Here is an 80,801-nt window from a genome sequence, read left to right as displayed (position 1 = left end):
GGCCGCCGGCGACTCCGGCGGTCCCGGTGACGCGCTGGCGACGGCGGGGACGCTCGCGGGCGCCGCCGCCCTCGGCGGGGGTGCCGTGGCGCTGGCCCTGCGCCTCCACGGCCGACGCTCCGCCCCCCGGCCCTGACCGACGGGCAGCCCGAGCAGCAGTCCCACAGTGATCCACACGTACGCGTTGCCGCCGACGAAGCCGACGAGGCCCGACGCGTCGTCGAACCACAGCCACACGACGCTGCTGCACAGCAGGACGTACAGGCCCGCGGTGAGCCACAGCAGCCGTCCGCGCCGCAGCCGCAGGCCCGTCTCGCCGAGGATCACCAGCGAGGGCAGCAACCAGACGAGGTGGTGCACCCAGGTGATGGGGCTGACCAGGCAGGCGGCGAGTCCGGTGAGGGCGAACGCGCCGAGGACGTCACCCGCGGCGAGGGCCCGGCGTGCCCGCCACGCCCACACCGCGAGAACGCCCAGGGCCAGCAGCGCCCAGACGGCACGGCTCGGTTCGGCGGGGTCGGTGAGACGGGCCAGTACGCCCTGCAGCGACTGGTTGGAGACGTAGGCGAGGCGGCCGATACGGGACGTGTCCCAGAGCGCGTCGGTCCAGTAGAAGCGCGAGGCGTCCGGCGCGACCACGGCCGCGAACACGGTGGCGGCCGTCGCGACCCCCGTGGCGGTGGCCGCCGCGCGCGGGCGCCGGGCGAGCAGCAGCAGGACGATGAAGATCGCGGGCGTGAGCTTGACCGCCGCGGCGAGACCGATCCCGACACCCGCCCAGCGGCCGCGTCCGGCCGCGAGCAGCCGGGCGTCGGCGAGGACGAGGGCCAGCAGCAGGAGGTTGACCTGGCCGAAACTGAAGGTGTCGCGGACCGGTTCGAGGAGGGCGAGCAGACAGACGCCCACGGCGAGCCCGAACAGGCCGTACCGGCGCAGCCTGCGCCCCGTCAGCACGTACAGGGTGTGCAGGACGAAGGCCGTCGCGGCGAGGTTGAGCAGCAGGCCGACGGCGATCGCGGTGTGCAGGCCGAGGAGCGCCATCGGCAGCATGCTGACCGCCGCGAACGGCGGATAGGTGAAGCCGTACGTCGTCCCGGGCACCCGGTAGTCGTAGAGGTGGCCGCCGTGGTGGATCCAGGTGTCGACGGCTCCGTGGTAGACGCGCAGGTCGAACCAGTCCCGCAGCAGGGGCACGGTCGCGGTGAAGACGGTCACGGCGGTGGCCAGGACGAGGACGAACAGCAGACGCCCCCGGTCGGTGCGCGGCAGCCTCATGCCGTCCGCCCCAGGACGGGGGCGTTCGACGTCTGGTGCGCCTGCCACAGGACGACCAGCGCGAGCATCCCGCCCGACACCGCGAGCGCCAGTTGCTCGCTGTCGGGCGGTGCGCCGCTGGGCAGGACGGCGAGGGCGAGGGCTCCGGTCACGGCGGCCACCCGGTGGCGTACGGACGTGCTGGGCGCCGCCGCGGCGATCAGGAACAGGCCCCACAGCGCGTACCAGGGCCGGATGGCCGGGCCGAGCACGGCCACCGTCGCCAGGCTGAGGCCCAGCGCGTAGACGGGGCTCACGCGGGGGCGGCGCAGCCAGATGGCCGCGATGACGACACCGGTGAGCAGCAGGCCGAAGGCGTGCCAGGCGGGCAGCGCGTACGGGGCGAGATCGCTGCCCAGAGCGCGGAGGATGTCGCCGGTGGCCCGGCCGAGGAGGCTGGTGGGCGACCAGTTGTGCGGGGACACGGGTGTCTTCAGCGCGGCGATCCAGCCGTACCCCGTACCGGCCGCGGCGGTCGCGGCGACGGTGGTGGCGAGCGCGGCGGCGATCGTCGTGACGGTGGACTTCACCGTGCCCCGTCCGGCGCGCACCTGGAGTGCCACGACGGCCGCGAGGCCCAGGACGGCCGGGGCCTTGACCAGTGCGGCCAGGGTGACGAGGACGGCGCCCAGGACGGGCCAGCGGCCGAGGGCCGCCACCAGTCCGGCGCCGAGCAGGCCGAGCATGATGGCGTCGTTGTGCGCTCCGGCCACCAGGTGCAGCAGCACGAGCGGGTTGAGCGCGCCCAGCCAGAGCGCGGCGGCGGGGTCGGCGCCGCTGTGCCGGGCGAGCTTCGGCAGTGCGGCGGCCATCAGCGCCACGCCGAGCAGCGCGACGACCCGCATGCCGAACAGTCCGGCCGGCACCTCGCCCCGCGTCAGGCCCGACAGCGCGGAGGCCACGGCGAGGAAGACGGGCCCGTACGGGGTCGCGGTCCGCCGCCAGACCGGCGCCACCTCGTCGGCGAGGGGTCCGCCGAGGATCGCGGGGCCGTGCGTGTACACGTCGAGGTGCGCGTCGACCATCGCGCCCTGGGCCAGATAGCTGTACACGTCCCGGCTGAACAGGGGCGGAGCGAGCAGCAGGGGGATCGCCCACACGGCGAGGACGATCAGCAGCGCACGGGGAGTCGGCGGTTCGGGTCCCCGGATGACCCGCCCCAGCAGCGCCCAGGCGGCGATGAGCAGAACGACCCCGAAGTACACGCCGACCAGGCCGAGTGCCGCGCGTCCGGACGCGAGCGACGGCAGTTCCCGGACGGGCAGGGCGCCGGCCGTCTCGCCGCCCGCCGCGAGGACGACCGAGCCCGCGAGCCCGAGCAGCTGACAGCGACGCAGATCGACGGTGAAACCCTTGGCCAACACTCGGCAAGCGTGTCAAGGCGGGGTGGCCGGAAAACGACGCGCCCGCCTCGGAGCGGCAGCCGCGGCATGACCGCCGTCTTACCGATCCGGCCGGCCGCTCAGAACACCGAGAGGCCGGTGATGGTGGTGAAGCGGTCGAGGGCGGCGACTCCCGCGACCGAGTTGCCGTGTCCGTCCAGGCCGGGGCTCCAGACGCAGAGCGTGCAGCGGCCGGGGACGACGGCGATGACCCCGCCGCCGACACCGCTCTTGCCGGGCAGGCCCACGCGGTACGCGAACTCGCCCGCCGCGTCGTACGTGCCGCAGGTGAGCATGACCGCGTTGACCTCCTTGGCCTGGCTCATCGTCAGCAGGCGGCTGCCGTCGGCGCGGATGCCGTGGCGGGCGAGGAAGCCGGTGGCCAGGGCGAGGTCGGCGCAGGACGCCTCGACGGAGCACTGCCGGAAGTACTCGTCGAGCAGGACCGGGACCGGGTTGCCGATGTTCCCGTAGGCCGCCATGAAGTGGGCGAGTGCCGCGTTGCGGTCGCCGTGGGCGGACTCGGAGGCGGCCACGTCCTCGTTGATGGCGAGGTGTTCGTTGCCGCTCTCCGCGCGCAGGAAGTCGAGGAGGGTGCCCGCCGCGTCGCCGGTCTGGGTGTGGAGGCGGTCGGTGACGACGAGGGCGCCCGCGTTGATGAAGGGGTTGCGGGGGATGCCGTTCTCGTACTCCAGCTGGACGAGGGAGTTGAAGGGGTTGCCGGAGGGTTCGCGGCCGACGTGTTCCCAGAGTTCGTCGGCCTCGTGGGCCAGGTCCAGGGCGAGGGTGAAGACCTTGGTGATGGACTGGGTCGAGAAGGGCTGACGCCAGTCGCCGACGCCGTACACCGTGCCGTCCAGCTCGGCGACGGCCATGCCGAAGCGGCGGGGGTCGCAGGCGGCGAGGGCCGGGATGTAGTCGGCAGGCCGGCCGCGGCCCGGGGTCTGCTCGATCTCGGCGGCGATGCGGTCCAGGACGGGCTGGAAGGTCAGGGGCGAACTCATGATCGCATTCTGCCTCCGCCGGCACGCCCACGCGGCCGACGACGGGGTCCCCCGCCGCCCCCCACCCAAGGGACTGCGCCGTTCCCCGCGCCCCCAAAAGCCACAAGACTGCGCCGTTCCCCGCGCCCCTGAGGGGCGCCCCCTAGGGGCGCGGGGAACTGCGCGGGCAACCCCAACCGGCCGTCACTTCGTCACGCGGCGGGCCACCGACCCCCTAAGGGGCGCGGGGAACGGCGCGGGCAACTCCGACCCACCCGCACCTCGCACACGTTTCGGTGCGTGGGGCCCGGCCGGCGCGTTCACGCGGCGGCCGGTGGTTCCGTCAGGGGGTCGAGCGCTCGGGTCGGGCGGATACGGCCCACCACCTCGCCGCCCCCGAGCAGCGGCGCCCCGGCGAACTCGGCGAGCGCGCCCGGGTCGACCCCGGCCCGGGCGAGGGCCGCCGCGGTGACCGGCACCCGCGCGCGGTCCGCGCCGTCGGCGATCTTCACGGCGACGGCGCGGCCGTCCGGAAGCGCCGCGACCTGCACACCTTCGAACCCGTCCTTCGCCAGCAGCCCCGGCACGGCCCGCATCAGCGCGGCGACGTCCCGCCCCGACCCCGACGCCATCTCCGCGTGCTCGCGCATCGCGTCGGCGACCCGCGCCTCGGGCGTACCGGTCGGGGCCGTCGTGATCCGCGCGGCGGCCCGGGCGAGGCCGTGCAGCGAGACGGCGAACAGCGGAGCCCCGCAGCCGTCGACCGTGACCTGCGCGACGGACTGCCCGGTCAGGTCCTCGACGATCTCCTCGATCGCCTGCTGCAGCGGATGCGCGGGGTCGAGGTAGTCGTCGAGCGACCAGCCGTTGAGCCGCGCCGTGTAGAGCATCGCCGCGTGCTTGCCGGAGCAGTTCTGGGCGAGTCTCGACGGCAGTCGCCCGGCCCGGATCCAGTCCTCCCGGACGACCGGGTCGAAGGGCAGGTCCGGGACGTTGCGCAGGTCGTCCTCGGTGAGTCCGGCGAGTTCCAGGATCCGCCGGCTGCCGGCGAGGTGGCGTTCCTCGCCGGAGTGGCTGGCGGCGGCCAGCGAGAGCAGGTCGCCCTCCAGCGGCAGCCCGGCCCGTACCATCGCCACCGCCTGGACGGGCTTGAGAGCCGAGCGCGGGTAGAAGGCCGCCTCGATGTCACCGATCTGCAGGTCCACGCTCCCGTCGGCGGCCAGCACGACCACCGAGCCGTAGTGGATGCCCTCGATGACCCCGCCGCGTACGAGATGGGCGACGGGCGCATGCAGCGGTTCCCGTACGGAAGGGGCCGCGCCGAGCGAACTCCCGCATCCGGAAAGGGCGTTGGGGCTCATGCGTCCACCCGGCCGTTCCGCAGCGCGGCGACCCGGCCGCGTACGCCGTACCAGCCCGCCACCAGCGCCGCCACGATCAGCGGGAGGCACAGGACCGTCGTACGGCCCGCTCCCCCGTCCGCGTACATGAGGACCAGGACGGAGGCGAGGAAGAAGAGGGTGACGACCTCGGTCCAGGGCGAGCCCGGGAGGCGGTAGCCGGGACGGTCCACCTCGCCCTCCTGCGACTTCCGCCAGAACTGCAGATGACAGATCATGATCATGCCCCAGGTGGCGAGGATGCCGAGCGCGGCGAAGTTGAGGACGATCTCGAAGGCGTCGGCGGGCACGACGAAGTTGAGCCCGACGCCGAGTACGCAGATACCGCTGGTCAGCAGGATCCCGCCGTACGGGACCTGGCTGCGGCTCATCACGGAGGTGAACCTGGGCGCCGAGCCGGCCATCGACATGGAGCGCAGGATGCGGCCGGTCGAGTACAGGCCGGAGTTGAGGCTGGACATGGCGGCGGTCATCACGACCAGGTTCATCACGCCGCCCGCGGCCGGGATACCGATGTTGGAGAGCACGGTCACGAACGGGCTCTCCCCGGCGGTGTACTTGTTCCAGGGCAGCAGCATGGACAGCAGGAGCACCGAGCCGACGTAGAAGAGGCCGACCCGCCACATGATCGAGTTGATGGCCTTGGGGAGGATCTTCTCCGGGTTCTCCGTCTCGCCCGCCGCGACGCCGACCAGTTCGACGGAGGCGTACGCGAAGACGACGCCCTGGACGATCAGCAGCATCGGCAGCAGGCCGTTGGGGAAGAGGCCGCCGTTGTCGGTGATGAGGGAGGGGCCGGGGGTGGCTCCGTCGACGGGGTGCTGGGTGACCAGGACGAAGATCCCGATCAGCATGAAGGCGACGAGCGCGCCGACCTTGACGATGGCGAACCAGAACTCCAGCTCGCCGAAGATCTTCACCGAGATCAGGTTCACGGTGAGTACGACGGTCAGCGCGATCAGGGCGATCACCCACTGCGGGATGTCGGAGAACATGCCCCAGTAGTGGGTGTAGGTGGCGACCGCGGTGATGTCGGCGACGCCGGTGGTCGCCCAGTTCAGGAAGTACATCCAGCCCGCGGTGTACGCGCCCTTCTCGCCGAGGAACTCCCGGGCGTAGGACACGAAGGCGCCGGAGGACGGCCGGTACAGGACGAGTTCGCCGAGGGCGCGGACGACGAGGAAGGCGAAGACTCCGCAGACGGCGTACGCGATGAAGAGGGACGGGCCCGCGTCCACGAGCCGGCCGCCGGCGCCGAGGAAGAGGCCGGTGCCGATGGCCCCGCCGATGGCGATCATGTTGACGTGCCGGGACTTCAGGGACTTGCTGTACCCCGCGTCACCGGCGTCGACATGACCGCTCGCCCTCCTTTTCCGCTCCGCGGGCTGCGTCTGTTCTTCGAGGGACTGCTCGCTCACGCGTTGGTTCCGTTTTCTGTGGGGGTGCCCGCGGGGTCCGTGCGTTCGGGGCGCACGATCGCGGTGAGGGTCGTCTCGACGCGGTCGAGGTGGTGCGCCATGGCGTCGGCCGCGTCGGCCGCGTCGCCGTCGACGAGGGCCTCGACGATGGCGCGGTGCTCACGGTTGGACTGCTCGCGACGGCCGCCGAGCTCGTTGAGGAACGCGGACTGGCGGGCCAGCGCGTCCCGGATCTCCTCGATCACGCGGCGGAAGACCGGGTTCTGGGCGGCCTGTGCCACGGCGAGGTGGAAGAGCGTGTCCATGGCGACCCACGCGGTGGTGTCCCGCTCGCGCTCCATCCGTTCGAGCAGGTGGGCCAGGTGGTCCAGGTCCTCGGGGGTCCGGCGCACCGCCGCGTAGCCGGCCACCGGGATCTCGACGTGCCGGCGGACCTCCATCAGGTCGCTGGCCGTGTAGTCGCCGAAGGTGGGGTCCTCGACGGGGCCGCTGGACACGACGAAGGTGCCCTTGCCGGTCCGTGACACGGTCAGGCCCATGGTCTGCAGGGCGCGCAGGGCCTCCCTCAGCACGGGTCTGCTGACCTCCAGCCGTCGGCACAGCTCCGCCTCGGAGGGCAGCTTGTCCCCCACGGCGTACTCGCCGCGCTCGATGGCACCGCGAAGGTGCCCGAGCACGGCTTCCATGGCGCTGATACGCCTCGGTACGGAGCCGGCTGTCTGGCTGTCTGACAGGTTCACGTTGGTGATCCTGCGGGGCACGGGAGGCGACTGTCAAGGTCGGCCGTGCGGCACCACACCTCCGACCTGCTCCTCTGTGCTTCCGCGCCCATCCCCTCGGCATCCCCCTCGGCGGCTATGCCCAGACGGCCTGGGCCGCCGCGACCCCCGCGAAAGCGGCCCCGAGCCCCGCGGTCACGCTCGCGACGACGTTGACGGCGGCGTGGAGACGGGCGCCGCTCTCGGCCAGCCGCAGCGTTTCGTACGAGAACGTCGAGTACGTGGTCAGCGCCCCGCACAGGCCCGTACCGAGCAGCAGTTGAAGGTGGGAGGAGGCCGCTCCCGCCGTGGCCGCGCCGGTCAGGGCGCCCAGGACCAGGCAGCCGACGACGTTCACGACGAAGGTGCCCCAGGGGAAGGCCGAGTCGTGCCGGGAGCGCACCGCGTGGTCGGTGAGGTAGCGCAGGGGCGCGCCGACCATGCCGCCGACGATCACCAGCACCCAGTTCATGACGGCTCCCGCCCCGCGCTCCACCGGGCCGCCGCCCGGCGCGTCAGCATCACGGCCAGGCACACCGCCGCGAGGGCCGCGAAGAGGGTGGCCGCGAGATAGGCGAGGGCGGTGCGGGGGTGGCCCTCGTCCATCAGCCGCTGGATGTCGACGGCGTACGTCGAGAAGGTGGTGAAGCCGCCCAGCACCCCGGTGCCGAAGAAGGGGCGCACCAGCGGGTGGGGCGTCCACACCTCGGTGATCAGGACCATGAAGACGCCGATCACGAAGCAGCCGACGACATTGACCCCGAACGTGGTCCACGGGAAGCCGCCCGTCCGCGCGGGCCAGAGCAGTGCGGCTCCGTAGCGCGCCGACGCCCCGGCCGCGCCGCCGACCGCGACGACCGCCAGGGCCGGCCCCTGCCCCCGCCACAGCGGCGTGCGCCGGGCGGGCGCGCCGGGTTCCGGCGGTTCGTCCACCGTCTCCTGGTAGGGGCTGGTCATGCGCCGTGTCTCCTGATCTCGGGCCGGAGATCAGGCTAACCGCCGGTGCCGGTCAGGAGGCGCCCGAGGCCTCCTCGGCGATGGCGTCGAAGCGGGCCGCCATCGCCGCCTGGAGCGCCTGGGCGGCCGACAGGGGGCGGACCATCACGGTGAGGTCGTCGATTCGGCCCTCCTCGTCGAAGTGCAGGATGTCGCAGCCCTGGAGGGCACGGTCCCCCACCCGCGCCTCGAAGACGAGGACGAGGTCTCGGCCGCCGGGGTCCGCGACCTCGCGGACGTAGTGGAAGTCCTCGAGGACCTGGATGACCGCGCCCAGGATCGCGGAGGTGATCGCCTTTCCGGCGTACGGCTTGAAGACCACCGGGCTGGTGAACACGACGTCCTCGGAGAGCAGGTCGACGACGGCCGCGTGGTCGCCGTCCTCGACCGCCTTGCGGAAGGGATGCGTCATCTTCCACCTCTCGCTCTCATACTCAATACGTTGAATAGGTGTGTCGGACACTACTCTCCCGGTCCGTCAACCCGCAACGGGTCCACGGGGGTACACGGGCGGCCTGGAGAGGTAGGAAGGAACCACCGAACCGGAGGTGCTGTCGTGTACTACCCGCTGACCGTCCGTGACTTCCTCGACCGCGCGGCCCATGTCTACCCGGACCGCGTCGCGGTCGTCGACGAACCGGAACAGCCGGGGCCGAGCCTCGGCGAGCTCACCTACCGGGAGCTGGCGGCGCTGGCCCGCGCGCAGGCGGCCAGGCTCGACGCGTTGGACGTGCCGGTGGGCGGCCGGGTCGCGGTGATCTCACAGAACTCGGCGCGCCTGCTGACCTCGTTCTTCGGCGTCTCCGGCTGGGGGCGCGTCCTCGTACCGGTGAACTTCCGGCTCACCCCGTCGGAGATCGACTACATCGTCCGGCACTCCGGCGCCTCGGTCGTGTACGCGGACGCCTCCTGCGCGGACGTGCTCGACACCCTCGACGTCAAGCACACGTTCGTCCTCGGCGACGACGACGATCTCTTCCTGCACGGCGTCGCACCGCGCGACTGGGCGGAGCCCGACGAGGGCGCGACGGCCAGCGTCAACTACACCTCCGGAACGACCGCCCGCCCCAAGGGAGTTCAGCTCACCCACCGCAATCTGTGGCTGAACGCGACCGTGTTCGGCCTGCACACCACGATCAGCGACCGTGACGTCTATCTGCACACGCTCCCGATGTTCCACGCGAACGGCTGGGGCATGCCGTACGGCGTCACGGGTGTCGGCGGCCGGCACATCGTGCTCCGGCAGATCGACGGGGCCGAGATCCTGCGCCGCGTCGAGCGGCACGGCGTCACCCTGATGTGCGCGGCGCCCGCCGTCCTGAACGCCGTGCTCGACGCCGCCGCCGACTGGCAGGGCGACATCCCCGGCCGCGACCGGGTGCGTATCGTCTGCGCGGGCGCGCCGCCGCCGACCCGCACGATCGAGCGTGTGACGGTCGAACTGGGCTGGGAGTTCATCCAGATCTACGGGCTCACCGAGACCTCGCCCCTCGTCACGGTCAACCGGGGCCGCGCGGAGTGGGACGACCTGGCACCCGCCGAACGGGCCCGCAGGCTCGGGCGGGCCGGGGTGCCCGCGCTCGGCGTGCGCGTCGACGTCGACGTGGACGGCGAGGTGCTGACCGCGTCCAACCACAACCTGGACGGCTACTGGGAGCAGCCCGAGGAGACGGCGAAGGCCCAGGAGGGCGGCTGGTTCCACACCGGGGACGGCGGATACCTCGACGACGAGGGGTACTTGGTGATCTCCGACCGCAAGAAGGACGTCATCATCTCCGGCGGCGAGAACGTCTCGTCGATCGAGGTGGAGGACGTCATCACCTCGCATCCCGCGGTGCGTGAGGTGGCGGTGATCGGCATTCCGGACGCCAGGTGGGGCGAGCTGGTGACCGCGCTCGTGGTGACGGACGGATCCGGGGTCACCGCCGAGGAGCTGATCGCCCACTGCCGTACGCGGCTCGCCGGTTTCAAGACACCCAAGCGGGTCGACTTCGTGGAGTCGCTGCCGCGCACGGCGACCGGGAAGCTGCAGAAGTTCAAGCTGCGGGAGCCGTTCTGGCGGGACTGACGGGAGCGGTAGGGGTGGGGTGGGAACGGCCGCCCGTCTCCGCCCCACCCCGTTGCTCACGTCCGGGCCGTCACCGGTGGCTGAACCACGCCATCGCCGGCAGCGCCCTGTCGTCGTAGCCGAACAGGGCCTGGTTCTCCCAGCCGTTGCCGGACGAGGGGTCCGCCGGGTCCCAGCCGTTGCCGGTCACCGCGGTCCAGGTGGACTCCCAGTAGAAGATGCCGAGGCCGCGGCCGTTCGGGACGGCCTCCACGATGCTCGCCACGTCCTTCATCCACTGGGTCTGGCCGGCCGTCGAGGCGGCGTAGCCGGGGACGAGTTCGCTCGCGAGGTCGATGATGTTCTCGTGGGTGTCCTTGCTGTCCAGCCGGAAGGGGTAGGCCGTCTCGGCGAGGTACACCGGCTTGCCGTAACGGGACGCCGCGTCGTCCAGGGTCGTCTGGAAGTCGGCGAGCGTGCCGTGCCAGTAGCCGTAGTAGGACAGCCCGATGACGTCGAACTTCACGCCGTTGGACACGGCGCTGTCGAACCACCAGCGGGTGCCGGCCAGATCACCGCCCTTGGCGAGGTGGATCGCCACGGCCGTACCCGAGTTGACGGCCTTGACCGCGTCGTAGCCCGAGTTGAGCAGACCGGCGAGCTGCGACCAGTTCGAGGTGGAGCCCTCGTTCCAGAGCATGCCGCCGTTGATCTCGTTGCCGACCTGCACCATGTCGGCGGTGGTGCCCTGGGCCTTCAGGGCGTTCAGCACGTCGTACGTGTGGTGGTAGACGTCCGTCTTCAGCTGGCTGTAGGTGTGTCCCGACCAGGCGGCCGGCTTGGACTGGGCGCCCGGGTCGGCCCAGGTGTCCGAGTAGTGGAAGTCGACGAGGAGCTTCATGCCCTGTGCCTTGACGCGCTTGGCGATCGCGAGGACGCGCGCCTTGTTGTTGTAGCCGTCGGCGGGGTTCACCCACACCTTGAGGCGCGCGTAGTTCTGCCCGGCGGACTTGAGGATGGCGAGCGCGTCGCCCGTGGTGCCGGAACTGTTCTTGTAGACGCCGCCCTTGGCCTCGCTCTTGGCGAGTGACGACACGTCAGAACCCTTGACGGACAGGCCTGTCGAGCCCGGCGCGAAGGTCAGGTCGTCGACATTGACCCAGTTGCCGGCCTTGGCGTCGGAGGTGACGCTGATCGTGCACTGGTTGTTCGTCACGGCTATGGAGGTGACGATCCGCAGCCAGCCGCTGGACGAGACGGGGATGTCGGTGCGCTGCTCCGCGCTCCCGCAGTTCTTGAGCGCGAGATAGGCGGAGTTCTGGCCGCCGCCCGAGCGGACCCAGGCGGTGAGCTTGTAGGTGCCGTTGGTGAGGCCGGAGAGGTACTGGTACGTCTCCACCTTGTACGCGGAGGCCGAGTAGTGCGTGAGCCGGTGGCTCCCGCTGTGGCCGCCGGCCTCGGTGAAGGAGGCGGCGCTCTGGCCCGCGGCCGAGTAGGTGGTCCAGCCGGTCGGGGTGGCTGTGCCTGTGCCGTTCGACTCGAAGCCGGGGTTGGTGAGGGTGGTGGCCGCGTTTGCGCTCTGCGCGGGCAGTACGGTCAGGGCGAGGCCGGCTGCCAGTGGGAGCAGCAGGGCCTTGAGTGTGCGTCTTGGATGGAACATCGTCGTCGTTGTCCCTTCGACGTGATGTGGATGAGACCCCGCGTCGCGTGGCGACGGGGGGTTGTACTCGCCCCCGCCGCCCCTACCCGTTCCCGTCCACGTATGGGGGCTGCGCCCCCTCGCCCCCGTTCTCCTCAAACGCCGGACGGGCTGCCGGTGGTTAGCCCCTCCGGCGTTTGAGGAGCGGGGGTTCGGGGGCTGGCCCCCGAGTCAGTGACGGGAAGGGTAAGGGCGGCGGGGGCGAAATCAGCTGGTCGGGTCAGTCGTCGAGTCGTACGACCCGTACGGCCCCCGCCGGCACCGCGAGCCGCCCCGCGGCCCGCTCACCGGTCAGCAACTCCGTCCCGTGCGCATCGAGCGGCACCTTGACCTCCACCCCCGAGTGGTTGACCGCGAAGAGGAACACCCCCGACTCCCCCACCCGCCGCACCACTTCCACGTCACGGGGCAGATCGGCCCGCGGAGCGATCCGCGCGTCGTCGGCGGCCCACCCGATCAGCGCGTCGAGCCCCTGCGCCCCGAGCCGCGTGGACACGTACCACGCGGACCCCGCCCCGAGCCGGTGCCGGGTGACCGCGGGATGCCCGGCGGCGAGCCCGTCGGCGTACGTCCACACGGTCTCGGCACCGCGTGGCACGACGAACTCGCTCCACACGTCACCGGCGAGTTCGGAGCCGTCGGGACCGGTGAGCCGCACCCGGTCGCCGGCGAGGAGCGGTGAGAACTCCTCGACGGTCAGGCCGAGTACGTCCCGCAGCGGGCCGGGGTAGGCGCCGTCGTGCACGGCGTCGTGCTCGTCGACGATGCCGGAGAAGTACGAGACGACGAGGGTGCCGCCGTTCTCGACGTACTCCTTCAGGTTCAGTCCGGCGGCTTCCGTCATCAGGTAGAGGGCCGGGACCACGACCAGCGGATAGCCCGACAGGTCGGCCTCGGGGTGGGCGAAGTCGACGGTGAGGTGCCGGTCGTAGAGGGCCTCGTAGAAGGCGTCGGCGCGCTCGCGCGGGTCGTGGTCCTCGCTCGGCCGCCAGGCGAGGTTCTGCGCCCACCAGGAGTGCCAGTCCCACAGGACGGCCGCGTCGGCCACCGTGCGCGTGCCGCGCACAGCGCTCAGCGAGTCGACGGACGCCCCGAGTTCGACCACCTCGCGCCACACCCGCGAGTCGGTGCCTGCGTGCGGCAGCATCGACGAGTGGAACTTCTCCGCGCCGCGCCGTGACTGCCGCCACTGGAAGAACATCGCGCCCTCGGAGCCGCGGGCCACATGGGCGAGGGAGTTGCGGGCCATCTGGCCGGGCGCCTTCGCGGGGTTGCGGGCCTGCCAGTTGACACCCGACGTGGAGTGTTCGAGCAGCAGCCAGGGGGCGCCGCCCGCCACGGAACGGGTCAGGTCGGCGGCCATCGCGAGGTTCACGTGCGTACGGCGGCCGTCGGTGATCAGGTAGTGGTCGTTGCTGACGAGGTCGACCTCGCGGCCCCAGGCCCAGTAGTCGACGGAGTCGCACTGGCTGAGGGCGGTCATGAAGTTCGTGGTGACCGGGATGCCGGGTGCCAGGCGGTGCAGGATGTCCCGCTCGGCCACGAAGTTCTCGCGCATGGTGGCGTCGGCGAACCGCTTGTAGTCGAGGGCCTGGCCCGGGTTGCCGACCGTCGGGGTGAGCCGCGGCGGGTTGATCTGGTCGAGGTCCGCGTACCGCTGGCCCCAGAAGGCCGTGCCCCAGGCCTCGTTGACCGCGTCGATCGCGTGCACCGTACCGTCCGGGCCGGCCGTGCCGTAGGCCTCGGTGAGCCAGCGGCGGAAGTGGGCCGCGCAGTTCTCGCAGTAGCAGGCCGAGACGGGGACCCCGTACTCGTTGTGGACGTGCCACAGGGCCAGCGCGGGGTGCTCGGCGTAGCGGGTGGCGAGCCGCGTGGTGATGTTGGCGGCGGCGGCACGGTAGTGCGGGTTGCTGTGGCAGATCGCGCCGCGCGAACCGAACTCGTACCGGGTGCCGTCGGCGGCCACCGGCAGCGCCTCGGGATGCTCCCGGTAGAACCAGGCGGGCGGCGCGACCGTCGGCGTACCGAGGTCGGCGCGTATCCCGTTCTCGTGCAGCAGGTCCAGTACGCGGTCGAGCCAGCCGAAGTCGTAGGTGCCCGGCGAGGGTTCGAGCAGGGCCCAGGAGAAGATGCCGACGCTGACCATCGTGACGCCGGCCTCGCGCATCAGCCGGACGTCCTCGGGCCACACGGCCTCCGGCCACTGCTCGGGGTTGTAGTCCCCACCGAAGGCGAGCCCGGTGAGGCCCTTGGGGGTGGTCTCCGGCATGGAATGTCTCCCGGTCAATCGATCATTTGGGAACGTGCACACACAGCGCCAGCGGCGCGAGGCCAACATAACCGCACAGCAACAACCATTGACAAGTGTCCGGGATGTTTCTCTACTGTGAACGCTCACAGAAGCATGGCAGGCCTCCGCAGCAGGCGGAGACCACGGTCAGGGAGATACATCCATGCCACACACGAAGCTGCGTCGCCTCGTGACCATCTCGGTCGCCGTGACGCTCGGCGCCACCGCACTCGCCGCCTGCGGGTCCTCGGACGACGACTCCGGCAAAGACGACGGGGCCGACTCGGGGCCGGTCTCACTGACGTACTGGTCCTGGACGCCGGGCATGGACAAGGTCGCCGACCTGTGGAACAAGGGCCAGGGCAAGAAGGACCGGATCACGGTCACGGTCAAGAAGCAGGCGTCCGGCGACACACTGGTCACCAAGATCCTCACCGCGCACAAGGCCAAGAAGGCCCCGGACCTGGTCCAGGCCGAGTACCAGGCGCTGCCGACGCTGGTCAGCAATGACGCGCTCGCCGACATAGCCGGCGACGTGGACGGCGTGCAGGACAAGTTCGCCGAGGGCGTCTGGCAGCAGACCACGCTGGGCTCGGACGCGGTGTACGCGATCCCGCAGGACTCCGGGCCGATGATGTTCTACTACCGCCAGGACCTGTTCAAGAAGTACGGCCTCGAAGTCCCCAAGACCTGGGAGGAGTTCGCCGAGACCGCCCGCGCGCTGAAGAAGAAGTCGCCGGGCACGGACCTGACCACGTTCTCCGCCAACGACTCCGGGCTCTTCGCCGGGCTCGCCCAGCAGGCCGGTGCCAAGTGGTGGACCACCGAGGGCGACAAGTGGAAGGTCGGCATCGACGACGCGGCCTCGCAGAAGGTCGCCGACTTCTGGGGCGGCCTCGTCAAGGAGGGCGCCATCGACAACCAGCCGATGTACACGCCGTCCTGGAACAAGGCGCTGAACACCGGCAAGCAGATCGCCTGGGTCAGCGCGGTCTGGGCGCCGGGCACCCTCACCACCGCCGCGCCCGAGACCAAGGGCAAGTGGGCGATGGCCCCGCTGCCGCAGTGGTCCGCCGGTGAGAACGTCACGGGCAGCTGGGGCGGTTCGTCCACGGCCGTCACCACGGACTCCCAGCACAAGTCGGCCGCCGCGAAGTTCGCCGCCTGGCTGAACACGGACCCCGAGGCGCTGACCGCGCTCGCGAAGGAGGGCGGCATCTACCCGGCCGCCACGAACGCGCAGACCAGTGGCGCCTTCACCGAGCCGCCGGCGTACTTCTCGAACCAGCCGGACTTCTACACCCAGGCCTCCGCCATCGCGAAGACCGCCGCGCCCTCCGCGTGGGGCCCGAACGTGAACGTCGCGTACACCACGTTCAACGACGCGTTCGGCTCGGCCGCCAAGAACAAGTCGGACTTCGGCGCCGCCCTGGCGAAGATGCAGGACGAGACCGTCGCCGACCTCGAGAAGCAGGGCTTCGAGGTCGCGGAGTGACAAGCGCACGCCGGAGGTCGTACGGGGTCAAGGGGGCCCCGTACGCCCACCCGTCTCCCACCACCACCCTCGACCGAGCGCGAAGCGCCCCCTATTTCTTCCTCCTCCCCGCGACGATCCTGTTCGCCCTCTTCTTCGCACTGCCCATCGGGTACGCGATCTGGCTCAGCCTGCACAAGGTCCAGGTCAAGGGTTTGGGACTCGGTTCCGGGGCCCGGAAGGAAGTCTGGGCGGGCCTGGAGAACTACACCGACTCCCTCACCGACCCCGAGCTGCTCGCCGGAGCGCTGCGCGTGCTCGGGTACGGCGCGATCGTCGTCCCGGTGATGCTCGGCCTCGCGCTGCTCTTCGCGCTGATGCTCGACGCCGACCGGGTGCGCCTCGCACCGGTCACCCGGCTCGCGATCTTCCTCCCGTACGCCATCCCCGGTGTCGTCGCGGCGATGCTGTGGGGCTTCCTCTACCTGCCGGACGTCAGCCCCTTCTACTTCGTCCTCGACAGACTGGGCATGCCGCAGCCGGATCTACTGGACGGCGGGCCGCTGTACATCGCGCTGTCGAACATCGCGGTGTGGGGCGGCACCGGCTTCAACATGATCGTCATCTACACCGCGCTGCAGGCCATCCCCGCCGAGGTGTACGAGGCGGCCAAGCTGGACGGCGCCACCCCGCTGCAGACCGCGATCCGGATCAAGATCCCGATGGTGGCGCCCTCACTGGTGCTCACCTTCTTCTTCTCGATCATCGCGACGCTCCAGGTGTTCAGCGAGCCGACCACGCTCAAGCCCCTCACCAACTCCGTCTCCACGACCTGGAGTCCGCTGATGAAGGTGTACCAGGACGCCTTCCGCAAGGGCGACATCCACTCGGCCGCGGCGACCGCGGTGATCATCGCCCTCGTCACGCTGGTCCTGTCCTTCGGCTTCCTGCGGGCCGCGAACTCCCGTACCAAGCAGGAGGCAGCACGATGAGTTCTCTTGCCGTCCGCAAGGCGGCCCCTGCCGCGGGCACGACACCCGGCACCGCGCAGGGGCCGCCGCTGCGCCGCCGGATCGCCTTCGTCCCGACGGTGACCCTGCTGATCGGCGCGATCTACTGCCTGCTGCCGGTGGCGTGGGTGGTGATCGCGGCGACCAAGTCGGGCAGCGAGCTGTTCTCGACGTTCACGTTCCTGCCCGGCACGGGCTTCACCGAGAACATCAGGGACCTCAACGCCTACCGCGACGGCGTGTACTGGAAGTGGATGGGCAACTCCGCCCTCTACGCGGGCCTCGGCGCCCTCCTGTCGACGGTCGTGTCGGCGTTCAGCGGCTACGCCCTCGCGATCTACCGCTTCCGCGGCCGCGAGACCGTCTTCAACATCCTCCTCGCGGGTGTGCTGATGCCGCCGGTGATCCTCGCCATCCCGCAGTACCTGCTGATGGCCAAGGCCGACCTCACGGATTCGTACGCGTCCGTGCTGCTGCCGCTGGTCCTGTCCCCGTACGGCGTCTATCTCGCGCGGATCTACTCCGCCGCGGCCGTGCCCGCCGACGTCGTCGAGGCGGGGCGGATGGACGGCGCGAGCGAGCTGCGGATCTTCACCCGGATCGCGCTGCCGATGATGGTGCCCGGCCTGGTGACGGTCTTCCTGTTCCAGTTCGTGGCGGTCTGGAACAACTTCCTGCTGCCGTACATCATGCTCAGCGACGACGAGAAGTTCCCGATCACCCTCGGTCTGTTCACCCTCCTCGAACAGGGCTCCAACACCCCGGCCCTCTACACGCTGGTGATCACCGGCGCGCTGCTCGCGGTGGTCCCGCTCGTCGCGCTCTTCCTGGTCATCCAGCGGTTCTGGAGTCTCGATCTGCTGTCGGGAGCCGTAAAGTCGTGACCATGAGCCAATCGGGGGGCCGGCGCCGACCGCCGACGATTCACGACGTCGCGCGCGAGGCGGGAGTGTCCCGGGGGACCGTGTCCCGCGTCCTGAACGGCGGGCACTATGTGAGCCCCGCCGCCCAGGAGGCGGTCAACGCCGCCATCCGCAGGACGGGTTACGTCGTGAACCGGCACGCCCGCTCGCTGATCACCGGACGCTCGGACTCGATCGGCTTCCTGCTCACCGAACCGCAGGAGAGGTTCTTCGAGGACCCCAACTTCAACGTCCTGCTGCGCGGTTGTACGCAGGCACTGGCGGCGCACGACATCCCCTTGCTGCTGATGCTGGCGGGCACCGACGACGAGCGGCGCCGCATCACGCGGTACATCACGGCGGGCCATGTCGACGGGGTTCTGCTGGTCTCCAGCCACTCCGGCGACCCGGTGGCCGAGCAGCTGCGCGACGCCGGTGTGCCGCTCGTCATGTGCGGCAAGCCCATCGGCGTCGGCTCCAAGATCAGTTACGTGGCCGCGGACGACCGGGACGGCGCCCGGGACATGGTGCGCCATCTGGTGTCGCTCGGGCGGCGCCGGGTGGGCATGGTGACCGGCCCGCTGGACACCCCCGGCGGTGTCGAGCGCCTCGCCGGGTACCGCGAGGTGCTCACCGAGTCGGGCATCGAGCTGGACGAACGCCTCGTCACGTCCGGTGACTACAGCCGGGCCAGCGGCGAGGCGGGCGCCGAACTCCTGCTGGAGCGGGCGCCGGACATGGACGCGGTCTTCGTGGCCTCCGACCTGATGGCGCAGGGCGTGCTGAGCGCACTGCAGCGGGCGGGCCGGAGCGTCCCCGGTGACGTGGCGGTGGGCGGCTTCGACGACTCCTCCGCGGCGGTCGCGGCGAGCCCCGAACTCACCACGATCCGCCAGCCCTACGACCGCATCAGCTCCGAGATGGTCCGGGTGCTGCTCGCCCAGATCGGCGGCGAGGACCCGGCGGCGGTGATCCTGCCGACGGAGCTGGTGAAACGCCGGTCGACCTGAGGCGAGGGCTCACCGGCCGCCCGCCGACAGCAGGGTCCGTACTCCCTCGGCGGTCAGCATCACGCTGTCCGGTGAGCCGGCGTCGATGGTCAGGGAGGGGTTCCGCTCGGGCCAGTACGCCGGGAGCGTGCCGAGCGGGACGACACAGTAGTAGCGGACGCCCGGCAGGGAGTGGATCATGCGTGCTTCCGAGGTGAAGACCCGCACGGTCCGCTCCGTCACCGGCAGATTCAGCTTTATCGGATCCCCGCCGTCGTCGTCCGGGCCGTAGGACGGGATCAGTACGTCACTGTCGGCGAGCGTCGCCCGCGCGCGCGGGTCCCCTCCGTCGTACGCCAGGACGCTCAGGGCCCGCAGGATCACATCGGCGGTGTCTTCGCCGGTCACGTCGGTCGTGGTCATGGTGCCGCGCTCCACCCTCCCCGCGCGGCCCCCGGAGACCCGATTGCCCGGAGATGATCCGTCCGCACGGAATGCACCTCTTCTACCCACTCATCCTGCCCCCATGCGCCACCCAAGCAGGTGCCCTGTACACTGAGTGACTGCGAAGGGGAGTAGTCCTGCGAACCGGTCGTCGACACACTGGAACCCTCGGGTTCCCGGTGGCCGGGCCCATGTGACACATGGGCGGACGAGACCTTCGGCCAGGCATTGCCGTGCCCGCGATCCCGCGGCGCACCCGACATGCCGGGCCGATCGGTTCTCCCGTCGCCCCGACCTAGGGCGCTTCGCGAAGATCCGGGGGCCCGGTCCCTACAGAAAGCCACCGGAATGCATCTCGACCCTCTGGCGATCCTCACCGCCTTCGGGCTGATCTTCCTCGCCGAGCTGCCGGACAAGACGATGTTCGCGTCGCTGGCCATGGGTACGCGTATGCGGCCGCTCTACGTGTGGTTCGGTACGTCCACCGCGTTCATCGTCCATGTCGCCATCGCGGTGGGCGCCGGAAGCCTGATCGGCCTGCTGCCCGACTGGACCGTCAAGTCGGTCTCGGCCGCCCTCTTCGCGTTCGGTGCCTTCATGCTGCTGCGCGGCGGCGGGGACGACGACGAGGAGGACGCCGGCGGCCGTACCGTCACCGGCTTCTGGCCCGTCTACACGACCGCCTTCATGGCCGTCTTCATCAGCGAGTGGGGCGACCTGACACAGATCACGACCGCCAACCTCGCCGCCACGAACGGGGTCGCGTCCGTGGCCGTCGGTTCGGCGGCGGCCCTCATGTCGGTCTCCGCGCTGGCGCTGCTGGCCGGGCGCTTCATCGCCAAGCGCGTCCCCCTCAAGACCGTGCAGCGCGTCGGCGGGATCTGCATGCTCGGCCTCGCCGTCTGGTCGGTGGTGGAGATCTTCGCGGGCTGACGGGCCGGCGGGCCGCGGCGGGGCCCCGCCCGTGACCGGTCAGGACCGCCCCGCCCAGGAACGGTCAGGATCGGAGAAGCGGCCCGGCACCACCCGGTCGTAGCGTGATGACACCGGCGAGAAACCGCCGGGACACCGGCGGACACCGCCGGTGCGATCACGCCGTTCGATCGACTTCGATCACGACCAGCGATCACGACCGCGGAGGAGCCCGTCATGCCCGAAGGCCTCAAGACCATCAACTACCCCGTCAAGGACCTCGCCCGGGCCAAGGCCCTGTTCGGCGCGCTCCTCGGAGTGGAGCCGTACGTGGACGAGGCGTACTACGTGGGCTTCCGGGCGCCGGGCCGGCCCGAGGTCGGGCTCGACCCGAACGGCCACGCCAAGGGTCTGACCGGGCCGGTCCCCTACTGGTACGTCGACGACATCAAGGCGGGCCTCGCCGGTCTCGTCGCCGCCGGTGCCGAGGTGGTCCAGGATGTCCAGGACGTCGGCGGCGGCATGCTGATCGCCTCCGTGAAGGACGCGGACGGCAACGCCGTCGGTCTGGTCCAGGAGGCGTCCTGAAGCCGGCCAAGTGTATGCAACTGCACTAGTTGCATACTCAACGAGCGGCCTCTTCTCTGTTACCGTGCGGATATGGCAGCAGAGAAGGCCGCTCCCCGGCTGGAGGACCAGTGGCGGGACATCCTGTCGGTGCACGCGCGCACCATGTGCGAGATCGATCGCGAACTCCATCCGCACGGACTGGGCGCCAGTGACTTCGAGGTGCTCGACATCCTCGTGTCGAGCACCTCGGACCCGCACGCGCGCGTGGACAGCGCCCCGGCCCCCGCCGAGCAGTGCCGCGTGCAGAACATCGCCGACCGGATCCATCTGAGCCAGAGCGCCCTCTCCCGGCTGATCGGACGCCTGGAGAAGGAGGGCCTGGTGGAGCGGAGCATCTGCCAGGAGGACCGGCGCGGTGTCTGGGTGGCCCTCACCCAGAAGGGCCGTGACCTGCATGCCCGGGTCCGTCCCCTCCAGCGGGCCGCCCTGGCGCGCATGCTCACCGACGCCTGAGGATCCCTACGCCCAGCGCGGCACATCCCGTACCGTCACATATGTCGCTCCGCGCAGGACGGCGCGGGCCGTGTCGGGGGGATCACCGTGGTCGGAGACGAAGAGCGGCAGGCCGCGATCAGCTGCTACGAGACGCGGTGCGTGGAGGAGTCCCACGGCTTCATCGCGGAGCACTACTACGACCTCCGCCTCGACATACCGGGCCGGGCCGAGGACTTCCTCACCCGGCTCAGCGTGGCCGAACTCGGCGCGCTGACCGTCGGCGACATCAGCTTCGGTACCGAGGTGGCGATCGCCTTCGCACAGCCGCGGGTCTACCACGTGACCGTGCCTCTCACCGGCCGTTTCCGCTGCAGACAGGGGTACGGGGCGCACGCGTACACCGCTCCCGAGCGCGCGCTTTTCCTCAAGCCGGAACGCGGGATCCTGGTGGACGACTGGTCGGCCGACTGCCGCGCCCTCACCGTGAAGATCGACATGGCCGCCCTGCACGAACGGCTGGAGGCCCTGCTCGGCGGGCCCGTACGGCGTCCGCCGTCCTTCGAGACGTACATCGACGTCACCCAGGGGGCCGGGCGCAGCTGGGCGGATCTCGCGCTGTGGTGTCTGCTGGAGAAGAACGCCTCGGACGGGATGCTGAGCCGTCCCCTGATCCGGTCGCGGATCGAGCAGACCTTGCTGGAGGGGCTGCTGCTCGCCTGCGGCCACTCCTACCGCGGCGCCCTGGAGGCGCCCGTGCCGACGGCGCGGCCCGCGACGGTGAGACGCGTCATGCAGGCCATCGAGGAGCGGCCGGACGAGCACTACGACGCGGCGCGACTGGCCGCCCTGTCCCAGATCGGGGTGCGCGCCCTCCAGGAGGCCTTTCGCAAACATGTGGGGATGTCCCCCACCGCCTATGTCACCGAGGTCCGTCTGCGGCGGGCGCACGAGCAACTGCTCGCCGCCGATCCCGCGACGATCACGGTCACGGAGGTGGCGTACAGGTGGGGGTTCGCGCATCTCGGGCGCTTCGCGCAGCGCTATCGGACCCGGTTCGGGACATCGCCCGCGCAGACGCTGCGCTCCGGCTGACGGACGCCACCTCGCATACCGGACAAGCGCCGCGCTTTGCGGAGCGATTCCGGCGCGGTGACGTCCTACCGTTGATCACGGCGCCCGTGCGTCAGGGATGAGCGGTGTCGGCGCCGTTCATCCCTCACGGCTTCGGACCAGGGGCGCGGGAGCGGGAACACGCCCGCGCTCCAGGGCCCGGCCGCTCCCCTCCGACATGTGGCCGGGCCCGATCCGCCGTCCACACCGCCGTCTCAGGCGCGGGACGCCAGCAGGGTGCGTACACCATGGGAGTCGAGGGTCAGGCCGTGCGGCGTGCTGGCGTCGATGCTCAGCGAGAGGTCGCTGGCGGGCCACTGCGCGGCGAGCGTACCGAGGGGTACGAGGCGGTAGCGCGACACGGACGGCAGCAGCTCGGCCATCGTCGCCTCCGAGGTGAACACCGGGACGAGCGGGTCGGCTCCCGGCTGTTCGAGGACGGGCAGGGCCACGACCGTGGGGTCGGCCACCGTCTCGTCCTGGGCGTCGTCGGGCACCGGGACCAGCACGTCACTACCGGCCAGTGTGTCCAGCGCGGCGCCGTCCCCGGCGTTCTCGGCCAGGGCGCTCAGGGCGCGCTGGGCGTCCACCGCGGCGCTGTCGTTCGAGGAGATCTCCATGGCACATCCAGACGTAGTGGCGAAAACAGGCCGCCCGTGTCGTCTCCGACTCGGGCGCGGCTGATTGCGTACCCGTCCTGCGGGGTGCCATGCCCACTCCACACACCCGTCACTCAACGGTCACGGAATGAGCGGAATGTCGTGCGAGGGCAGTCCCAGCCGGTCGCAGCCGACCCGCCGGGCCAGTGGTTCGGCCATGCTCGCCCCGATGTGCGACCAGTACGTGGCGGCGTCACGGAAGTAGCGCTGCATCCGCTCGCCGTCCCGGGCGTAGCGGGATCCGGCCGTGCGGAAGAGGATGTTCTGCAGGGCGTCGTAGGCCGTGCGGCCGGCGTTGAGGAAGACGATCGCGAGTCGGTTGTCGTCGGCGACGGTGAAGGACTCCTCGCCCGAGACATTGCGGCGGCAGGCCTCCATGTAGTCCTCGGCGGTGCGCTGGAGGGCTGCCTCGGCGGTGTGGATCATGCCGAGTGCCTCGCCGAGGTGGCGCTGGTAGTCGTGCAGTTCCGAGCGGGTGCGGTCCGGTTCCAGGGTGAGCGGCCGGTCGGCGAGGATACGGGCGTACTCGTCGGCGGCGGCGTACCCGATGCCGGTCATGATGGCCGCCAGCTCCCCGTGGTAGACGCTGGGCGCGCGTCCGGCGTACAGCGCGTTGCCGTGCAGCTTCGAGCCGGGGGTGCCGCCCTCCACGGGCAGGTCGAGCAGGCTCACCTCCCGGGTGAGGTGTGCGGGGATACGGGCCCGGTCCATGCGCACGCTGTTGGAGCCGCTGCCGCGCAGGCCGAGGACGCCGTGCCAGTCGTCGACGAGGGTCCACACCGGGCGCGGGGCGACGAACAGCACCAGCGGTCCGGGCGGGTCGCCGGGCTTCTCGGGGGCGCGCAGGGTCTGGCCGAGGTAGTGGGTGGAGTACGGGGAGCCGGAGGAGTACGGCCAGGTGCCGTCCAGGACGACCTGGCCGTCGCCGTCCGGCTCGGCGACTCCGACGGGTGCGACGGTGGACGCGGCTCGGAACTCGCCGTCGGCGCCGAAGACCTCGTCCTGGGCCCGCTCGTCGAACTGCGCGGCGAACTGCAGGACATGGGCGGCGGTCAGGGACAGGGCCCAGCCGGTGGAGGGGCAGCCGCGGGCGATCTCGGTGACCACGCGGAAGAAGGTCGGCAGCCCGAACTCGTAGCCGCCGTAGCGGCGCGGCTGCAGGGTCCGGTAGAAGCCGGCCCGCAGGAAGTCCTCGTGGGTCTCCTGCGGGTAGCGCGTCAACTCCTCGGTCGCCGCCTGGCGTTCGAGCAGGGCGGGCCGCAGGGCGATGGCCCGGTCGATGAGTTCGCGGTCGGTCAGTCCGGGTTCCGGAGGGGCGATCACGGTGCCTCCTGACAGGTGGGGCGGTCCGTACGTGACGCGTTACCCGTGATTGAACACGCGACCAGTGCCCGCTGTACCCACCGGATACCGCCAAGTGGACCGCCCCCGGGCCTACTTCAGGTACGGGCCGTCGGCGCCGATCTTCCCAGGGCCGTTCAGCACGTACACCCGCAGGTTGCCCTTGCCGGGTGCGCCGACGCCGAGTGTGCCGTTGGAGACGGTCTTCACGTCCCCGGTGACGGCGTCCTTGTAGGTGCCGTTCGGGATGCCCGTGTACGTGGCGGCGCCCGTGACGGTGACCAGGGCGAAGCTGTCCGTCGATCCGCTGGTGTACCGGCGCTTGAAGGCCATCGAGCCGCTGATGCCCTCCGTGGAGTACTGGCCCGTCTGGAGGGCGGGAACGGCCCGGCGGATCTGGTTGAGCCGCTGGATGTGCTTGACCAGGGGCTGGGCGAGGGTGTTGGCGACCTCGCCGCTCGCGGAGTCGACCGTGCCGAAGTCGGAGGCCGTGACACTCCCCCCGAGATGGTCGCCGTAGTACGCGCGACCGGTCGTCGCCAGCGGGCAGCTCGGACCGCAGTCGATCTTCTTGCCCTTCTGGAACTCGATCTCCGAGCCGTAGTACAGGGTCGGGATACCGCGGAAGGTCCACATCAGGGCCATGTTCTCGGCCCACGCGTCGGTGCCGCCGGGGTAGCGCTCACTGCTCTTGTTGGGCCCGTAGTCGTGACTGTCGACGTAGACGACGTTGTACGTGGCGTCGTTGACGCTGTCGTCGGAGTCCTTGCCGTTGCCGTAGGCGTTCTGCGCGTCACCGAAGTTCATGTGCATCCGCATGTCGGTGATGTTCATGCCGGAGAACCGGCTGCGGTCGGGCGTGTGGTAACTGTTCCCGTTCAGGAAGGCGTTGGTGGAGGTCGGCTGGTTTCCCGTGCCCTGGTCGTTCTCATAGGTGAACTGCTCCAGGGCCGCCGCCTCGTCGTCCGCGCTGTACTCCTTGCGCTCCTTCCAGGTGTAGAACTGCGCGGAGTGGTTGACCGAGCCGCGGTTCCACTTGTCGTTCACGAAGGCCGCGACCTCACCGAAGACGAAGAAGTTCTTCGCGGCCTCGGCGCCGAACTTCTGGGTGACACGCTCCTGGATGGCCGGCAGGAAACGGCGGTTCCAGGTCACGCGGGCTATGTGCACGGCCGTGTCCAACCGGAAGCCGTCGACGCCCATGTCGATGTACTTGTCGTACGCGCCGATCAGATAGTTCTGCACGGTGGTGTTCTCGGTGTCGAAGTCGGCCAGGTCCTCGTGCAGCCAGCAGGAACGGGCGTCCTCGCCCTCCCAGTTGCCGATCCAGCACTGGTGGTAGAGCGCTTTGGGGAACATGCCCGAAGTGGGGGTCGGCCACTGGCAGTTGTAGAGCGTGTAGCCCTCAGCGCTCTTGCCGCCGGTGGGCCTGCCCCAGTTGAGGCAGGTGTTGCCGGACGGCTCGGCGGTCGACCACAGGTCACCGTTGTAGTAGGACTTCCCGGATTTGGGCTCGACGGTGAGGCCGTCGTACTCGAAGCCGTCGTTCCTCTCGTCGTAGTACCAGCTCCACTGGGAGTCGCGGACGCCGTACACGGTGGGGGTGGCCAGGCCCTTGGCGCCCCAGCGGGAGCTGTGGTTGTACACGACGTCCTGGTAGATCTTCATGCCCTTGGCGTGCGCCGCGTTGATCAGGTCCTGGTAGGAGGCGCCCGCGGACTCCAGACGCGGGTCGACCTTGTAGAAGTCGTAGCCGTGATAGCCGTGGTAGTCGTAGTCCGAGCGGTTGAGGACCACCGGGGTGACCCACACGGCCGAGAAGCCGAGCGCCTTGACGTAGTCGAGTTTTTCGACCAGTCCCTTGAAGTCGCCCCGGAACATGGGGTCGTTGTTCGCGGCGTTGCCGGACTTGGTGTGCCGGCTGCCGCCCCGGTTGTTGGAGCTGTCGCCGTCGTGGAAGCGGGCGGTGAGGACGAAGTAGATGGGGTCCTGGCGGGGGTCGGTGCCCAGCGGGGTGCCGGAGGCGGGCTCGGGGGCCTTCTCACCGGTCGTCGCGGTGGCCGCGGCGGAGGCGGGTGAGGTGTTGCCGGCCGCGTCGACCGCCTTCACCGTGTACGTGTAGGCGGTCCTCTCCTCAAGTCCCGTGTCGGAGAACACCGTCGATCCGATGTCGGTGACGAGCGTGCCCTTCGTGCCGCCGGTGCGGGTCACCTGGTACTTGGTCACTCCGGTGTCGTCCGTCGAGGCGTCCCAGCTCAGGACGACGGAGGTGTGCGTGGCGCTCGCGGTCACCTCGGTGGGCGCGGTCGGCGCCTCGGTGTCCGGTTCCTCGGCGGCGCACGGGTCCTTCGCGTCCTTGGTGACCGTACGGTCCCTGACGGTCGAAGTGCCCGTGGTGAGGGCGTAGTCGGCGCTGTTGTTGTTGTCCCAGACGCCGTTGCCGTTGTTGTCCCAGGTGCCGCCGCCGTTGTTGAAGGTGGCCGCGAGTCCGGCCGCCGGGCCCAGGTCGACGGTCTCCTTCACCCAGTCCGTGCAGGCCGCCTCCATCCTCGTACCCGGCGCGGTGGTCCACGTGCCGCCGTCCGGCGCGTAGTGCAGATGGACGGACGACCAGTTCTTGGTCTTCGTGTAGTAGAAGACGGTCGCCGTGTTCGCCTCGGCGGCGGTCGGCTCCATCGGGGCCGGCCCCGGATCCGGTGGCCCCGCGAGCGCGCCGAGCAGTCCCGTCGCCACCGCCGCCGCCAGGAACGGGCGCCGCGACCGACGGAGGGGGATGCGTCCCATGAGTGTCTCCAATGACGGCCGGTGGGTGGGGAGTTGCCCTGCAAAGAGAACCGGCAAGTTCCTGAAATTCCTTGCAGCGCGGAAGCTACAGGTACATGACAGTCACGTAAAGAGATCGCGCGAAGGCCGGGCCACGGGGTGAAAACGGACCAGTAGTGGTGACCGGCGCCCACGCGCCGACGAGGGCCCGCGCCTAGCGTGGACACATGCCGATGCAACCCTGGTTTCCCGGTGCCAAGCTGGGCATCTTCATCCACTACGGTGTCTACGCCGTCGGTGGCGCCGCCGAGTCATGGTCCTTCTACACGGGCGAGATGACGCACAAGCAGTACATGAAACAGCTCGACGGCTTCAGCGCCTCGCACTACGATCCCGACGCCTGGGCCGAGCTGTTCGCCCGCGTCGGCGCGCGGTACGCGGTCCTCACCACCCGGCACCACGACGGCGTCGCCCTCTGGGACACCGGTCACCGCAATCTCGACGTGGTCCGGGACACCCCGGCGGGCCGCGACCTGGTCACCGGGTTCGTCGAGGCACTGCGCGCCCGGGACCTCAAGGTCGGCCTCTACTACTCGCACTCCGACTGGAACCACCCGGACTACGCGAGCGAGCGGCACCCGGGGCCGTACGTCGTGCCCCTCAACGCGTACTCGCAGGCCGAGCCCGGCCACGAGGACCCTGCGGCCTGGGCGCGCTATCTCGCGTACCGCGACGGCCAGGTCCGCGAACTCGTCGAACGCTTCCGGCCCGACGTCCTCTGGTTCGACGGCGAGTGGGAGCGTACGGAGGAGCAGTGGCGGATGGACGACCTCGCCGAACTGATCCTCGCGGGCAACCCCGACACGATCCTCAACGGCCGGATGCTCCACCACGGCGACTACGCCACCCCTGAACAGGGCGCCCCGCTCCAGGCCCCGGACGGTCCGTGGGAGCTGTGCCTCACGATCAACGACTCATGGAGCCATCGGCCGCAGGACCGCGCCTTCAAGTCGGTGCGCCAGTTGGTGCGCTACTTCACCGAGACCATCGGCATGGGCGGCAACCTGCTGCTGGCGGCGGGACCGCGCGAGGACGGCACGATCCCCGAGGAGCAGATCGCGCGCATGGAGGGCCTCGGCGCGTGGATCGCGCGGCACTCCGAGGCCGTGTACGACACGGTCGCCGGGCTGCCCGCCGGGCACCACTACGGCCCCAGCACCCTGTCCGCCGACCGGCGCACGCTCTATCTGGTGTGCTTCGACGCCCCGCGCGACTCCGTGTCGGTACGGGGTCTGCGCAACCGGGTCCGGCGCGTCACGGTCCTCGGTACGGGCACGGAACTGGGCCACCATGTCACCGGCGGCCTCGACGCCGTACCGGGGGTGACCTGGATCGACGCGCCCGCGGCGGCCGACCTGGACGAGGAGGCGACCGTACTGGCCGTGGAACTGGAGGGGGAGCTGGACCTCTACACGGGGGCCGGGCGACTCTGACCTGCTCGTCCCGGTGCTCAGGTCGCCCCAGTGCTCACCTCCTCGGGGTGCTCACCTCGTCCGGTGCTCACTTCGTCCCGGTGAGCACCTCGGCCACGGTGACGACCCGGATCAGCGGCCGGTAGAGGTCCATGAGCTGCAGGGCCTTCGCGTGCGAGGCGTCGTCCGCGCCCGCGCAGGCGTCGGCCACCACCCGTACCTCGACACCCGCGTCGGCCGCCGCGAGGGCGGTGGACAGCACGCAGCAGTCCGTACTGACTCCGGCGAGCACCAGGTGGCCCCCGGGGCCGACGCGCTCGGCCAGGTCCGGGGTCCACTTGCCGAAGGTGTGCGCGTCCACGAAGTACCGTGCGTGGGGCGCGAGTTCGTCGACCAGCTCCCACAGCCGGTCGTGCGGGGGCCGCAGCGCGAAGGGCCACTGCTCGTAGTACGCGCGCCAGGCGCCGGCCGGTTCGGCGGGGGCCAGGAAGCGGGTGAAGGTGACCCGTTCCGCGAAGGCGGGCAGCAGACGGCGTACTCCGTCGGCGGCCTCGCCGAAACGGGGCGTGGCCCAGGGGCTGTCCGGCTCGGCGAAGACGCGCTGCATGTCGATGACGGCCAGGTGGCCACGGGGTCCGGTGCCGCTCATGCCTTCAGCGCCTCCCCCGTCGTCCCGTCCACAGGTCCGCTCGGGGGCTGCTCCTCCTGCGTACGGACCCTGCCGCGGCCGAGTGCGAGGGTGCCGAGGAAGCCGAGGGCGAGCGCGGCGAGTACGCCCAGGTTCGCGTAGGCCCAGGTGCCGTCCTTGCCGCCGAGGCCGAGGGGGCCGAGCAGATAGCCCTGCCACTCCAGCCAGCCGGCGGCCGAGTTGGTGACCAGCCCCCAGCCGACCGCGGTGACCGCGAGGGTGAGCAGCAGCGGGAGCGGCTCGACGTCTCCGTAGCGGCCCTTCACGCGGAACAGGTCGGCCTCGTCGTAGTCGCGGCGGCGCAGCGCCAGGTCGGCGAGCATCACGCCGCACCAGGCCGCGACCGGCACCCCGAGCGTGGTGAGGAAGCCGATGAACTGGCCCAGGAAGTCGTCCGCGAAGAAGACGATGTAGACGGAGCCCGCGATCATCAGGACGCCGTCCAGCAGGGCCGCCAGATAGCGCGGTACGCGCAGGCCGGCCGCGAGCAGGGCCAGGCCGGAGGAGTAGATGTCGAGGACCGCTCCGCCGACCAGGCCGAGGACGGCCACCACGGCGAAGGGGATCAGGAACCAGGTGGGCAGGATCGTGGTGAGCGCGCCGATCGGGTCGGCGGCGATGGCCGTACTGAGCGTCGTGGACGATCCGGCGAGCAGCAGGCCGAAGACCAGAAGGGCCAGCGGCGCCACCGACGCGCCGAACGTCGTCCACCCGACCACGCCCCGGCCGGAGGAGTTACGCGGCAGGTAGCGCGAGTAGTCGGCGGCGGCGTTGATCCAGCCGAGGCCGAAGCCGGTCATCATGAAGACCAGCGCGCCGATGAACTCCTGGGCGGAGCCCGCCGGTACGGCGCTGACGGCCGACCAGTGGATGTGGTCGGCGACGAGCCCGATGTAGACGACGGTCAGGACAGCGGTGACGACGGTGATGACCGTCTGGAGCCGCATGATCAGGTCGAAGCCCATCACTCCGCCGACCACGACGAGCGCGCCGACGACGATCAGGGCGACCACCTCGGTCCCGGTGCCGCCGCCCCAGCCGAGCCGGTCGAGGACGGTCGCGGTGGCCATGGTCGCCAGCGCTGTGAGGACGGTCTCCCAGCCGACGGTGAGCATCCAGGACACGACGGCGGGCAGCCGGTTGCCGCGCACACCGTAGGCGGCCCGGCTGAGCACCATCGTCGGCGCCGAACCGCGCTTGCCGGCGACCGCGACCAGCCCGCAGAGCAGGAAGGAGAAGACGATCCCGATCACTCCGGCGGCCAGCGCCTGCCAGAACGAGATCCCGAACCCGAGCACGAAGGACCCATAGCTGAGCCCGAGAATAGAGACATTTGCCCCGAACCAGGGCCAGAAGAGTGTACGGGGCGTGCCTTTCCGCTCCCCGTCCCCGATCACATCGAGCCCGTGCACCTCAACCTGCAACGCCATCACCGACCTGCCCATCAGGAGTCCGGATACAGCAACCCCGCGCCCCGAAAGGGGCGCGGGGCCGTGTCCATGTGCGGCTCCGCCGCGCGGGCGCAGTCAACCACGACGCACCCGCACCCCCAGGTGCAGTCCGGGCGCGGAGCGGAGCGCCTACGCCAGCGTGGCGAGCGCCGCGTTCAGCGTCGCGGACGGCCGCATGACGGCCTCGGCCTTGGCCGGGTCGGGCTGGTAGTAGCCGCCGATCTCCGCCGGAGACCCCTGCACCGCGTTCAGCTCGGAGACGATCGTCTCCTCCTGCGAGGTGAGCGTCTCCGCGAGCGGCGCGATCACCTTGGCCAGCTCCGCGTCGTCGGTCTGCTTGGCCAGCTCCTGCGCCCAGTACAGCGCGAGGTAGAAGTGGCTGCCGCGGTTGTCGATGCCACCGAGGCGACGGCTGGGCGACTTGTCGTTCTCCAGGAACGTGGCCGTCGCCCGGTCGAGCGTGTCGGCGAGGACCTGGGCGCGCGCGTTGTCCGTGGTCTGCGCGAGGTGCTCGAAGCTGGAGGCCAGCGCGAGGAACTCACCCAGGCTGTCCCAGCGCAGGTAGTTCTCCTTGACCAGCTGCTGCACGTGCTTGGGCGCGGAGCCGCCGGCGCCCGTCTCGAAGAGGCCGCCGCCGTTCATCAGCGGGACGATCGAGAGCATCTTGGCGCTGGTGCCCAGCTCCAGGATCGGGAAGAGGTCGGTCAGGTAGTCACGCAGGACGTTGCCGGTGACCGAGATCGTGTTCTCGCCGCGGCGGATGCGCTCCACGGACAGCTTGGTCGCCTCGACGGGCGACAGGACGCGGATGTCCAGGCCCTCGGTGTCGTGCTCCGGCAGGTAGGCGTTGACCTTCTCGATGAGCTTCGCGTCGTGGGCGCGGCTCTCGTCCAGCCAGAAGACGGTCGGGTCGCCGGTGGCGCGGGCGCGGGTGACGGCGAGCTTGACCCAGTCCCTGATCGGGGCGTCCTTGGTCTGGCAGGCGCGGAAGATGTCACCGGCGGAGACGGCCTGCTGGAGGACGACGTTCCCGGCCTCGTCGACGACGCGGACCGTGCCGGTGGTCGCGATCTCGAAGGTCTTGTCGTGGCTGCCGTACTCCTCGGCCTTCTGTGCCATCAGACCGACGTTCGGGACGGTGCCCATCGTCGACGGGTCGAAGGCGCCGTTGGCGCGGCAGTCGTCGAGGACGACCTGGTAGACACCGGCGTAGCTGGAGTCCGGGAGGACCGCCAGGGTGTCGGCCTCCTGGCCGTCCGGGCCCCACATGTGGCCGGAGGTGCGGATCATCGCCGGCATGGAGGCGTCGACGATGACGTCGGAGGGGACGTGCAGGTTGCTGATGCCCTTGTCGGAGTCGACCATGGCCAGCTCGGGGCCCTCGGCGAGCTCGGCGTCGAAGGACGCCTTGATCTCGGCGCCCTCGGGCAGGGACTCGAGGCCCTTGTAGATGCCGCCGAGACCGTCGTTCGGGGTCAGACCGGCGGCGGCGAGCGCCTTGCCGTACCGCGCGAACGTCTTCGGGAAGAAGGCGCGCACCACGTGGCCGAAGATGATCGGGTCGGAGACCTTCATCATGGTGGCCTTGAGGTGCACGGAGAACAGCACGCCGTCGGCCTTGGCCCGGGCGATCTGCGCGGTGAGGAACTCGCGCAGCGCGGCCACGTGCAGGACGGAGGCGTCGACGACCTCGCCCGCGAGGACGGGTACGGACTCACGCAGGACGGTGGTGGAGCCGTCGTCGCCGGCCAGCTCGATGCGCAGGGAGCCGGCCTCGGAGATCACCACGGACTTCTCGGTGGACCGGAAGTCGTCGACGCCCATGGTCGCGACGTTCGTCTTCGAGTCGGCGGTCCAGGCGCCCATGCGGTGCGGGTGGGCCTTGGCGTAGTTCTTGACCGACGCGGGGGCGCGGCGGTCGGAGTTGCCCTCGCGCAGCACCGGGTTCACGGCGCTGCCCTTGACCTTGTCGTAGCGGGCGCGGATGTCGCGCTCCTCGTCGGTCTTCGGGTCGTCCGGGTAGTTCGGCAGCGCGTAGCCCTGCGACTGCAGCTCGGCGACCGCGGCCTTCAGCTGCGGGATCGAGGCCGAGATGTTCGGCAGCTTGATGATGTTGGCGCCGGGCGTCTTGGCCAGCTCGCCCAGCTCGGCGAGGGCGTCGGGGATGCGCTGCCCCTCCTCCAGGAACTCGGGGAAGAGGGCGATGATCCGCCCGGCCAGCGAGATGTCACGGGTTTCCACAGTGACACCGGCCTGCGACGCGTACGCCTGGACCACCGGCAAGAACGAATACGTCGCCAGGGCCGGGGCCTCGTCAGTGTGCGTATAGATGATGGTCGAGTCAGTCACCGGGTGCTCCGCTCCACGTCTGCAAAGTCTGCAACATTGCTCGACATCAAGATATCTCGTGATGGGGCCGGACCGGACAGGAGGCTGTACAACTCCGCCACGGACGGTCGCAGGCGGGCATCGGCGCGACTCCGCGGTGTCACCGCGCGCCTTGACGTTCGTCATGGCGTCCGTCATGGCGTCCGTCATCGCGTCCGCATGGTGGGCGCACGCACTTCACCGGTCGGAACTATGTTGTCCCACCACATGTGCGCCTGATCTGCGCCTTCCTACGGTGTGCCGATACGTACCCGTCCCCACCGAACACCCGGAAGTGGTGCACATGGCCTCCGCAGCAACCGCTCCCCCACCATCAGCCTCCACACCACCCAGCAGCCTCAAGCGCATCGTCGCCGCGAGCCTGATCGGCACCACCATCGAGTGGTACGACTTCTTTCTCTACGGATCCGCCGCCGCGCTCGTCTTCAACAAGCTGTTCTTCCCGGGCTCCGACCCGCTCGTCGGCACGCTGCTGTCGTTTCTGACGTACGCGGTCGGGTTCGCGGCCCGGCCGCTCGGGGCGCTGGTCTTCGGGCACTACGGTGACCGGCTCGGGCGCAAGAAACTCCTGGTCCTGAGTCTGCTGCTGATGGGCGGGGCGACCTTCGCGATCGGGCTGCTGCCCACCCACGCGACCATCGGTACGGCGGCCCCGGTGCTGCTGACCGTGCTGCGCCTGGTGCAGGGCTTCGCCCTGGGCGGGGAGTGGGGCGGCGCCGTACTGCTGGTGTCGGAGCACGGGGACGCGCGGCGGCGCGGTTTCTGGGCCTCGTGGCCGCAGACCGGGGCGCCTGCCGGGCAGTTGCTGGCGACGGGTGTGCTGTCGCTGCTGACGGCCGTGCTCTCCGACGCCCAGTTCACGGCGTGGGGCTGGCGCATTCCCTTCCTGCTGTCGGGGGTGCTCGTGATGGTCGGTCTGTGGATCCGCCTCTCCGTCGACGAGTCACCCGTCTTCAAGGCCGCCCTGGCCCGGGCCGAGGCACGCAGGGCGGACGAGGGCACAGCCGCCGAGAAGCTGCCGCTGGTCTCCGTGCTGCGGCACCACTGGCGGGACGTGCTCATCGCGATGGGCGCGCGCATGGCGGAGAACATCAGCTATTACGTGATCACCGCGTTCATCCTCGTGTACGCCACCACGTCGACCGGGCTGTCCAAGCAGACCGCGCTCAACGCGGTGCTCATCGCGTCCGCGGTGCACTTCGCGGCGATCCCGGCCTGGGGCGCCCTGTCCGACCGGGTCGGCCGCCGGCCCGTGTACCTGCTGGGCGCGGCCGGCATCGGGCTGTGGATGTTCCCGTTCTTCGCGCTCATCGACACGGGGAGCTTCGGGAACCTGATCCTCGCCGTGACCGTGGGTCTGGTCCTGCACGGGGCGATGTACGCGCCGCAGGCCGCGTTCTTCTCGGAGATGTTCGCGACCCGTGTGCGGTACTCCGGGGCCTCGATCGGCGCGCAGTTCTCGTCGGTGGCCGCGGGCGCGCCCGCACCGCTCATCGCGACCGCGCTGCTGGCGGACTACGACAGCTCGACACCCATCGCCCTGTACGTGATCGGCGCGGTCGTGCTGACCCTGATCGCCGTGGGTGTGGCGAAGGAGACCCGCCACCGCGACCTCGCGGACGTCGACGGGGAGACGGAGGCGGTGGTGGACGCCGGAACCGGGACGTCCGGTGCCGTGCCGCCGGGCGCGGAGGCCACGGCGAAGGGGTCCCGTCCCGCGGAGGCCGCTGGGAAAGAGTCCCGCCCCGCGGACGCCCGTACCGGCTGAGCAGCGTCTGAACATCGGGGTCAGCCCCGGCCCACACCGGTTGAGCCCAACCGAGCACTCTTCAAGCCGCTGTGCGGCGACCGACCCCCGCGCGCCCGTGCGTGCGGGGGTCAGTGCTGTCCGGGAGGCGGCGAGGACGACAACCGGTGCAGTCGCAGGGCGAGCTGGATCTCCAGCGCGCGGGCCGGGCTCTGCCACTCGGGGCCGAGCAGCCGGCCCACCCGTTCCAGGCGCTGCGCGACCGTGTTGACGTGGACGTGCAGCTCGTCCTTGGTACGAGCCGGACTCATCCCGCAGGCGAAGTACGCGTCGAGGGTGCGCAGCAGATCCGTGCCGCGCTTCTCGTCGTACGTGACGACCTGGCCGATGGTGCGCTCGACGAAGCCGGGGATATCCCTGCTCCCGGCCAGCAGCAGCCCCAGGAACCCGAAGTCCTCCGCGGCGGCGCCGTCTCCCGGGCGGCCGAGGAGCCGCAACGCGTCGAGGCACCGCTGCCCCTCGGCGTACGCCCCGGCCACGGCCTCCGGGCGCACGGCGAGATCCCGGACGGGCGCGGACGCCCCGACGGTGACCGCCTCGTGCACGGCCGTGCCCAGGTCTCTCGCCGTGCGGCGGGCCAGCTCGGTCGCCGTGTCGCCGGGGCCCAGGGGCAGCAGCAGGACGGTGCCGCCGTCGCGGGCCGCGGCCAGTCCGTGCCGGGTGGCGGCGAGGTGGGAGGCCGCGGACCACAGTCTGCGCCGCGCGGCCGCCTCCTGGTCGGCGTCGGCCACCGGGCTGTCCAGGCGGGCGGCGAGCACCACATGCACGGAGTCGAGGTCGGCGTCGAGCCGGGCCGCGCGCTCGCGCAGCAGCCGGGGATCGCGGTCGCGGGCGTCGAGCAGATCGTCCAGCAGTTCGCCGCGCACGCGTTGTTCGGCCTCGGCTGCCGAACGCCGGGCGAGCAGCAGGAGCGAGGTGACCATGGCGGCCCGCTCCAGGGTGCGCTGGTCGACGGGGTCGAGTCCCGGCTGGCCGTCCAGCACCAGTGCGCCGAGCAGCTCCCCGCCGGCGGCGACGGCCGCGACCCAGGCGTCCTTGTGGCGGACGGCGTGCCCTTCGGCACGTGACACCTCGACCGCGTCACCGGGCACGGCCGCGGCGTCCGCGAAGCGCACGGTGCCGTCGAGGACCTGGGAGACCGCGGCGGAGACGTCATGGACCCCGCCGCCCCGCAGGACCAGCTCGGCGAGCCGGTCGTGGACGTCCGAGGCCCGCTCGATGACCCCGCTGCGGTCCCCGATGATCTCGTTGGCCCGCTCCAGGTCCGCCAGCGCCTGACGGGTCTCGGTGAGCAGGTTCGCGGCGTCGATGGCGGCGGCCGCCAGGGCCGCGAACGAGCCGAGCAGCGCGATCTCCTGTCGCTCGAAGACCCGCGCACGGCGGTCGGCGGCGAAGAGCACCCCGATGACGTGCGGGCCGAGCGTGAGGGGCACGCCGAGGATCGCCACCAGCCCCTCGTCCCGTACCCCCGCGTCGATCGTCAGGGTGTGCCGGAAGCGGTCGTCCCGGAAGTAGTCGTCCGTGACGTAGGGCCGGGCCGTCTGGGCGACGAGCCCGCCCAGTCCCTCCCCCATGCCCAGGCGCAGCTGCTGGAAGCGCGCCGCGACCGAGCCCTCGGTGACCCGCATGTACGTGTCGCCCCTCGCCGGGTCGTTCAGGCTGAGGTACGCGACGTCCGTGCTCAGCAGCGAGCGGGCGCGCTGCACGATCGCCTGGAGCACGGCGTCGAGGTCGCGCAGTCCCGCCAGGTCGTGGGCCGTCTCGAAGAGCGCGGACAGTTCGGCCTCGCGTCTGCGGCGCCCCTCCATCTCCGCGCGCACGCGCAGGGCGAGTACCTTGGCGTCCTCCAGCGCGGCGATCCGGTCCGGGGCCGCGCCGTCCGCACGGGCGAGCAGCACCGGCTGCTCGTACGCGTCGGCGGACGCGCCCCTGGCCAGCAGTTTCAGGAACGGCGTCTCCGCGCTCGCCTCGGAGCGCCCGGTCGACTTCGATTGATCACGGAACATGTCCACCAGAATGACCCGTCGCGCCGACAGCCTGCCCGGCCCTGTGGACAACTTCCCCTCAGTGCGCGGTCCAGCCGCCGTCGAGCACCAGCGAGGTGCCGGTGACGAAGGACGCGGCAGGGCCGCACAGGTACGCCACGGCCTCGGCGACCTCCTCGGGTTCGATGAGGCGTTTGACGGCACTGTCCCGCAGCAGGATCTCCGTCAGGACCCGCTCCCGCGGTATCCCGTGGGCGGCCGCCTGGTCGGCGAGCTGCTTCTCGACCAGGGGTGTGCGCACATAGGCGGGGTTCACACAGTTCGAGGTGACTCCATGGGGGGCGCCTTCGAGGGCCGCTGTCTTGGAGAGGCCCTCCAGGCCGTGTTTTGCCGCCACATAGGCCGACTTGAAGGCGGAGGCGCGGAGCCCATGGACGGAGGACACATTGACGATGCGGCCCCACCCCTGCCCGTACATGTGCGGCAGCGCCCCGCGGATGAGCCGGAACGGTGCCTCCAGCATCACGGTCAGCACGGTGTGGAAGGTGTCGGGCGGGAACTCCTCGATGGGCCGCACCAGTTGGAGTCCGGCGTTGTTGACGAGGATGTCGGTGCCCGCCGCGGCGGATTCCGCCGCGTCCAGGTCGGTGAGGTCGAGCAGGTGCGGCTCGACGGTTCCCGGGAGGCCCCGGGCCTGTTCGGCGAGTGTCTCCAGTCCCTCGGCCAGCCGGTCGACCGCCCGCACCTTCGCACCGGCCGCGGCGAGCCGCAGCGCGCACGCGCGGCCGATACCTCCCGCGGCGCCGGTGACGAGGGCGGTACGGCCGCCGAGGTCGCCGCCGAGGTCGAAGGAGGAGGAGACGTGGGGGCCTGCGAGGACACTGCGCGCGGTCATGTTCCGACCCTAGGGAGCCCCTCGCGCTCGACCCATGTGGTCACAACCCACACTTCGCTCTCAGGTCGTGGGGTCGAACCACGTGGGCTCGTCGGACAGCGCCTGCTTGATCCGGACCAGCCCGTGCTCGTTCAGGTCCGGCAGCGCGTCCACGGCGAACCAGGCGACCTCAAGGGACTCGTCGTCGTTGACACGGGCCTCGCCGCCGACGGCCCGGCACCGGATGGTGATGTCCATGAACTGGCAGATGTCGCCGTTGGGGTACGTGATCGGCTTCAGTGCCTGGACGAGAACGACGCGCTCGGCGACGCACCGTACGCCCGTCTCCTCGTAGACCTCGCGGACGGCACAGGCCGCGGGCTGCTCCCCCGGCTCCGACATTCCGGCGATGACGGCCCATTTGCCGGTGTCGACCCGGCGCCCGAGCAGGACTCTGTCCTCGTCGTCGAAGACGACGGCGGTGACTCCGGGAAGCCAGAGCAGCTGCTGGCCGGCGCTGGCCCGGATCGTACGGATGAAGTCAGGAGTAGCCATGGACCGACCCTAACGGGCCGGTCCCGTCACTCCGCGGCGTTCCGACGAGCGCGGTTCTGACGTCCGCGCGCGGCCGACGTCACCGCCCAGCCGAGTCCGCCCGCCGCGATCAGGACGAGCACCATCTCGGGCGCGATCCCGAAGCGGGTGGCGGGGGTCTCGGAGGAACGCAGCGGCACCTTCTGGACGAGGGAGTCGGCCACGAACATGCCGGTGCGCTGGGTGATCCTCCCGTCCGGCATGATCACGGCGCTGACGCCGCTGGTCACCGGGACGGTGACGGTCCGGCTGTGCTCGACGGCCCGGACACGGGACATGGCGAGCTGCTGGTACGTCATCTCGCTGCGGTCGAACGTGGCGTTGTTGCTCGGTACGGAGATGATCTGGGCACCATGGGTGACGGTGTCGCGCACGGCCCAGTCGAATGCGGCCTCGTAACAGGTCGCGAGGCCGACCCGGGTGCCCGCCATGGTGAACACGCCCGGCTTGTCGCCCCGGCTGAAGTCCTGGCGGACCATGGAGGTCCAGTTCTCGTTGATGGCGCCGAGGAGCGAACGCATCGGGAGGTACTCGCCGAACGGCTGGACCTGCCGCTTGTCGTAGGTGGCGCCGGGGCCCTTCACCGGATCCCACAGGATCTGCTCGTTGTAGAGCTTGCCGTTCTTCTCCACGACGCCGCCGACCGAGATGGGCGCGCCGATCGCCCTGGCCGCCTGGTCGATCACGGCGTAGGCGTCGGGGTTGCGGAACGGGTCGATGTCGGAGGAGTTCTCCGGCCACAGCACGAAGTCCGGCTGCGCGGCCTTGCCTGCCTTGACCTTGGCGGCGAGGCGCTCGGTTTCCCGTGCGTGGTGGTCGAGGACGGCGCGGCGCTGGGAGTTGAAGTCGAGTCCCGCGCGCGGGACGTTCCCCTGGATGACGGCGACGGTCGCGGTGCCCTCCTCGGCCTTGTCACTGACCAGGGAGCGGGCGGCGAGGGCGCCCGCCACCGGGAGGACGAGACCGACCAGGGCCACCGCGGCGGCCCCCCGGCGGATGACACGGGTGCGGCGCGCTTCGAGGCCGAGGCGGACGGTCTCGTACAGGCCGAAGCCGCACAGGACGACCGCGAAACCGAGCACGGGGGTGCCGCCCACCGCTGCGAGCGGCAGGAAGACCCCGTCGGCCTGGCCGAAGGCGATCTTGCCCCAGGGGAAGCCGCCGAACGGCACGCGCGCGCGTGCCGCCTCACCGGCGATCCACAGGGCGGCCGCCCACAGCGGCCGGCCGGGCAGCTTCGAGACGGCCGCGATGCCGACGCCGACGAGCGCGACGTACACGGCCTCGATGACGACGAGCGCCAGCCACGGTCCGGGGCCGACCTCGACGCCGGTCCAGACGAGCAGCGGCAGCAGGAAACCGAGGCCGAAGAGGTAGCCGAGGCCGAGGGCCGCCTTCCAGCTGCGGCCGTGCAGGCACCAGGCGAGGATCGCGAAGGCCGGCAGGGCCAGCCACCACAGGGTGCGCGGCGGGAAACTGACGTACAGCAGCACCCCGGAGAGTGCCGCGGCGGCGGCCGGAAGCAGCCGCCGCGCCAGGCGAACCATGCGCGAAACGGGCCGGTCCTGCGGGTCGAGCTGTTCCGGCTCGTCTACGGGGGTCGCTGTGGCGGTCACGCGGGGAGTCTACGGCGCGTGACCGCGCCGCCGACAGCGCGGCCCCGGCGCCCGACCAAGCGCGGACCGGGTACTGGCCGAGTACTGACCAGGTGTTCCCCCCTCACTTGCCGCATCGTTTCTGCGCAACTCGTCCACAAAGCGGCGCATCACCCGTTACGGTGTGCCGGAGCCTTCGACGTACGGGCCGTTTCCGGCCGGGCGGTCGGGGCCCGTCACAGGTCGGGGGGCGTCGGGGTGGGGTCCACGGGGATGACTTCGGCGACCGGTCCGGCGTCGGCACATGACAGACGCAGCGCGTCGGACGCGACGGGTGTGGTCGTACTCGGAGCGTGCGCCGCCTGGTCCCTGATCACGGCCGCGGCGCACGGCGGCCGGCCCGAAGGTGTCCTGCTCGCGGTGCTCGCCGTGGCCGCCGGCTACGCGGTGGGGCGGATCTGCGGCGAACTGCTGCCGGTCACCGTTCCCACGGCGGGCGCGTTCGCCGGACTCGGACTGGCCGTGGCCGCCCCCCACATCAACCCGGGCAGCCAGGTGACCTCGCCGCTCGGCCAGACCGGCGCGACCGCCGCGCTGCTCACCCTCTCCGCGGGCGCCGCGTGCTGCGCGGCCTGGGCGGCCCGCCCGCCGGGGCTGCGGCTCGCCCTGCGGCTGATGGCCGCCGGTGTCGCGGTCACCGCGGCCGTCCTGGGATCGACGTCGGGCTTCGTGGCCTGCCTGGGAGTGCTGCTCTGCTCGCTCGCCGCCGACCGTATGCGCCGCCGTGCCGTGGGGCTCGGCGGTCTCGCGCTCGCCGTGGCCCTGGTGACCGGCGCGACGTGGGCGACGGCCGAGGACGCGCTGCCGGACGGTCTGACCTCGTCCCTGGAGGGGCAGCTCACCCAGCACCGGGTACTGCTGTGGCACGACGCGCTCGACATGGCGGCCCGGGAACCAGGGCTGGGCATCGGCCCCGGACGCTTCGCGGAGCTGAGCCCGACCGTCACGCAGACGCTGCCACCCGACGGCAAACCCCACTCGGCACCGTTCCAGCAGGCCGCCGAGCAGGGGATCGTGGGCATGGTCCTGCTCGCCGCGGTGTTCGGCTGGGTCCTGTACGCCTTGTGGAGGTCACCGCGCCCCACCCCGGTCGTACTCACCGCGGGCGCCGCCCTGGCGGCACTGGCCGCGATCGCCTCGGTCGGCAACGCCCTGAGCTTCACGACGGTCACGGCGGGCGCGGGCCTGCTCGCGGGCCTGGCCACGGCGCGTCCCGCACCGACCGCGCCGACCCTCCCGACGGGATAGCCGACGGGACCCGGGCCGAAAAACGACCGCCGACAGCGACCGCCGACCGGTGACCGACGGCCGGTGATCGCCGACCCGTGACCGGCGGCCGGCGACCGCCCACCGGTGATCGCCGACCCGTGACCGGCGGCCGGCGACCGACGGCGGGTGTCTACGGCGTCAGTGGGTCCGGCCCGTGGCGGCGATCCTCAGCCGGTCACGGATCACGCGCACGGCCGCCTCCGCGTTGTCCACCGTGATGGTGAACGTGTGGCCGTCGCCCAGGAGGAGCACCAGGCCCTCGCCGCGCCGGACGACCACGGCGGTCCCCTGGTCGGGCCGCCAGCGGTAACCCCAGCCGCCCCACTGCCGCGGGGTGACCCGGGGCGCGAAGTCGGCTCCCGTGATGTGCGACAGCGGGATGCGGCGGCGCGGCAGGCCCATGTGGCCGCAGCGCACTTCGAGGCACTCCTTGTCGACCTTCACCGCCACGTGCACGAACGCCAGCGTCCCGAAGAGGACGAGAAGCCCCGCGGCGATGCAGCCGACCACGGACATGGCGAGGGCGGCGATGCCCGACGTCCAGGTCGAGTCGACGGCCAGCTGGATGCCCAGCGCCAGGCAGGCTGCGCCGATGCACGCGAGCAGCCACTGCATACGGTTGGACGCGCGGCCGTGCCAGACCTCGGTATGCGGGGCGTCGGCAGCGCCCTGTTCGCCGTGGGGGTGGTCCGTCATGCCAATGAGCGTACTCACGTTCCGCGGCGAGGGCACCTGATCGCGGACCGTGACCGTGAGCACGGAGGCGCGGCTTCCACCGGGCGAGCGCCGCCGGGCGCGCCGGTCAGCGCGCGGGGCTGACCGCCTGGAGCAGCCGGCCCTCGTCGTACGTCAGCGCGGTGGCGGGCAGTACGCCCTCCTGTCCGCCGAGCAGCACCGTGAGCGTGCCCTGGTCGGGCGCCTGCGGGGCGGCGGCCTGGCCGGTGCGGCGCAGTGCCTGGGCGGCCACGGCACCGGCCGAGCCGTGCAGGACGAGCGGCGGCGTGCCGGGCCGCTGCACGGCCGCGCGGATCCGCTCGGCGACCAGTTCGTAATGGGTGCAGCCCAGGACGACGGTCGTTACATCCTCGGGGGTGCGCGCCGCGGCGGCGGCGATCGCGGCGTCGATGGCCGCCTGGTCGGCGTGCTCGACGGCGTCCGCCAGTCCGGGGCAGGGCACCTCGGTGACGCTCGCTCCGTCGGCGAACTCGCGGATGAGTCCCCGCTGGTAGGGGCTGCCGGTGGTGGCGGGCGTGGCCCAGATCGCGAAGGGTCCGCCGCCGGCCGCGGCCGGCTTGATCGCGGGGACCGTGCCGATGACGGGGATCCCGGGCTCCAGGCGGGCCCGCAGGGCGGGCAGGGCGTGCACGGACGCGGTGTTGCAGGCGACGATCAGGGCGTCGGGCCGGTGCGCGGCGGCGGCCTCCGCCACGGCGAGGGCGCGCGCGGTCACGTCCTCGGGCGTACGGGGCCCCCAGGGCATGCTGCCGGGGTCGGAGGAGAGAACGAGCTCCGCGTCGGGGCGCAGTCGACGTACCGCGGCGGCGGCCGCGAGCAGTCCGATTCCGGAGTCCATGAGCGCGATCTTCACCCGGTCACCATAGTCGATACGCCTCGACGGGCCGCCGTGGTGGGGCAGACTGCGGCGGGTGAGCGCCCTTGTGTGGACCGCTGTCGGATCGCTGGCAGCCTGGCTGTGGTTGCTTCTCGGCCAGGGCTTCTTCTGGCGTACGGACCTGCGGCTGCCGCCGCGCGGGGAGCCGGAGACCTGGCCGTTTGTGTGTGTCGTGGTACCGGCGCGCGACGAGGCCGCCGTCCTGCCCGAGAGCCTGCCCTCGCTCCTCGCGCAGGAGTATCCGGGGCGGGCGGAGGTCTTCCTCGTCGACGACGGCAGTTCGGACGGCACCGGGGAGCTGGCCCGTGAACTGGGGCGGCGGCACGGCGGGCTGCCGCTGACCGTCGGCTCGCCCGGGGAGCCGCCCGCGGGCTGGACCGGCAAGCTGTGGGCCGTACGGCACGGCATGGGGCTGGCTCGCGCGCGTGCACCCGAGTATCTGCTGCTCACGGACGCGGACATCGCCCATGCGCCGGACAGTCTGCGGGAGTTGGTGGCCTCGGCCGAGGCCGGGGGCTTCGATCTGGTCTCCCAGATGGCCCGGCTGCGGGTGGAGAGCGTCTGGGAGCGGCTCGTGGTACCCGCGTTCGTGTACTTCTTCGCGCAGCTGTATCCGTTCCGGTGGATCGCCGTGCAGGGCTCGCGGACCGCCGCCGCGGCGGGCGGCTGCGTCCTGCTGCGTGCCACGGCCGCCGAGCGGGCCCGGATCCCGGAGGCCGTCCGGCAGTCGGTCATCGACGACGTGGCGATGGCGAGGGCCGTGAAGGACTCCGGAGGGCACATCTGGCTCGGGCTCGCCGAGCGTGTGGACAGCGTGCGTCCCTATCCGCGGCTGCACGATCTGTGGCGGATGGTCTCGCGCAGCGCGTACGCCCAGTTGCGGCACAGTCCGCTGGTCCTGGCCGGCACCGTGGCCGGTCTCGCCCTGGTCTACCTGGTGCCCCCGGTGGCGCTCGTCGCCGGTCTCGTGACGGGCGCCCCCGTGGTCTCGCTGGTCGGCGGACTGGCGTGGCTGATCATGACCGGAACGTATCTGCCGATGCTGCGCCACTACCGGCAGCCGCTCCCGCTGGCCCCGCTGCTGCCGGTGACCGCCCTGCTGTACCTCTTCATGACGGTGGATTCCGCGGTGCAGCACTACAGGGGGCGCGGCGCGGCCTGGAAGGGCCGCACCTACGCCCGCCCCGACACGGCGTCCGAGCAGAGGTGAGCGCTTTCGCGCGAGCGGGGCGTGTCCGGTCGGCTCACTTCCTGCCCGGGGTCCAGTTCATGCCCCAGCCGTAGGTGTAGTCCACGGTGCGCTGCGGGCTCACGCCCCGGTCGGGGACGAGGAAGCGCGCCTCGCGCTGGACCACTAGGTCGCTGCCGGTGTTCGTGATGAGGGCGAGCGCGCACACCGTCGAGGGCACGGTGCACTCGCCGAGGGAGAAGTCGACGGGTGCGCCGTGCAGTGGCTGGAGGGTCACCGTGGCGTCAAGGTCGGCGAAGGAGCGTGCCCCTTCGTAGATGGTCACGAAGATGAGGATGCGGCGGAAGTCGCGGATGTGGTCGAGGTTGACGCTGATGTTCTCGCCGCTCGACGACGCGCCGGTCCGGTCGTCGCCGTCGAGGTGGATGAACGGGGGCTGGTGCAGCGCTCCGAAGGCGTTGCCCAGGGCCTGGACGACGCCCTTGCTTCCGTCGGACAGTTCGTAGAGGGCGCACAGGTCGAGGTCGAGGTCCGCGTGCATGGCGATCGCCCGGCCCAGCTTGGCCTGCCATCCCGAGAACTGCTTGCGCACCGTCCAGTTGAGGTTCACGCGCATCACACCCGAGGTGCCGCCCTGCTTGGTCAGCGAGACCGACGGGGCGTCCTTGGTGAGCGTCACCTTGGTCAGGCGTACGGGAGCCGCGGGCTGGGCGGGAGGGGCCGGCGGGGCGGGCGGCGGTGTCGTCGGCCGGGGGGCCGTGACCGGTGGGGCGACGGGGGCCGGAGGCCTGGCGGGCGTGACCGGCGGGGCCACGGGGGCGGGCGGCGCCGGCTGCTGCGGCTCGTCGACGGTGATGCCGAAGTCCGTGGCCAGCCCCATGAGCCCGCTGTCGTAGCCCTGTCCGACGGCGCGGAACTTCCAGGCGCCCTGTCTGCGGTAGAACTCGCCGAGCACGAAGGCGGTCTCGATGCTCGCGCCCTCGCTGTCGAAGCGGGCGACCTCCGTGCCCTGCTGCGCGTCGAGGACCCGGATGTAGAGCCCGGGGACCTGTCCGAACGTGCCGCCGTCCGAGGAGGCGGCGAGGACCACCGTCTCGATGCCGGGCTCTACGCGCGCGAGGTCGACGAAGAGGGTGTCGTTCACCTGGCCGCCGGCGTTGCGCTTGCCCTCGTGGCGCACCGCGCCGGAGGAGTGCGCCGGCTGGTTGTAGAACACGAAGTCCTGGTCGGAGCGGACCTTCCCGGACGCCAGCAGCAGCGCCGAGGCGTCCGCGTCGGGCACTCCGGGGCCCGTCCGCCAGCCCAGTTCGACACGGAGCCCCGTCGTCGGCACCGGAACGTTCGATCCTTTAGGCATTGACATGTCCGCCCCCATCGGGTGTCTCCGCGACGACCGCGACTCGGTACGTTCGCCCGTTCTGCGCCAACCTAATCCCCCGAGCGGCGAACGCCCATGACGCGGGCCGGGAAGATCGGCGGCCGACCCGTGGGTAACCCCTCCGGAACTCGCCCTTTACACGATCCGTGCGCTCCCCGCTGCCCTTTTTCACCAAGTTCGCTCGCATTGAGGGTCCCGCGTCACTGCCGACACGGAAAACAACCCTCTTATCGGTCTCCCCAACCAGCACATCGTGGGCTTAACTTATGTCCCATGACCTCCCCCCGCTCCACCTATGGCGGCGGTTACTACTCCGCCTCCTTCCCGGACACCCCGATCTACGACTCCCTCGTGGCCGAGCGCGGAACCCCGCAGATCGCCCCGATCCGGGTTCCCGCGGCGTACGACACGGGCGGCAACCTGCCCGCGCTTCCGTCGGCGCTGCCCGCTCTGCCCGCCGCACCCTCTCCTCAGGCCCCCCAGTACGGCTACCCCCAGGCCCAGCAACCGGCTCCGCTGCAGCAGGCCGCGGCCCCCTACATCCCGCAGCAGGGCGGCGCGCCGCGCGGCTACCCAGGCCCTCAGGCCCAGCAGCCGCAGCGCCCCATGAACGGCGGCGGCACGGGCTACGAGGCGATGCGTCCGGCAGCGCCGCGTCCCGCCCCCGCGGCGCCGCGCCCCGCCCCGGCGCCGTACCAGGACCCGTACAACAACCAGCAGTACCGCGGCTACTGAGGGTGATGCGGCGGAGGTTGTCCGAGCCCTCCGGCAGGATGACCTCATGTCGAAGCCGGTACTGCACTCGATCCACGTCTACCCGCTGAAGGCGGCCGCGGGGCATGCCCCGCACGAGGCCGTCGTGGAGCCATGGGGCCCGGCGGGCGACCGGCGTTGGGTGCTGACCGACGAGAAGAACAGGATCATCACCCAACGCGCGCGCCCGCGGATGGCGTTGGTCTGCGTCGAGGCACTGGCCGGCGGCGCGATCCTGGCGTCCGCGCCCGGCCGTGAACCACTGACCGTCCCCGTGCCCGCACCGGGCGGCACCACGACGGTGGAGATCTGGAACGACAAGGTGGAGGGGGTCCCCGCCGGGGTCGCGGCGGACGCCTGGTTCAGCGACTTCCTCGGCATCGCCGTGCGGCTGGTGCATCTTGACGACCCGGCCACCCGCAGACCCATCGACCCGCTGTTCGCGCGACCGGGCGAGACCGTCAGCTTCGCGGACGGCTACCCCCTGCTCGTCACCACGCTCGCCTCGCTCGACGCCCTGAACACACTGATCGCGCAGGGCGACCGGCCCGAGGAGGGCCCGCTCCCCATGAACCGCTTCCGGCCGAACCTCGTGGTCGGGGGCACCGCCGCCTGGGCCGAGGACGGCTGGTCCCGGATCGCCGTCGGCGAGGTCGTCCTGCGCGTCGCCAAGATGTGCGGGCGCTGTGTCGTGACCACCACCGACCAGACGACGGCCGAGCGGGGCAGGGAGCCGCTGCGCACGCTGGCCCGTCACCGCCGTTTCGGCGACAAGCTGGTCTTCGGGCAGAATCTCGTACCGGAGTCCCCCGGTTCGGTCCGGGTGGGCGACCCCGTGCGGATCCTCGAATAGGGCTTCGCCCGGGGAACACCCACGCAGGGCACAGCCGTTGAGTCCGTGTGAGGCGTTCATGAGGGGCCGGCAGGAGGGGTGATGTGCCTCTCTCTTGCCCGGCCGCGCGCGTGAACGGCTCCGAGGGGGGTTATCACGGACGCAAAGGGGGTGCGGAGCGGTGCGGGCAATCCGGGGAATCTGGCGCTGGCGGCACAACCCGCTTCGGCGTACGACGGACCTCGTCGAGGCGTGGCTGGCGCTGGGGGCACTTGTGCTGATCCTCGTCGCCGCGCCCCTGGCCGGTGTGCTGGTCGGCGGGATCGCCGGGGACGCCCTCCAGCGGTCCGTGCGCGATCAGCGGGAGAACCACCACCCGGTGGTCGCGACCGTGATCAGGAAGTCGGACCGCACTCCGCTGGACCCCGATCCCGAGACGGCCTCCGGACGTGACTCCCACAGCCGGGTACTGGCCCGCTGGACGGCACCGGACGGCACCGCGCGCCGCGGCACGGCCATGGCGGACCTCAAGACCCCCGAGCGCGGCGACCACTTCACGGTGTGGACGGACGGACAGGGCCGAATAGTGGGCCGGCCGCTGGACACCGCGACCGCCGCGACGCACGCCGTCCTCGCCGGGTTCGGCACGGGCGCCGCGTGCGCCGGTCTCGTCGAGGGCACCCGGCGTCTGCTGGTGTGGCGCATGGTGCGCCGCAGGTACGACCGCTGGGACCGGGCGTGGTCCCGGGCGGGGCCGGACTGGGGCAGGACGGGCACGGGCAGCTGACGGCCTTGCGCTCTCCGGTCAACCGCGCGGCCCCGCGCACGCTACGGTGGACCGGCCGAGGTGTTCGGCACCGTCATGAGAGGCTGTTTCCCGTTCCCCGTGAGCCGAGTTGACGGCCAGGCGCTGGGAACACGGCTTGTCAGGACCCGCGTACGACGAGGTGGGGGCACAGCAGCGCCATGGCACAGGGCACGGTCCAGGTGACGCACACCGGCACGTCGCGGTGGCGGCGCCGCACAGGTGAGTACGCATCGCTCGCCGCCGCCCTGGAGGCCGCGGCCGACGGTGACGTGCTCACCATCGCCGCCGGGACCTACCGGGAGAACCTCGTCATAGAGCGGGCGGTGACGCTGCGCGGTCCCGAGGGATCGGCCGGTTCCGTGCGGATCGCGCCCGTCGACGGAGTGCCGCTGACCGTTCGCGCCTCCGCCGTGGTCCAGGACCTGCTCGTGGAGGGCCAGGACTCGGCCGCGCCCGCGCTGCTCGTCGAGGAGGGCACTCCGGAGCTCATGGACATCCGGATCGTCACCCGGTCCGCGGCCGGTATCGAGGTGCGCGGCGGCGCGCGCCCGACGGTGCGGCGGTGCACGGTGGACAATCCGGCGGGCGTCGGCATCTCCGTGCTCGACGGCGGGGGCGGGGTCTTCGAGGAGTGCGAGGTCGTGGCCGCCGGCCAGTCGGGCATCTCGGTGCGCGGCGGCGCGCATCCGCGGCTGGAGCGCTGCCGGGTGCACCACACGGCGGGCGCGGGCCTGTCGGTGACCGGCGAGCAGTCCGCCCTGGAGGCGGTGGGCTGCGAGGTCTACGAGGTCAGGGGCAGCGGCGTACAGATCTCCGCGCGGGCCACGGCGCACCTCACGGACTGCGATGTGCACCGTACGACCTCGGACGGGGTCACGCTCGACACGGACGCCGTGCTGACGCTCGCCGACTGCCGTATCCACGACATCCCGGAGAACGCGGTCGACCTGCGGTCCCGCTCGGTCCTCACCATGACGCGTTCCACGGTGCGCCAGTTCGGGCGCAACGGCCTGTCCGTCTGGGATCCCGGCACCCGCGTGGACGCCAACCAGTGCGAGATCCACGACAGCACGGGCGACTACCCGGCGGTGTGGGTCAGCGACGGCGCGACGGTCGTCCTCGACTCCTGCCGCGTGCACGACGTGCCGGACGCCATCTTCGTGCTCGACCGCGGTTCGCGCGCGGACGTCGTCGACAGCGACATCACCCAGGTCCGCAACACGGCCGTGTCGGTGAGCGACGGCGCCACCGCGCAGCTCGACGACTGCCGGATCAGGGACGCGGCGACGGGCGCCTGGTTCCGCGACCACGGCAGCGGCGGGACGCTCTCCGCCTGCACGATCGACGGTACGCAGACGGGCGTGATCGTCACCAAGGGCGCCGATCCCACGATCGAGCGGTGCACGGTCACCTCGCCCGCCGAGGCGGGTTTCTATGTGTCGGCCGGCGGTCGCGGCAGCTTCCACGGCTGCCGGGTGACGGGCAGCGGCGGCTACGGCTTCCATGTGATCGACGGCTGCCGCGCCACGCTGAAGAAGTGCCGTACGGAGCGGTGCGCGCGCGGGGGTTACGAGTTCGCCGACGCCGGCGGCGACCAGGCGGCCGGCACCGGGCCGCTGGTGGAGGACTGCACGAGCGACGAGAGCGCCCACGTGCGGACCCCGGCCCCGGAGCCCGCCGTGCAGACCGCGGGCCAGTCCTCCGGTCTGCTGGGGTCGATCCCGGGCCAGCGTGTCACCGAGCAGGAGCCGCTGGTCGCCGCCTCGGAGCCGGAGCAGCCCGCGCGCACCTCGGAGGCCGTGCTCGGCGAACTGGACCTGCTGGTGGGCCTCGACAGCGTCAAGCGCGAGGTGCGGGCGCTCACCGACATGATCGAGGTGGGCCGCCGGCGCCAGCAGGCGGGCCTCAAGGCCGCCTCCGCCCGGCGCCACCTCGTCTTCACCGGCTCCCCCGGCACCGGCAAGACGACGGTCGCCCGCCTGTACGGCGAGATCCTGGCGTCCCTCGGTGTCCTGGAGAAGGGGCATCTCGTCGAGGTGTCCCGTGTCGACCTGGTCGGCGAGCACATCGGGTCCACGGCGATCCGTACGCAGGAGGCCTTCGACAAGGCGCGCGGCGGTGTCCTGTTCATCGACGAGGCGTACGCGCTGTCGCCGGAGGACTCGGGGCGCGACTTCGGCCGCGAGGCGATCGACACCCTGGTGAAGCTCATGGAGGACCACCGGGAGGCGGTCGTCGTGATCGTCGCGGGCTACACGGCCGAGATGGAACGCTTCCTGTCGGTCAACCCCGGTGTGGCGTCCCGTTTCTCACGGACCATCACCTTCAACGACTACGGCCCCCAGGAACTGCTGCGGATCGTCGAGCAGCAGGCGGAGGAGCACGAGTACCGGCTGGCGCCGGGCGCGGACCAGGCGCTGCTGAAGTACTTCGAGGCGATCCCCAAGGGGCCCGCGTTCGGCAACGGCCGTACCGCGCGGCAGACCTTCGAGGCGATGGTGGAGCGGCACGCGGGGCGGGTCGCCCAGCTCGCCGAGACGAGCACGGACGACCTCACCCTGCTGTACGCGGAGGACCTGCCGGAACTCCCCTGAGGCCGGGGCCTAGACGGGCGGCGGTTCCGTCCGGGGGCCGCCCTCCGGTTCCTCGGGGTCGGTGCCCGGCCGCGGGGCCGGGACGTCCGGCCTGAGGCGCGCCAGGAGCTTCTCCCGCTCCTCGGCGAAGACGGGGTCCGCCTGGTAGTCCGAGTGTCCGAGGATCGGCGCGGGCAGGGGGTGCTTCTCCGACCGGCAGTACGCGAGCGGGTCCTCCAGCGCCTCGCGGTCGACCTCGGGGCCGCAGTCGCCGGGCAGCCGCATGGGGCCGCCGATGGGGTCGGTGGCCCGGTACAGGTTGCGCCAGCAGTCGACGTCCCGGTGCAGTCCGGTGAGCGCCTCGGGCCCGAAGTGCGCCGGGAACCAGCGCCCGTAGAGCCGCTCCAGCGGTGAGCCGTAGGTCAGCAGCGCGACCCGCTTGCGTACCGCCGGTTCGAGCTGCCAGGCCGCGGCGGCCGCGAGGACACTGCCCTGGGAGTGGCCGGAGAGGACGAGACGTCCGCCGGTGGCGCGGGTCCAGCCGGCGATGCGCCAGGTCAGGTCGGGTACGGCGCGCTCGGCGTAGCAGGGGGGCGCGAAGGGGTGTGCCGCGCGCGGCCAGAACGTACCGACGTCCCACAGGATGCCTATGGTGCGGCGGGCGGTCTGGTCCTTGTAGGCGCGGCGGCCCCAGGTGACGAACAGTATGAAGCCGACGCCGATCAGCCAGGAGCCGAGCGCCTGCGCGGTCTCGGCCGCGCCCTGTACGACGGGGTACGTGCCGTGGGCCGCCTCGCCCGGGGCGTCGCCGGTGGCCAGGGCGCCCGCGACGGCCAGGCCGCCCAGGATCAGCGTCACGACGGAGGTGATGCCGATGATCCGGGGAGCCCGGTCGGTGAGGGAGGCCATGGCGCGGATGCTCGCGATGCGGCGGGTGGTGGTCTCGTCCTTGGGCTCGTCCTCGTAGGCGCGTTCCACCGCGGCCGTCTCGGTGCGGCGCAGTACGACCGTGCGCCGGGCCAGCCAGCCGACGAGGACCACCACGACGAGCAGCAGGGGCGGGATGACGGACGCCTGCCAGGTCAGCAGCACGGGCGGCCCCGCGATCGTGCCGCCGGTGCCGTCCAGCCAGTCGGCGACGCGCTGGGAGACCCCGCCGGACATCACCCCGCCCAGTGCGCAGGCCAGCATCGCGACGGCGGGCCCCGCGAGGCCCCGCATGGCGGTACGGGGATCCGGCCGGGCGCGGTAGAGGACGTGGGCGACGACGCCGAGGGCGATCACCAGCAGGCACTCGACCAGCGCGATGGTGCCGAAGGCGGTGCCGCCGCCGGACAGCCGGTGGTCCGACCGCCAGCCGGGACGCGACCAGCCCGCGTAGACGAAGGTGAGGACGAGCAGGGCGAGCGAGCCGAGGGGCAGCCGGCGCACCAGGGCCGCGTCGAGCTGCTGGTCGAGCCGCTGCTCGCTGCGGCCCCTGCTGCAGACGACCCACAGCACGAAGACCGCCCCCAGCACGAACGACCCGTTCAGGGCCCACCCGAGCACGTCCAGGGCGGCCGGGCCGCCGGCCTCGCGGTCGTAGCGGGCCGCGGCGGCGCCGACCGCCGCGGCGATCGTCAGCAGACCCGCGGCGGTGTGGGCGACCCGCAGCCGGGCGACCAGCCGGCGTCCGTACCAGAAGCCGGGGCGGCCGAGCCCGGCCCGGCTGGTCTCCTCCTCCGGCTCGTTCTCGCGGGGCCTCGGCCGCTGGGACTCGTAGGCGCTCCAGGTGCGGTGCGAGAGGTACCAGAGGAGACCCGTGAGAGCGGCGGGCACCAGCGCGGCGAGGGCCAGACGGCGGCCGGGCTGGCTCCACCAGCCGCCGTCGGAGACCGCCGGGGACAGGAAGCCGAGCCAGGAGTGCTCCTGGGCGCACGCGGCCGTACCCGCGCACTGCCATACGGCCAGGTCGAGGGCGACCTCGCAGGCCGCGGCGACCAGGAGCACCGTGAGGGTCAGACCGGCCAGGCGCACCAGCAGGCCGTAGAGGCGGACCGCCGGCTTTCGGTTGTCGCTCACCGTGGGCCGCATCCAGTGGGCGAGGTTGACCACCATGAACGGCAGGAGCAGCAGCCACAGCGCCCGGGAGCCGTTGCCCGAGGTGAGGTTGCACCAGACGTACGCCTCGGGAATCGGTTTGCCCTGGTGATCCGCGGGCCGCCGTGCCGCGTTGGTCTCGGCTTCGACGTCGTCGGCGCGGCGGAAGACCGCGGCCGTGTCGTCACCGGTGATCCGGACCGTGCGCGGATCGTTCAGCATTTCCTGGGGCGTCGTGCCACCGACGCCGTGGACCAGGAGTTCGAGCGCGGTGTCGGCTGCCTGCTGCCGCCCGGAACCGTTCGCCTCGTTCGTCGGGGCGTGCCCCTGTAGACGCTCCACTGTTGTGTGTCCCCCGTGATGCCTGTCGACATGTGTCATGTCCAGATACAAGGATCGCCTCTGCTGACCCTGCGCGCACCACTCGTCACGGAATCTCCCCGATCCGTGTGACAGTGCCGGACAGGAGGTGGCAGCGTGACGTGTGCGCGTCGCCACAGGCAGTGGCGCGACCTGTGGCGCCCCGTGCGAGGATGGGGCGTCCCGCGGTCCACAGGTGAGGGGAATGTCCTTGTCGGTGTTCGACGCAGGGGCTGCACAGGGCTATGTCGAGCGGGTCGAGGCGAAGGGAACCGGAGCGGACGTGAGCGAGAATCAGAACCTGCTCGCGGAGCAGCGGCGCGCTCTGATCCTGGACGAGGTCCGGCGGCGCGGTGGCGTCCGCGTGAACGAACTGACCAGGAAGCTCGGCGTGTCCGACATGACGGTCCGTCGGGACCTTGACGCGCTCGCCCGCCAGGGCGTGGTGGAGAAGGTGCACGGCGGCGCGGTCCCGGTGGTCGAGGCGAGTACGCACGAGCCGGGTTTCGAGGCCAAGTCGGGTCTGGAGCTGACAGCCAAGGAGGACATCGCGCGGGCGGCCGCGGCACTGGTGGCGCCGGGCACGGCGATCGCGCTGTCCGGCGGCACGACGACGTACGCGCTCGCCCATCAGCTGCTCGACGTGCCGGACCTGACCGTGGTGACCAACTCGGTGCGGGTGGCCGACGTCTTCCACTCGGCGCAGCGCACCTCGGGGCAGCGGCAAGGGGCGGCGACGGTCGTGCTGACGGGCGGGGTGCGCACACCCTCGGACTCCCTGGTGGGTCCCGTCGCCGACCAGGCGATCGAGGCGCTCCACTTCGACGTGCTCTTCCTCGGGGTGCACGGCATATCGGTGGAGGCGGGTCTGTCCACGCCGAACCTGGCGGAGGCCGAGACGAACCGGCGTCTCGTGCAGTCCGCGCGGCGGGTCGTCGTGGTCGCGGACCACACCAAGTGGGGCACGGTTGGGCTGAGTTCGTTCGCCGCGCTGGAACAGATCGACACGCTGGTGACGGACGACGGGCTGCCCGCCGAGGCGCGCACGGAGATCTCCGAGCACCTGCGGCGCCTGGTGGTGGCGGGGGAGTTCGAGGACGACGACGAGGACGCGCCGGACGCCTGACGTGTCCGCCGGGGCGCCCTCAGCGCTGCAGACAGCTGACGTACCGCCGGTTATGGTGACCCTGCCCCGCCGACCGCCGTGTCGCGGGCCGCGTTCCGGACTCGTTCCCACGAGGGGGTCGTACGCATGGTCCGTCGACTGCGCCCCGTGCAACTCGACTTCGTCGGGACCGCTCCCGTGCGGCTGGTGTTCACGCGAGGGGTGGCCGCGTCCCCCGAAGCGGTCTACCGCGCGCTGGCCGAGGATGTCGAGGGCTGGCCGGAGTGGTTCTCCGCCGTCTCGTCGGCGCACTCGGCCGACGGCGGCTCCGGGCGGCGGATCCGTCTCAGGGGCGGCACGCGCTTCGAGGAGACGATCGTCGCGGCCGTGCCCCACACGGTGTACGCGTACCGCGTCGACGTGACCAACGCCCCGGGTGTACGCGCCCTGGTCGAGGAGTGGCGGCTCACTCCGGACGGCGCCTCGGGTACGCGGGTGCGGTGGACGGTGGCCGCCGACGGCACGGCGGCGTTCCGCCTGGTGATGAAGGTGAGCCGGGCAGGGCTCGGCCGGGCGTTCCGCGACGCGGTGGGGAAGCTGGACCGGCGGATCGGTTCGACGCGGGCGCCCTGACGGCCGGCGGGCCGGCGGTCCCGCACCATCCGGGGCCGACGCCACCGGGCGCCACTCCACAGGAACCGCGCCACCCCGGGCTCCCGGCCCCATGTGGCGCGGCTCTTGGAGCCGAGGGCCCGAGTGGCCACCCGGGGCCGGGGGCCACTCCCAGGTCCTCGGAACGAAACCGCTCAGGCGGGCCAGATGCCCGTGGCCAGCAAGGAGTCGATCGTGGCCGCGTAGGGCGCGATGTCCAGTCCCTGGGCGGCCAGCCAGTCGTCCGAGTAGTACTTGTCCAGATAGCGGTCACCTGGATCGCACAGCAGCGTGACCACGCTCCCGGTGCGCCCCGCCGCCGCCATCTCCGCCACGATCTTCAGCGAGCTCCACAGGCCCGTGCCGGTCGAGCCGCCCGCCTTGCGCCCGATGGCTTGTTCCAGTGCCCGCACGGCCGCCACGCTCGCCGCGTCCGGCACCTTCATCATCCGGTCGACGGCCCCCGGTACGAAGCTGGGTTCCATCCGCGGCCTGCCGATGCCCTCGATCCGCGAACCGCAGTCGGTGGTGACCTCCGCGTCACCCGTGGTCCAGCCCTCGAAGAAACAGGAGTTCTCCGGATCGGCCACACAGATACGGGTGTTGAACTGCATGTAGTGCACATAGCGGGCGATGGTCGCCGAGGTGCCGCCGGTTCCCGCGGTGGCCACGATCCACGCGGGTTCGGGATACCGCTCCAACTCCAGCTGGCGGTAGATCGACTCGGCGATGTTGTTGTTGCCGCGCCAGTCCGTGGCCCGCTCCGCGTACGTGAACTGGTCCATGAAATGACCGCCGGTCTGGGCCGCGAGGGCCGCCGATTCCGCGTACATGGTCCGCGGGTCGTCGACGAAGTGGCACCGGCCGCCGTGGAACTCGATCAGCCGGCACTTCTCCGGGCTGGTGGTACGGGGCATGACGGCGATGAACGGCACCCCGATCAGCTTGGCGAAGTACGCCTCGGAGACGGCCGTGGAGCCGCTGGACGCCTCGATGACGGGGCGGCCGTGCCGGATCCAGCCGTTGCACAGCCCGTACAGGAAGAGGGAACGGGCCAGCCGGTGCTTGAGACTGCCGGTGGGGTGGGTGGACTCGTCCTTGAGATACAGGTCGATGCCCCAGCGCTCGGGCAGCGGGAAGCGCAGGAGATGGGTGTCGGCCGATCGGTTGGCGTCGGCCTGGACCTTCCGCACGGCTTCCTTGAGCCAGTGCCGGTACTCCGCGTCGCTGTGGTCGACATCGAGGGTGGCCGTCGGCTCATGGGGGCGGGCCTGCTGCGGGGTGGTCACGGCGGGGCTCCTTCAGGTGCGTGCCGACATCGGGTCGCGCGGTCGGACGCCTCGATCATAGGCACCTTGCGCACACCTTCTCACCTGCATAAACACTCCTTTGAGGATCCCAAAGGGACTGCTGGTGCCACAGGTCGGAGAGGGGTTGGGGGGCGCATTCACGCGAGTGCGCCGGAGGGCATGTGCCACCCCGGGATGCGTACTGGTGCTCGACGCCCGACGCGGGCAGACTGCACGCACAGGACGCCGCTCCCGGCGGGACGCACAATGGACACAGCGGAACGGGACGCGCGGCGTACGCACGCACGACGGGGCACGACCTGGATGCACGACGGGCACGCCCCTGTTCACGACCGAACACACGACGGCACACGACGGCGCATGACAGAGCACGACGGAGCACGACCGAATCGCACAAGGGGGTGGGGCACATGGCGGAGCCGGAGTTCACAGCCACAGGCGTGCGGATCGGGAAGCGGCTGCGTTCGCTCACCCGGGCCGGGCAGGTCCGGATCAGCGACGGCAGGCTGGAGTTGCTCACCAGCTACGGCAGTGAGATCGACAGCGCGCCGGTGCAGGCGGTCCGTGCGTCGAAGCCCTGGTTCGCCCACGAGGACCGGGCGCTCGCGGATGTGAACGGCACCCGCTATCTGCTCACCCTCGGCGACCACGATCCGGCTCCCGGAGAGCCCGGTCCGCCGGCGGCCCGCCGATTCATCGAAGCCGTGCGCAATGCGGCGGGGCGCGTGCGCTGAGCTCCGCGCGGGGCGCCCGTCCGGCCGCCGAGATCACCGCGAGTTGCGGGAGCGCGCCTCCTGAGCCACTCTGTTGTCACGTCACTCTGGGTTTACCGGCGATAACGCTGCGAACCAGCCCGCCGGCCACCGACAGCAGGCGGTCGGCGCGCGCAGGCAGCCCGCTGGATCCGCACTCGTCTTCTTCCGGACCTCAATTCGGGGAGTCGCAGCCGTGATCAGCCAGCCAAGCAAACACTGCACGGTGGAGCTCAACGCTCTGCCCTCGCGGATCGGCCAGGTCCGCAGAATCGTATCTGCGCAATTGCGCTACTGGCGTCTCGATCCCTTGATAGACCGGGCCGCGCTCGGCGTGACCGAGCTGTTGACCAACGTCCATCTGCACGCCCGGCCCGACAAGCTGTGCACCGTCGAGATCGAGCTGTTGCTCGACCAGCTCACCGTCTCGGTGCACGACCGCGATCCGCGCCTTCCCGAGGTGCGGGACGCCAACTCCCTCGCCACCTGCGGACGCGGCCTTTCGATGGTTGCCGCGGTGAGCGAGAGCTGGGGTGTGCGGCCGGACGGCGAGACGGGGAAGGTCGTGTGGTTCACCCTCACGGCTCCCTCCGCCGCGGCGGTGGCGGGGTCCGGTCGGCCGCCGTACGCGGCGGTCTCGGGGGCGGGCGGTCTCGGGTTCGTGGAGGTGGAGCGTGGCGGGGATGCGTTGGCGCCCGCTCCTGGGGGCGGACACGCTCCCGCCCGGTCGGCCGTTGCCGGCTGACCGGGCGGTGACAGGCGCTCCGCGGCGGGGGCGAGTCGTTCTCGCCCCCGCCGCCCCTGCCCTCCCCCTTCGTCACGTACTCGGGGGCTCCGCCCCCGAACCCCCGGTCCTCAAACGCCGGACGGGCTGAGAACGTCGCCCGGGCGGGCTGAGGGGAGCGTGTGCGCGGGCTTCGGGGTGGGAGCAGGGGCGCGCAGCCCCGCTCCCCAGGGGCGTGGCCCCCAAGGCGGGGTCATTCTGTGGCGATGGCTTTCAGTACGTTCAGACGTGCCGCCCGGCCCGCCGGACGCAGCCCCGCGAACAGCCCCGCCGCGAGCCCCACGCCGGCGACCACGGGCAACTGCGCCGGCGGCAGCGCGAACGCGAACGCGCTGTTCGACGCGCCGTCGGACGCCTTGACGAGCACCCAGCCGAGGAACCCGCCGAGCGCGAGTCCGCCCACCGTGCCGAACGCTGCCACCAGCACCGACTCCCAGCGGACCATGGCGCGCACCTGCGAGCGGGTCTGTCCGACGGCCCGCAACAGGCCGAGTTCGCGGGTGCGTTCGTGGACCGCGAGGGTCAGTGTGTTGGTGATGCCGAGCAGTGCGATGAGCACGGCGAGCGCGAGCAGCGCGTAGACCAGGGTGAGCATCATGTCGATGGCACCGGCCGAGGACCGCGCGTACTCGTCGCGGGTCTGCACCTCGGGGTTGCCGTACGCCCTCGCGACCTTCTCGACCGCCGCCCTGCCCTCGGACGCGTCCACACCGTCCTTGAAGCTCACGGCGACGACCGTGTCGGAGTCCTGGGTTCGGTGCGGGGCCCAGGCCTCGCGGGTGATGACGTACTCACCGGCCAGCTCGGAGCGGCCGTAGACCGCGCGGACGGTGAAGGTTTCCGTCGTGCCGTCCGTGAAGGCGAGCCGGGTGGTGTCGCCCACCTCGAGGTCCTGCTTGTCGGCCTCCTGTTCCGTGACGGCGATCCCGTCGGCGCCCAGGGCGCGCATCGAGCCCCGTACGTCGCCCAGGTCGAAGGTGCGCTCCAGCCCGACCGGGTCCGTCACCGTCAACGCCCGGCCGCTGCCGTCGACTTCGGCCACCCCGCGGCCCAGCCCGACCGCCGTGTCGACCTCGGGGCGGTCGGCGACGGCACCGGCCAGCGCGGGGCTCAGTCCGCTGCCGCCCGCGCCGAAGGACGGGGTGCTCACGACGACGTCCCCGGCGAAGGACCGTGACACCGTCTGATCCATGGTCGCCTTCAGCGAGGCACCGAAGACCGTGAACAGGGACACCACGGCGACGCCGATCATCAGGGCGCTCGCGGTGGCGGCGGTGCGCCTGGGGCTGCGCAGGGCGTTGCGCGCGGCCAGGGCGCCGGTGACACCGCGCAGCCGGTCGAGGGGAGCCCCCAGGACGCGTACGGCGGTGGTCGCGGCCACCGGGCCGAGGACCACGAAGGCGGCGAGTGCCAGCACCGCGCCTCCGCCCGCGAGCCACAGGGACGGACTGACGACGCCGGTCAGGGTGACGGCGACCGCCAGGGCCGCGAGTCCGGTGCCCACGACGGCGCGGGCCCGGGACGCGCCGGACCGGTCGACGGACGTCTCGCGCAGGGCGGCCAGCGGTGCGGTGCGCCCGGCCCGTACGGCGGGCAGGAGCGCGGAGCCGAGGCAGACCACGACGCCGACCGCGAGCGGCAGGACCATGGACAGGGCGCTGATCACCAAGTCACCCTCGGGGAAGGGGAATCCGATGGCCGGGAACAGCGCCTGCAGACCGGCGGCGATACCGATGCCGGCCGCGAGACCGGCCGCGGACGCGACCACGGCGACCACGCCCGCCTCCACGAGCGTCGACGCGGTGACCTGGCGGCGGGAGGCGCCGAGGGCGCGCAACAGGGCGTTCTCACGCGTGCGTTGGGCGACCACGATCGCGAAGGTGTTGTGGATGGAGAAGGTCGCGACGAGCAGCGCGACACCGGAGAACACCAGCAGGAACGTGGTGAAGAGCGTCAGGAACTGGCCGGAGATCATCTCGGTGTTCTCCTCGGCCAGTTCCTGACCGGTGATCGCCTCGACTCCCTCGGGCAGTACGGGAGTCAGGGCGTCGACGAGTTCCCGCTGATCGATGCCGGGACCCGCCCGTACGAGGATGCTCGCGGCCTCGCCGGGCTTCGCGGTCAGGTACTTCTCGGCGTCGGGGCGTGTCATGCCGGTGAAGGTCACCTGTGCCATGCCGTCCTCGCCGCCGAAGGTCGCGAGGCCGACGATCGTCACCTCGACGGGGTCGGGCGTCCGCAGGGTCGTCGTGTCGCCGATGCGCAGGTCGCCCTGCTCGGCCGCGCCCCGGTTGACGACGACCTCGCCGGACTTCGCCGGGGCGCGGCCCTCGGCCAGGCGGTAGGCGTTCAGCTCGGGGTCGTCGATCCAGTTGCCCGCGAGGGTGGGCGGGCCCTGGCCGCCGATGGGCTCGCCGTCGGCGCCGACGAGCTGGGCCGCGCCCTGGATGTCGGGTGCTGCCGCCGCGACACCCGGGGTCTTCCCGACGACGGCCACCAGGCCGGCGCCGACGGGCGCCCGTACGCCCTGGCTCTCGCCCGGCGTGGTGATGGTGTCGGCGCTGCGGACCACGGCGTCGGTGCCGCTCGTGGCGTCGCCGAACATCGTGTCGAAGGAGGCGCGCAGGGTGTCGCCCATGACGAGCGTGCCCGCGAGGAAGGCGACCCCCAGGAGGACCGCGAGGAAGGTGCCGGCGAAGCGGCGCTTGTGGGCACGGAGCGAGGAGACACTGATCCGCACGGACGCGTTCACGGCATGACCCCTTCGCTCCCGAAGCCGCTGCCGAACCTGCCGTCCGACCCGCCCGCCGACCTGCTGTCCCGCCTGCCGTCCGACCTGGCGTCCGACCCGTTGTCGAAAGCCTTCAGGCGGTCCAGGACCCGGTCGGCCGTCGGGGACTCCATGTGGTCCACGAGGCGGCCGTCGGCGAGGAAGACGACCTCGTCGGCGTGCGCGGCGGCGACCGGGTCGTGGGTGACCATGACGACCGTGCGGTCCATCTGCCGCACGGCCCGGCCAAGGAGGTTGAGAACCTCCTCGCCGGAGCGCGAGTCGAGGTTGCCGGTCGGTTCGTCCGCGAAGACGACATCGGGCCGGCCGGCGAACGCCCGTGCCACGGCGACGCGTTGCTGCTGTCCGCCGGAGAGTTCGGCGGGCCGGTGGCGCAGTCGGTCGCGCAGACCGACGACGTCCACGAGGGCGTCGATCCATGGATCCGAGGAGCCGTCGCTCCCGCCCTCGCCCCCGCGCCCGCGGCCACGCCCGCGGCCGGCGAGATCCATGGGCAGCGTGATGTTCTCCGCGACGGTCAGCGTCGGCACCAGGTTGAACACCTGGAAGACGAAACCGACGCGGTCGCGCCGCAGCAGCGTGAGGCGGCGGTCGTCGAGCGTGCCCAGCTCGGTGTCGCCGATGAAGGCGGCGCCCGAGGTGAGGGTGTCCAGACCCGCCGCGCAGTGCATCAGCGTGGACTTGCCGGAGCCCGAGGGCCCCATGATCGCGGTGAAGCGTCCGGCGGGAAAGGTGACGTCGATCCCGTCCAGGGCCCGTACGGCGGTGTCGCCGGCGCCGTACACCTTCACCGCTCCGGCGACCCGCGCCGCGGTCCGTGTGCCCCTGGTGGTGGTCGCCGAGGACGCCGCGTTCATGCCGCACCGCCCTTGCCCGTACGGCCGAAACGCTCGTCGGCGAGCGTGTGTCCGAAGCGCCCGTCGGCATCCGCGTGTCCGAACTGCTCGTCCAGGACGGAGAGGCGGCGCCAGTACTCGTCCTCGTCGATCTCGCCGGCGGCGAAGCGCCTGCCCAGCAGCGCGATCGGTGAGTCGCCGGACGGGCGGGGCCGGTCGGGTCCGCGCCACGGGCCGCGACGGCCGCGCCACACCGTGCGGCGCAGGACGGTCACGACACCGATCACGACGGCCGCCCAGATCAGCGGGAGGAACAGGATCCACGGGCCGGGCCCGCCGTCCCAGTTCGCCAGGGTCTGCATCTGAGGTCATCTCCTAGGGAGGTGTTCCGGTGATGCTCCGAGGCTCGCGCCGGGAAGGGGTCCGGGTCGTCGTACGGCCAGCGGCAGTACGGGTACCTCCGTGGGAGTAGGCAGGAGGGCGTCGCCTGCTCCTTGCGCCTGCTCCTTGTGGGTCTGTCTGCCCCTCGATTCTGTAACTACTAGTATGTACAGTATCCGTGTGAGCACTCCGGAGCGTCTGATCGAAGCCACCCGCGAACTGCTGTGGGAGCGCGGTTACGTGGGCACGAGCCCGAAAGCGATCCTGCAGCGGGCGGGCGCCGGCCAGGGCAGCATGTACCACCACTTCACGGGAAAGCCCGGGCTGGCCCTGGCCGCGATCCGGCGTACCGCCCAGGAGACGCGCGCCGCCGCGGAAGCGGTGCTCGGCGGGCCCGGTTCCCCGTACGAGCGGATCGAGGCGTATCTGCGGCGCGAGCGGGACGTCCTGCGCGGCTGTCCGGTCGGACGGCTGACCATGGACCCGGACGTCGTCGCGAGCGACGACCTGCGCGCGCCCGTGGACGAGACACTGGACTGGTTGCGCGAACGGCTGGCCTCCATCGTCGAGGAGGGCCAGGAGCTGGGCGAGTTCCCGCCGGCGCTGGACGGCGAGGAGATCGCCGCGACGATCGTGGCCACGGTCCAAGGGGGTTATGTGCTGGCCCGCGCGTCCGGTTCGGCCGCCGCCTTCGACACGGGGGTCCGCGGGCTGCTCTCCCTCCTCGCACCCCGCTCCCCCGCCGGCGACTCCCCCGCCCGCGGCTCGTCCACCCCCACGAAGGCCTGAGCCGCCGGGAGGCATCGATGCACGCCATGCAGTACGAGATCACCCTGCCCGCGGACTACGACATGGGCGTCGTCCGGGACAGGGTGGCCCGCGTCGGGCATCTGCTCGACGACTGGGACGGGCTCGGGCTGAAGGCCTATCTGCTGCGGGAGCGCGGCGTGGACGGCTCGCCGGTCAACCAGTACGCGCCGTTCTACCTGTGGGACACCCCCGAGGGCATGAACTCCTTCCTCTGGGGGCCCGGCTTCCAGGGGCTCGTGAACGACTTCGGGCGCCCCGTGGTGCAGCACTGGGCGGGTCTGGCGTACGAGGACGGGGGCGCCGCCGGTGCCCCGCCCGAGGTCGCGGTACGCAGACGGGTGGGCGTGCCCGACGGCGTGCCGCTCACGGAGGTGGCGCGGGAGGCCGTACGGGAGACGGCGCGGCTGGCCGCGCTTGACGGGGTCGTGGGCGCCGCCGTCGCCGTCGACCCGCGTCACTGGGAGGTCGTGCACTTCTCCCTCTGGGCCCACGACAAGCCCGAGGCCGACGGCGAGAGGTACCGCGTGCTGCATCTGTCGGCGCCGGGGCGTGACCGGCTGCGTCGCGGACGGCAGTGGTGAGCCAGGTCCCTGGGGCTCGTACCGTTCGTACGGTCCTCGGCGACGTGCCTCCGGCCGAGCTGGGGGTGTGTGACGCGCACGACCACCTCTTCTTCAGCAGCCCCCGCCTGCCGGGGCAGGAGTTGCGTGACGCGGGCGCTGCGAGGGCCGAGCTGACCGCGTTCCGTACGGCGGGTGGCGCGAGCGTCGCCCAGTGGACCCCGTACGGCCTCGGGCGGCGGGCCGCCGATCTGCCGCCGCTCGCCCGCGCCGCCGGGGTCCATGTCGTGGCCGCCACGGGACTGCACCAGGCCGTCCACTACGCGCCGGAGGTGCTCGACCGGCTGCGGGGCCGGCTCGCCGACGTCTTCGTGTCCGAGCTGACGGAGGGGCTCGCCACGTCCGGTGTGCGGGCGGGTTTCATCAAGGTCGCGGGCGGTTTCCACGCGCTCGACGCGCATGCCCGCTGGACGATGACCGCGGCGGCCGAGGCGCACCACGCCACGGGGGCGCCGGTCGCGGTCCATCTGGAGCTGGGCACGGGCGCGCTCGACGTGCTCGACCTGCTGTGCGGCGAGTTGGGGGTCGCCCCGGCCAGTGTGATCCTCGGGCACCTCAACCGCTCCCCCGACCCGGTGGTGCACCGGCAGGCCGCCGAGTCGGGTGCCTATCTGGCTTTTGACGGCCCCTCACGCGCGAACCACGCGACGGACTGGCGCATGCCCGAGTCCGTACGCGAGCTCGCGGAGGCCGGGTTCGGCGACCGGCTGCTGCTCGGCGGGGACACGACCACGGCCGGGGCCCGCTCGGTGAACGGCGGGCCCGGTATGCCGTACCTCCTGCGCCGCGTCCGGCCCAGGCTCGAACTCGCCCTGGGGACGCAGCTCGTGGAGCGCATCCTGACGGCGAACCCGCAGCGGGCGTACGCCGTCGGGTGGACGTAGACCCACACCCACAGGGGCGGCGGTCGGCGCGCGGCGGCGCGCCTCAGGTGTGCGCCAGGGCCGTGATCGGGTCGTCCAGCACCGGCTGCCACGCCAACTCGGCCGCGCCCACCAGGCTGTTGTGGTCCAGCGTGCAGGCCAGGATGGGTACGCCGCCGCTCCGCCCCCACAGGCTCCGGTCCGCCACGACGGCCCGCAGCCTCTCCGGGTCGGCGTCGAGGAGGGTTCGGTGGAGGCCGCCGAGGATGATGCGGTCCGGGTTGAGGATGTTGACCAGGCCCGCGAGGCCCTGGCCCAGCCGGTCGATCAGTGCCTCGACGGCGGTGTGTACGCCCGGGTCGCCCTGGTGGTCGCGGATCAGTTCGTTGGCCTGCTGGAGCAGGGACACCTCGGGGCCGGGGTCGCGGCCGGCCGCCGTCAGGAACGCCAGGGGGTCCGCCTCGACGTCCAGGCAGCCCCGGCTGCCGCAGTGGCAGGCGCGGCCCTCCGGGTTGACCGTGAGGTGGCCGACTTCGAGCGCGAGGCCCGAACTGCCCGTGTGCAGACGCCCGTCGAGCACCAGCGCGCCGCCGACTCCGCGGTGCCCGGTCGCCACACACAGCAGGTCGCGGGCGCCGCGGCCGGCGCCGTGCCGGTGTTCGGCGAGCGCGGCGAGGTTGACGTCGTTGGCCGCGAACGCCGGGCCGGTGATGCCGGCCGCGCGGACACACTCCGCGAAGATCTCCCGCACGGGCGCGCCGGCCGGCCAGGCCAGGTGCAGCGGGTTGAGGGCGGTGCCCTCGGGTTCGGCGACGGCCGACGGGACGGCCACTCCGGCGCCCACGCAGCGGCGGCCCGTCTCCCGGAGCAGTTCGGCACCCGCCTCCACGACCGAGCCGAGCACCTTGGCGGGGTCGGCGTCCACGGTCTCGCAGCCGGGGGCGGTCGCCACGATCCGGCCGCCGAGGCCGACCAGGGCGGCCCGGAAGCCGTCGGCGTGCACCTGGGCGGCGAGGGCCACGGGGCCGTCCTCGGCGACTTCGAGGCGGTGCGAGGGGCGGCCCTGCGAGCCGGCCGCGGCGCCCGGGCGGGCGTCGACGCGGATCAGACCGAGTGCCTCCAGTTCCGCGGCGACCGCGCCCGCCGTCGCCCGGGTGACACCCAGCTCGGCGGTGAGCACGGCCCGGGTCGGCGCGCGTCCCGTGTGCACGAGCTCCAACGCGGGTCCGAGCGCACCCCGCCCCCGGTCCAGTCGTGTCCTGGTGCTTCCTTCTCCCACCGCTCCGGGGGTCGCATCGCCGCTCATGGGGGCGAGTCTCCCATGATCCGGTGGCCCGGTGACCGGTCAGTAGCCGGTCACACGCTTCGAAGACCGCTCACCCGCAGGGTGATGTTCAGCCGGCCGGTCAGTCCCAACTCGGGCGGCGCCGTACCCGCGTGGACGCGCGGCACCCCGTGGTGGGCGAGCCGGGCCGGGCCACCGAACACGAACAGGTCGCCGCTGCGCAGTTCCACGTCCGTGTAGGGGCGGCCTCTCGACGCGGTGTTGCCGAACCGGAAGACGCAGGTGTCACCGAGACTCAGCGACACGACGGGTGCGTCGGACCTCTCGTCGCTGTCGCGGTGCATCCCCATGCGGGCGTCGGCGTCGTAGAAATTGATCAGCGCGATGTCGTAGTCGTACGGGGCCGGGCCGTAGTCGTACGCAGCCGGCGGGGCCTCTTCCGTCGGGGTGTGGTCGCCCAGGGCGTCCCGGGCCGCCCGGCGCCCCAGCTCGCCCAGCCAGGCGGGGAACTCCTTCACGGGCGCCCCGTCCCCGTCGACGACCGTTGACGCGTACCCGTACGGATACCAGTGCCATCCGAGGCAGACCTGCCGGGAGGTCATCGTGCCGCCGCCCGGGGTACGGACCGTGCGCAGTCCCGCGGGCGGCCTGGCCCAGGCGCGGCAGGCCTCCAGAAGCTCCTTCTGGCGCCCGGCCGTCAGCCAGTCCGGCAGGTGCACGGCGCCCGGCGCGATCTCCGTCCGGCTCCGGGGAAACAGTTCGGCGTCCATGACTCCCATCCTCGCGCAGGGTCCGCACACACTCCCGCCGTACTCCCACGTGGCCGCCGGGAGTCCCTGAGCTGCGCCTCAGTTAGCCTGGACCCAATGACCGACCGTATGACGACCCCCTCGGCCGAGCTGATGCTGGCGCGCTTCCCCGAGGACTCCCGTGACCAGCTCCGTGCGTGGGACGCCTCCGACGAGTACCTGCTGAAGCATCTCGCCGAGAGCGGGCAGGGGCTCGACGGCACGGTCGTCGTGGTCGGTGACCGCTGGGGCGCCCTCACCACCGCCCTCCAGGCGCACGCGCCGGTGCAGGTCACCGACTCGTACCTCACCAGGGAGGCGACCCGCGCCAACCTGGCGCGCAACGGCGCCGACGAGGCATCCGTACGCCTTCTCACCACGCAGGACGCGGTGCCCGAGCGCGTCGACGTGCTGCTGGTGCGTGTGCCCAAGAGCCTCGCGCTGCTGGAGGACCAGCTGCTGCGGCTGGCGCCCTCCGTGCACGAGGGGACGGTCGTCGTCGGCACCGGCATGGTCAAGGAGATCCACACCTCGACGCTCAAGCTGTTCGAGCGGATCCTCGGACCGACCCGGACGTCGCTGGCCGAGAAGAAGGCCCGGCTGATCTTCTGCACCCCGAACCCCGGGGTCGTGCCGTCGGCGAACCCCTGGCCGCTCAGCTACACGCTGCCCGACGGCATCGGACCCGTCTCGGGCCGCACGGTCGTCAACGAGGCGGGCGTCTTCTGCGCCGAGCGCCTGGACATCGGCACCAGGTTCTTCCTGCAGCACCTGCCGTACGGGCGCGGGGCCGGGCGTGTCGTGGACCTGGGCTGCGGGAACGGTGTCGTCGGTACCGCGGCGGCACTGGCGCGGCCGGAGACCGAGGTGCTGTTCGTCGACGAGTCGTACCAGGCGGTGGCCTCGGCGGAGGCGACGTACCGGGTGAACACCGACGACACAGCCGGGCACGGCAAGGCGGAGTTCCGCGTCGACGACGGCCTGAACGGAGTCCCGGAGGACAGCGTCGACCTGGTCCTGACCAACCCGCCCTTCCACTCGCACCAGGCGACCACCGACGCCACGGCGTGGCGGATGTTCGTCGGGGCGCGCCGGGCGCTGCGGCCGGGCGGGGAGCTGTGGGTGGTCGGCAATCGCCATCTCGGCTATCACGTGAAGCTGCGGCGTCTCTTCGGCAACAGTGAACTGGTCGCGAGCGACGCGAAGTTCGTGGTCCTGAAAGCCGTCAAGCAGGCTCAGCAGTAACCCCTGTCCCGCCGCGCAGGGCGCGCGGGGAGCCGCCGAGTTCACGTCGGCAGGCCTTGTTGAAGGCTTGCAGGTCGGGGATGCCGACCGACGCGGCGACCGCCGGGATGGACAGGGTCGAGGCCCGCAGCAGGTGCCGGGCGCGGTCGAGCCTGCGGCGGCGGATGTACGCGACCACCGTGCCGCCGGTCGTGGCGCGGAAGAGCCGGGTCAGGTGGTTGTGCGAGACGCCTGCGGAGCGGGCCACCGCGGGCACGGTGAGCGGGGCGGCGAGATGGCCCTCGATGTACGCCATCGCGGCGGTGACGGCCGGATGCGGTCCGGGCCGACCGGTGGCCGGAGCCAGGTGGGCGACGCGCCACAGAGCCGCCCAGATTTCGGCCCTGGTGCGCTCGGGTTCGCCCGGCGCGGAGGCGACCGCCTGGAGCAACAGGCCGGTCAGCACAGGGAGTTCGGCTCCGGCGTCCTGCAGTACCGGTACGGTGCGCGGCGTCCCGGTGGCGGCGATGCGCACATGCGCGTACAGATGTTCAGAGCGGCCCTGGTAGCGGTAGCGGACCGTCGCGCCCGGCGGTACGAGACTGACCCTGCCCGGCCGGATGAGGTGCGGGGTGCCGTCCACGGTCAGCTCGGCCTCGTACTGGTACAGGTGCAGCTGCCACAGCTCGGGCAGCCGGAAGACGTCCGTGCGGCTCGCGACTCCGTGCACGCCGACGCCCGCGTTGGCCACGACGGGCGGCTCGCCGAGGTGGATACTCGTCTCCCGCATGGTGAAAAACTACCAGTGGTGGTGAAAGGGGCCAACGCGCGCGGCGGGCCCGGCTCCGTACGGTCGGCGCATGACGCATCCCGAGCACCCTCCCCTGCTGGACTCGGTCCGGATGGCCCGCTTCGTGGCGCACGGCTCGCTGCGCCTGGACGCGGTGGTCCCGGCGGAGCTGAACACCGAGGCGATCGGTTTCCTGGGCCGGGGCGTACCCGACGTGCCGTACGGCAGCACGGTGGCCGACGCCTATCCCGAGGGCTCCTTCGTGCGGCGGCTGCTCGCCGTACCGGCGGTGGCCGGGGCGTTGCGCGGTCTCGTCGGTCCCGACCCGCTCGTCGACCACCACGCCGTGCACGTCCGCGAGCCCCACGAGGGGTCGGCCCAGCCCCTGCACGGTGACGCGATCATCGACGTCCGCACGGACGCCTTCGACGTCCAGCTGATGTACTACCCGCAGGACGTGACCCTGGACATGGGCGGCACCCTGAGCGTGCCCGGAAGCCATCTCCGGCGCACGAACGAGTCGGACACCGGCCGCTACCAGAACCTGCTCGGCCAGTCACGGCTGGTCTGCCCGGCGGGCACCGTGGTGTTTCTGCACCACGGCCTCTGGCACGGCGGGCGGCGCAACGACAGCGACGGCATGCGGTACATGTTCAAGATCCGCTTCAACCCGTCGGTACGGCAGCGCCGGCTGTGGGACACCTCCGACCTCGCCGATCCACGGGTGGCCGCGGAACTCTCGACGACGTTCCCCTGGTACGAGCACGCCACCGGCCGTCTGGAGCTGTACAACCGCGTACTGCTGTGGCGCTCGCTCACGGGCGACGAGTCCTTCGATCCGGAGCACTGGGTCACCCGCGTCTCCAACCGGCCTCAGGAGGAGGTCGTATGAGTGTCCGTCAGCAGGTGCTGGTCCTGTATCTGGGCACGTCGGCGCTGGACTCCCCGGTGGTCGGCTGGTCGGTGTACGACGGTACGGGCCGCACGTCGCCCACCACAGGGGACGGTGACGAGCCCCCGTACGCGTCGGGCGTGGCGGCGCTGCGGGACGGCTGGCGGCTGTTCCAGGCGGCCCAGCTGATCCCGCCGTACCCGGGCGGCGAGTACGACGTGTCGTTCCTCAAGCACGAGTTCTTCTTCGAGAAGCTCGTCGACGTGCCGTCGGGCGGCCCGGGGACGGGTGAGCGGGCCGGGTGAGTGGGTCAGCGGGCGGGGCAGCGGAGGGGTGAGCGGGTCAGCGGGCGTCGAGGACGCCGATGATCCGGGTCACCGCCTCCGCCATGGCCTCGCGCGCCACCACGAGGTACTTGCGGGAGTCCACCGCCTCGGGGTGCGCGGTCAGGAACTCCCTGATCGCGCCGGTCATCGCGATGTTCAGGGCGGTGCCCACGTTCACCTTGGTGATGCCGCCGGTGACGGCCGCCCTCAGTTCGGCGTCCGGGACACCGGACGAGCCGTGCAGGACGAGCGGTACGTCGAGGGCGGCGGTGAGTCGCCCGAGGAGGGCGTGGTCGAGGGCTGCGGTGCGGGTGGTCATGGCGTGCGTGCTGCCGACGGCCACGGCCAGGGCGTCCACCCCCGCGTCGGCGACGAAGGAGCGGGCCTCGGCCGGATCCGTACGGGCCCCCGCCGCGTGGGCGTCCAGCGGGGGCTGTCCCGCCTTGCCGCCGACCTCACCCAACTCGGCCTCGATCCACAGGCCCTGGGCGTGCGCCCAGTCCGCGGCGGCCCGGGTGGCGGCGAGGTTCTCGGCATAGGGCAGATGGGCGGCGTCGTACATGACGGAGCCGAATCCGGCGTCCGCCGCCTGCCGGAGCAGTTCGTCGCTCTGCACATGGTCGAGGTGCAACGCGACCGGGACGGCGGCGTGTTCGGCCGTGGCGGCGGCGGCGCGGGCCAGCGGGAGCAGCCGTCCGTGGCGGAACTTCACCGCGTTGCGGGCATCGGGGTCGTCCGGGTCTGAGGCCCGGAGGAGTCGGCCCCGCCCTTCAGGTGCGAGCCTCGTCGCCCGGGCGTCGGAGCGGCCGGGCGTGGTCGTGGAAGCGGTAGCGGCGCTCGGGTCGTCCCGCCGCTCCGTAGCGCAGGGTCACCTCGGCGCTGCCGATGGAGTGGAAGTGCTCCAGGTAGCGGCGGGCGCTGACGCGGGAGATGCCGGCCAGGGTCGCGCACTCGGCGGCGGACAGGGTGTCCTGCGCGGTTCGCAGCGTGCGTTCGATCAGCGCGGCCGTCTCCACGCTCAGGCCCTTGGGCAGGGTGGCGGGTGCCGAGGCGGGCACGGCCGCTCCGGCCAGCACCCGGTCGACATCGGCCTGGCCGTGCACGACGGTGGCGAGCACCCGGCCGCGCCGGACCGCGTACCGCGCGAGCCGGGCCCGCAGGTCCTCGAACTCGAACGGTTTGAGCAGGTAGTCGACGACGCCGTGCCGGACGGCGCCACGGACCGTGTCGGTCTCCCGCGCCGCGCTGATGACCATGACGTCGCAGTCGTGTCCCGCGGTGCGCAGCCGGGGAATGACGTCGAGCCCGAAGACGTCCGGCAGATACAGGTCGAGCAGGACGAGGTCGGGGTGCAGTTCGTCGACCGCGCGGGCGGCCTGTTCGCCGGTGCTGGCCACTCCCACGACCCGGAACGGCTCGACGCGGTCGACGAAGGCACGGTGGACCCGCGCCACCATGAAGTCGTCGTCGACCACGAGGACGTCGATCGTGTCTGCCCCGCCGGGCGCCCCGTTCATCGTGTCGCTCCTTCCGCCACCGCGTCGGTGAGGTGGCTGACCGTCATGCGTGCGGTGAACATCGCCCCGTCGGGGGTGTTGGTCACCGAGATCTCGCCACCGTGACGCTCGCAGACCAGCCGGGTGAGCGCCAGGCCGATCCCGCGTTCGCCCTCCTGGGCGGCCTTGGTGGTGAAGCCGTGCGAGAAGACCTCCCGGGCGAGTTCGGGAGCGACGCCGGGCCCCGAGTCGCGGACCACGATCTCCACGCTGGAGGCATCCTGCCGCAGTTCGACCTCGACCCAGGCCTCGTGGCCGTCGGGCGTCTCGCGGCCGTGGGGGTCATGGCCCGCCGCCGCGACGGACGCGGCGTCCACGGCGTTGTCGACGAGGTTGCCGACCACCGTCGCCACGTCGGCGGCGTCCTCCGGGATGAGCCGGTCGAGTGCGGTCGCGTCCGAGATGCGCAGGCTGACCTTCCGTTCGGCGGCCAGGGAGGACTTCGCCATCAGCAGGGCGGCGACGGCGGTGTCACGGACACGGCGGCTGAGGGTGACGTCGAGTGACTGGCGGCGCCGGCTCAACGCACGGATGTAGCGCACCACTTCGTCCTGCTCGCCGATCTGGATCAGCCCCGAGATGGTGTGCAGCTGATTGGCGAACTCATGGGCCTGCGCGCGCAGCAGCTCGGAGGAGCTGCGGAAGGACCCGATCTCCCGTTCCAGCCTGGCCAGTTCGGTACGGTCCCGCAGGGTGGTGACCGAGCCGAGCGGGCGGCCGTCCTTGGTCACGGTCATCCGGTTCATCACCAGCACCCGGCCGTGCAGGACGACGACCTCGTCGCGTTCGCCGGCCTCCCCGGACCCGTCGTGCCCGTCACGGCCGTCGTGCCCGTGCCCGGGGCCCGTCGCGCCGTCCCGGTCCCCCGCCAGGACATCGCGCAGCCGTCCCTCGACGCCGAGTTCGGCGAGGCTGCGGCCCACGCAGTCCGCGGGGAGGTCGAGCAGACGCCGTCCCATGTCGTTGGCCAGGGTCAGCCGGTGCTGCGGGTCCAGGGCGATCACGCCCTCGGCGATCCCGTACAGCATCGCCTCCCGGTGCTCGGCCAGGCCGGCGATCTCGCGCGGTTCCAGGCCGAGGGTCTGCCGTTTGACGCGGCGGGCCAGCAGCCAGGAGCCGACCAGGCCGAGCCCGCTGGCGATGCCGAGATAGGCGAGGAGGTACGAGGACGCTCCGCTCAGCCGCTGCCACACCGTCGGGTCCGCCTCGCCGATCATCACGGTGCCCAGCGGCCGCCCGAGGTTCTCCGGTGTCGCGCCGAGCACCGGTACCTGGGCCACGAGTTCGCGGCTGCCGTCCAGGGTCAGCGAGCCGGACCAGCCTCGGCCGTCGGCGACGCCCTCACCGAGGGTCAGCCGGCCGCCGATCGCGGTGGGGTCGGTGGAGCTGACGATCCGGCCGTCGGCGTCGGCGACCGTCACCGAGGTGACCCCGGACTGTGTCTGCGTGGAGTTCACCAGCGGGGCGAGGGCCTGCTGCGGCGCGGGCCGCACGAGCTGGCTGCGGGTCAGCGGATAGGCGGCCAGCTGCTCGGCGAGCGCCATGACGCGGCGGCCCTCGACGCGGTTGAAGGTGGCCTCCGACTGTCTGAGGGAGACCGCCGCGACGGCCAGCAGCACCACCACGACGATGGCGAGCTGCAGCACCAGCATCTCGCCCGCGAGGGTCTGGCGACGGAAGGCGGCGACCACGACGGACTCAATCTCTCGTGCTGACACGGCGTTGCACGGCTCGGCTGCCGGGTCGCACCATCATGGCCCGCGCCCGCGGCCGGGAGAAGGGACCGGCTGACACAAAGACCACAACCTCCGTTGGTTCCGCAAGAGAGACAGCCGCCCGGCGCGCGGGCAGTATGTGGCCCACGTCACCCTCCCCCCCCATCCAGGGCGTCCCCGTATCCCCCCGGCTCCAGTACGGGGACGCCCCTCCCCCGTATCTCATGTACAGGTGGTGGAACTCGTGCGCCTGAGCACTCCCCTCGCCCTGTTCGGGGCCGCCGTGCTCGTGCTCGTGGGACCTCCGCTGCTCACGGCCGGCGGTGGTGCCGAGACCGGCACCCAGATCCCCGGCCTGCGCTTCATGGTCCCCAACACGCCCGGTGGCGGCTACGACATCACGGCCCGTACGGCGGCGAAGAACGCCGAGGACGCCGAACTCACCCACAACATCGAGGTGTTCAACCTGCCGGGCGCCGGAGGCACCGTCGGGCTGAGCCGGCTGGTGAGCGAGCACGGCAACGGCAAGCTCGCCATGTCGATGGGGCTCGGTGTGGTGGGCGCGGTGCGTTCCAACGACGCGCCCAAGACGCTCGCCGACACCACCCCCATCGCCCGGCTCACCGAGGAGCAGGACGTCGTCGTGGTCTCCAAGGACTCCCCGTACAAGTCGGTCGACCAGCTCGTGGACGCCTGGAAGGCCAATCCCGGCAAGCTGCCCGTGGGCGGCGGTTCCTCGCCCGGCGGGCCCGACCACCTCGCGCCGATGCTGATGGCGAAGGCCGCGGGCATCGCCCCCAAGGACGTCAACTACGTCCCCTTCGACGGCGGTGGCGAGCTGCTCGCCTCGATCCTCGGCGACAAGGTCGCCTTCGGCGTGTCCGGCGTCGGCGAGTACCTCGACCAGATCAAGGCAGGTGAGCTGCGGGTGCTCGCGGTCACCGGACCCGAGCGGGTCGACGAGCTGGACGCGCCCACGCTCAAGGAGTCCGGCTACGACGTGGACTTCACCAACTGGCGCGGCATCGTCGCCCCGCCGGGCCTGTCCGAGGCCGAACGCGACAAGCTCGTACGCCTCGTCGAGGAGCTGCACGACTCCCCCGAGTGGCAGAAGTCCCTGCGGACGAACGGCTGGGACGACGCGTTCCTGACCGGTACGGAGTTCGGCGAGTTCCTGGACGCCCAGGACGAGCGCGTGGTGTCGGTGCTGAAGGAGCTGGGACTGTGACGACGCCGGCCACCGACGTCCCCGCGACGCCGCCCACACCCCCGAAGCCCGCGGACCCGCGCCGCGCCTGGCTGAGGGAGCACTCCGAACTCGGCGTCTGCGTCCTGCTGCTGGCGCTCGGCGCGCTGGTGCTGACCGACGCGCTCACCATGGACGTCGACATCACCCAGCGCGGGCCCGTCGGACCGAAGACCGTGCCGATCGTGGTCGGCGCCGGACTGCTCGTGATCGCCGCGCTGCTCGCCGTGGACGTCCTGCGCGGCGGTCACGGCGAGGCGGAGGGCGGCGAGGACGTCGACCTGTCCGAACCGGCCGACTGGCGCACGGTGTCGCTGCTCGCCGGGGTGTTCCTCGGCTCGGCCGTCCTCATCGAACCGCTCGGCTTCCCCGTCGCGGGCGCCCTCCTCTTCTGGGGTGCCGCCTTCGCGCTGGGCAGCCGCCGGTTCGACAAGGACCCGCTGATCGCGGCGGCCCTCTCCCTCAGCACGTACGTCGTCTTCAACAATCTGCTCGGGGTACCGCTGCCGGGCGGCCCGCTGATGGGAGTGCTCTGACATGGACGCCCTCAACTCCCTGATGGACGGCTTCGGTACGGCCCTCACCCCGGTCAATCTGCTGTGGGCCGCCCTCGGTGTGCTGCTCGGCACCGCGATCGGCGTACTGCCCGGTATCGGCCCCGCGATGGCGGTGGCGCTGCTGCTCCCGGTGACGTACGGACTCGAACCGATCGGCGCGTTCATCATGTTCGCGGGGATCTACTACGGGGCGATGTTCGGCGGTTCGACCACCTCGATCCTGCTGAACACACCCGGCGAGAGCGCCGCCGTGGTCGCGGCCATGGAGGGCAACCCGATGGCCAAGGCGGGGCGGGGCGCGCAGGCGCTCGCGGCCGCCGCCATCGGCCACTTCGCGGGCGGCCTGATCGGTACGGTCCTGCTGGTCGCGCTCGCCCCGACGGTCGCGGACCTGGCGGTGGACATCGGCGCGCCGGACTACTTCGCCATCATGGTGCTGGCGTTCATCGCGGTGACGTCGGTGCTGGGCTCGTCGCGGATCAGAGGTCTCGCGTCCCTGCTGATCGGCCTGACCCTGGGCCTCGTCGGCCTGGACCAGATGACCGGCCAGCAGCGGCTCACCTTCGGTTCGCTGCAACTCGCCGACGGCATCGACGTGGTGATCGTGGCGGTCGGCCTGTTCGCGATCGGCGAGGCCCTGTGGGTGGCGGCGCACCTGCGGCGCAGCCCCGGCAGACCGATCCCGGTGGGCCGGCCGTGGCTCGGCCGCGACGACGTACGGCGGACCTGGAAGTCCTGGCTGCGCGGGCCGTTGATCGGCTTCCCCTTCGGCGCGATCCCGGCGGGCGGCGCCGAGATCCCCACGTTCCTGTCGTACGCCACGGAGAAGCGGCTGTCGAAGCACCCGGACGACTGGGGCAAGGGCGCGATCGAGGGCGTGGCGGGTCCTGAGTCGGCGGCGTCGGCCTCCGCGGCGGGCACGCTGGTGTCCATGCTGACGCTTGGCCTGCCGACGACGGCGGTCGCGGCCGTCATGCTGGCGGCCTTCCAGCAGTACGGCATCCAGCCGGGTCCCCTCCTCTTCGAGCGCGAGCCGGACCTGGTGTGGGGTCTGATCGCCTCCCTCTTCGTCGGCATGGTGCTGCTGCTGGCCCTCAACCTCCCCCTGGCCCCGGTCTGGGCGAAGCTGCTGCGCATCCCGCGCCCGTATCTGTACGCGGGGATCCTGTTCTTCGCGGCGGTCGGCGCGTACGCGGTCGGCGGCGAGGTCATCGACCTGGTGATCCTGCTGATCATCGGCCTGATCGGCTTCGGGATGCGGCGTTACGGTCTGCCGGTGCTGCCCGCCGTCATCGGCGTCATCCTCGGCCCCAACGCCGAGCAACAGTTGAGGCGCGCTCTGCAGATCAGCGACGGCAGCGTGTCGGGGCTGGTCGACACGCCCTTCGCGGTGACCGTGTACGCGGTGACGGCCCTGCTGCTGCTCTGGCCCCTGTTGCGGAAAGTCGTGACCCGTGTCCGTGCGAGGGCCTGACCCGGCCGCGCGGTAGTTGCCCTTTCTATAACTATTGTCGCTTTTGCTATGTTTCATGCCTTCCGTCGCGGTGACCCGGACAGCACACCGGACCCAGAAGGAGGGTGCTGAAGGATGATCACCCAGGAGCAGATACCGGCAGTACTGGAACATCCCGTGTACGACGCCGAGGGCAGCAAGATCGGGAACGCGAACCACGTCTTCTTCGACGATGCGACCGGTCGTCCGGAATGGGTCAGCATCAAGACCGGCTTCTTCGGCACCAGCGAGTCGTTCGTGCCGATCCGCGAGGCGGTCGTGGTCGAGGAACACCTTGAGGTGCCCTACGCCAAGAGCATGGTCAAGGACGCGCCCAACGTCGACGTCGACAGCGGCGGCCACCTGTCCGAGTCGGAGGAGGTCCGGCTGTACGAGCACTACGGCATCGCCTGGGACGACGCCTGGCAGCAGGCGAACCAGCCCGACGCGGGCGGCTGGGCCCACTCGAACACCGCCGGGACGACCGCGGCGGCCGGCACCACGGACACGGACATGCGCACGCCCGAGGACGAGGCGATGACGCGGTCCGAGGAGCACATGCACGTCGGCGCCGAACGGTACGAGACGGGGCGGGCGCGGCTGCGCAAGTACGTGGTGACGGAGGAGGTCCAGCAGACGGTACCCCTGCGCCACGAGGAGGTACGCGTCGTGCGCGAGCCGATCACGGACGCGAACGTGGGCGACGCCCTGTCGGGCGCGGAGATCTCCGAGGCCGAGCACGAGGTCACGCTGCACGCCGAACGCCCCGTCGTGGAGACCGAGACGGTTCCGGTGGAGCGGGTGCGGCTGAGCACCGAGGAGGTCACCGAGGAGGAGACCGTCACCGGTCAGGTCCGCAAGGAACGGATCGCCGCCGACGGCATCGAGGACGACGACGAGGGCCGCCCGCGCCGGTAGTGCGCACGCGCCGCGCCGCATGTCCCCACCCCCACCGCCTGTCCGGCCGTCGGCCGGGAGCGCCGGTCCGAGCCGCAGGTTCGAGCCCTTGACGGGTTCGGACCTGCGGCTCCCCGGCCGTGGCGACCGTGTGGACGGGGGTCAGGCGACGCGGTGCACCAGTTGAGTGGTCAGTTCGTAGCGGGCGCCGACGATCTGCAGCGCCCCCGAGTCCACCTTGGCGGCGAGGTCGGGCTCCGCCGCGAGCCGTGCGCGGATGAGCCGTATGTTGGCGTCGATCGTCGCGTCGACGCGGGCGTCGCCCTCCTTGCCGCGATCGATGGCCGGGCTGATCTGGTCGGCCAGGTACTGGATGTGGTCGGGCAGCCGCTCGCCCGACTCGTCGGCCTGGACCGTCGCCTTCACGGCACCGCACGACTGGTGGCCGAGCACCATGAGCAGGGGGATGCCCAGTTCGAGCACCCCGTAGGCGAGGCTGCCGAGCACTGCCTCGTCGAGGACCTGGCCCGCGCTGCGGACGGTCATCAGATCACCGAGGCCCTGGTCGAAGACCAGCTCCGGAGGGACCCGGGAGTCGATGCAGCCGAGCAGCAGCGCGAAGGGGTGCTGACCGGTCGTCAGCGTCTGCCGGACGGCGGGGGACTCGTCGGGGTGCTTCTCGCGGAAGGTGCGCCAGCGGCGGTTGCCCGCCGACAGCTCCCGCAGGGCCTCTTCGGCGGTGGTGGGCCGCTTGCGCGCGGCGGCCGGGGCCGCGGCGACCGCGGATCCGGCGCCGACGGTCAGCCCCGCGCCGAGAACCGCGGTCCCGGTGAGGGCCGCGCGGAGGAGGGAACGCCGGGCGGGGGGTGCCGCGTCGGCGGTTATGTGAGGTGCTGGGTCAGAGATCACGGAGGGGAACGTACGTCCGTCCCGCCGTCCCTCTGTTCGGGTTGCTCAATCCTGAGCAGTTGTTGAACCACTCTTGGCGATTCCAAGAGAAGCCCTTGCACCGGCTGCTCCCGCCCGGGCCCAGGGCGCGCGCCGCCTCATCGCCCCGTACGCACGCCGCCAGCCGCTGACCGCGTACCAGCCGACACACCAGCTGAGCAGTACGTTGCCGACGAGGGTCTCCCTGTCGCCGCTGCGGGCCGCGTTGTGGAGGGCCGCCCCGGTGACATAGGTGAGCAGGACCGCGAGAAGGATCCAGAGGGCGGTTCGCACGTACGGCTCCCAGCAAGACGCGGAAAGCGCCAACGTATCCACGCGTCGGGAACCCCGGGTGCCGCTGACTCTTGTTGGTGACTTCCTGATCAGGGCTGACTGTCGTGGGGCGAATTCCGGCCTGCCCTGGAGCAAGCAGCCGAGAGGGGCGGGACGACACGGCGGCGCGCACGGACCCGTACCGGCGTCGTCCCGCCGCGCACGGCAGAGTGGGTACCCACCGCACCGAACGGACAGGGAAGTTGATGTCATGACCGACAAGCTCACCGTCAGTGTCCTGGGCACCGGGATCATGGGCGCCGCGATGGCCCGCAACCTCGCGCGCGCCGGACACACCGTCCGGGCCTGGAACCGCAGCCGGGACAAGGCCGAACCGCTCGCCGCCGACGGCGCGCACATCGCCTCGACGCCCGCCGAGGCCGTGGAGGGCGCCGACGTCGTGGTGACCATGCTGTACGACGGTCCCGCCGCGCTGGACGTGATGCGGCAGGCCTCGCCCGCCCTGCGCGCGGGCACGGCGTGGGTGCAGTCCACGACCGCGGGCCTCGACGGCGTCGCCGAACTGGCCTCTTTCGCCCGCGAGAAGGGCCTCGTGTTCTACGACGCTCCCGTGCTCGGCACCCGGCAGCCCGCCGAGGCGGGGCAGTTGCTCGTCCTCGCCGCCGGTCCGGGCGACGGCCGGGACACCGTGGCACCGGTCTTCGACGCGGTCGGCGCCCGTACGGTGTGGACCGGCGAGGACGGGGCGGCGGGCAGCGCCACCCGGCTCAAGCTCGTCGCCAACAGCTGGGTCATCGCCGCCACCAGCGCGACCGGCGAGACCCTCGCCCTGGCCAAGGCGCTGGGCGTGGAGCCGCGGAGCTTCTTCGACGCCATCGCCGGCGGCCCACTCGACATGGGGTACCTGCACGCCAAGAGCGCCCTCATCCTGGAGGACCGGTTGTCGCCCGCCGCCTTCGCCGTGTCCACCGCGGGCAAGGACGCCCGGCTCATCGTCGAGGCCGGTGAGCAGCACGGGGTCCGCCTGGACGTCGCGGCGGCGAGCGCCGAACGCTTCGCGCGGGCCGCCGCGCAGGGCCACGGGGACGAGGACATGGCCGCCGCCTACTTCGCGAGCTTCGACGAGGGGGCCGGGGAAGCGACCGCCCGATAGACAGCTCCGGGGGTTCGACCGCCAGGTAGGGCGACAGCTCCGGAGGGTTGGCCGCCCTGCGGGGCGACAGCCTCGGCGGCCGGGCGCCGGGCCGAAGCGGTCCGCCCGCGCCGGGGCGCCGGGCGGGCGGGCCCGCGGTCAGTCCCGCGACCCGTCCGCCAACATCCGTCCCAGCACCGCCCGTTGAAGCGGCAGCACCTCACCGTGCAGGGTGCGCCCCTTCTCCGTGAGGGACACCCGTACGCCTCGCCGGTCCTCGGGGCACATGCAGCGTTCGACGAGGCCGTCCTTCTCCAGGCGACCGATCAGCCGGGACAGCGCGCTCTGGCTCAGATGCACCCGTTCGGCGATCTCCTGGACGCGGTAGGCGTTCCCGCCGTCCGCCGGCGCGCCCGCGGCCAGTACGTCGAGCACCTCGAAGTCGCTGGCACCCAGGCCGTGTTGGTGCAGGGCGCGGTCGAGTTCGCACAGTGTGCGCGCGTGCACCGCGAGGATGTCGCGCCATCGGTCCACGAGCCCCTGCTCGGCCTTCTCCGCAGCCGCCATGGCCGCACTTTAGCGGAACGCGACTTTGTTGCGTCGGAATTAAATGCAGTTGCATTCAATGCACGCGCATGTACTGTGTCGCGCATGACCTCTCCGCTCACCACCCCGGCGCCCCGGGGACACTGGACGCCTCGCCTGTGGGGCACCCTCCTGGTGCTCTGCGCCGCGATGTTCCTGGACGCGCTCGACGTGTCGATGGTCGGTGTCGCCCTGCCGTCCATCGGTTCCGAACTGGACCTCTCCACCTCGACCCTGCAGTGGATCGTCAGCGGCTACATACTCGGCTACGGCGGCCTCCTGCTCCTGGGCGGTCGCACCGCCGACCTCCTCGGCCGCCGCCAGGTGTTCCTGGTGGCCCTCGCCGTCTTCGCCCTCGCCTCCCTGCTCGGCGGCCTCGTCGACTCCGGTCCTCTGCTGATCGCGAGCCGCTTCATCAAGGGCCTGAGCGCGGCGTTCACCGCCCCCGCCGGGCTGTCGATCATCACCACGACGTTCCCGCAGGGCCCGCTGCGCAACCGCGCCCTGTCGATCTACACCACCTGCGCCGCCACCGGCTTCTCGATGGGCCTCGTCCTGTCCGGGCTGCTCACCGAGGCCAGCTGGCGGCTGACCATGCTGCTGCCCGCGCCCATCGCGATCCTCGCCCTGATCGCAGGCCTGAAGCTCATTCCGCGCAGCGAACGCGACCGCACCCACCGCGGCTACGACATCCCCGGTGCCGTCATCGGCACGGCCTCGATGCTGCTGCTCGTCTTCACCGTCGTCGAGGCACCCGAGGTGGGCTGGACCTCGGCCCGTACGCTGCTGTCGTTCCTCGCGGTCGCGGTCCTGCTCACCGTCTTCGTCCGCGTCGAACTGCGCAGCGCCAGTCCGCTGATCCGGCTCGGCGTGCTGCGCTCCGGCGACCAGGTCCGCGCCCAGCTGGGCGCCATGATGTTCTTCGGCTCGTACGTCGGCTTCCAGTTCCTCGTCACGCTGTACATGCAGTCGCTGCTCGGCTGGTCGGCCCTGCACACCGCGCTCGCCTTCCTGCCCGCGGGCGCGCTCGTGGCGCTCTCGGCGACGAAGATGGGCGCGATCGTCGACCGGTTCGGGACGCCACGGCTCCTCGTACTGGGCTTCGCCCTGATGGTTGTCGGCTACGCGCTGTTCCTGCGCGTCGACCTCGACCCGGTGTACGCGGCGGTGATCCTGCCGTCGATGCTGCTGATCGGCGCTGCCTGCGCGCTGGTCTTCCCCTCGCTCAACATCCAGGCCACCAACGGCGTGGAGGACCACGAGCAGGGCATGGTCTCGGGTCTGCTCAACACCTCGGTGCAGGTGGGCGGTGCGATCTTCCTGGCGATCGTGACGGCCGTCGTGACGGCGAACTCGTCCGGCGGTTCCTCGCCGCAGGCGGTCCTGGACAGCTACCGGCCCGGTCTCGTCGTGGTGACCGCGGTCGCCCTGGCCGGCCTGCTGATCACGGCCACCGGCCTGCGCGGACG

The 80,801-nt window shown here is 71.7% G+C and carries 71 protein-coding genes and 1 pseudogene (1 of these 72 running past the window's edge); 33 read left to right on the top strand and 39 right to left on the bottom strand.

The window, feature by feature from the left end:
* The 9 genes from IE278_RS19790 to IE278_RS19750 all read right to left on the bottom strand — a co-directional run.
* Positions 1-1,275 (bottom strand): glycosyltransferase 87 family protein (locus tag IE278_RS19790; RefSeq protein WP_189774103.1); only part of this gene is annotated, 1,275 nt, incomplete at its 3' end.
* Positions 1,272-2,678 carry a polyprenol phosphomannose-dependent alpha 1,6 mannosyltransferase MptB gene (gene mptB / locus IE278_RS19785; protein ID WP_189774101.1) on the bottom strand — a complete coding sequence of 469 codons (1,407 nt, stop codon included), beginning with the start codon at positions 2,676-2,678 and terminating at the stop codon, positions 1,272-1,274. The genes IE278_RS19790 and mptB, both read right to left, overlap by 4 nt.
* A 98-nt stretch (positions 2,679-2,776) precedes the next feature.
* On the bottom strand, positions 2,777-3,700 hold the full coding sequence (locus IE278_RS19780; RefSeq protein ID WP_189774099.1) for a glutaminase: 924 nt from the start codon (positions 3,698-3,700) through the stop codon (positions 2,777-2,779).
* 299 nt (positions 3,701-3,999) lie between these two features.
* Positions 4,000-5,040, bottom strand: coding sequence for an asparaginase (locus tag IE278_RS19775; protein ID WP_189774097.1), 1,041 nt, complete (start codon positions 5,038-5,040; stop codon positions 4,000-4,002).
* Positions 5,037-6,497 carry an amino acid permease gene (locus IE278_RS19770; RefSeq protein ID WP_189774095.1) on the bottom strand — a complete coding sequence of 487 codons (1,461 nt, stop codon included), beginning with the start codon at positions 6,495-6,497 and terminating at the stop codon, positions 5,037-5,039. Before IE278_RS19770 ends, IE278_RS19775 begins: the two co-directional genes overlap by 4 nt.
* Complete coding sequence (locus IE278_RS19765; protein WP_189774093.1) at positions 6,494-7,237, bottom strand: FadR/GntR family transcriptional regulator; 744 nt, start codon at positions 7,235-7,237, stop codon at positions 6,494-6,496. Before IE278_RS19765 ends, IE278_RS19770 begins: the two co-directional genes overlap by 4 nt.
* A gap of 115 nt (positions 7,238-7,352) precedes the next feature.
* Entirely contained in the window at positions 7,353-7,727 is a 375-nt protein-coding gene (crcB, locus tag IE278_RS19760; RefSeq protein ID WP_189774091.1) for a fluoride efflux transporter CrcB, read from the bottom strand.
* Positions 7,724-8,212 carry a fluoride efflux transporter CrcB gene (crcB, locus tag IE278_RS19755; RefSeq protein WP_189774089.1) on the bottom strand — a complete coding sequence of 163 codons (489 nt, stop codon included), beginning with the start codon at positions 8,210-8,212 and terminating at the stop codon, positions 7,724-7,726. Before crcB (IE278_RS19755) ends, crcB (IE278_RS19760) begins: the two co-directional genes overlap by 4 nt.
* A 52-nt stretch (positions 8,213-8,264) precedes the next feature.
* On the bottom strand, positions 8,265-8,663 hold the full coding sequence (locus tag IE278_RS19750; RefSeq protein ID WP_189774087.1) for a nuclear transport factor 2 family protein: 399 nt from the start codon (positions 8,661-8,663) through the stop codon (positions 8,265-8,267).
* 144 nt (positions 8,664-8,807) lie between these two features.
* Here IE278_RS19750 and IE278_RS19745 point away from each other — a divergent pair, with 144 nt between their 5' ends.
* Positions 8,808-10,319: an AMP-binding protein gene (locus IE278_RS19745; RefSeq protein ID WP_189774085.1), complete on the top strand. Its 1,512-nt coding sequence runs from the start codon at positions 8,808-8,810 to the stop codon at positions 10,317-10,319.
* Between the two features lie 70 nt (positions 10,320-10,389).
* Here the strand turns inward: IE278_RS19745 and IE278_RS19740 are convergent, their stop codons facing one another.
* Complete coding sequence (locus IE278_RS19740; RefSeq protein WP_189774083.1) at positions 10,390-11,958, bottom strand: glycoside hydrolase family 53 protein; 1,569 nt, start codon at positions 11,956-11,958, stop codon at positions 10,390-10,392.
* 259 nt (positions 11,959-12,217) lie between these two features.
* Positions 12,218-14,266 carry a beta-galactosidase gene (locus tag IE278_RS19735; protein ID WP_189774081.1) on the bottom strand — a complete coding sequence of 683 codons (2,049 nt, stop codon included), beginning with the start codon at positions 14,264-14,266 and terminating at the stop codon, positions 12,218-12,220.
* Between the two features lie 184 nt (positions 14,267-14,450).
* Here IE278_RS19735 and IE278_RS19730 point away from each other — a divergent pair, with 184 nt between their 5' ends.
* The 4 genes from IE278_RS19730 to IE278_RS19715 are packed head-to-tail and all read left to right on the top strand — an operon-like array spanning position 14,451 to position 18,683.
* Positions 14,451-15,782 (top strand): extracellular solute-binding protein, encoded by a 1,332-nt coding sequence (locus tag IE278_RS19730; RefSeq protein WP_189774079.1) that lies wholly within the window; start codon positions 14,451-14,453, stop codon positions 15,780-15,782.
* The gene (locus tag IE278_RS19725; protein WP_189774077.1) at positions 15,779-16,753 is read left to right on the top strand and encodes a carbohydrate ABC transporter permease; all 975 of its coding nucleotides are present in this window, start codon (positions 15,779-15,781) and stop codon (positions 16,751-16,753) included. The genes IE278_RS19730 and IE278_RS19725 overlap by 4 nt, the downstream gene beginning before the upstream one ends.
* Positions 16,750-17,655, top strand: a complete 906-nt coding sequence (locus IE278_RS19720; RefSeq protein ID WP_189774075.1) for a carbohydrate ABC transporter permease — start codon at positions 16,750-16,752, stop codon at positions 17,653-17,655. Before IE278_RS19725 ends, IE278_RS19720 begins: the two co-directional genes overlap by 4 nt.
* A complete protein-coding gene (locus IE278_RS19715) occupies positions 17,652-18,683 on the top strand; it encodes a LacI family DNA-binding transcriptional regulator (RefSeq protein ID WP_189774073.1) in 1,032 nt (343 codons plus the stop codon). Before IE278_RS19720 ends, IE278_RS19715 begins: the two co-directional genes overlap by 4 nt.
* A gap of 9 nt (positions 18,684-18,692) precedes the next feature.
* Here the strand turns inward: IE278_RS19715 and IE278_RS19710 are convergent, their stop codons facing one another.
* Entirely contained in the window at positions 18,693-19,085 is a 393-nt protein-coding gene (locus IE278_RS19710; RefSeq protein ID WP_189774071.1) for an SseB family protein, read from the bottom strand.
* A gap of 369 nt (positions 19,086-19,454) precedes the next feature.
* Between IE278_RS19710 and IE278_RS19705 the strand changes: the two genes are divergently transcribed.
* The 4 genes from IE278_RS19705 to IE278_RS19690 all read left to right on the top strand — a co-directional run bounded on the left by IE278_RS19705 (position 19,455) and on the right by IE278_RS19690 (position 22,175).
* Entirely contained in the window at positions 19,455-20,039 is a 585-nt protein-coding gene (locus IE278_RS19705) for a TMEM165/GDT1 family protein (protein ID WP_189774069.1), read from the top strand.
* A 216-nt stretch (positions 20,040-20,255) separates the two neighbouring features.
* Entirely contained in the window at positions 20,256-20,606 is a 351-nt protein-coding gene (locus tag IE278_RS19700) for a VOC family protein (RefSeq protein WP_189774067.1), read from the top strand.
* A gap of 72 nt (positions 20,607-20,678) precedes the next feature.
* Positions 20,679-21,101, top strand: a complete 423-nt coding sequence (locus IE278_RS19695; protein WP_189774065.1) for a MarR family winged helix-turn-helix transcriptional regulator — start codon at positions 20,679-20,681, stop codon at positions 21,099-21,101.
* 87 nt (positions 21,102-21,188) lie between these two features.
* Positions 21,189-22,175 (top strand): AraC family transcriptional regulator, encoded by a 987-nt coding sequence (locus IE278_RS19690; protein ID WP_189774063.1) that lies wholly within the window; start codon positions 21,189-21,191, stop codon positions 22,173-22,175.
* Positions 22,176-22,408: 233 nt separating this feature from the next.
* Here IE278_RS19690 and IE278_RS19685 read toward each other — a convergent pair whose 3' ends face one another.
* The 3 genes from IE278_RS19685 to IE278_RS19675 all read right to left on the bottom strand — a co-directional run bounded on the left by IE278_RS19685 (position 22,409) and on the right by IE278_RS19675 (position 26,977).
* Positions 22,409-22,813 (bottom strand): SseB family protein, encoded by a 405-nt coding sequence (locus IE278_RS19685; RefSeq protein ID WP_189774061.1) that lies wholly within the window; start codon positions 22,811-22,813, stop codon positions 22,409-22,411.
* A 120-nt stretch (positions 22,814-22,933) separates the two neighbouring features.
* Positions 22,934-24,175: an acyl-CoA dehydrogenase family protein gene (locus IE278_RS19680; RefSeq protein WP_189774059.1), complete on the bottom strand. Its 1,242-nt coding sequence runs from the start codon at positions 24,173-24,175 to the stop codon at positions 22,934-22,936.
* A gap of 111 nt (positions 24,176-24,286) precedes the next feature.
* On the bottom strand, positions 24,287-26,977 hold the full coding sequence (locus IE278_RS19675) for an alpha-amylase family glycosyl hydrolase (protein WP_189774057.1): 2,691 nt from the start codon (positions 26,975-26,977) through the stop codon (positions 24,287-24,289).
* A gap of 206 nt (positions 26,978-27,183) precedes the next feature.
* Here IE278_RS19675 and IE278_RS19670 point away from each other — a divergent pair, with 206 nt between their 5' ends.
* Positions 27,184-28,449 (top strand): alpha-L-fucosidase, encoded by a 1,266-nt coding sequence (locus tag IE278_RS19670; RefSeq protein ID WP_189774055.1) that lies wholly within the window; start codon positions 27,184-27,186, stop codon positions 28,447-28,449.
* A gap of 67 nt (positions 28,450-28,516) precedes the next feature.
* On the opposite strand, the gene IE278_RS19665 is transcribed toward IE278_RS19670, so the two are convergent.
* The 3 genes from IE278_RS19665 to IE278_RS19655 form a co-directional block, all read right to left on the bottom strand.
* The gene (locus IE278_RS19665; protein ID WP_189774053.1) at positions 28,517-29,077 is read right to left on the bottom strand and encodes a cysteine hydrolase family protein; all 561 of its coding nucleotides are present in this window, start codon (positions 29,075-29,077) and stop codon (positions 28,517-28,519) included.
* Positions 29,074-30,546 carry a purine-cytosine permease family protein gene (locus IE278_RS19660; RefSeq protein WP_246570401.1) on the bottom strand — a complete coding sequence of 491 codons (1,473 nt, stop codon included), beginning with the start codon at positions 30,544-30,546 and terminating at the stop codon, positions 29,074-29,076. Before IE278_RS19660 ends, IE278_RS19665 begins: the two co-directional genes overlap by 4 nt.
* A 150-nt stretch (positions 30,547-30,696) precedes the next feature.
* Positions 30,697-32,916, bottom strand: coding sequence for an NADP-dependent isocitrate dehydrogenase (locus IE278_RS19655; RefSeq protein ID WP_189774049.1), 2,220 nt, complete (start codon positions 32,914-32,916; stop codon positions 30,697-30,699).
* A gap of 322 nt (positions 32,917-33,238) precedes the next feature.
* On the opposite strand from IE278_RS19655, the gene IE278_RS19650 reads away from it, so the two are divergent.
* Entirely contained in the window at positions 33,239-34,723 is a 1,485-nt protein-coding gene (locus IE278_RS19650) for an MFS transporter (protein ID WP_246570400.1), read from the top strand.
* A 110-nt stretch (positions 34,724-34,833) separates the two neighbouring features.
* On the opposite strand, the gene IE278_RS19645 is transcribed toward IE278_RS19650, so the two are convergent.
* From IE278_RS19645 to lnt, 4 genes are read right to left on the bottom strand one after another with little or no spacing between them, the layout of a single operon-like run.
* Positions 34,834-36,768 carry a helix-turn-helix domain-containing protein gene (locus IE278_RS19645; protein WP_189774047.1) on the bottom strand — a complete coding sequence of 645 codons (1,935 nt, stop codon included), beginning with the start codon at positions 36,766-36,768 and terminating at the stop codon, positions 34,834-34,836.
* Between the two features lie 58 nt (positions 36,769-36,826).
* Positions 36,827-37,642, bottom strand: coding sequence for a 3-hydroxybutyrate dehydrogenase (locus IE278_RS19640; RefSeq protein WP_189774045.1), 816 nt, complete (start codon positions 37,640-37,642; stop codon positions 36,827-36,829).
* A 60-nt stretch (positions 37,643-37,702) separates the two neighbouring features.
* Positions 37,703-38,176 (bottom strand): NUDIX hydrolase, encoded by a 474-nt coding sequence (locus tag IE278_RS19635; protein WP_189774043.1) that lies wholly within the window; start codon positions 38,174-38,176, stop codon positions 37,703-37,705.
* A 26-nt stretch (positions 38,177-38,202) separates the two neighbouring features.
* Positions 38,203-39,831, bottom strand: a complete 1,629-nt coding sequence (lnt, locus tag IE278_RS19630; protein ID WP_189774041.1) for an apolipoprotein N-acyltransferase — start codon at positions 39,829-39,831, stop codon at positions 38,203-38,205.
* Positions 39,832-40,083: 252 nt separating this feature from the next.
* Here lnt and IE278_RS19625 point away from each other — a divergent pair, with 252 nt between their 5' ends.
* Positions 40,084-41,118, top strand: coding sequence for an O-antigen ligase family protein (locus IE278_RS19625; protein WP_189774039.1), 1,035 nt, complete (start codon positions 40,084-40,086; stop codon positions 41,116-41,118).
* Positions 41,119-41,277: 159 nt separating this feature from the next.
* Here the strand turns inward: IE278_RS19625 and IE278_RS19620 are convergent, their stop codons facing one another.
* Both IE278_RS19620 and IE278_RS19615 read right to left on the bottom strand, forming a co-directional pair.
* The gene (locus tag IE278_RS19620; protein WP_189774038.1) at positions 41,278-41,835 is read right to left on the bottom strand and encodes a hypothetical protein; all 558 of its coding nucleotides are present in this window, start codon (positions 41,833-41,835) and stop codon (positions 41,278-41,280) included.
* Between the two features lie 106 nt (positions 41,836-41,941).
* On the bottom strand, positions 41,942-42,727 hold the full coding sequence (locus IE278_RS19615) for a glutamate racemase (protein ID WP_189774037.1): 786 nt from the start codon (positions 42,725-42,727) through the stop codon (positions 41,942-41,944).
* A 58-nt stretch (positions 42,728-42,785) separates the two neighbouring features.
* Between IE278_RS19615 and IE278_RS19610 the strand changes: the two genes are divergently transcribed.
* Positions 42,786-43,961: a glycosyltransferase gene (locus IE278_RS19610; RefSeq protein WP_189774036.1), complete on the top strand. Its 1,176-nt coding sequence runs from the start codon at positions 42,786-42,788 to the stop codon at positions 43,959-43,961.
* A gap of 34 nt (positions 43,962-43,995) precedes the next feature.
* Here the strand turns inward: IE278_RS19610 and IE278_RS19605 are convergent, their stop codons facing one another.
* A complete protein-coding gene (locus IE278_RS19605) occupies positions 43,996-45,297 on the bottom strand; it encodes a TerD family protein (protein ID WP_189774035.1) in 1,302 nt (433 codons plus the stop codon).
* A gap of 294 nt (positions 45,298-45,591) precedes the next feature.
* On the opposite strand from IE278_RS19605, the gene IE278_RS19600 reads away from it, so the two are divergent.
* From IE278_RS19600 to IE278_RS19585, 4 genes are all read left to right on the top strand, one after another.
* Positions 45,592-46,053 carry a DUF6643 family protein gene (locus IE278_RS19600; RefSeq protein ID WP_189774034.1) on the top strand — a complete coding sequence of 154 codons (462 nt, stop codon included), beginning with the start codon at positions 45,592-45,594 and terminating at the stop codon, positions 46,051-46,053.
* Positions 46,054-46,099: 46 nt separating this feature from the next.
* Entirely contained in the window at positions 46,100-46,924 is an 825-nt protein-coding gene (locus IE278_RS19595) for an MOSC domain-containing protein (RefSeq protein WP_189774033.1), read from the top strand.
* Positions 46,925-47,084: 160 nt separating this feature from the next.
* The gene (locus IE278_RS19590; protein WP_189774031.1) at positions 47,085-47,690 is read left to right on the top strand and encodes an Rv1733c family protein; all 606 of its coding nucleotides are present in this window, start codon (positions 47,085-47,087) and stop codon (positions 47,688-47,690) included.
* Between the two features lie 179 nt (positions 47,691-47,869).
* On the top strand, positions 47,870-50,305 hold the full coding sequence (locus IE278_RS19585; protein WP_189774029.1) for a right-handed parallel beta-helix repeat-containing protein: 2,436 nt from the start codon (positions 47,870-47,872) through the stop codon (positions 50,303-50,305).
* A gap of 9 nt (positions 50,306-50,314) precedes the next feature.
* Here IE278_RS19585 and IE278_RS19580 read toward each other — a convergent pair whose 3' ends face one another.
* Positions 50,315-52,705: a hypothetical protein gene (locus IE278_RS19580; protein WP_189774027.1), complete on the bottom strand. Its 2,391-nt coding sequence runs from the start codon at positions 52,703-52,705 to the stop codon at positions 50,315-50,317.
* Between the two features lie 301 nt (positions 52,706-53,006).
* Between IE278_RS19580 and IE278_RS19575 the strand changes: the two genes are divergently transcribed.
* A complete protein-coding gene (locus IE278_RS19575; protein WP_189774137.1) occupies positions 53,007-53,849 on the top strand; it encodes a DeoR/GlpR family DNA-binding transcription regulator in 843 nt (280 codons plus the stop codon).
* A gap of 126 nt (positions 53,850-53,975) precedes the next feature.
* Positions 53,976-54,461 (top strand): SRPBCC family protein, encoded by a 486-nt coding sequence (locus IE278_RS19570; protein WP_189774025.1) that lies wholly within the window; start codon positions 53,976-53,978, stop codon positions 54,459-54,461.
* 173 nt (positions 54,462-54,634) lie between these two features.
* On the opposite strand, the gene cds1 is transcribed toward IE278_RS19570, so the two are convergent.
* Complete coding sequence (gene cds1 / locus IE278_RS19565; RefSeq protein WP_189774022.1) at positions 54,635-55,768, bottom strand: L-cysteine desulfhydrase Cds1; 1,134 nt, start codon at positions 55,766-55,768, stop codon at positions 54,635-54,637.
* A 431-nt stretch (positions 55,769-56,199) separates the two neighbouring features.
* Here cds1 and IE278_RS19560 point away from each other — a divergent pair, with 431 nt between their 5' ends.
* Positions 56,200-56,523, top strand: a complete 324-nt coding sequence (locus IE278_RS19560; RefSeq protein ID WP_189774020.1) for a hypothetical protein — start codon at positions 56,200-56,202, stop codon at positions 56,521-56,523.
* Between the two features lie 214 nt (positions 56,524-56,737).
* Positions 56,738-57,286 (top strand): ATP-binding protein, encoded by a 549-nt coding sequence (locus tag IE278_RS19555; RefSeq protein ID WP_189774018.1) that lies wholly within the window; start codon positions 56,738-56,740, stop codon positions 57,284-57,286.
* Between the two features lie 232 nt (positions 57,287-57,518).
* Here IE278_RS19555 and IE278_RS19550 read toward each other — a convergent pair whose 3' ends face one another.
* The 3 genes from IE278_RS19550 to IE278_RS19540 are packed head-to-tail and all read right to left on the bottom strand — an operon-like array spanning position 57,519 to position 61,314.
* Positions 57,519-60,077 carry an ABC transporter permease gene (locus IE278_RS19550; RefSeq protein ID WP_189774015.1) on the bottom strand — a complete coding sequence of 853 codons (2,559 nt, stop codon included), beginning with the start codon at positions 60,075-60,077 and terminating at the stop codon, positions 57,519-57,521.
* Positions 60,074-60,973 carry an ABC transporter ATP-binding protein gene (locus IE278_RS19545; RefSeq protein ID WP_189774014.1) on the bottom strand — a complete coding sequence of 300 codons (900 nt, stop codon included), beginning with the start codon at positions 60,971-60,973 and terminating at the stop codon, positions 60,074-60,076. The genes IE278_RS19550 and IE278_RS19545 overlap by 4 nt, the downstream gene beginning before the upstream one ends.
* Positions 60,970-61,314 (bottom strand): SHOCT domain-containing protein, encoded by a 345-nt coding sequence (locus IE278_RS19540; RefSeq protein WP_220451683.1) that lies wholly within the window; start codon positions 61,312-61,314, stop codon positions 60,970-60,972. The genes IE278_RS19545 and IE278_RS19540 overlap by 4 nt, the downstream gene beginning before the upstream one ends.
* Before the next feature lie 184 nt (positions 61,315-61,498).
* On the opposite strand from IE278_RS19540, the gene IE278_RS19535 reads away from it, so the two are divergent.
* The 3 genes from IE278_RS19535 to IE278_RS19525 are packed head-to-tail and all read left to right on the top strand — an operon-like array spanning position 61,499 to position 63,647.
* A complete protein-coding gene (locus tag IE278_RS19535) occupies positions 61,499-62,122 on the top strand; it encodes a TetR/AcrR family transcriptional regulator (RefSeq protein ID WP_189774011.1) in 624 nt (207 codons plus the stop codon).
* A 17-nt stretch (positions 62,123-62,139) separates the two neighbouring features.
* Positions 62,140-62,724: a DUF4865 family protein gene (locus tag IE278_RS19530; protein ID WP_189774010.1), complete on the top strand. Its 585-nt coding sequence runs from the start codon at positions 62,140-62,142 to the stop codon at positions 62,722-62,724.
* Positions 62,721-63,647 carry a phosphotriesterase family protein gene (locus tag IE278_RS19525; protein ID WP_189774008.1) on the top strand — a complete coding sequence of 309 codons (927 nt, stop codon included), beginning with the start codon at positions 62,721-62,723 and terminating at the stop codon, positions 63,645-63,647. The genes IE278_RS19530 and IE278_RS19525 overlap by 4 nt, the downstream gene beginning before the upstream one ends.
* A 43-nt stretch (positions 63,648-63,690) precedes the next feature.
* Here IE278_RS19525 and IE278_RS19520 read toward each other — a convergent pair whose 3' ends face one another.
* Entirely contained in the window at positions 63,691-64,932 is a 1,242-nt protein-coding gene (locus IE278_RS19520) for an ROK family protein (RefSeq protein ID WP_189774006.1), read from the bottom strand.
* A gap of 50 nt (positions 64,933-64,982) precedes the next feature.
* Entirely contained in the window at positions 64,983-65,681 is a 699-nt protein-coding gene (locus IE278_RS19515; protein WP_189774004.1) for an alpha-ketoglutarate-dependent dioxygenase AlkB family protein, read from the bottom strand.
* Between the two features lie 96 nt (positions 65,682-65,777).
* Between IE278_RS19515 and IE278_RS19510 the strand changes: the two genes are divergently transcribed.
* Positions 65,778-66,944 carry a methyltransferase gene (locus IE278_RS19510; protein WP_373312033.1) on the top strand — a complete coding sequence of 389 codons (1,167 nt, stop codon included), beginning with the start codon at positions 65,778-65,780 and terminating at the stop codon, positions 66,942-66,944.
* Here the strand turns inward: IE278_RS19510 and IE278_RS19505 are convergent.
* Positions 66,925-67,713, bottom strand: coding sequence for an AraC family transcriptional regulator (locus IE278_RS19505; protein ID WP_189774002.1), 789 nt, complete (start codon positions 67,711-67,713; stop codon positions 66,925-66,927). The two genes, IE278_RS19510 and IE278_RS19505, sit on opposite strands and share 20 nt — an antisense overlap.
* Positions 67,714-67,783: 70 nt before the next feature.
* Between IE278_RS19505 and IE278_RS19500 the strand changes: the two genes are divergently transcribed.
* Entirely contained in the window at positions 67,784-68,605 is an 822-nt protein-coding gene (locus tag IE278_RS19500) for a phytanoyl-CoA dioxygenase family protein (RefSeq protein WP_189774000.1), read from the top strand.
* Entirely contained in the window at positions 68,602-68,910 is a 309-nt protein-coding gene (locus IE278_RS19495) for a hypothetical protein (protein WP_189773998.1), read from the top strand. The genes IE278_RS19500 and IE278_RS19495 overlap by 4 nt, the downstream gene beginning before the upstream one ends.
* A gap of 37 nt (positions 68,911-68,947) precedes the next feature.
* Here IE278_RS19495 and IE278_RS19490 read toward each other — a convergent pair.
* From IE278_RS19490 to IE278_RS19480, 3 genes and pseudogenes are all read right to left on the bottom strand, one after another.
* Positions 68,948-69,655 (bottom strand): annotated as a pseudogene (locus IE278_RS19490) (class II fructose-bisphosphate aldolase); the annotation flags it as partial.
* 46 nt (positions 69,656-69,701) lie between these two features.
* Positions 69,702-70,448, bottom strand: a complete 747-nt coding sequence (locus tag IE278_RS19485; protein ID WP_189773994.1) for a response regulator — start codon at positions 70,446-70,448, stop codon at positions 69,702-69,704.
* Positions 70,445-72,178 (bottom strand): sensor histidine kinase, encoded by a 1,734-nt coding sequence (locus IE278_RS19480; protein ID WP_189773992.1) that lies wholly within the window; start codon positions 72,176-72,178, stop codon positions 70,445-70,447. Before IE278_RS19480 ends, IE278_RS19485 begins: the two co-directional genes overlap by 4 nt.
* Positions 72,179-72,446: 268 nt before the next feature.
* On the opposite strand from IE278_RS19480, the gene IE278_RS19475 reads away from it, so the two are divergent.
* The 4 genes from IE278_RS19475 to IE278_RS19460 all read left to right on the top strand — a co-directional run bounded on the left by IE278_RS19475 (position 72,447) and on the right by IE278_RS19460 (position 76,415).
* The gene (locus IE278_RS19475) at positions 72,447-73,430 is read left to right on the top strand and encodes a Bug family tripartite tricarboxylate transporter substrate binding protein (protein ID WP_189774133.1); all 984 of its coding nucleotides are present in this window, start codon (positions 72,447-72,449) and stop codon (positions 73,428-73,430) included.
* The gene (locus IE278_RS19470) at positions 73,427-73,984 is read left to right on the top strand and encodes a tripartite tricarboxylate transporter TctB family protein (protein WP_373312032.1); all 558 of its coding nucleotides are present in this window, start codon (positions 73,427-73,429) and stop codon (positions 73,982-73,984) included. The genes IE278_RS19475 and IE278_RS19470 overlap by 4 nt, the downstream gene beginning before the upstream one ends.
* 1 nt (position 73,985) lies before the next feature.
* Positions 73,986-75,479 carry a tripartite tricarboxylate transporter permease gene (locus IE278_RS19465; protein WP_189773990.1) on the top strand — a complete coding sequence of 498 codons (1,494 nt, stop codon included), beginning with the start codon at positions 73,986-73,988 and terminating at the stop codon, positions 75,477-75,479.
* A gap of 114 nt (positions 75,480-75,593) precedes the next feature.
* Positions 75,594-76,415, top strand: coding sequence for a DUF2382 domain-containing protein (locus tag IE278_RS19460; RefSeq protein WP_189773988.1), 822 nt, complete (start codon positions 75,594-75,596; stop codon positions 76,413-76,415).
* A 141-nt stretch (positions 76,416-76,556) separates the two neighbouring features.
* Here IE278_RS19460 and IE278_RS19455 read toward each other — a convergent pair whose 3' ends face one another.
* On the bottom strand, positions 76,557-77,303 hold the full coding sequence (locus tag IE278_RS19455; RefSeq protein WP_189773986.1) for a carbonic anhydrase: 747 nt from the start codon (positions 77,301-77,303) through the stop codon (positions 76,557-76,559).
* A 45-nt stretch (positions 77,304-77,348) separates the two neighbouring features.
* Positions 77,349-77,615 (bottom strand): hypothetical protein, encoded by a 267-nt coding sequence (locus IE278_RS19450; protein WP_189773984.1) that lies wholly within the window; start codon positions 77,613-77,615, stop codon positions 77,349-77,351.
* A gap of 121 nt (positions 77,616-77,736) precedes the next feature.
* Between IE278_RS19450 and IE278_RS19445 the strand changes: the two genes are divergently transcribed.
* Entirely contained in the window at positions 77,737-78,768 is a 1,032-nt protein-coding gene (locus IE278_RS19445; RefSeq protein ID WP_373312036.1) for an NAD(P)-dependent oxidoreductase, read from the top strand.
* A 138-nt stretch (positions 78,769-78,906) separates the two neighbouring features.
* Here IE278_RS19445 and IE278_RS19440 read toward each other — a convergent pair whose 3' ends face one another.
* Positions 78,907-79,314, bottom strand: coding sequence for a MarR family winged helix-turn-helix transcriptional regulator (locus IE278_RS19440; protein ID WP_189773980.1), 408 nt, complete (start codon positions 79,312-79,314; stop codon positions 78,907-78,909).
* A gap of 84 nt (positions 79,315-79,398) precedes the next feature.
* Here IE278_RS19440 and IE278_RS19435 point away from each other — a divergent pair, with 84 nt between their 5' ends.
* Positions 79,399-80,801: the 5' portion of an MFS transporter gene (locus IE278_RS19435; RefSeq protein ID WP_189773977.1), read on the top strand. 109 nt of this gene lie beyond the right edge of the window; 1,403 of the gene's 1,512 nt are visible here — the first part of the coding sequence; the start codon lies at positions 79,399-79,401; its stop codon lies off the right edge, out of view.

The organism is Streptomyces tauricus, from assembly GCF_014650955.1.
GTDB lineage: Bacteria > Actinomycetota > Actinomycetes > Streptomycetales > Streptomycetaceae > Streptomyces > Streptomyces tauricus.
This window is presented reverse-complemented; position numbering and strand designations above follow the sequence as displayed.

What these genes read in the sequence shown, in the direction of transcription:
- IE278_RS19720 (WP_189774075.1), top strand. Translation starts at nt 16,750, where the DNA reads ATGAGTTCTCTTGCCGTCCGCAAGGCGGCCCCTGCCGCGGGCACGACA.
- IE278_RS19710 (WP_189774071.1), bottom strand. Translation starts at nt 19,085, where the DNA reads ATGACCACGACCGACGTGACCGGCGAAGACACCGCCGATGTGATCCTG.
- IE278_RS19540 (WP_220451683.1), bottom strand. Translation starts at nt 61,314, where the DNA reads ATGCAGACCCTGGCGAACTGGGACGGCGGGCCCGGCCCGTGGATCCTG.
- IE278_RS19585 (WP_189774029.1), top strand. Translation starts at nt 47,870, where the DNA reads ATGGCACAGGGCACGGTCCAGGTGACGCACACCGGCACGTCGCGGTGG.
- IE278_RS19635 (WP_189774043.1), bottom strand. Translation starts at nt 38,176, where the DNA reads ATGGCTACTCCTGACTTCATCCGTACGATCCGGGCCAGCGCCGGCCAG.
- IE278_RS19600 (WP_189774034.1), top strand. Translation starts at nt 45,592, where the DNA reads ATGACCTCCCCCCGCTCCACCTATGGCGGCGGTTACTACTCCGCCTCC.
- crcB (WP_189774091.1), bottom strand. Translation starts at nt 7,727, where the DNA reads ATGAACTGGGTGCTGGTGATCGTCGGCGGCATGGTCGGCGCGCCCCTG.
- IE278_RS19670 (WP_189774055.1), top strand. Translation starts at nt 27,184, where the DNA reads ATGCCGATGCAACCCTGGTTTCCCGGTGCCAAGCTGGGCATCTTCATC.
- IE278_RS19530 (WP_189774010.1), top strand. Translation starts at nt 62,140, where the DNA reads ATGCACGCCATGCAGTACGAGATCACCCTGCCCGCGGACTACGACATG.
- IE278_RS19495 (WP_189773998.1), top strand. Translation starts at nt 68,602, where the DNA reads ATGAGTGTCCGTCAGCAGGTGCTGGTCCTGTATCTGGGCACGTCGGCG.
- IE278_RS19650 (WP_246570400.1), top strand. Translation starts at nt 33,239, where the DNA reads ATGGCCTCCGCAGCAACCGCTCCCCCACCATCAGCCTCCACACCACCC.
- IE278_RS19535 (WP_189774011.1), top strand. Translation starts at nt 61,499, where the DNA reads ATGTACAGTATCCGTGTGAGCACTCCGGAGCGTCTGATCGAAGCCACC.
- IE278_RS19685 (WP_189774061.1), bottom strand. Translation starts at nt 22,813, where the DNA reads ATGGAGATCTCCTCGAACGACAGCGCCGCGGTGGACGCCCAGCGCGCC.
- IE278_RS19625 (WP_189774039.1), top strand. Translation starts at nt 40,084, where the DNA reads ATGACTTCGGCGACCGGTCCGGCGTCGGCACATGACAGACGCAGCGCG.
- IE278_RS19465 (WP_189773990.1), top strand. Translation starts at nt 73,986, where the DNA reads ATGGACGCCCTCAACTCCCTGATGGACGGCTTCGGTACGGCCCTCACC.
- crcB (WP_189774089.1), bottom strand. Translation starts at nt 8,212, where the DNA reads ATGACCAGCCCCTACCAGGAGACGGTGGACGAACCGCCGGAACCCGGC.
- IE278_RS19545 (WP_189774014.1), bottom strand. Translation starts at nt 60,973, where the DNA reads ATGAACGCGGCGTCCTCGGCGACCACCACCAGGGGCACACGGACCGCG.
- IE278_RS19505 (WP_189774002.1), bottom strand. Translation starts at nt 67,713, where the DNA reads ATGCGGGAGACGAGTATCCACCTCGGCGAGCCGCCCGTCGTGGCCAAC.
- IE278_RS19500 (WP_189774000.1), top strand. Translation starts at nt 67,784, where the DNA reads ATGACGCATCCCGAGCACCCTCCCCTGCTGGACTCGGTCCGGATGGCC.
- IE278_RS19510 (WP_373312033.1), top strand. Translation starts at nt 65,778, where the DNA reads ATGACCGACCGTATGACGACCCCCTCGGCCGAGCTGATGCTGGCGCGC.
- IE278_RS19675 (WP_189774057.1), bottom strand. Translation starts at nt 26,977, where the DNA reads ATGGGACGCATCCCCCTCCGTCGGTCGCGGCGCCCGTTCCTGGCGGCG.
- IE278_RS19695 (WP_189774065.1), top strand. Translation starts at nt 20,679, where the DNA reads ATGGCAGCAGAGAAGGCCGCTCCCCGGCTGGAGGACCAGTGGCGGGAC.
- IE278_RS19440 (WP_189773980.1), bottom strand. Translation starts at nt 79,314, where the DNA reads ATGGCGGCTGCGGAGAAGGCCGAGCAGGGGCTCGTGGACCGATGGCGC.
- IE278_RS19620 (WP_189774038.1), bottom strand. Translation starts at nt 41,835, where the DNA reads ATGACGGACCACCCCCACGGCGAACAGGGCGCTGCCGACGCCCCGCAT.
- IE278_RS19750 (WP_189774087.1), bottom strand. Translation starts at nt 8,663, where the DNA reads ATGACGCATCCCTTCCGCAAGGCGGTCGAGGACGGCGACCACGCGGCC.
- IE278_RS19735 (WP_189774081.1), bottom strand. Translation starts at nt 14,266, where the DNA reads ATGCCGGAGACCACCCCCAAGGGCCTCACCGGGCTCGCCTTCGGTGGG.
- IE278_RS19665 (WP_189774053.1), bottom strand. Translation starts at nt 29,077, where the DNA reads ATGAGCGGCACCGGACCCCGTGGCCACCTGGCCGTCATCGACATGCAG.
- IE278_RS19645 (WP_189774047.1), bottom strand. Translation starts at nt 36,768, where the DNA reads ATGTTCCGTGATCAATCGAAGTCGACCGGGCGCTCCGAGGCGAGCGCG.
- IE278_RS19740 (WP_189774083.1), bottom strand. Translation starts at nt 11,958, where the DNA reads ATGTTCCATCCAAGACGCACACTCAAGGCCCTGCTGCTCCCACTGGCA.
- IE278_RS19700 (WP_189774067.1), top strand. Translation starts at nt 20,256, where the DNA reads ATGCCCGAAGGCCTCAAGACCATCAACTACCCCGTCAAGGACCTCGCC.
- IE278_RS19730 (WP_189774079.1), top strand. Translation starts at nt 14,451, where the DNA reads ATGCCACACACGAAGCTGCGTCGCCTCGTGACCATCTCGGTCGCCGTG.
- IE278_RS19560 (WP_189774020.1), top strand. Translation starts at nt 56,200, where the DNA reads ATGGCGGAGCCGGAGTTCACAGCCACAGGCGTGCGGATCGGGAAGCGG.
- IE278_RS19605 (WP_189774035.1), bottom strand. Translation starts at nt 45,297, where the DNA reads ATGCCTAAAGGATCGAACGTTCCGGTGCCGACGACGGGGCTCCGTGTC.
- IE278_RS19660 (WP_246570401.1), bottom strand. Translation starts at nt 30,546, where the DNA reads ATGGCGTTGCAGGTTGAGGTGCACGGGCTCGATGTGATCGGGGACGGG.
- IE278_RS19705 (WP_189774069.1), top strand. Translation starts at nt 19,455, where the DNA reads ATGCATCTCGACCCTCTGGCGATCCTCACCGCCTTCGGGCTGATCTTC.
- IE278_RS19570 (WP_189774025.1), top strand. Translation starts at nt 53,976, where the DNA reads ATGGTCCGTCGACTGCGCCCCGTGCAACTCGACTTCGTCGGGACCGCT.
- IE278_RS19640 (WP_189774045.1), bottom strand. Translation starts at nt 37,642, where the DNA reads ATGACCGCGCGCAGTGTCCTCGCAGGCCCCCACGTCTCCTCCTCCTTC.
- IE278_RS19520 (WP_189774006.1), bottom strand. Translation starts at nt 64,932, where the DNA reads ATGAGCGGCGATGCGACCCCCGGAGCGGTGGGAGAAGGAAGCACCAGG.
- IE278_RS19780 (WP_189774099.1), bottom strand. Translation starts at nt 3,700, where the DNA reads ATGAGTTCGCCCCTGACCTTCCAGCCCGTCCTGGACCGCATCGCCGCC.
- IE278_RS19485 (WP_189773994.1), bottom strand. Translation starts at nt 70,448, where the DNA reads ATGAACGGGGCGCCCGGCGGGGCAGACACGATCGACGTCCTCGTGGTC.
- IE278_RS19515 (WP_189774004.1), bottom strand. Translation starts at nt 65,681, where the DNA reads ATGGACGCCGAACTGTTTCCCCGGAGCCGGACGGAGATCGCGCCGGGC.
- IE278_RS19460 (WP_189773988.1), top strand. Translation starts at nt 75,594, where the DNA reads ATGATCACCCAGGAGCAGATACCGGCAGTACTGGAACATCCCGTGTAC.
- IE278_RS19775 (WP_189774097.1), bottom strand. Translation starts at nt 5,040, where the DNA reads ATGAGCCCCAACGCCCTTTCCGGATGCGGGAGTTCGCTCGGCGCGGCC.
- IE278_RS19595 (WP_189774033.1), top strand. Translation starts at nt 46,100, where the DNA reads ATGTCGAAGCCGGTACTGCACTCGATCCACGTCTACCCGCTGAAGGCG.